We start from the raw sequence: 88,735 nt of genomic DNA, 5'->3' as shown, positions 1-88,735 counted from the left end.
TGGGATATGCTTTACTCATGTTGCTCTCTCGGTGCTGTCTACTATCTATTCACAGCGTATACCGAGAGAGCTTTTTTACAATCTGTCCGACTTTTCAAACATCCTCTAAACCACCATCGAGGGTGTCATTTCCTAAACCACCTAAAAGAGTATCATTGCCCGCTAGTCCAAATATTTGATCAGCATGGCTAGTGCCTGAAAGAGAGTCGTTAAAAGATGTTCCATTGATCAAGACAACATTCAGACTCATTGGTGTAATTAAATGTAGTATAAAAAGTATTGTTCGTTAAAAATCCTTAAATCTAGATAAAAATTTTGTAATTAAGACTAATGAAAAATGAAGTATAAGTGAAAAAATTATGTAATTAAGGTAAATTAAAAATAAATTTGATGTGAATTTAACTACAATTAGAAATAATGTACAATTTCTAGCTATTCATATTGTGCTCTTGAGCGCTAGGGTAAGGTGTCTAGAACCGCAATTTCTGCAACAGTATCAAATCGCAGGCATAATGTTAAAATCTGTTGATACATTTGTACTTACTATTCAAATTAATAAAATTCTCATCTGGCATTATCTACTAATTAGTAAGTCAGTAATTCATGTCGCCTATACTCACAGAAGATTTAGGTCTTTAAACCCTGTTTAGGCAGGTTTTGTTTGTGTAGATGCTGTTTCTAAGCAGCTATTTTAGGTTAAGTTGACTGGTATTAAATTGAAAATTGAAAATTCATATTAAGTAACACATTTTGTGTGACGGCTTTCGTGGAATCCTAGAATTAAGGGCGATTTTGTTTGGCACAGGGATTCAGGATGACTATGACTCAAGGCGCACGAGCAAATAAGTCAGGAAATATATTAGAAGGCAATATCGAAGCTGTCTTGAGCGGACATAATTATTTCCAAGTCGGAAGCCATGTCACTAAAGAATTTCTTTTAACTGCCACTTTATTACCAAAACGTTACGCCAAGCAGGTTTCCATCGGTACAGGAATTTATCAGACTGCTTTAAAAGTAGACTTTTATGTTGTTGGTTTACCAGTTAGCCCCGCAGGGTTAATTATTGAGTGTAAATGGCAAGAAAGTGGGGGATCGGTTGATGAAAAATTCCCTTACTTAAATATGAATATTCAGCAATCTTATCCAGCTCCAACTATTGTTGTGATTGGTGGCGAAGGGATGAGAGAAGGTGCTATTAAATGGCTCAAAAAACAAGTTGCCTATAATGGTAATTTATTAGGTGTTTATAACTTAGATAGATTTATCGCTTGGGCGAATAAACATTGTTAATTTAGTTTGTCATTTGTCATTTGTCATTTGCTATTAGATATAGCATTTCCTCATACTTTTATTTTATGTATTATGTGGCAATAAAATTTATTGCCAAAAACTTTAAAATTTGTAGGTTGGGTTGAGGAACGAAACCCAACATTTCCGGTTTTTGTTGGGTTTCACTTCGTTCAAACGCCAGTTGCTACAACGGGGGGAACCCCCGCAACGCACTGGATCCCCAACCTACAATTCATTCTTAACTGAATAATTATTAATAGCTGAAAATTTTTGATAAAATTGTATAGTATATATTTAAATTGCTTCTTTTAATAAGAAGTAATTAATAGTTCGTAAATCATGCCGCGTTTTTTTGTATTAGAATTAATTGACCTGGCTGCAGCTATGGGATAAATTTTAAAATCTATTTCCTGATATAAGTTTCTAATAAATTCACAATCGGAATTACATACCATCACTTTTACACCCTGCTTGGCTAATTTTGCGCATGTATCGCGTAAACGTTTTTGGTCTTCTTCATCAAAAGAATCACGACTATAACCTGTAAAGTAACTCGTACTACTTATCGGATAATAAGGCGGGTCGCAGAAGACAAAATCATCACTGCTAGTTGCATAATTTAATAGTTCTACAAAATCAGCTTGTTTAATTTGCGTATGAGCAAGTGCTGCTGAGGCTGCTCGTAGCAAATCTCCGTCACAAATATTCGGATTTTTATATCTGCCTATGGGTACATTAAATTGACCCTTAGAATTAACTCGATAAAGACCATTAAAACAAGTTTTATTCAAATAAATTAAGCGGGCAGCTATTTCTAAATCTGTATTTCCCGGGTTGGCTCTTACAGTATAATAGTATTCTCTACTATGACGAAGTTTATGTTCTTTCAAAAGGTCAATTAATTCCTCAACCCGATCCCGAACACAACAATATGTGGTAATTAATTCGGCGTTGATATCTGTGATAATAGCAACTTTTGGTTGTAAATGAAAAAATACAGCCCCGCCACCAATAAAAGGCTCATAGTAAGTTTGATATTTTGACGGTAAATAAGGAATATATTGTTGAATTAACCGACTTTTACCACCTGCCCATTTCAAAAAAGGACGGGGGTAAATTTCTTTAGGAATTTGGCTTACCATTGCATTGGAACTTAGTTACTAAATCTAACTACTATAAACTAACGAATCATATTTTATAGGAAATTATTAATTTTCAGACAGTATCCATTACAATTAAATTAAACACGCATATCAAAACAAACTTATAGTCTATAACAAGGCAGCCTAAATAAATGTTTGACGGATTCTGGGATAACGTCTTTCGCTACCCCCGCTACTTGATTACCATCCTCGCCGGGATTTTTTTGAATACATTTGAGCCTTTGTTTCCTCTGTTGAAACGCCCAATCACCTTGATTCCTCTCATTGGGTTATTGTTTGGCGGTTTGGCCTTTATTACTTTTACCCTGCGCGCTATGCTGGGCTATTAAGTAAAATCTAGGTTGGGGCTATAGGGGGGTTTGCCCTACAGACAGTTGGGCAAGCGCTATCGTCCCAAATTTTTCTCTATTGTTATGTTGTACAACCTCTGTGAGGAGGCAAAATTTTTATGGCTACAAATCGCCGCGTTTCCCGCGTTGCTGAATTAATCAAACGGGAAGTTAGCCAAATGTTACTCAACGGCATCAAAGATGACCGCGTGGGTACAGGAATGGTAAGTGTTACAGATGTTGATGTCTCTGGGGATCTACAACATGCCAAAATTTACGTCAGTATTTATGGCACAGAAGAAGCCAAGGCAGAAACAATGGCTGGCTTGAGGTCGGCTACAGGTTTTGTGCGCAGCGAACTTGGGGCACGGGTAAGACTACGCCGCACCCCAGAAGTAATTTTTATTGAAGACCGTTCTTTAGAACGCGGTACAAGAATTTTGACGCTATTGAATCAACTCAAGACTGAACATGAACATCCATCCGCAAATGTGTCAGCAGAGGATGACAATGCTGACGATGAGGATGATGAATTCGCGTAATCAGTCATTTAAACAACAAAGTAACTTCTGGAACAATTAACTGCTGAAAATTCGCTCATCAGTTTACAGACGTAACTAAAGAACGTCTGTTTTAATTTGACTATGGATAGGGGATAGGGACTAGGGACAAGGAATTTTAGATTTTAGATTTTAGATTCAAACCCAATCCAAAATCGCAAATCCGTCTTGAAAAGTGACGCTCCTGCGTCGCTAACGCTGCGCTAACAGATCGCCGGAAGCCGGCGCTCCGACTTTTCGCAAAATCCAAAATTGAATTGCCCAATGCCCCATGCCCCATGCCCATCTTTAAGAAATAATTAACAGATGAAAGGCTGTATGATTTCCTGGTGTACTTTAACCTAATACTTTGCAACAGTTTATACTCTAATTTCTGCAAGAGATTACTGCATACTAAGGACTCGGTATGAGATATTTTCATGCTTTATTATGGGTTTTTTCTATGATTGACTAGCTTGGAAATAGCGTTGACGGTTGACTGTTGACGGTTGACTGTTCAGAGAGATTTTCATAACCTCGTTGTGTGATTGATCGCATGACTGTCTAGCTTGAACATAGGAATTAGGGACATAAGGGAATAGCAATTATTACTTTTGCCTCATCCCCAATACCTCATACCTATTTGCATATATGGTGATGAAATTATTTCAGCTGCACTACATAGCAGGTAATGTTGACTACCCTGTTATGCTTATATGAAGCATATTTAGCCACAATGTCAGAATATGTTGACTTTCTTTACATTTCTTAAGATAATTTGAGGGTGTGTAGCGTCAAAATGAAATAAGTTCCGTATAGCAAACTACAAAACCTTAGCTACGAGTCTATTGTTGTCATGTTTGTTCCATCTAAATATCGGGAACACTATCTACGTGTAATTTGTGAGTAAAAATCATGAGTGTGAATACGGTGCCCTCTATCAGTTACTATTCTTTGGATGTAATTCAAGACGAAGCACGCCGACTAGTTGAGAAGGGAATGGTGAGCCGGCAACAGCCAATATATACACTCTGCCAATACATCCCTGCCAGAGAGTGGGTTTGCGTTGAATGTGAATTAGAAAAATGTGATTTTTTGTTACGCGATCGCATTGGCGATCTGATTGGTCGTGAAGAATGGGATAACGACTAATCAATTAGTAAATTTCTGATGTGGACTCAATTATTGATTTTGGATTGAGAGCCGAATTTGCGGGATAATCTCTGATTTTCACCATGATTACTCCAAATCCAGCATCTTTAATTCCCGTTCAAACAGAAGCATTAAAGTCTGATTTATACAAGCTTTTTTTTAGTAGCGATCGCATCGGTAATCAATTCTCACTTATATCTGACATATCCGATGTCGCCAGTATAGTATGTAGTTTCCCTAACCGGGGCAGTTTTTTATGGTAAACTGCTCCGGTAATTTTTCGCAAAAAGCCTTCCCCAGTATACAAACTAGGACTTACGCACCGAATACAAAAACCCTCACAAAGGTGGTCAAAAGTCAAAAGTCAAAAGTCAATGGTCAAAATTCAGGTTTTTGGACTATGGACTATTGACCATTGACCATTGACAAAAAGCATGAAAAATATATGATACTGCGTAATTCCTACAAACTTAGCCAACTTGCTCTAGGTATTGGTTAACGTCTTCTATAACGCGAGTGAGTTCTGCTTCTGTGGTTAAGCGAATATTTAAATCGCGGATGGTAAGCAATACTTTAGCAGCGAAGGGTGTCGGCCAGATATTTGGATTACAGAAAATTTCTAAAAATACCTCACCCGTGTAGCGATATTCTACGGGAGCCTGGGGAGTGACTTTTCCGCCCCCTGGAGTCGTTTTAGCGGCGACAGTTTTTAGCCGAGATACCAATTCTTCTAAAGCTGCTTTTAATTCCTGTGCTGCTTGGGGGGAAAAACTGAAGGAAACAGAACCTTCTACCAAGTTCAATGTTAGAGGTATGGAAGACATAAGCTATAAATTCAGCTTGATTAATAATTAATCATGGTACTGGAATTGGGGCATGGGGCATTGGGCATGGGGCATTGGGCATTGGGCATGGGGCATTGGGCATTGCAAGAAAGAGTGTAAGTTATTGGGCTTTTAGGGACATCCAATTTTTTAAATACCCAATCAATTTGTAGTGCGTAAAGCCTTTGGCATAGCTTCGCTTAACGCGTAGCGTGTCCGAAGGACAAACGTCTCGCTCGCTGGTGTTCAAAAGCGAGCAAGATGCTCGCACTACGGAATTTGGGTAATTTATTTTTTGTAAGCCCCTCAAATTGCACAATCCATCATGAAGGCTGTTGAGTATTCACAGTCAACAGTCAACAGTCAACGGTGTTATGCAATTTAGACGCCCATTAGCTTATGTGCTGCTTGTTTGATTGATCACATATGTATCTGAGTTAACAATATGGCATGGACAGAAAGGATGTCATGACAAAACATCTTTTATTGCTGCTGTATTCTGCTTGATGCCTAAGTTAGGCTGCATCCAGTTAGCACCTGCATTCTGGATGTGTTGGGTGAAAAAATATAAACAAACTCAGTTTTTATACGGATTAACTATGTTTTGATGAGTATATGTGGAATGGAAAGGACATGAAAGATTAATTAGAGAGGTAGCGTGATGAAATATGTTTCTTGGAATACTCTGTCTCGAACTGCTATGAGTGGCTTTTATGGGCACGGAAGAGGTGCGGTTTACTTGTCTCACGATGGCAATGTACATTATTGCTGGGAAGGTCAGATATCTTTAGCAGTTTTGTTTTACGATCCTGAGACTGAGTTTGTTTTGGTAAAAGAGTGGCAGAATCCCGATAACCAAACTATTCACATTGCTACTGCGATCATGCCTTTAGCGTCAAATGTCGTTTTACAGTTTTAGAATAATTTCTGCACGCTTTTGCTAAATTTAGATTTTCTCTGTGTCACCGGGAGAAGTTTTAGTAATTGATGCGGGGCTAAAAACTGTTGTTACAAGTTTTAATAGTCTTTGAGAAGTTTTAGTAATTGATGCGGGGCTAAAAACTGTTGTTACAAGTTTTAATAGTCTTTGTCTCAAGTCCGAAGTTTTGAGAAAAACTTATGTAATACCAATTCTCCAAAATGCAGCAACAGATCCAAATTCAAAAACCCTTGCTACATATAGCTTTCTTAATTTTGAATTTTGCGGAAAGTTGCGTGCGGGGGTTCCCCCCGTTGAGCAAACTTTCCAAGACGAATTTTGAATTTTGAATTGGTGTAATTCGTAATGACAATTTTGGTGAATTTGAGAGGATAAGAAAGTATAAGTAATGTAAATTTTTGTAAAGCGATCGCTCTTTTTTATTGCGTCAGAGAACTAGAGAGCGATCGCCTGAGGTAAGTTAGATTTTCATGCTGGGAACATCTTCTTGATCGCCATGATATTCTAAATCGTTAGGTGCGCCACAAGCAGAAATCTCGCTCACATCGTTAGGTGCGCCACAAGCGGAAATTTCGCCGATATTGCCAGTAAAATTCACATCGGCTGATAATTCTGGATGTTGTTGTTTGCGTTTAGCGATTTCTTCAACAGTGAGAATTTTGGACTTATCAAAACCTAACTCGATTTCGGTATGCAGTCCTTTATATTTCACTCGTTTGAGGTTGTAGAAGCGTTTGTTAAGGGTAGTTTGAGCAAAAGCCTTTAAGCAGCCTAACAGATATTTGCGCTTGAAGGGATCTTTGACAAACCAATATTCAAGGGTTTTGCGCATATAAAACCGCGCGTAGTTCCGCAACACGCCTTTGAGAACTTCTTCCCGTTCCATTGCGGTGGGCTTCATGATGGGCGTGACAAAGTTATATTGAGAATAATCTCGCACTTCCACGCGATCGCCTAATTCCTGAAACAATTCCGAAAATGGCCAAGGTGTGAACATATTCCAGTTCACCATGTCTGGTTCCCAATCCAGCGCCATTTTATAGGTTTGCTCAATTGTCTCCGGGGTTTCGTTTTCTAAACCCATAATAAATTGAGCTTCTGCAACCATCCCATTTTGTTTTAATAGTTGAATCGCCCGTTTATTCTGTTCGATTGTGGTTTCTTTACGGAATAAATTCAACTTTAATTGAGCTGCTGCTTCTGTACCTAAAGAAACGTGAACTAATCCAGCTTTGCGGTACAGGGGTAATTCTTTTTCATCGCGCAAAATATCTGTAACGCGGGTGTTAATTCCCCAATATACGCCTAAATTGCGTTCGATTAATTCGTTACATAACGCAATAAATTTGGGTTTGTTGATGGTGGGTTCTTCATCAGCCAGAATGAAAAAGCCTACCTTATGCTTTTTCACCAAAATTTCAATTTCATCGACAAAGCGCTTGGGTGAACCGGAACGGTATTTGCGCCAGAATTTCCATTGCGAACAAAAACGACAAGTAAATGGACATCCTCTCGCATAGTTGGGTACAGCTACGCGCACATTCAGAGGAGTGTAAATATATTTCTTCCAGTCTAAAAGATCCCAATCTGGGGTGAGGGTATCCAAGTCAGCAATGGGGGGATGGGCTGGTGTAGCTACGACTTTACCATCTTCCAGAAAGGCAATACCTAAAATATTACGGCGATCGCTCTCATCTGTACCATTTGCGATCGCGCGTAGTAAATTAACTGTAATCTCTTCACCTTCACCGCGAATAATATAATCTACCCAAGGTGCTTCATGCAGCACTTCATTGTACATATAGGTAGGGTGAACCCCACCCATAATTGTCTTCGCATTGGGGCAAACTTGCTTAACAATTTGTAGCGTGATTTGTGATTGATAAATCATCGGCGTAATCGCCGTTGCTAACACCACATCTGGTTGATGTTGAGCGATAATTCCTGCTAAGACATCATCAGGAATATAGTCTGTCATCGCATCAACAAACCGGATATCGGTAAAGCCAGCTTGTTTTAAAGCTCCACCAACATAAGGAACCCAACTAGGTGGCCAATTTCCAGCAATTTCCGCACCACCTGAATGATAGTTGGGCTGAATCATCATGATACGCATAGTTTTTTTCCTGCTGCTTGAAAGAGGACTGGTACCAATTCAAAATTCAAAATTCAAAATTCAAAATTAATAAAAACAGATTGGTAACCTGTTTCTAAGTTTGAATCTGTTATTTTGTTCAATTGGTATAAATAAGGATGAAATTTTTAATTTCAACTTCATCCTTCAAATGCAATTAAATTGCTTTAGAAAAAGCTGCATTTTTTCGCTGTCTGGTATGAGCGTCAAAGATGGAGGCAATATTTCTAATTAGTAATCTGCCGCTCGGTGTCACTTCAATACCATTGGGTATCATCCGAATTAAGCCATCAGCTTCTAGCAATCGCAACTCAGATAATTCTCTAGCAAAATATTCATTAAAATCCGTATCAAAAGCTATATGATATTTTTCTTCCACATCATCAATTGACAGGCGGAACTGACACATCAATTCCATAATTACAGTCCGCCGCAAAATATCATCGCGGTTGAGACTGACGCCTTTTTCAATTGGCATTTTGCCTGTATCAATTGCTTGATAATAGCTTTTTAGCTGCTTAATATTTTGGATGTAAACATCATGCAGCATACTAATCGATGTAATCCCAAAACCAAATAAATCTGATTCAGGTTTTGTGGTATATCCCTGGAAATTTCTGTGCAGTTTACCTTCTTGTTGCGCGATGGTTAATTCATCATTGGGTTTAGCAAAGTGATCCATCCCAATAAACCAATAACCATTATCAGTTAATTCTTCAATCGTCATCTTCAGAATATCTAATTTTTCTGAAGCTGGAGGTAATGCTGACTGGGGAATCTTTCTTTGTACAGGCTTCATCCAGGGGACATAAGCAAAGTTAAATACAGCTACTCTATCGGGATCGAGTTTGATAGTTTTGGCAATTGTATTTTTAAAAGTAGCTAGGCTTTGATAAGGTAAACCATAAATTAAATCCACATTCACACTTTCAAATCCTGCATCGCGAATCCAATCCATAACATTGAAGAGCATAGATTCTGGTTGGACGCGATTAATTGACTCTTGAACTTGGGGGTTAAAGTCTTGAATGCCAAAGCTAATTCGGTTAAAGCCTAAGCTTTTGAGGAAAAAGATATAATTTTTATCAACATATCTGGGATTAATTTCAATGGAGATTTCCGCATTGTCATCTAGGCGGAAGTTTTGATTAATATTGTTCCAGAGAAATTCTACCTGATGTTGATTTAAATAATTTGGCGTTCCTCCTCCCCAATGGAGTTGATGAACTTGGCGTTTGTCAGAAATTAAGTCAGAAAACTGGCGAATATTTCGCGCTACATAATTGAGATATGGATCGACGATTTCCTTGCGTTGGGTAATAATTGTATTGCAACCGCAAAAGTAGCAAGCAGTTTCACAAAAAGGAATATGAAAATAAAGAGATAAGGGCGTATTTTTATAATTACCAACTGCAATAGCTGTCCGTAAATCCAACTCGCCAAAATTATCTTTTAACTCTGTTGCTGGTGGATAACTTGTATATCTAGGTAAAGCTTGGTCGTATTTTCTGAGTAACTCCGAGTTGAATTCTACTGTTTGCGTCGCCAATTTCATGATGCTAGTAACCTTAAATGATTTTGGGCATGGGGCATGGGGCATGGGGCATGGGGCATTGGGGATTAATTATTATTGATATCCCTTATCCTTTTGATATGCCTTTTTTTCTATTATTAGTTGTGTCAAATAGCTAGGTATTTTAGCTATTTGAGGCTATTTACAGACAATTTTTGTCGTATTTTATGAGTGCAGTTATCTCATATGTAGAGTCAAGATAGCCACACGAGGAAGATTTACAAAATTCAGACAAAATCAAGGCGTTGCTGCGAATAAGTATGAATTAGGACTATTTGCTAGACGCAGAGCTAGTACAACACGGCGTAAATAAAGCTACTATTTCAAACAGTCACAAGCCTTAATATATTAACTTTTTGACTTTTGACTTTTGACTTTCGCGTAGCGGTACTAGAGAGAATAAGAGTTTGAAATATTTAATGTTTGCATTTCATACTCATATTCAGCAACGCCAAATCTGGAGTTTAACTAAATTGTAATTTTCATGGTTGCTGCTTATTCAGCCGCTACGAGTCTGACTGCATTATTACCAGGTGAACGTTCGGTGCTACCGGGTAAATCTTGACGGGTAATCAAATCAAAAACGTGATCCCCAATAGCAGCTTTGACATCTGCTTCTAATTCATGAACAACATTGCGATTGAGTTCAAATGCATAGTTAGCTTCGGCGATGATTTTCTCCGCTAAAGCATCATCTACAGGTAATGCATTTAAAGCATCGCGATATTGTCCTTTAAATGCTCTGATAGCTTCAACTGAAGGTAATTGCTCAAATTCATGAAGTCCAGTTCCTTCATTTGCTGGTAAATCTAGAGCAGAACGGATAATTTTTTTCAAACTTTGTCCGCCAGATAAATCTCCCATGTAGCGCACATAAGCATGAGCAACTAATAATGCAGGTTCGGTGTTGGCGACTTCATTAATTCGCTCTACATAAACTTTACCTGCCTCTAGTGCTGAGATTTGCTCGCGCCAGTTTTCACCGTAGTAAAAAACCAAGTCTTTCTCTAAATTGGCTTTACGGTTCAATATGGGAAAATAAATCAAACTGACTACAGGATGAGTACTATAACGCTGAAGCTGTTCTTCTAGGGCACTATAAACTAAATACAAGTTCGCAATGAGTTTCCGAAAGGGTTCTCTTTCTACAATCCCTTTGAGGAAACATTTCATAAACGCTGTATTTTCCGCCATTGTATGGGAATGTTTGGTTCCTTCCCGTAACTTGCTTGCTAGATCGGTACTCATAGTCAATTCCTAACTTCTCAATTACCTATATAACTTTATGGCTATATAGATAATCAAATAAACTAAACTTTTCAAAAATTAACCTGAGGTTGGTAAAACTTACCAAGAATCTCAGAATTGAACGGTAGTCAGGATTACGCCAGATTATTAGCAGATGAAAACTTAGCCCTAGAGCGTTCTTACCTTTGCGATAAAACCTGTCTTGGCTGGCTTTGAGGATTTCAGCCGAGATTAGCTTTATAACTTGAACCGAGACAATGATTTGTGGAGAACACCGCGCTGTTGCTTTGACAAGCTTGGCGCTTCATTGATTTTCGGTTAGCATTGGCAATTTATCTTGCGAGGGCTTTACAGAGATTAACCTAATGTTAGATTGCTTAACAGAGAAAATGCATAACTGATTTTAGCATAGCTTAAATCTAGAGAATTTAGACCAGCTTTGTTGATTTCTATTCCAACTATACTATGGGCGATCGCCTGTTGATACAAAAATACCCGATGAGCGATGCCTACGGCAACGTCAAGGACGAACGCACTCACAATTAAGCGTGGGGTTTCCCATACGTGTCAACTTAACGTAAAACCCCATTCCATCTAGCTCCCATGCTCTGCGTGGGAGCTGAGATTTATGAGGCTCTGCCTCAATTTATTAGAAGACGAGGCGGCAGCCCACGAATACGCATTTCCAGCCGGAGGCTGGAAACGAGATAGAGAAGGGTTCTGAGCTTAAGTTGACACCAATGGGGGTTTCCCCACCCCTACGGTGTATGTGATTTTTTTGAAATTTAAATCAAGCAAATATACGGCTTTAAAATTAAAAAATCATGCACAATAATCATTGTGCATTGAGATCCAGATATTTTTAATTAGAGAATAAGTATTATTTTTAGCTTATTACTCTCGTCTGTCTGTATAATCTTCAGAAGACATGGGGTCTAATTCCCAACGGCGATCGTCACGCTCTTCTAGGATATCGTTAGTACGGAGAAATGAGCGATCGTCCATTTCTAGCCCAACGGCTGCTTCTAATTCTTCAGTGACATTTTGATCGGGAGTTGGCGCAGTACCACCCACAGCTTCATCACCCACCGCATCAGCATCTTCCCAATAAGCATCAACATCCCCACCAGTAAGTTCGGGACTAGTTTCTGTATATTCGCGCCGTTCTGCTTGCATGGAGCGCCCACCAATATTGTATCCTGGTAGGTCTTTGACTCCAGTGCCGTAAGATTCAGTAATCGCTTGGGGTAAATCTTCTGTGTTGATTTGTTGTTGATTATTGTCTGACATAATTCTCAAATTTAGGGCATCTTCACCATAACCTTTTCTGTAAAAAAGCTAGTCTAACTAGGGATGTATTACTTTAGAAAGAAAACAATCTATCCCCTGAGAACGACGATAATTTAGTATTTGAACAATAATCTGGTAAATATGAATTCATGGTCAAACCCCGTGTAGTTGAAATTATTAGTTATGGGCAATAAGTTAATAAACAAACTATTTTGCTTTACGATTTATTGTTCATAACTGATATTTTATTCAAGAAAATTAACAGTCTGTGCAATGAAGATTTTTTAAATATGATGATTGCTTTCAACTACCTAAATGCTAATTACAGCATTTATTGGGAAACCTCGGAGGTAGAAAGTGGAATACAGCGAGTTTATTACCCACGTACAAAGCCTAGCCCAATCAACTTCGCGCGCAGAAGCAGAACTTGCTACTTTGGCGACAATAGAAACAATTGCAGAACGAATTGGATCTGATGAAGTCAAAAAATTAGTTGCACAGTTACCTGATGAACTACGTAACTATCTCCAAGCAGGTGATCAAGAGTCTGCTAAATCCTTTAATCTCCAAGAGTTTATAGCTCGTACAAGTCAAAAAGAAAATATCGATCCAGTAACGGCGGTAAATCATGTGCGGGCTGTGTTTGCCGTTTTGCAAAATGCAGTTCCACCAGAAATATTTACGGCTTTTCACAGCCATTTCTCTCACGATTACGAAGAACTGTTTACTACCGCACCTACCACATAGTAAACAATTCTTCGCTGCATGTGAGTAAGAATTATGCCGCCATTTTTTAGGAAATGAATTACCAAATTAGTTGACTATTTTAATTAGGAAAAATCAGATGGTACATCATAACAGTCATTCAGGTAAAAAGAAAGTTGCAATCCTCATTGAAAATAACGTTGAAGATGCAGAATTTACTGTACCTTATAACGGCTTAAAACAAGCGGGAATGGAGGTAGTTATCCTTGGTTCCCGGATGAATGAGAAATATAAGGGTAAGCAAGGTAAACTTAGCACTCAAGCTGATGCTACCACTACAGAAGCGATCGCAGCCGAATATGACGCAGTGGTAATTCCTGGCGGTATGGCTCCCGATAAAATGCGCCGTAACCCCAATACAGTAAGCTTTGTGCAAGAAGCTGTACAACAAGGAAAATTAGTCGCTGCTGTCTGTCACGGGCCGCAACTTTTGATTGAAGGTGATTTACTCAAAGGTAAACGCATCACCGGTTTTAGTGCAATTCGCAAAGATATTATCAACGCTGGTGCAAACTATATAGATGAAGCGCTAGTAGTTGATGGAAATTTGATTACTTCCCGCGAACCGGGGGATTTAGCAATCTTCACCACAGCTATCCTCAGCCGTTTGGGTTACGGCGGGAAAGACGCAGCTTTACCCAAAGAAACCGATACATCTGCTGAATGGTGGAAACTCGCTGATGCTTGGGGTGGATCAACTAAAGGCGATATCGTTAAAGGTTTGAATACTGCTTTAGCTGGCGAGCGTTATTCTTTAGAAGCCTTAGAAAAATATCTCGAAAAAGAATCAAATACAGATGCGAGATCCATTTTTCAAGAACTAATTGCCACTAAACAGCACCATATCCAAAAACTAGAAACTTACCTTGATAGATTAGGTGAAAAACCTTCCTTAGCTGCAAATATCGCCGAACAATACGCCAAAGTAAAAACCAGCTTCACCGGTAGCGATGACGTATATCAAATACGCTGCGCTTTAGGCGATTTGCAAACAGGAATTGGCGATATTGGGAATTTGTGCGCCCAATTTACCGATCCCGTAGCTACAGCGATTTTCAAACAAATTTACCAAGATTTATTAAGCTGCGAACAGCGATTAGTCACCCTATATCGTCGCTTTGTCAACGCTGAAGTGAAACCGCCCAAACCTACCACAGGTGCGGCTACAGCTATGTAATTTGTTTGACATATCAGAAGAGGACACTTCCATGCTGGAATTTTCCCAAATAGGGAAGTGTCCGTAGCGCAAAGAACACAGAGAGAGAAGAAGAGAGTCTTTGCGCCTTCACTGGTCATTGTACTGTAATCGGGAGAAAAAAAAGTGACTGCGACACCAGGAGATAGAACAAACACCAGTCAAGGTGAAGCCAGTGAAACTGAACGTTGGGCTTCTTTAATTGGTGGCGGCGCTATGGTGCTGATGGGTTTGAAACAAGGCTCGTTACGCGGCGCACTCACAGCTTTGGCTGGTGGGGGTCTGATATATCAAGGTGTTACCAAACAAAGCACGATTCAGCAAGCACAGGAAGCCGTAGGGATGAATAAACCTATCAAAGTTGAAAAGACGGTAACTATTAATAAACCTGTAGAGGAACTGTACCGTTTTTGGCACAACTTTGAGAATCTGCCGACATTTATGAAGCATCTCAAATCGGTTACGGTGTATAACCAGACACGTTCTCATTGGATTGCCAATGCACCCTTGGGTAACAGTGTGGAATGGGATGCAGACATTTTAGAAGACCGAGAAAATCAATTAATTTCTTGGGCTTCGGTGGAAGGTGCAGATGTAGATAATTCTGGTTTTGTCCGCTTTCAAAAAGCACCCGGTAACAGAGGTACAGAAGTCAAGGTAGTTCTAGAATATAACATTCCTGGCGGGCAGTTAAGTGCTGCGATCGCTAAACTCTTCGGTGAAGAACCAGAACAACAAATTGGCGACGATTTACGCCGCTTCAAAATGCTCATGGAAGCCGGAGAAATCGCCACCACAGAAGGTCAACCCTCTGGACGGCAATAGTTGAGTTTGTCAGTTGTCATTTGTCCTTTTTCATTTGCAGGACTTACGCAAAGGTAAGGTCAAATTAAACCGCAGAGGACACAGAGAAATAAGAGTTTAAGAGGGTTTGTGCGTAAGTCCTAATTTGTAAGCAACACCAATGACAAATGACAAATGACAAATGACAAATGACCAATGACTATTGACTATGGACTAATAACTATGAAAGCAGTTTGCTGGCATGGAGCCAACGATGTCCGGGTAGAGACGGTTCCCGATCCGAAAATTCTCAACCCTCGCGACGCTATTATCAAAATTACTTCCACAGCTATCTGTGGTTCAGATTTACATATCTACGGTGGCTATATTCCCACAATGCAAAAAGGTGACATTATCGGTCACGAATTTATGGGGGAAGTTGTAGATGTTGGTAGGGGAGTCCATAATTTAAAAATAGGCGATCGCGTCGTTGTTCCTTCAACAATTGGTTGTGGTTATTGCAATTATTGCCAGCGTGATATGTGGTCGCTGTGCGATAATTCCAATCCTAAAGGTTGGATGGAAGAAAAATTATACGGCAATATTACCTCAGCAATTTACGGCTACTCCCATCTATTAGGTGGTTATGCAGGCGCACAAGCAGAATATGTGCGCGTACCTTTTGCGGATGTGGGTGTTGTCAAAGTTCCTCCCGAATTACCGGACGAGATGCTGCTATTTATCTCCGACGCCATCCCCACCGGTTATATGGGAGCCGAATTTTGTGATATTCAACCAGGCGATACCGTAGCCGTATGGGGTTGCGGTGCTGTCGGACAGTTTGCCATGATTAGCGCCTACATGATGGGTGCAGAGAGAGTGATCGCGATCGATCGCTTTCCCGAACGTCTAGAAATGGCGAGAAAGTTTGCCAAAGCAGAAACAATCAACTACGAAGATGTTGATGCTGGCGAAGCGTTGAAAGAGATGACTGGTGGCCGTGGCCCCGATGCTTGCATTGATGCAGTGGGTTTAGAAGCGCATGGTGTCGGTTTAGAAGACTTCTACGATCAGACAAAACAAAAGCTGAGATTAGAAACCGATCGTCCCCATGTACTACGACAAATGATGGTAGCTGCACGTAAAGGTGGGACTCTTTCCATTATGGGTGTTTACGGTGGATTCGTAGACAAAATGCCCTTCGGTGCTGCTATTAACAAGGCTTTAACTTTCAGAATGGGACAAATGCATGGACAGAAATATATGCATTTGTTACTCAATATGATTCTGGATGGCAAACTCGATCCATCGTTTGTTGTTACCCACAAATTACCGCTAGAACAAGCACCCTACGGTTACGAGATTTTTCAACAGAAAAAGGACAACTGTATCAAAGTTGTTCTCAAACCCTGATTTCAATTTTAATTTCACGGAGGATATCTATGGTACGTGTATTTTCTTGGGTACAAAAGGTAATTGTGCGCCGGATAATAGTAGTTTTAATGGTAAGTTTGGCATTTTTAGGAATGCAAAGTTTCGGCTACAGTAATGGAATGCTAGCTCAAGCCGACACTGTGAGAACACCAGAGGGTATTTATTATAAAGGTACTCCTGATAATGTTGGTAATAACAGCAGTGGTAAGAATCTGTTGGATAAAGCTATAGATACATTAAAGCCAAATTCTGGTGATAATGTTAGAGGTAATTTTAATAGCGATCGCGGTTATTATGGCGATACAAGATCTGGCTCTGGCTCCAATAGCAGCAATAGTAATATTGGTGAAACAGTAAGAACTCCCGAAGGTATCTACTACAAAGGTACTCCTGACAATAGCCAAATTGAAAATAGCCGCAACAAACTCAGCAACGCTGCTGATAATATTCGCGAAAAGCTGAACTTAGATGAAGACACTCCTCGCGCGACAAAAGACTTTTTACATTCCGTAAAAAGCAAAGTAGGAGAAGTTGTTAATTCCGGTTCTCGGAATAATTAGAGGTATTGTAGGGTGGGCATTGCCCACCTCAAAATATTTAAAACATATTGTCAGCAATTTCCTTACTAATGGGACTGATACCTATTCTCTGTCACTTGCACTTAATATACTTCTTTTCCCTTGGCGTTCTTGGCGTCTTCTCTGCGAGACGCTACGCGAAGGTCGCCAAGGAAGAAGAGAACAAGAGAATTGGGCATAGTGTTACAAATAATTGGTAGCAATTGCAGTAAATCAAGATATTAATTGTGCCAAAGCAAAAAAAAATTCAAGCCTAAGGATTAATAATTATGAAAGCAGTTTGTTGGCATGGAGCCAATGATGTAAGGGTTGATACAGTTCCCGACCCCAAACTGATTAACCCCCGTGATGCAATTATCAAAATCACTTCTACAGCAATTTGTGGTTCTGATTTGCACCTTTACAATGGCTATATTCCCACAATGCAAAAAGGTGATATCCTTGGGCATGAATTTATGGGAGAAGTCGTTGAACTAGGGACTGCTGTTAAACATGTAAAAATAGGCGATCGCGTCGTAGTTCCCTTCACTATTTCTTGCGGTTCTTGCTTCTTCTGTCAGCGCGATTTGTGGTCTTTGTGCGACAATTCTAACCCCAATGCTTGGTTAGCAGAAAAGCAAATGGGCTACTCCCCATCAGGTCTATTTGGCTACTCTCATTTATTGGGTGGTTACGCTGGCGGTCAAGCAGAATACGCCAGAGTGCCTTTTGCCGATGTTGGCTTGTTCAAAATTCCCGATGGTTTAACGGATGAGCAAGTACTATTTTTAACTGATATTTTCCCTACAGGCTACATGGCGGCGGAAAACTGCAACATCAAACCCGGTGATATCGTTGCTGTCTGGGGTTGTGGCCCTGTTGGACAATTCGCTATCAGAAGCGCCTATATGTTGGGTGCAGAAAGAGTGATCGCCATCGACCGCATCCCCGAACGCCTACAAATGGCTAAAGAGTACGGTAAAGCCGAAATCCTCAACTACGAAGAATTAGATGTCGGTGAAGCACTCAAAGAAATGACCGGCGGTCGGGGCCCCGACTCCTGTATTGATGCGGTAGGGATGGAAGCACATGGTACAGACGCGATGGCGGTGTACGACAAGGTAAAGCAAGCAGTACGTTTAGAAACAGACCGACCCACAGCTTTAAGACAAGCAATAGTTGCTTGTGGTAAAGGCGGTCACCTATCCATTCCCGGAGTATACGGCGGCTTTTTGGACAAAATACCGATGGGTGCGGCGATGAATAAGGGTCTAACTTTCAAAATGGGACAGACTCACGTTCATAGATACGTAAAACCCTTACTAGAACATATCCAAAATGGTGATATCGATCCCTCGTTTATCATCACCCACAGCCTACCTCTAGAACAAGCGCCTCACGGCTACGAAATTTTTAAACACAAAAAAGATAACTGTATCAAAGTTGTACTCAAACCAGGACATTAAGGGCATATGAGTGACACCAGCGTTAAAAAAGTAGACTCTACCCATTCTCCTAAAGGTAAACTCGGTCAGAAGTATCTTGCATCTGGTAAGACTGTCGCAATGCGTCTTTGGGAAAATGAACAACCAAGCGAAGATAAACCGCCAACTTCCCGCGATTATGAAACTGTCGGCTATGTAATTAACGGTCGCGCTGAGTTACATATCGAAGGACAAACAATTTTGTTAGAACCAGGGAATTCTTGGGTGGTTCCTAAAGGTGCAAACCACACATATAAAATTCTCGAATCCTTTACCGCCGTTGAAGCGACGAGTCCGCCTGCACAAGTGCATGGGCGTGATGAAAATTAAAGTTTAACTGTTCTACCTGTTTCTACTTCTTATAAAAGCAAATCAACACAGAATTATACCGATAAATTGACTAGATTTATCGGTATTTTTTTGTTTGTATCTATAGTTCTAAATATCAGGATTTTTTGTAATGTGTTTATCTGGCTGGAGGCTGATGGATATATCAGTTTTAATTAGTTTCCTAGAGAGGTAAAGCAAGACAAAATGACATTGTCTGCTGAAGAAATAGCTCATCAATCAATCTCATCAATTAGGAAATAACATGTTTTATCACAATAAGAAATTGCAATATTTCAAGCCACCAGAAAAGCCTGATGCAGTCTACGCGATGAAAATTCAAGAACTCATCGGTGGGACTTTTGGCGAAATGACTGTGATGATGCAATATCTATTTCAAGGTTGGAACTGTAGAGGCCCAGCTAAATATCGGGATTTGCTACTAGATACAGGAACCGAAGAAATCGGCCACATTGAGATGTTAGCAACAACGATCGCGCATCTTCTAGATAAAGCACCACTGAGATTACAAGAAGAAGGTGCTAGAGATGCTGTGGTTGGTGCAGTTATGGGTGGTTCTAAACCAGGTGATGTAATTAATGATGTCATTGCAGCCGCTATGAATCCCCAACATGCGATCGTTTCTGGTTTAGGTGCTACCCCATCTGATAGCGTAGGCTATCCCTGGAATGGTCGTTTTATTGTCTCTAGCGGTAACCTCTTAGCAGATTTCCGCTCAAATCTCCACGCCGAATCTCAAGGACGCTTGCAAGCTGTACGCCTCTACGAGATGACAAACGATCGCGGCGTGAAAGATACCTTAAGCTTTATGATTGCTCGCGATACCATGCATCAAAATCAATGGTTAGCGGCTATTGAAGACCTAGAAAGTTCTGGATTGGAAACTACTCCTGTTCCCAGTTCTTTCCCCCTAGACTTGGAGAAACGCGAGTTCGCCTATCAATTCTGGAATCACTCTGAAGGTACTGAAAGTGCTGAAGGTCGTTGGGCAAAAGGCCCCTCAATGGATGGTAAAGGTGAATTTGAGTATGTAGCTCAACCTCAACCACTAGGCCCGGAACCAGAACCACCACAAACGCCAATCCAATTGCATGGTACGCCGAAAACTCAACAGCAACAAAAAACACAAGGTAACGGTTCTAGCGCACCCCCGCTAGTTGAGTCTGTCACTGTCAAAAACCCAGAGGTTTAGTTTGCAAATATACCTCTACCTAACTTGAAAATGGGCATGGGGCATTGGGCATTGGGCAATTCAATTTTGGATTTTGCGAAAAGTCGGAGCGCCGGCTTCCGGCGATCTGTTAGCGCAGCGTTAGCGAGTCCGCGAGCGTCTTTTGGATTGGGTTTGAATCTAAAATCTAAAATCTAAAATCTAAAATTCCTTGTCCCCCTTGTCCTTCTTCCCTAGTGGCGATATCAAATAGAATTGCTTTATATTAATTTAAAATGGTGCGATCGCCTAAATAATTCTTAATAATTTTCTCTACTTAAACTCTACTTAAAACAATAACACCCAAATTTCTACTCGCTTAGTTTTCCTCTAATTTCTCAGTAATATCTGGGGTTGTACTGATGGCTTTTCTGTTAACAGAAAATTCAAAAATCAGTCACATCTCCCCCTTAAAGGCACTATTTTGAGGAAATATCAGCTTTCGTTTTGGGTGTTATCGTTAGTTGACGAGACAGATATAGAAACAGCGTTTTTACCTCTTAACTAAATTTAACTTTTAGACTGATGGCTGTTGGATCTGCCAGGAAAGCTTTTCGGCTTCAATTAATAATTTATCACTATAATATTTTGGGTAAGTCTGATTGCAATTAAACTTTACTTGATGAGAAAGATTTGCCTGTATGGGCAGTGTCTTGTAGTCAGACATCGCTTCACGAGAAATTTAAGAAAATTTTTCATGAATTATAAAAAATTAGCCGATTTCTATGACCCTGTTATGAGAAAGGTTGGGCTGTTAGGATTTTCGTCTATCTACCAAAAATCCGCAAATCTACCATACATTTTCCTCGGTACTTGAATTTATTCTGGTAGTGAATACACCAAAAAGGCGAGAGATGTGACCGTAAGGCCAAATTTTCCAATCATTCTAGTGAGTTGAGAAAACAGCTATGATTCCCCTGGGAAGCCTTGGCTAAATAATTAGGCATATCGTTCCAGATAGCTAAATTCTGCGCCAGAACTAAGCTATCCTCTCATAAATACCAATCAAGTCAATTGAGTGGCTTTATCTTTGAAGTAAAAACTCAAGTTATTTGGATGAGTATTTTTCCAACGAAGACCCAAAATATGAGAATGTGAGAAAAAGGTATGCCAGAAGAAAATGAACGGGAAAAAATACGTCACCTTTTAGTTGTCAAAGACTTACAGGGACAACAAACTATCCCCCTTCAAGAAGCTACTTATTCTCTCGGTCGGGATTCAAGAAACGCTATTGTCCTGCGATCGCGTTCCGTGTCAAGACAACATGCCATTTTATTAAGAGTGACTATTCCAGAAACCGATCAATATGGCTTTAGAATTATTGATGGTGATTTTAAAGGCAAAAAAAGTACCAATGGCATCTATGTAAATGGTAATAAATGCTACTCTCACAATCTTCAGCATGGAGATGTAATTGCATTTGGGAATAACCAAGTTAGTGCGAAATACTACGCCATTTCTAACTTATCAGAGAAAGCTTTTTTTGAATCTTTCACTGTTGAAGACATCTCTAGCTTCCTATCAGAACAAGCGCATCCTGTCAATCCTTTTGATACTCTGATCGCTCCCGATACTAACTTTGAGGGTGCTAGTGAAACCGTACTCGCCCGCCTAGCATCCTTTCCAGAACTCATCCCTAATCCCATCATCGAAATGGATACAGAGGGAAGCGTGATTTACCTCAATCCAGCTGCATCTTTAAAATTTCCCAAACTGAGAGAATCTGGGGAACGACACCCAGTATTAAAAGGATTGCTGAACGCAATTAAAAATCGCGAAGGTAATTCTTTTGTGCGGGAGGTAGAAGTTGGTGCAGAAATTTTTGAACAATCTATTCATTACCTGCCAGAAAGTGATTTAATTAGAACTTTTATTATTAGAGATATTACTGAGCAAAAGCGAGCTACAGCCGAACTGCGTCAGCGAGATAGATTACTCCAAGCAGTCGCCGAAGCTGCTAATTATTTGCTCGTAGACATGAACTATGAAAGCGGTGTAGAAAAAACTCTAGCTATACTAGGTGAAGCTGCTGAAGTAGACCGTACCTATCTATTCAAAAACCATCTTCACCCCAATAAAGGAGAAATGGCAGTAAGTTTGCTGTTTGAATGGACGCGATCGCATATTGAGCCAACACAGTTACAATGGCAAAATCTCGTCTATCAAACTGCTGGCTTAGAGCGTTGGTACACAGCCCTGTCTCAAGGACAATCTATTTTGGGGCTGACTCGCGAATTTCCTTTAGCTGAACAAGAAATTTTATTACGAGATAGAATTCAATCTATCTTTTTAGTGCCTCTGTGTTTTGAAGAAAAGTTTTGGGGTTACTTGGGTTTAGCAGATTGTTCCCAAGAACGTCAATGGTCAAGACATGAAGAGTCTACCTTATTGACAATGGCAGCTAGTATCAGTGGTGCTTGGCAGCGTCAACAAGTAGAAGAGAAAATTCGCTACCAAGCACTTCACGATTTACTCACAGGCTTACCTAACCGCCTACAGTTTAATCATGCCCTGGATCGAGCTTTACCTGATGGAGGTATACCCCAGGAAAGCCTAGCGGTAATGTTTCTCGATCTAGATCGTTTTAAGGTAATCAATGATACATTAGGGCATACATTAGGAGACCTGCTATTAAAGTTAGTTGCACAAAGAGTTCAAGAGTCTCTGAGAATTGGTGATACTGTTGCCCGTTGGGGTGGTGATGAATTTACAATTTTATTGCCACAAATAAAATCTCAAGAAGATGTCAAACAAATAGCGCAGAAAATCCTCAAAACTTTAACTGCTGCTTTTGAAATTAAAGGCCACGAACTTTATATTAGTGCTAGTATCGGCATTGCCATGTTTAATGACAACAGCCCAGATGCCGAAACCCTAATCCAACATGCGGATGCAGCTTTGTATCATGCCAAAGATGCAGGTAGAAATAACTACCAGTTTTACACACCTTCACTCAGTAAAAGAACACCTGCATTCCTCACCTTAGAGAAGAGTTTACGCTATGCCCTAGAACGGGAAGAATTCATGCTGTATTATCAGCCACGTGTGAATATTATTACGGGCGAAATTACTGGTATGGAAGCTTTGCTACGCTGGCAACATCCAGAAATGGGACTAGTCGCGCCAAATATTTTTATTCCCCTAGCTGAGGAAAGCGGATTAATTGTCCCCATTGGCGAATGGGTAATTAGAACAGCTTGTAAGCAAAATAAAGCTTGGCAAGATGCAGGATTTCCACCGTTGACTGTTGCGGTGAATCTGTCTCCCAAACAGTTTCGCCAACCAAATCTTGTAGATACCTTGACTAGCATCTTACAAGAGACAGGTCTAGATCCGAAGTTTTTAGATTTAGAAATTACAGAATCAACTGCTATTGAAGATTTAGATTTCACCAGAACAGTGCTTTACAATTTAAGGCAAATGGGTGTTTATCTGTCTATCGATGACTTTGGTACAGGTCATTCATCTTTATCACGCCTACAGCAATTGCCCCTGCATCATCTCAAAATCGATAAGTCTTTTATTCAAGATTTGACCACAGATCAAAAAGTAGCGCATATTGTCAAAGCGATTGTTGTGCTTGGGCAGAGTTTAGGGTTAAAGCTAACTGCTGAAGGTGTAGAAAAACAAGAAGAACTAGACTTTTTAAAATCTATTAATTGTGAGGATGTCCAAGGATATTTATTCTATCGCCCGCTTGCAGTCCAAAAAATCACCGAATTATTGCAAAAGGGACAATTAAAGAAATAAATTGGGCATTGGGCATGGGGCATTGGGCATTGGGCATGGGGCATTGGGCAAAGACGCGATAAATCGCGTCTCTACAATTGTAATTTGTCCCCCTGCCCTAATTTTGCGTATTTTCTGGCGCGCCGGGGACAACTGGTGTATCTGGTTGTTGTTGTTGGCGTTGCAAATATTTGCTTAATACATAAGCCATATCGCCCCTAGTCATGGGATTGAGGGGGGAAATATTACCTTGGGCATCTGTATTAATAAATCCTTCGGTAATTACGGTGGCGATCGCTTGTCTAGCCCAAGTGGGAATTGAGTTTGCATCTGGATGGGACGCCAGAATTTCTTTGACTGTTTCCTCTGGAAACTGAAATACACCATAGGCTTGGGCAAAAATAGCTAAAGCTTCGGCTTTGGTTACCCGTTGATTGGGGAAAAATAAATTACCCCGATAGCCTTTCATAATGTCAGTTTTTAAGACGATTTGAACATCGTTAAATGCCCAATGAGATGATGGAACATCGGAAATAACTATATTTTCTTTACTGACAGCCTGACGTTTATCTAGGCGAAATACTTTAACCATAATCGCCGCTAATTCCGCTCGACTAATAAACCTTTCTGGATAAAAATTGCCATCAGTAAAGTTAGTCATCCATTTGGCAGCGACTACTTTTTGAATCGCTTCTGATGGTTCAATAGCAGCAGCTTGCGCCACTGATAATAAAGGAATTGTGCTGAAGTTTTGGAGTAAAAAAACTAAAGATACAGTGCTGATAAACTTACGCATAATTAAATGTTATTGGTCGATGGTCAACGGTCATTTGTTAATAGTCGTTAATATTCATTCTCCGTGTTCCCCGTCTCCCATATCACCCTTGTATCCCATCCACCTTTTGTGAAAACTGAGAACTAGGCGCAAAATGTATGTAACTTTGGGTTATGTTCTTCTTAGATAAGTTTTATGGAGCATTTTTGGGAATGACCGTAGCAGCAGACCCCGTGAAGTTGATGAAGCAAGAAGTTGGCAAAGCCGCCGCCGCTTTAGTCAAATCAGGTTCGATTGTCGGGTTGGGTACGGGTTCAACCACGGCGTACACTATTCAGTATTTGGGAGAACGCCTCCAGTCTGGTGAACTCAAAGATATTGTGGGCGTTCCTACTTCGTTTCAGTCGGAAGTGCTAGCAAAGCAATACGGCGTTCCTCTCACTACTTTGGACGCTATCGATCGTATTGATATTGCGATTGATGGGGCGGATGAAGTCGATCCGCAGAAAAATTTGATTAAGGGCGGTGGTGCAGCCCACACCCGCGAGAAAGTGGTAGATTACTTGGCGAATCAATTTATTGTCGTTGTTGATAGTGGAAAGTTAGTAGAACGTTTGGGTTCTAGCTTTGCTGTACCCGTAGAAGTGATTCCAATGGCGATCGCTCCCGTAACTGATGCTATCAAAAAACTCGGCGGTAAACCAGAACTCCGTATGGGTGTGAAAAAAGCAGGCCCAGTCATCACCGACCAAGGCAACTTCGTTTTAGATGTCAGATTTGATTCCATTGACGACCCCGTAAACCTAGAGAAAACCCTGAATAATCTTCCCGGTGTTCTCGAAAATGGCATTTTCGTCAATTGCGTCGATTTAGTCTTAGTCGGCGAAGTCAAAGACGGACAACCTCTGGTAAGACAGTTTTAATTAGGGCATGGGGCAATTCAATTTTGGATTTTGGATTTTAGATTTTAGATTGAAATCCAAAATCGCAAATCTAAAATCTAAAATTTCTTGTCCCTTGTCCCCTGCTCCTTTACAATTTTTCTAGGGCTAGTTGTATATCGGCATTTTTCCAAGTTGTAGCTAATTGAGCCTGAATTTGTTGCGCCTCAGCAGTTTTATTGAGTGCTTGTAAACTGGCTTGCAAGCCGAATAAAGAACGCCCATTTAAGGGATATTTTTGCAAGTCTGCACGGAAGACTTTTTCGGCGGTAGCATAATCGCCTGTTGCTAATAGCACACCACCTAATGCTTCTCGTGAGGGTATATACCAGTCTGGCGGTTCCATGTAATTAAGGGCGTCTTCTTGGGCTACGGCTGTTTCTAGGTATTGGATTGCAGATTTATAGTCTTGCTTGGCTCTGGCGATTTTGCCGTCTAACTGGTTAATAGCTATGTCTAAAATACTACTGGCAGGACTCATACCGATAGTTGCATCGACGGAAATTGTTTTTTGAGCGTTGAGTAAAGCAGTGCGATCGCTAATTGCATTTTCTAATTTACCAGTGGCAGCGTTAGCCATACCATGAGCAAAATACCACAAAGCTTTGGTTGTAACTAATTTGTCATCGGGAGCAGGAGATTTTAAAATGTTATCCCAGTCACTTAAGCGCACTTGAATTAAGAGTTTAGTGCCTAGATAACCCTCAACCATTGGGATTTCTGCAACTAAGGGAGTCGCCATTGTGACTAATTTATCTGCTGCTTGTACGGCATCTTCATATTTACCAGCCATCGCGGCGGCTACTGCCAAAAAATGCACGTTGTGGCTGTAGTAAGAAGCTGGATAAAAACCCTGGATGTGATTTTTGCTGATGTAAGTTTCGTCTTGGGCGATCGCTAGGGCATTTGAATGCATGGCTGCGGTATAATCTCCTACGCGGAAATATATATGGGAAGGCATGTGTACTAAATGTCCTGCCCCTGGTACTAGGGTTTCTAGGCGTTTGGCGCTGGCTAAGGCGCGTTCTGGATTTAGGGAAGCTTCTACTGCATGGATATAATAGTGATTGGCTCCGGGATGATTGGGATCGCTTTTTAATACAGATTCTAAAACAGATACAATTTCTTCCGTATTTTCCCCAGGTTTACCATCTTTAGTCCAGAGTTGCCAAGGGTGCAAATCCATTAAGCTTTCGGCGTATAAAGTCTTGGCGTCTAAGTCTTGAGGATAACGCTTGACTAAATCTGCCATTGCATTTTTATAATCAACGGCTAGCTTGTATAAATAAGCGTGAGAATTGTTAGAGTAGCGCTTGGCTAAGGCGTTAATATAGTCCTGTTCTGGTTTTGAGGCGTGGTTAGACAAGGCTATGGCTTGTTGGATGGCTTGATATGCTGCTAATTCGCGATCGCTATCCACATCCAAGTTAATATTAGGGCCCAGGGCTAAAGCAATACCCCAATATGCCATCGCTAATTGCGGATCGAGTTCCGCCGCATGTTTAAAAGAACGCGCCGCTTCATCATGGTTGAAGGCGTAAATTAAATTTAACCCTTGATCGAAAAACTGCTGTGCTTCAGGATTTTGGGTAGAAACCGAATGGTGGTGCGTTCCCAATCCTGAAATTAAAGCATAAGGTTGTTGTGCTTGCGCCATAGCTTCAGTAGGAAGAACTAAGCTGAGTACAAGCACCCAAATTAAGCATAAGTATTTCATTGTCTGAATATTTCTACTTATTCAAGCTTTTTTCTTATTAATTTCTAAAAGCCACAGTTTTTCTAAGGTGGCTACTTTTTGGCGGAGTATGGTAGCGCGATATTTATGATAAGCATTAAATGCTACAAATAATAAAACGTGAATAATAATGATATCGAGCCAAATAAACGTATTAATATATACTGAATTATGCGTAGATTGTTCGATATGAACTGAGTCAATAATTAAATAATTATGAAATTTCTCTGGCATGAGCACCTCTAGACATTTAGATGTATGTCCTAATACAAGACTTCATTGTGAATCTTATAGTTTTCTGATTTAAGTAGCTAAATTTTTAACTTGTTTTATCAAATGGTTATTGGTTACAGGCTGATAATCTTAGGACTTATGCGATAACTCTCTCAAACCCTTTTTACTACCCTTTGGGAAGCCACTTCGTGTCTACGTGTTCTTTGCGTACTTCGTGGTTCGTTTTCTCATGATTTTGCGTAAGTCCTAAGTCTTAAACAGATAGGGGAATTTGTCATATCTGGGAAATAGCTGAGGTTTCTGGCTCATGTAAATTTTACATATTCCTTGCAGATTTAGCGGATATCATAAATATTTGATGAAAGTGGTTGCTCTAACTCATTAGTATTGGGATAATCTACCAGAATCATATTGTACATTCTACAACCGAAAACGGCTGAAATATTTGCTGAAACCAACCTAATACAGATTCCTTAGCTTTAAAACAGTGTTGTTCTGGTTATTTTGCTAAATCATCGCGCTACCAAAGTGCGACAACGCAAGATAGCGTCATTTTTCATGCCAAAAATATTGAAACGTAGAACCTACAAAGAAATTTATGAGCAAAAATTTGTTTCTTCAAGAATTAGCGATCGCAATTGCTGCTAAAAATCTTAATCCCACAGTTCTTAATCCTGACTTTTTGAAATATACCGGGGTGATTCCTGGTGATTGGGAATTGGGGAGACCTCCAGTATACGCCAATGGTATTGCCCAGATGATATTTAGCAATGGGCTATCAATTGTGGCGCAACCTAACCGCATTGTGATTACTGAGGCTATTGGAACTAGAGAATTACAGGAAATTCAAGTTGCGCAAATTGCTTGTCAGTTAGTAGACAAGTTACCTAAAGTTGATTATCAAAGTGTGGGTATTAATCCTGTAGGATTGTTTATGTTTGGCTCAGATCAACAAAGCCATCAATACCTCTGTCAACATCTGCTTTCTCCTGGTTCATGGCAAGAATTTGGTGAAGAACCTATGCAAGTTGGGCTACAGTTAGCTTATACCTTCAAGCAAAGTCAGCTAATTTTAGGTATCAATCAAGCCAAAATTCAATATCCTGATAAAACAGAATCAGCAGTAGTCTTTTCTGGTAACTACAACTATCCTTTATCTGCTAATTCGGAGAGTGAGAAACTGCAAAACCTCAAGCAAATAATGCAGAATTGGCAACAAGATGTCAATAATTTTAGTCAATTATTAGAAGAAAGATTTTTACCCTCAGTGACAACAGTGACACAGCAAACTACTAGTCTGTTCCCGAATTTGGCTAGTTTGTAACATCAATTCTGGTGTTTGGGGATAATAGCAATTCTTTGTGAAGTTACGTATTTATTGCCACAGGCAAGAATTTTGGAGGTAAGCAAATAATAAACGCTAAACCTCGTCCATTTTGAAACCTGGAGTAGTGCGGGTAGCGTTCGACTGAGCGCTCACGCCGAAGTCTTGCCCGCTAAGAAGCCCAGGGAGCAAGATGCTCCCACTACTTTTAAAACTATGGTTCTCAAAATAGATGTGGTTTAATTTCTGCAAATTTACTTAATTAATCTAGTCTAGTGTAAGATAAAAAACTTTTAAGAGACTGTAAATTACGGTCTCTTTCTGTATTTAAGAAGACTCATATTTAATTAATACCGTTTCCAATAATGTTTGCGACACATCAAAATATTCTAGAGGGCATGGCAGTGCCAGTACCCCTACAATCTGTCGCATTCTTTTTTCTAATTGGTATTAATTGCTACCTAATTGAATTTCTCATACTGTACTAGGGAATCAAGAATCATGGCATTGTGAACTGTTAGTTCTGGTTGATGCGCTAAATTTAAAAATTGAGATTTTAACTTCAGAACTAATTTAAAGTCTATTAATGCTATACAGAAGATTTGGACGCACAGAATTACAAATGCCAGTGTTTTCCTGTGGCGGGATGAGATATCAGTTCAAATGGCAGGATGTTTCCCCTGATGAGATTCTCCAAGATAATCAGGAGAATTTAGAAGCAACTATTCGGCGGGCGATTGAATTAGGTATTAATCACATTGAGACGGCGCGTGGTTATGGCACTTCAGAAATGCAATTAGGGCAAATATTACCGAAATTCCCCCGGGAAAAGTTGATTGTGCAAACTAAAGTTAGCCCGGTTGCAGATCCGCAAGAATTTCGCGAGACATTTGAGCGATCGCTTAATTATCTCCAGTTAGATTACGTAGATTTACTAGGGCTACATGGCGTTAATCATGACGAGAGTTTAGATTACAGTATCCGTCCTGGTGGTTGTGTAGAAGTGGCACAACAGTTACAAGCTGAAGGGAAAGTGAGATTTATTGGCTTTTCTACCCACGGATCTACAGATACAATCGTGCAAGCTATTAATACCAATTTGTTTGATTATGTTAACCTGCATTGGTATTACATTAATCAATGGAACTGGCCAGCAATTACCGCCGCTACACAGCATGATATGGGCGTGTTTATTATTAGTCCATCGAATAAAGGCGGAATGCTGTATGAAGCACCAGAAAAATTAGTGAATTTGTGTGCGCCTTTAAGCCCAATGGTATTTAACAATTTATTTTGCCTGAGTCATCCCCAAGTGCATACTTTGAGTATAGGCGCAGCAAATCCCCAAGATTTTGACGAACATATCAAAACTTTGGATTTGCTAGATCGGGCAGATGAAATTTTACCGCCAATTTTGGCTAGGTTAGAACAAGAAGCGATCGCTACTTTAGGAGAAGACTGGGCGAAAACCTGGCGAGTGAATTTACCCAGTTGGGAACAAACACCAGGGGAAGTGAATATTCCAGTGATTTTGTGGCTGTGGAATTTAGCGATCGCCTACGACATGATAGACTACGCCAAAATGCGCTACAACCTTTTAGGTAATGCTAGTCACTGGTTTCCTGGTAATAAAAGCGATCGCATTTGGGAATTAGACTTAAGCACATGTTTAGCTGCTAGTCCCCATGCAAATAAAATCCCCCAAATACTGACGCAAGCACATCAGCTTTTGCTGGGGGAAGAGGTGAAGCGGTTGTCTCAGAGTTAGGGGGATGAGGCAGGGGGGCAGGGAGCAGGGAGCAGGGGGACAAACAATTCAAAATTCAAAATTCAAAATTCAAAATTAAGAATTCTATTTGATTTTTGCCCAATGCCCAATGCCCAATCCCCTACCCTGCCGATTTATTGGGTTTGGGAATTACCAATACTTTATCGACTCGATTACCGTCCATATCCATGACTTCGATGCGCATTCCTTCCCATTCAAAATGATCGGCGGCGGCGGGGATGCGTCCTAAGTGTGTGATGACAAAGCCGCCTAAGGTTTGATAGCTACCGTGTTCTTCAGATTCCCATTCTTCCATGTCAAAGATTTCTAAAAATTCTTCTACAGGTAACATGCCATCTAATAGCCAAGAACCATCTTCTCTCTGTACGGCTTGGGGTTGGTCTTGTCCTGGGTCGGCTGGCACATCACCCACAATTTCGCTCATAATATCATTGAGGGTAACTAGTCCTTGAATGACTCCATATTCATCAACTACCAGCGCCATGTGCGTTACAGTTTGCTTAAATAACTCTAAAACTTTTAAGCCACGGGTACTTTCGGGGACAAATACTGGTTGTCGCAAGCCTACAGTTAAATCTAAAGATTCACCTCTAAAACTTCTGGCTAATAAATCTGTCACGGGAATCACACCTAAGACGTTATCCAGTCCTTCTTGACAGACTGGGTAGCGGGAATAGGCGCTGTCCACCATTTTTTGGCGGTTTTCTTCGGCGCTGTCTTCCAAATCGAGCCAGACAATATCCGGACGGGGTGTCATAAAAGCGCTGACAGGGCGATCGCCTAAGCGAAAAACTCGCTCTACCATATCCTGTTCGGCTTCCTCAAAGGTTCCCGCTTCTGTGCCTTGCTCAATTAAAATTTTGATTTCTTCTTCCGTAACTTGCGGTTCTGTTGACGGTCTAATTCCTAACACACGCAAAACCATTTCCGTAGAAGCACTTAAAAGAAAAACTGCGGGAGATGCGATCGCTGCTACAGCTTGCATAGGAATCGCCACAAAAGCTGCAATCCCTTCCGGGTTGTTTAAAGCCAATCGCTTGGGGACTAATTCGCCTACAATCAGGGACAAATAGGTGATGATTAAAACCACTAGCCCAAAGGAGAATGGTTGACTATAAGGTGCTAAAAACGGTACTGACCTTACATAAACCGCTAATTTCTCAGCAATTGTCGCGCCACCAAAAGCACCAGTCAGAATTCCAATCAGGGTAATACCAATTTGTATAGTAGAAAAAAGTTGATTCGGAGATTCAGCCAGCTTTAACGCTTCTCTGGCTTTCAGGTCTCCTTGATTAGCCATTTGTTGTAATCTTACCTTCCGTGCCGAGACAATCGCCATCTCGGACATAGAAAACACCCCATTGGCAATAATTAATACCAAAATGATTAAAATTTCAAAAGTCATGGAGGACATCTTTATATTTGCCGCTATCAAGAGCGAACTTAGCTTAATTCCTAGTATCTAGTATTAAAGGTGCATCTATAAACGCTTTAATTGTACATAAAGTCCTAAGTAATGGGCATGGGGCATTGGGCATAGGGCATGGGTTAATAGTCAATAGTCATTGGTCAACAGTCAACAGTCAACAGTCAACAGTCAACAGTCAACCGTCCTCCCTTGTCAAATTCTTTGATCCAAAAGTTCAGGGGGCTGTTAACAGTATTTAAAATAAGTGACATCAGCTTCCTCACAACGACTTGCATTTACATTAAAATTTATGGCATTTTCTTCTATTGTGCGTGCTTTAGCGCGATCGCCTTTAACTACTGAACTACTTTCTAAACTTAATCGTCAACAAGATTTACGGTTAAATGGTATTCCTCGCCTTCCTAAGGGTTTGGTCGCTTCTGCACTGGCGCAAAGTTCGGAAAATAATTTATTTGTGGTTTGTGCCACTTTGGAGGAAGCCGGACGCGCCTATGCACAATTAGAAGCGATGGGTTGGAAGAATGTCTATTTCTACCCGACTTCGGAAGCGTCGCCTTATGAACCCTTTGATCCAGAAACGGAAATGACTTGGGGTCAAATGCAGGTTTTGGCTGATTTGGTCAAAATTCAAGAGTCTAATAGTCAACAGTCAACGGTCAACGGTCAACAGTCAACAGTCAACGGTCAACAGTCAACAGTCAACGGTCAACAGTCAAAAATTGCCATTGTGGCGACTACAGGGGCATTACAACCCCATTTACCACCGCCTGAGGCTTTCATTCCTTTTTGCTTGACGTTAAAGAAGGGGATGGAATTTGATTTAAATACCTTCAGTACGAAAATTACTACTTTGGGTTATGAACGAGTCCCCTTAGTAGAAACAGAAGGACAATGGAGTCGTCGGGGGGATATTGTTGATATTTTTCCTGTAGCGTCAGAGTTACCTGTGCGCTTGGAATGGTTTGGCGATGAAATTGAGCAAATTCGGGAATTTGACCCCGCAACCCAACGTTCGGCGCTAGATAAAGTTAACCAAATTATTCTCACTCCGACTAGTTTTGCGGCGATTGTCAGCGCTGAATTGAAGAATATTCCTGAAGTAACAGTACTGAGTGCGGAGTCGGAATTTGACACCGATAAACTTGAAGGTAGTCGTCGCTTTTTGGGGTTAGCTTTTGCGCAACCTGCTTCACTTTTAGACTATTTGAGCGAAAATACTTTAGTTGCCATTGATGAACCAGAACAATGTCACGCCCATAGCGATCGCTGGGTAGAAAATGCTGAGGAACAATGGTCTTTAGGAACTGGGGAAATTGGGCTTGGTGCTTTACAATTACCAAAAATCCATCGGTCTTTTGATGATTGTTTAGCTGTTGCGGCGAAGTTTAAACAAATATATTTGTCGGAACTAGCAGAAGAAAATACCGGAATTAATCTCGCTAGTAGACCGGTTCCCGTTACACCACATCAATTTGCGAAATTAGCTGACACATTACGCCAAGAACGCGATCGCAATTTCTCGACTTGGTTAATTTCGGCGCAACCTTCCCGTTCTGTTTCCCTACTCCAAGAACATGACTGTCCGGCGCAGTTTATCCCCAATCCCCGCGATTACCTAGCGATTGAAAAGCTACAAATTAACCACATCCCTGTAGCGCTGAAATATTCTGGGTTGGCGGAATTAGAAGGTTTTATTCTCCCGACATTCCGCTTGGTAGTAGTTACAGATAGGGAATTTTACGGACAGCATTCTTTAGCGACTCCCAGCTATATCCGCAAGCGTCGTCAAGCTGCTTCCAAGCAAGTAGATCCAAATAAGCTGCGTCAGGGAGATTATGTAGTTCACAGAAGTCACGGAATCGGGAAATTCGTCAAGTTAGAAAGTCTGACTATTAACGATGAAACCCGCGATTATATTGTCGTGCAATATGCTGACGGTTTGCTGAGAGTCGCCGCCGATCAAGTTGGTTCTTTATCGCGGTTTAGGACTACCGCCGATAAAGCGCCAGAACTGCATAAAATGACGGGTAAAGCTTGGGAGAATACCAAGAATAAAGTCCGCAAAGCGATTAAGAAATTAGCGGTAGACTTGCTGAAATTATACGCAGCGCGATCGCAACAACAAGGCTTTAATTATCCTCAAGATATGCCTTGGCAAGAGGAAATGGAAGATTCTTTCCCTTATCAACCTACCACAGACCAGCTTAAAGCTACCCAAGATGTGAAAAGAGATATGGAAAGCGATCGCCCAATGGATCGCTTAGTTTGTGGTGATGTCGGTTTCGGGAAAACAGAAGTCGCCATTCGCGCCATTTTCAAAGCTGTCACCGCAGGTAAACAAGTCGCCTTACTTGCACCTACCACCATCCTTACCCAGCAACATTACCACACCCTTAAAGAACGCTTTGCACCTTATCCGGTTAATGTCGGTTTACTCAACCGCTTCCGCACTGCTGAAGAACGGCGAGAAATTCAAAAGCGGTTATCAACGGGGGAATTAGATGTAGTCGTGGGTACCCATCAACTTTTAGGTAAAGGTATCACCTTCCGCGATTTGGGATTGTTGGTAGTTGACGAAGAACAACGCTTTGGCGTCAACCAAAAAGAGAAAATTAAAAGCCTGAAAACCCAGGTAGATGTGCTGACACTTTCTGCTACACCCATTCCCCGTACCTTATACATGTCTTTGTCGGGGATTCGGGAAATGAGCTTAATTACCACACCACCCCCATCCCGACGACCGATTAAAACGCACCTCGCCCAGATGAATTATGAAACCATCCGCACAGCTATTCGTCAAGAATTAGACAGAGGTGGTCAGGTATTTTACGTAGTTCCCAGAGTAGAAGGAATTGAAGAGACAACCACAAAATTGCGAGAGATCATACCCTCAGCCAGATTTGCTGTAGCTCACGGTCAAATGGACGAAGGACAGCTAGAATCAACCATGCTCACCTTTAACAATGGTGATGCAGATATTTTAGTTTGTACGACAATTATTGAATCTGGCTTAGATATTCCCAGAGTTAACACCATCTTAATTGAAGATGCCCACCGCTTTGGGTTATCGCAATTATACCAATTACGCGGTCGGGTAGGACGGGCAGGAATTCAAGCTCACGCTTGGTTATTTTACCCCCAACAACGCACATTATCGGAAGCGGCAAGGCAGAGATTACGAGCGATTCAGGAATTTACCCAATTGGGATCTGGGTATCAATTAGCCATGCGCGACATGGAAATTCGGGGTGTAGGTAACTTGCTAGGTGCAGAACAATCCGGTCAAATGGATGCGATCGGCTTTGATTTATATATGCAAATGCTAGAAGAATCGATTCGCGAAATTCGCGGACAGGAAATTCCCCAAGTTGACGATACACAAATTGACCTCAACCTGACAGCATTTATTCCCGCCGATTATATTACCGATGTCGATCAGAAGATGAGTGCATATCGTGCAGTAGCGGCGGCTAAATCGAAAGAAGAATTAACACAAATTGCGGGAGAATGGAGCGATCGCTATGGTGCAATTCCAGTTCCAGCCAGTCAATTATTGCGCGTTATGGAACTGAAGCAGCTAGCCAAGAAATTAGGATTTAGCCGCATTAAACCAGAAAACAAACAGCACGTAATTTTAGAAACGCCAATGGAAGAACCTGCTTGGAATTTACTGGCGGCGAACTTACCAGATCATCTCAAAACCCGGTTTGTCTACTCACCTGGGAAGGTGACAGTGCGGGGTTTAGCTGTGATGAAAGCCGATTTACAATTGCAAAGCTTAATTGATGCTTTGGGGAGAATGCAGGGAGCAATTTTAGAAGCTGTTACTGCTTGATTTGCTCGTACATTGACTTGTAAGCATCATCAACACTCTCACCTTATTTCATCCGTTTTAACAGCACAAACATACCTTGATGACCAACTCGACTAATCCAACGTCTCACTTCACGCTTTGCAAGTTTAGAGTGAGGTTTCAGTTGGTCATCATACCAAGCAACTCCTGTAAACAAGATGCCAGTGAACTTGGGCGATCGCCATTTACTTAAGGGATGGCTGTGCTTAATTTTGCTAATGAATTAAGGTAATAAAGATAGGGAATTAGACTGCATAGTATGACTAAAGATCATCAGGCGCTGGTCGTAGGCGATATTGTTCGCGAACACCTCTTAATAACTTGGTCTTAGAACCGGTTGGCTGTAATACTTCTGTTACTTGTAAAAGCTCACCTTTGTGTTTAAGATTGATAACCCGACGAATTTCTTGGACTTCTTCACGCGAAATACCCAGCTTATCTGCCATGCGGTTATGAAGTTGCAATTCTGATACCTCAATTTTTCCATCAGAAATAGCAATTTCCCAAGCAGCACACAACATTAGGCGATGTTTCAGCCGCTCGTTATTGCTTTGGCTACAAGTTTTTTCCCTATGTTCATTGTCGAAAAGAATACTTGTTTGGATAATTTGGTCAAAAGTTTTGCGTTCTTTTATAGCTTTCCAAACCAGAGATTGTTCTTGCTGCCTGATTCCTGAGGTAGTTATCAACCCATCTATGGCATCTTCCTCCTGTTGAGCTAATTCACCATCTATCCAAGCCATAGGTAAAGCAGCAATAATAATTTCTGACAAAAATTTACTCATTTTGGCGGCTTCTTCTTTATTGCTCCAATTCATCAAACCGCTATAAATTCCCACAGTTGCCAATACTCCCAATCCAACAGGAGCAGCGAGCGTTAGCAATGAGTATGTTGATGCACTAACAACTATACCTGTAGATATTCCAAAAAAGCCTTGAACAGTTGTCCAAATACTAGCTGGCACAAATAATGATGAGGCAACGGCTGAAGTTCCAACACCAGCCAATGTCCCTACAGATGCACTTGTACTAAAAGACAGTGCATCTTTTAACCAACTATCGCTGTTATTTTGCTTTAATAAATCTGCATTTAGATTTTGATAATTTTCAATTGAGCTTTTAGCAACATATACATTCAATCCTTCTAATTCATGGTCAAGATAGTTTTGATAACCTTGATCGCTAAAAGAAATGCCGCTTTTACTACCTTCTTCATATATTTTATGGCTAGCATCATTAATGGTAGTGACAACTTTCTGCCACGAACTACCAAAAATTCTTTTTAAATTTCTGATATCAGCTTCTATTTCATCTAGTCCAGCAAAATTTTCTTTTTTGAGCCGTTCAAGATAATAACCTTTGTTAATCTCAAAAATAGTGTCTAAAACCACTAGGGCAACAACAAGCGCAATAGCAGCTGCAATGGGACTAGTAACAGCACCAATTAAAGGAACTCCAGTCCAAGGTATCAAAGAATAAGCCATAAACGTCAAAATACTACCAATTACTAAGAGTCCTCCGGTAATGATTTTGCGCTCTTTGGCAGATGAATTTATATCACAATACAAAATTTTTATAAGGCGAATATAGGAAGGAATTTTAGGGATACGAGTCAATGTGAAATTGATAACAGCAGCCAATACAGGTACTAAAAGAGCAAAAATAGTACTTAAAGCAGGTAAAACGGCCTGAATGACAAAAGGAAAAATGATGGGCATAGGAAATTACCTTAAGGAAACTATTTAGCCAGTTAAAGTACGCTTAATCTTCTTTACCTTAAAAAATTTCCCTATTGATCGGCATGAGAGAATTTTTGCAAAATTACAATAGCTTTTGATACAAGCAGAAAAAGTAGTATCACTGATTAACTACTGAAATCAGAAAGCTATTTGCCCTTTTAGTTCTACAATTTTTCTTCGATGGCGCGATATTCATCCAACGTGTAGCGGCGCTTGATGGTAGAAATCATAATTCTTAGGCGATCGCATTCCTGATAGGACAACAAAATTATTTTCTCACAGTGCCCGCGATGATGTGTTGTTAAGGAACAATATCTGCATTGGCAGTGTATTTACTTAAGTAAGCAGTCAAAAAAGAATAATACTAATTATCGGCTTACCCCCTTCCCTCTCCCAAGCTTCAAATTGCTACCATTTATTTTTATTCTCAGTTAAATTGAGAATTTCCATTTTTGATGTTTATGAAGCTACGCTCATACATGCTAATAGGGTTATTACTCAGTCTACTGCTTAGTACTGTGCCGGTTTCTGGTCATCTCACCAATGCTGCAACACCTCCAGCAGTAGCACCTGTATCTACTCTCTCCCTGTCCCAAGGCGTGAAAAAGACGGTGTTAGACAATGGCTTAACTGTACTAACGAAAGAAATACATACAGCGCCTGTAGTTAGCGTGCAGGTATGGTATAAAGTAGGCTCTCGTAATGAAGGTAAGGGAGAAAGTGGCATTTCTCACCAATTAGAACATTTAATGTTTAAGGGTACACAAGAGCGTCCGGTGCAGTTTGGGCGGTTATTTAGTGCTTTAGGCAGTCAATTTAATGCTTTTACTAGCTATGATGAAACTGTATACTTTGGCACAGTGCGCCGAGATAAACTAGAAGCATTACTGACCTTAGAAGCCGATCGCATGAAAAATTCCTTGATTGGCACTGAGCAACTAACTAGTGAAAAACGGGTAGTTATATCCGAGTTACAAGGGTATGAAAACTCACCGAGCTATCGTTTAAACCGAGCAGTGATGCAAGCGGCTTTTCCTAACCGTGCTTATGGTTTACCTGTCGGCGGAACAAAAGCTGATGTGGAGAAATTCACGGTAGACCAGGTACGTAATTATTACCAAAGGTACTACAGCCCAGAAAATGCCACATTGGTAATTACAGGGGATTTTACCACAGAACCAACAATCAAGGCTGTTAAAGAAACTTTTGGTAAAGTAACGCCAAGAGCCAACAAAAACTTAGGAATACAGGAACCTAAGAAAGCCGTGAGTGCTGTCCCCGCACAAAAAACGCCAATTGTCTTGAAAGAAGCAGGAAGTGCAGCATTACTGCAAGCTGTTTATCCGCTACCAGATTTAAAACATCCTGATGTTCCCGCAATTGATGTCATGGATATGATTTTAACTGGTGGACGTAGTTCTCGCCTTTATCAGGATTTGGTAGAATCTGGACTGGCTAGCGCTGTAAGTGGTAGCGCCGCAGAATTAATAGAGCCGGGTTGGTATGAACTGAATGCTACAGCAGCTCCAGGTCAAGAATTAGGCAAAATTGCCCAAGTAATGCAACAATCTTTGGTGAAACTGCAACAACAGCCAGTAACGACAGAGGAATTAAACCGCGCTAAAACCCAACTCCAAGCTTCATTTATTTTGGGTAACCAGGATATCACCAGTCAAGCCAACCAATTAGGGTATAACCAAACGATCGCGGAAGATTATCATTTTGTCGAAAAATATTTAGCTGCGATCGCTAAAGTTACCCCTCAAGATGTACAGCGAGTTGCAAAAACTTACCTCAATCCAGCCAAACAAACCATCGGCTTCTTTGAACCAAGCCAAGCAAATGGCGAACAAGCGGATGCTAGCGGTGGTTCTAGCCGCACTAGTGAAAATTTTAGCCCTGGTCAACCTGTAGATCCAGCCGAATTAGCTAAATATTTACCTCCTGCTACTTCTAGTACTAGCAATAGCCAACAAGCGCTACCAGAACAGTTTACTTTAGCTAATGGTTTACGAGTCTTGCTGTTACGCGATCGCAGTGTACCGACAATTAATTTAAGCGGACAAATTGACGCGGGGACTGTGTTTGATGGTAATCAAAAAGCTGGGTTAGCAAATCTTACAGCTAACAACTTAATGAATGGGACGAAAACTCAAGATGCTTTGACTTTGGCGGAAACTTTAGAAGATAGAGGCGCAAGTCTGGAATTTTCCGCTAGTCGCGAAGGCGTCAATATTGGCGCTCAAGGACTATCAGCAGATCTGCCAATATTAATTCAAACTTTAGCAGATGTGACACAAAATGCTACCTTCCCCGCCGACCAGTTAGAATTGACTCGTCAACGGGTGTTAACTAGCTTAAAAGTCCAACTTGACGATCCCCAATCTTTAGGAAGAAGAGCCTTTCAACAAGTAATTTACCCAGAAAATCATCCGTTCCATAGCTTTGCTACCATCGAAAGCTTAAACAATATTACTCGCGATGATGTGCTGCGCTTCTATCGGGAACATTACCGCCCAGATACAACAACGATCGCTTTAGTAGGCGATTTTGAGCCAGCAAAGGTCAAAGCCTTGCTGAATCAAAGTTTCGGTAAATGGCAAGCCCAAGGTAAATCACCGCAACTGAATTTACCACCTGTAGAGTTACCCGCAACTTTGACACGCTTGAATAAAGTAATTCCTGGTAAAGCCGAAGCTGTCACTTACCTTGGTTATAATGGCATCTCCCGCAAAGATCCGCGTTACTATGCAGCTTTAGTCCTGAATCAAATTTTGGGTGGCGATACCTTATCTAGTCGTTTAGGTACAGAAGTACGCGATCGCCAAGGTTTAACTTATGGTATTTACAGCGGCTTTGCTGCAGGAGTTAACCCCGGCCCCTTCTTGATTCAAATGCAGACAGATCCCCAAGATGCAGAAAAAGCGATCGCTAGTACCCTAGCCTTACTCAAACAGCTGCGGGAACAAGGCATAACTCAAGCAGAATTGAACACCGCCAAACGCTCAATTAGCAACAGCTACCCCGTAGATTTAGCTAATCCTAGTGCTGTCGCCAGCATTATTTTGGATAATGATGTCTACGGACTTTCACCTCAAGAAATCCAAGAATTTCCCCGCCAAATTGAGTCTGTAACTATGGCAGATGTGCAAAAAGTCATTCAGGAGTTAATTAAACCAGAGAATGTAGTCATTGTAACTGCAGGTTCTCAACCGACAGCGCAAAAACGCAGTTAATTGAAAGCGGCGGGAAGCTTTATTTTCTCATGGATATTTGGGATTAGTCGCCCCGCCGCTTCGGGCATTGGGCATAGGGAATTGGGCATTGGTTTTTCTTTATACCCTATTCCCACTTATTACAAATCAGTAGGGGCATGGCATTGCCGTGCCCTCTAAAAATATATGAACACATCACAAATATGATATGAATTGTTGTAAGTAGGTGTAAATAAACAAAAATCAATAAATAAATGGTAAATAAACTAGAAATGCTTACCAATGACAAATGACAAATGACAAATGACTATCTTAATCAGGGTTTAGTAATAGTAGGAGCAGCGACTATTACCACTTTCACAGTAATAAATCTACCAGATGTCGCTGCTCAAGATAAGACAAAATGCGTCAGCCAAATCACAGGTAAAGCAGGTAATGTCTTCTCCGGAGATTGCATTCCCAATGGCTTGTGGATTAACCCCAGCTATGGTGCAGAATATGCCCGATTGATGCGAATTGCAATTCAAGCTGCTGCTAATCGGGATGATTACGATACAGCCATTATTAATTTTTCTAGAGCACGAAGCATTTCCGGCGTCACAGATTCAGAAGTACGTCGTGGTTTATTGGGCGCAATTCTAGCAAAATCAATTCAGAAAAATCCCGTACAAGGCTACTTCCCTTCTCGAATTTGGCTATTAATTACCGGAGAATTTAGCGAAGGAGGGTGAGAGACAAGGAAGATAAGGAAGACAACTGAAACTTGTACAGACGCGATTAATCGCGTCTCTAGAAAATGACCAATGACAAGTTATATTTAATCGCGCCGATTTACTTAAGCCACAAGATAATAACGGCGAATATCTGGTGCATTAGCTACTAAACCTTCTAATTTGGCTGCTGCTTCTTGGAGATGGGGTGAATCTAAATGATTATTTAATGCCTCGTTAGAAGTCCATTCTTCAACAAAAGTAAAATCTGTGGGATCGTGCTGATTTTGTAAAAGTTCATAGGTGATAGCACCTGTTTCCTGTCGGGTTGGTTCAATTAATTCCAACAAAACTGCTTTGAGTGCTTCTATTTTATCGGGTAAAGCCACAACACGGGCTACAACGCGAATGGTTTGGTTTGTCATTTTTTAATTGTTGCAACAGTTAATAGAAAGATTTTATTTCAACTAATACCAATTTAATATAGGATTCATATTTTATTTTTGAAAAAAACTCAGTATACTTTGATTCCTTCTTCCCTGTTCTCTGTTCCCTGTTCCCTCCCTACGCAAATAATTTCAGAAATCAAATACTAGTCCTATATGAAGATACACATAATTATCTTGGAAGATATAGAACTGAAAAAAACTCTGCGTACCTTTGCGTTAACCTTAGCGTACCTTTGCGTTAAATAAAAATCTAGTTTTGTGCAGCTTCACAAATAAATAGCATGTTAAATGCGATCGCTTATTTTTCAGCAACACCTTTTAATAGATTTTTAAACAAAAAAATACTGTTATTGAATAATCTATTTTCTATTAAACCAAACTAAATATATTTTAAATAATTTAGCATGACTTCATACCCTGACTTGAGTTGTCAAGCTGAAAATGCTTGCAGTTGCCACAACTTTCAGCCATAAATGAAGGTTTCCTGAATAAGCAATCTTTTCATAGCGAGCCAAATACACATATAGAATATTATGTCAACCCTATATATGCCAGATGAATATGTGTGTAACTTATATAAAAACCAGATAAGTATATGGTAAAAGAATATCTATAAGCATTTCCACTAACAAATATGAATTTTGTTTTTGAGTGCATCAGCCAAAGTTCAAGAGATTCACAGTTTTTAGTTAGTTCCGATTGCTGTGAACGGATAAAAGCAAGATTAAAACTCTCAGATGTATATAGGGTAAGTATTTGAGCGTTAATTTTCTCAGTAAATAGTTGCCATCGATATTATTCGCTCAAAATCTTATTTTGTAAGGTTTCCAGCCTATTTTTTGGAAATTAATAAATATTTTCAAGCAGTCTGAAATACAGGCTTTTATAGCAGCTTGTAAAACAGGCTATTGAACTATGTCATCAGGTACAAAAGTTATCTGATGTTTTCGAGTCTCCAAAAAAGAAATCAGGGTAAATAAGTCTACATATTGTGAGGTAATTTTGACAATTAGTCGAATTGAGAGATTCAAAATAGTGGCATTGATTGTTATTATATAAAATACTTGAAATTACCAAGGATAGTCATAATCTGCAATCAGTCCTTATTTTGATTTTTTGACGCCAGTAAATAGCTGAAAACACCTTTTTGATGAAATAAGGTGTTTAATTTTCTCAAAATATTATCGTAGTGCTAGAGCTAACTACAAGATTAGTTTGTAGTTTGAGTAATTTTATCAACTTTGAGACGGTATCTCATAAAAATTCAGAGTTGAAATCCTTCATGTTTTTTATTAACTAAGTACATAGGCTGGTTGAGAAATTTATAGTAAAACCTTTGCAGCTTTTGTAAAGGTTGCTTTTGCATCTTCGATTAAGTTGCCAATCATAATTTGGGCATATTTTATCCTATTTTCTAGACAAAAAATAGAATTTTCAAATTTTGTAATTTTGGAATAGGTAGTCAATGCATATATTACGGCTTGCAAGAGACAATTTACCCATCATTTGCTCCCAATCAAGTGATTTTCATAGCCTTTTTGGCATTTGTCATTATGAGCTAGTTTGGGTGGTTGTTTCTGATATCTGCTAACTCAAACCATGAAAACAGAGAGTTTTAAATCTACACAAGTGAGGAGAGAATCTGATGATTCATAAAGCTTCTGTTGCATTATCTAATCTGTTGTTAATTTTGGTGACGCAATCTGCATTCGCACATCCCCAGCCAAAACCACAACATAATCCCCAACATAATCCCCAACACAATCCCCAACCAAAACCCCAACCCAATCCCAATCCGGAATCTCATCCAAAACCTAACCCCAATCCAAAACCCCAACCCAATCCCAATCCGGAATCTCATCCAAAACCTAACCCCAATCCAAAACCTAATCCCAATCCGGAATCCAATCCGAAACCTAACCCCAATCCTGAGTCCAATCCGAAACCTAACCCCAATCCTGAGTCCAATCCGAAACCTAACCCCAATCCTGAGTCCAATCCGAAACCTAACCCCAATCCTGAGTCCAATCCAAAACCTAATCCCAATCCTGAGTCTAATCCGAACCCCAATCCCAATCTGGAATCTAATCCAAAACCCAATCCCAATCCTGAGTCTAATCCGAACCCCAATCCAAATGCACAACCCAATCCCAATAATCCTCAAGGTAATCCCCAACCAAACCCTCAACCCAATCCAGAAACGCCAGTAGAAACTAAAGGTAAAAACGTTGGAAATCTAGTTCCTATTTCCATACAACTTACTGGAATCAGAAGGGTAAAAGTAGGACATACAAATGTTTCTGGTTCCGTGTTTGCTGGAGGTGGTACCTTCGCAAGTGCGGGAGTTGAAGGTACTGTGAGCTATCGCTTATCTAAAAATACCTTCCTCTTTGGACAAGCTACATACAATCCTGTAGCACCATCTAAAGCAATTGGAGTAGGAGGTGTGACTACTGGAGTTGTATTTAATGCGCCTGGAAAGTCTGTTCGCCACAACAGCTATATCGGGGTTTATAGTAACGTCGTTGGTTTTGGTAACACCGGCGGAGATGAAGTTTCTCAGACTGCTTTTGGAAACGTAGGAATTATCGGAGGAGTTCAACGTCCAGTTGGCGAAAAAGTCTCTGTATTTGCTCAAGCAGAAGCTGCTCAACGCTTGTACTCCCTGGCAAAGACTTCACAAGGACAAGCAGCAAGAATTTCTGGAGGAATGGCGCTGGCTGTATCTTGTGCTTCTAATGTCAGTGTAGTTGGAGACTATACTGTTGGCTCTAACCAAGACTCGGAATGGGGTCTAAGAGGGGTCTGGAATTTAGACTTCCTGGGAAATCCTTGTGAAATCAAACGGATTAGCGCCTCTTCTAACGTGGTTAAAGTGACTCAATACCTTGTTACCCTCATTGGCGCTAATCCATCTGCCGCTGAGGTTAGAAAGGCTGGGTTAACTCCTCCCAATGCTAATCCAGAAAGATATCGCCTCCAATCTGAACGTTGGACAGGAAAGAAAGCGCAGGTTGTTGAAAAGCTGGTAGTTGATGCTGTGGAAGTAGAAGGTGTCTCCGACAAGATCCTCTTTGTCCGTAAGCCTATATCTCCTCAAGCCTTGGAACAAGCCCAAAAAATTGCAGCTGACCGGGAACCTAAACAAGCTTTTGAAGAGATTCGTAATCTTCTACAAGCTGAAGAACGAGACAAGACTTTCAACTTAGAGGAAGAAGCGAAAAGGATTGCTCAGGAAAAAGGAATGGCTCTTTCTTCTTTACAGCAAATTGGATATGCTTTCACTTACCAAAATCGTTTGATTGGCGTGGTAGATAGTGACTTGTCGCAGCCTTTTGTAGGAACACCACGAGAAGCTTCTCCTGCGGAGTTAATGGTTGTGAACGAAATTGCCAAAAAAGGGAATAGTATCTTACCTGCTTTGGCAACAGGTTACACCACCAAAGGCACAACCGTGGGAGGAAACAGCATCGTTAATGGTAATGTGGTACGACCTGGGACGAGAGTTCAAGTACCCAAGCGAAAAGATGTGATTATTCCCACTTCTAGCGTTGAATCTACTCAGGTTGAGTGGAATAGAGTTGAGAAAAAGTAGTGATATGAAGAGGGAAAGGCGGTATAAATCACGGGAGTATCCCAATTTTGACGCAATACCCTAGAAGGGTATTGCTATACCAACAAAGCCTGCCTTCGCAGGCTATCAAACTTTTAGCCTGCGAAGGCAGGCTTGGTATTTCTAGCCCCACCCTTATAGGGTGAGGGCGTTTTTGCACATTTGGGATGCTCCCTAAATCACAGCCTTTCCTTTCCTGCTAAATTCCCAGACTGCGAGCACCAACCATGTAGCGGAATATGTATTCTATGATTTCGATATAATTACGGGCTGCTGTGGGGGAAGATGCCCAAACTGTGACACCATGATTGCGGATGAGGAGGGCAGGGATTTGTGCTGAGGTATTGGTAAAGCGCTGTTGAATTTCTGCTGCGATGCGGGAAACTTGCAAATGATTGGCGAAGATGGGGATTACACAACTGGGATTATCTGCGTAAACTCCTAAGCCTTTGAGCATTTCTAAAGGTGGTAAGGGAAGGTCATCTTCTGGGGTAAAGTTGGTAACTAAATTAGACTCAACTGAGTGTATATGGTAACAAGCTTGTGCTTCTGGGAAGAGGGTATAAAGTATTTGATGAATCGCAGTTTCGGCGGAAGGTTTGACATCAATTGATGATGCTTGGACTTTGCCACTGGCATCAATGCAAACAAAGTCACTCAGTAATAATTCGCCTTTAGAACGACCGCTAGCTGTAATCCAAAAGCTACCATCGGCTAGGCGGATGGAAAGATTTCCGGCTGTTCCTACCATCCAACCTTTTTGATAAAAGCTGCGGGCGGTGTTGATGAGTTCCAAGCGCGGATCTGTGCGGTTGGGGGTTGTCATTTCCACATTTTCACTAGATGTTCGCGAATTTGCGAGAAATTATCCCAAGGAATGTAGGGTTTTTTTTGCTCATCTAAATATTCGGCTAGGCGATCGCGTGCGAAGATCACAGAAGCTTGCAATCCCATATTTAAATCGGTTAAGGAATCACCGATCGCAATCTTTTGATAAGCTGGGTATTTAGACATGATTTCGACTTTGGCAACTAGTTCTGTACCTCCCTCATAGGGGGAAATAACTTTTAAGTGGGAACCATTAGTATCTACATCCACCGCATAGATCCCATGAACTCGTTCCACTAATCTATCGAGAACAGTTTCTACCATTCCTCGCAACCCACCAGAAATTACCACTAACGGTACTCCCTGAAATTCCAGAAAATCGAGTAATTGGACAAATCCGGGGCGAATTGGTTGGGTTTGGGTAAATTCCAAAATTTCGTTGTAGCGTGAAGCGGGAATTGATTCGAGAATTTGTCTGACTCCCTGTCGCAGTGTCAGTTCTCTGGCATACATTTGGGGCAGTAATTTTGCTGATAGTTCTGGTGCAAACTTTTTTAAAACTGCAACAAAGGTTTCTTCGGTTGTAATCGTCCCGTCAAAGTCGCAAAAGACAATTCGCCTCAATTTTTATCCTCCCAGTCTCGATTGTTTTTCTTATTTCAGCCTACAGCTTGGGGAATGCGAATTTCTTTGGCTGTATACTCAGGAACCCAGCCTTCCGTGCTAATAAAATAACGCACGGCTTTGACTCGCTTGGCTGGCGTCAGATGAAACCAATGTTCGGTATTGGCGGGGACGTTGATATATTCTTGTGGTTGCACTGTTAATTCTACTTGGCTACCATCAGGACGGACAAAGCCAAAAACTGCTTCGCCATCGATGATGTAGCGCACTTCATCATCAGCGTGGGTGTGAATTGATGCAAATTTAACTAGTAACTCATCTAAGTTGGCAATTCCGGGATGTAGTACAATCAAATCTCGCGATTGATAGCCGGCTGTTTGTTGCAATTGCTGAAAATAGCCATCTAATGCTTGCAGTACTTGTTCTTTCTCGGCTTCGTTGAGGCTATCTTGGGCTAATAATTGATGTAATTGGCGATCGCTTCCTATATCCCAATAATTGAGTTGAATATTCAAAGCTGCCAATTCTCTGGTAATTTCTGGTAAATTCTGGTATTCAGTGCCATTTTCTAGTTTGAGTATCGCCATAAATCTTCCTCAAAGCGATCGCGTCTACTTAATATGTAATTCTTTTTTAGCTCGTTTTAATTGTTTCCAGAGTACATGAATTTGTTTGTAAGCTTCTTCTGGAGAAATTTTACCACCTGTTTGCAAATCGCAAATATAACTTACTCGCTGCGAAAATTCTTGGAGATTGGCATTAAAAACTACATACTCTGGCTGAAATTGTCCGTAGTAAGAACTACGCGGATATAATAGAAAAATCGCATAATTCCGCCAGAAAATCTGATTCTTTTGTCATATCATTCTCCTTTGAACAATAAACATAGGACTTCTTTAATAAGTAAAAAGTAAAAAGTAAAAAGTAAAAAGATAATACCCATAAATAAGAGGTAAGAAGCATTTTTACTGGTAGCATCCCAATTTTGACGCAATACCCTAGAAGGGTATTGCTATACCAACAAAGCCTGCCTTCGCAGGCTAAAAGTTTGATAGCCTGCGAAGGCAGGCTTGGTATTTCTAGCCCCACCCTTATAGGGTGAGGGCGTTTTTGCACATTTGGGATGCTCCCTTTTTACTGACTTAATTAAATTCAATTTTCAGAAATAGCTGAGTCCATTTTTGAGAAAGGTAGCAGATGAATATAAATATCCATCTGCTACACAGGAACGGAGGTATAAACTTGATTACTAGTACTTTGATCGATTAGTTTTATCCCAATACTATTAAGGTTGGGAAAAGTATCAGTTTTGCCTGTTGAGTATTAACGGTTGACAAACTTTTATGTAATATTTCACAATCTATTTATAATTACTGTTACAGTCGATACAGCAATATTTATTAGTCATAAATTCTACTAAACAATATCTATAATTTTCGGTGGTAATGGACGATAATAGCTGCATAAGTCTTATACCTGTAAACTACGGTAAGCCGATAGACATACTGTATTTTAGCCCTGGATAAGAAGTATCGCATATTCTTCTGAGTCTAGCAAGAGGGTTTTCTCATGCTCAGAGAAAGTTTCTATCGCTAAGAGGACGAGCCTAATAGCATTTTTATGTATACTAATTTACTTAACGTAAAGTGTAACGAAAGAGCGATCGCGCTTCAGTCTATGGAGAATAGGCGAAAAATTCAGTTATCTAGCTAGGAGCAATATAATAATGGGGCCGATGTTAATTCATGCTGATGATTGGCTAGATATAGCCTTCAGACTGACTCTAGCCTTGATAGTAGGCTGCACGATCGGCTGGAATCGTCAGCAAGGAGGTAGACCAGCAGGGATGAGAACGTTCATGCTGGTAAGTATGGGAGCGGCCTTATTTGTAATGATACCTTTGCAGGCTGAAGGCGATAGTACCTTTGTGTCTACCAATGCGTTGAGTCGCACAATTCAGGGTGTCGCAACTGGTGTAGGGTTTCTCGGTGCGGGGTTGATTCTTCAAGAATCGCCAAGAAAATCGACTACGCCAAAAGTACGTGGCTTAACCACTGCTGCTTGTATTTGGACTGCGGCAGGACTAGGTGCAGCTATTGGCTGTGGTTTGTGGCAAATGGGATTATTAGGAGGAATACTGACTTTAATAACCTTAAGCGGCGTAAAAAAGCTCAAACGCCTATTTTTTAGCCATAAAAGTCATCATAAATCTGGAACTACTGAGGAATCACTAAATTCTGTAGATGACGATGATGACGATTAATCTAAAAAATCTTACCAATGACAATTGTACAGACGCGATTCATCGCGTCTCTAAGCAATCATCCTGATACTATATCTAGTGGTTGGTTAAAGATGTGAATTATTATGCTGTACCACTTAGATTTTCATGTAGAATACCCTGATAATGTATCTCAGAAAGAACTATTTGCAATTTGGGCGGAAGAAGCTGATGCGGCGCTCAAAGCAAAAGAAGCAGGGGTAGTTGTAGATTTATGGAAGTGTGTTGGTACCAGAAGGGTCATTGCGATTGTTAATGTTCCTACTCCCGATCTGTTGGATCAAATTCTCTTAGATTTACCCATTATCCAGAAAAATGGTCAGCGCGTTCAGGTAGAGGTAACTCCCCTGAGAAGATATGAAGACTTTGCAGCCGATCTCAAAGCGCGTTTGGATCGCTAATAATTAATTTACTTGGCGATCGCATCTTGACTCAATCCGATCGCCTAAATAACTATAAACTTGCCACAAGTTCCTTTAAGCGATCGCGTCCATCGCGAAAAATTGACCACCCATCCCCAACTAATACAGCTTCTACCTCAGTTAGCGCTGCTAATCTCTGCACAGATGCCACTGCTTCTTGGCGATTTACCAGCTTTTCTTGTGGTAAAATGGTCAAATTACCGGCTTTGTGCGCCCTGACTAAATCTCCAGTAATTAAAGTTGTTTCCTCTAGTAATAGCGCTAATTCACCAGGGGTTTTAGAACCTTGGAGTTCAATCACCTTTAATCCCGGAACTACCTCTTCACCATCAACCAACCAGCGATCGCAAGCTATGGGAAAATTATCTTTCTCTCCTGCTGGTGCTGCTATTTTGGCATAAGTTTGATTAGCAATTTCTGGAGTTGACCTAATATGATCGGAATTTGTCACTACAATCCAAGCTACACCACCCAGGGATGTAATGTGATTCCAATCATGGTTTGATAAAGCCACTGGATCGATGAGAATATTCCCTTGGGGACGAATCCAAGCAATCCCGTTGAAATCAATATTTCTAGCGGGATTAAAATGAGACCAACCATAGAGATCTGGACGGTGCAGAGATTTCATGTTGATTTTGGGGCAATGCCTGCAATTACTCAGTATCGGTAAATTTAGGCTGGAAATCAAGGCATTAATACAGATTAATTTTCCCCGAAAATAAATTTATACAGGGGAACATCTTGTAGAGACGCGATTCATCGCGTCTCTGATTCATCGCGTCTCTGATTCATCGCGTCTCTGATTCATCGCGTCTCTGCCTCTGACAAATAATTCAAGAACGTTTCACCGGATTCATCCAGACTTCTAGGCGACTAAATGCTTGAGAAGATAGCAGTGTTAAGCAGAGGTATAATATCGCTACAGCAACGTAAATCTCAAAGGCGCGATAATTATCTGCAACAATCAACTGTCCTTTGCGGGTAAGTTCTTCCAAGCCAATTACAGAAACTAAAGTAGTATCTTTCAATAAACTAATAAATTCATTCCCCAAAGGTGGAATCATCCGGCGGAAAGCTTGAGGGAAAACTACATAACGCATGGTTTGCAAAGAACTTAAACCAAGAGATTGTGAAGCTTCAGCTTGTCCTGGTTCTATTGATTGAATCCCAGCGCGGACGATTTCTGCAATATAGGCGGCGCTATTTAATGTTAAGGCGATTACCCCTGCAATTAAGCGATCGAAAGAAAAAGTTAAACCAAGTTCTTGGATGAGTGCAGGTATGCCAAAATAAATCATAAAAATCTGCACGAGTAAAGGCGTTCCTCGGAAAAAATCTATATAAGCGCGCGCCAACCAACGCAAATATGCGATCTGGGAAAGGCGAATCATACCTAGCAGGGAACCACCAATTAATCCCAGAACTACAGATAGTACTGTTAATTGTAATGTCACCAATACGCCTTGTAGAAGTATGGGGAAAGAACGCCAAATGATGTTTAATGAATAGAATATGCCACTGGTGCTACCCGTTTGTTGCTCGAAAGGTGATGTAGCTGGTAAGTTTGGAGGCTCGGCTTTAAACCATTGGCGATAAATTTGGGCGTAGGTGCCATTTTTGAGGATTTTATCGAGTCCGTCGTTAATTAATACTAGATTTGCTGAGTTTTGCGCTGTGGCAATGCCATAATATTCTTCTGTGACCAATTGCTCTACTACTTTTAACCCCTTGAGATTGCCAGTATTAATGGCGTATAAAGTTACGGTAGCATCGTTAATGACTGCATCCACATTACCATTGGCTAATTCTTGCAGGGCTAGGGGTGCAGAATCAAAACTGCGAATTTTTGCTCCGGGAATACTCTGGGCTTTTTTAGCGCCAGTTGTACCAATTTGTACAGCAATTCGTTTATTTTGCAGCGTATCCAGGTTAGTAATATCTTGATTGTCTGCGCGAATGGCGATCGCTAATCCCGCTTTAAAATAAGGACGAGAAAAGGAAACTGTTTTGCTTCTCTCTTCGCTAATGGTAATCGAACTAATTGCCGCATCTACGGTTTTAGCTTGCAAAGCTGGGATCATACCATCAAAGGGTATGCTTTGAATTTCTATTTTAAAATTAGCCGCAGTTGCGATCGCCTGCATCAAATCAATCGAAAAACCTTGCAACTTACCGCCACTTCCGAGAAACTCAAAAGGTGGAAACGCTGGTTCATTAGCAACCCGCAGAGTTTTTCCTAAAGTAGAATTAACGCTACAGCCAACGAGTAAAAATAAACTCAATACTGTAGCGACTAACGAGTTTAGCCAAGGTACCTGAGCCAATCCAGCCATTATTGATTTCCCTCAAATCTCATGAACAATTTCCCATCAGCGATTACTTTTGAGAATATCGAAAAAAGCTTCGGTTCCCTAAAAGTTCTTCAAGGAATCACAGGCGAAATCAATCGCGGCGAGGTAGTGGCGGTGATTGGTTCTTCCGGCTGTGGTAAAAGTACTTTACTGCGTTGTTTTAATCGTTTAGAAACCATTAATCACGGGCGTTTAATAGTTAATGGTATAGATTTATCACAATCTGAGATTAACTACACTCAATTGCGGGAACTGAGAACCCAAGTGGGTATGGTTTTTCAACAATTTAACTTATTTCCCCACCTCAGCGTATTAGAAAATCTCACACTTGCTCCCCGTAAAGTTTTAGGGAAAACACCCAAAGAAAGCGCTCAATTAGCCGGATTATATCTAGAAAAAGTCGGGCTGTTTGATAAAGCATCAGCCTATCCAGAACAACTTTCTGGGGGACAAAAACAACGTGTAGCGATTGCGCGGAGTTTATGTATGAATCCGCAGATTATGTTGTTTGATGAACCTACCAGCGCTTTAGATCCCGAATTGGTTGGTGAAGTGCTACAAGTCATGCAGCAATTAGCGGCGGAAGGAATGACAATGGTAGTCGTTACCCATGAAATGCAATTTGCGCGAGAAGTCGCGCATCGAGTCATATTTTTAGATCGCGGCGTTGTCGTGGAACAAGGTTCAGCCCATGAAGTTTTAACTTATCCTCAAAGCGATCGCCTACGTATTTTCCTCAGTCGTTTAAATGTTGTTTAAAAGTTGCCAAAAACTAAATTTTTAAAGATATTCACTCAGGAAGTCAAAAGGATCGTCTTCCCAACATGGTTCAGGAATCATCAACAGTAGACTATTACGGATATCAGTTTCAATTTCATCACTATCTTCCCTATCAAATAATTCAGTCATAACTTTCCAGTCACGTTCTTCTAAAGATATCAGTGCTGGGGCATATACATGTAGATTTCCTGGATAATTCACACGTTAAATTAAGGCCGACTATCGCCAAAAATATAGTTTATTTTGTTGATAAACAATCATATTCTAACTTGAGCATTACGTCGTCACAAGCAATCTAAAAAATCCTCATCAAATTAATTGCAAAACTTTAAATCTATTTTTTCAATTTGCGGGGTCTTACCCCACAAATTATTCAACAAGATTTAATATTTAAGTAATGGTAATTACTGATACTAAAAACCGCCTATTTAATACGTAATTTGCTTCCCTGCCCCCTACCCCCTCCCCTCAGTGATAGGCTATTGTTTGAGGTTGTAAATCTCTGTTAAATCGACATTTCCGCCACTGAGAATAATTCCAATCCTGGCTACTGGTACTGTAACAATACCTTCTAGTAAAGCTGCTGCGGCTAATACTCCTGTGGGTTCAACAACTATTTTGAGGCGTTCCCAAAGAAAAAACATGGTGCGGATAATTGCTGATTCTGAGACTGTGACCATATCATCAACGTAATTCAAGATGATAGGAAAGGTAATTTTCCCCAAGCTAGGAGTACGCGCACCATCAGCAATTGTATTCGGGTTATGGACAGTTTGCAGAGTTTTGCTGTAAAAGGAACGAGTAGCATCATCGGCTAATTCGGGTTCAACGCCAATTACCCGACATTTTGGCGATAGTGCTTTAGTTGCGATCGCGCATCCGGATAGTAAACCACCACCACCGCAAGGTACTAATAAAAAGTCGAGTTCGCCTACTTCCTGGATTAATTCTAAAGCAGCTGTACCTTGTCCGGCGACGATTTGGGGATGATCGTAAGGGGGAATGAGTTTCAAATTGCGATCGCGGGCTAAACTTTGGGTGAGTTCTTCCCGATTAGTATTGTGGCGATTGTAGAGAATCACCTCCGCCCCATAACCGCGAGTAGCTGTTTGCTTGACTGCGGGTGCATCATCGGGCATAACAATAGTTGTGGGGATATTGAGTAATTTTCCCGCCAGTGCGATCGCCTGTGCGTGATTCCCCGATGAAAAAGTAATCACCCCTTGTTGTTTTTGGGCTTGAGATAGCTGTGTTAATGCGTTATATGCACCTCTAAACTTAAAAGCCCCTGCGCGTTGAAAGTTTTCGCACTTAAAAAACACCTCGCTATGAGTCAGTTCATTCACTGTTCTGGAAGTTAGCACTGGTGTTTGTTGGGAAATTCCCAAAAGCCGATTGTAAGCAGCTTTTACGTCAGTAATAGTGAGCGAATTTTCCTGTAGCATTGCTGGGAGTATAAAACATTCTCGCTCATTATTTTTATCTGAAATAGCATCTATGCCAAGCACCTCATAATTTATCGCTTGGCATTTTTTGTCAATTCCTATTCTGGACTAAATTCGGTGGTTTTGATAACAATTTGCTGAAGCAAAAATAATTAATATACCGCAAATCTTTGTTGCATTGCTATAACAAAGGACAAAAAACTCATTTAACTATTCTCATCTAGAATTGTGCCTTCCAAATTAGCTTTTTCTAGATTTGCACCACTTAAATTTGCTTGATTTAAGTCTGCTTGCGCCAAATTCGCCTGAGTCAAATCTGCTACAGTTAAGTCTGCACCGCTCAAATCAGCCTTATCTAAATTTGCAGCAACTAAAGTAGCTTCGGTTAACTCTGCTTCACTGAGATTTGCTTCAATTAATTTAGCAACAGTTAAATCAGCCTGAGTTAAATTCGCGCCATCTAAAACAGCACCGTCTAATATTGCGCCATCCAATATTGCACCAGTTAAATTACTTTCTGTCAGGTTAGCATCACTCAAATTAGCTCCATTTAAATCTGCCTCAACTAAGCTAGTATGGCTTAAATTTGCATGACTCAGATTTGCGCCATCTAAAATTGCTCTATCTAATATTGCGCCACTGAGATTTACTTCTCGCAAATTTGCTTCGCTGAGGTTAATACCTGTAAAGTCTCTTGTACCAGCAGCATAGTTTTTTAGGAGTTCATCTGCCTGCATAGATTATGCTCCGCTTATTTTTGTTACGTTGAAAGTCACAGCAATTAATTTATGACTTAGCCTTGGCAACAGAGGCTGAAAAAATACGCTTAAACTATCATAGCCAGCAGATTTTTTTCTTATCACTAGCTAAGGTTATTATTTGATTTCATACCTTGGATAGTAGGCATTTCCAAAGCAATAATGAAATGGTTATACCCAAATATAGCAATCCCATCTGAGTTGTGAAAATATTTTTTTAATGAACCGCCAAGCCGCCAAGTACGCCAAGGAGAAGAGAAAAAAATGAGAATTAGTAAATTTCACAAATGATTTAGGATTGCTATATAGGAATCCGATTTGATTTCTGAAAAAATCTAAGTATATGTAGTGGCGAGGCAAGGCTAAAATAGTGCATTAATAAACCGCAGAGGCGCAGAGAACACAGAGAGAAGAGAAGAAATTTATTGCAACATTTTAGCTGTGTCAGTCCAGTAGGGTGCGTTATCACGAAGTGTAACGCACCGTATTATGGGAGTTGGTGCGTTGCGCTGCGCGACAACACAACGCCAGTTCGCTCAAGTCGAGCCAGCCGCTTGCGGGGGTTCCCCCCGTTGTGCGGACTGGCGTGGGAAACCCGCCCATGCGACTGGCTCCCCTACGTATTTGTTCAAAAATCAAATATGAATCCTATATGTAAATTAAACTAATAATTCCGAAGTTATTTGCTCAAAGTTGCGTCTGTAGACTTTGTTGCTATACTCTTGCCATGCTTGGTTTGAAGAGTGGGGAAATTGGGTTAATGTTGCCTGTTGAATATATTCCATAAACGGGCGACGAAGACGTTCATATTTATCGAAAGCTGAGGCTATAGCTTGCTGGTTATGCCAATGATTTTCTTGAGCAATATTAGTAATTAATGTTGTCATTACCATTGCATCTTCTAATCCTTGATTAGCTCCTTGAGCCATAAAAGGAGGCATACCATGTGCAGCATCACCAACTAATACAACTCGTCCTGCACTCCAACTTGGTAAGATATTTTCATCCATAGCAGCACGATGAATGTAATAAGGACGTTGAAAAATATTTTCTGGTGGAGATAATTGCACTAATTCTTGTAGTACTTTAGGAAATCCAGCTTTTTCTAACTCTTGCAGCCCTAAGTTACGCAAATCACTACCAGACTTCCCTGACAGTGACTCCAAAGGTACAGCTACATGCAGTAAATAGCCCATACTTTGTCTATTCATTAACAACATTCTGGGCGTTTCACTAAAAGCGCGATTGCTCAGATCGTAGTTAGCTACTGTAAGAATTGGCGATTCTGCCAAAAATTTTTCTTCAATATGCGATCGCAGTTCTTGGGGAATATCGAGTATTTCTCGACAAGATATTGCCGCAAATCCAGAATATTCTGGTGTGGCAAAAGGTAGGTTAGAGCTATCAGCATAAAGTATCTGACGCACTGTAGAGTTAATTCCGTCTGCGGCAACAATTAACTTAGCGCGGAATGATTTTGTCAGTGATGGTTGAGGCGTACTGTCTGAATTTTCAGACTGTGTATCTAACCAATATGCATATGGATTAGCCTCAACATTCGCACTACTAACACAATCAATGCGAATGCAGCCTAATTCAGGCTCATCTACTACATTAATACAACGGTGATTCGGTTTAACTTGGTCTTCTGGAAGTAGTTGTCTTAAGGCAGTTTGTAAATTATACCAAGAAATGGAAACTCGACCTTCGCCATACTCACTAAACCAAACATCAAAACTCAGAGGAATTGCGCGAACTTTCTGCCCCTGGAAGTTTTTTGAAACCCATTCTAGTGAAGGTTTAGGAAGTTTTGGTTCAATGACTGCGGTGGTTTTCTCTTCTTCAGCAGGCTGGTAATTAGTGAAAGTCAGATTCGCTGTTTTGACTGCTTGATATGCGCGCTCGTCTAAATATTTTAGAGCTTTTAATCCGTTAGGCAGAAGATCCACAACCTGACCAACTTGACGAAAAGCACGAGTTTGATCTATGACGAGAATATTGTCAATACCACGTTTGCGTAAACCAACAGCAGTGGCTAAACCAATAGGGCCAGCACCAACTATGATAACATCGTAGATTTTGTTGATGGGTGTATTTGTGAACCCATCTGCTGTTGATTGACTTTGGGGAATATTCATAAGCAAGCAAGGTAAGTTGGCATTTTTACAGCAGTAGTAAAAATTCCGGAAATTAACAAAAAGGTAAACAATATTGTCTACCTTCTTGTTATATCAACTATTGGTTACTCGCTTGTCTGTAACAGGCAAATTCCATTGTGAAAGTTGCCATACCCGCAGTTTGCGATCGCAAGTCTGTAGAATAGCCAAACATGCGCGCTAGAGGTACTTCCGCCCGAATTACAGAGTATGTTTGCATAGTTTGGGAACCCAACAGCAAACCGCGACGGGAGGAGATATCGCCCTGAACTCTACCTAAATACTCGTTAGGTGTTTCCACTTCTACAAGCATAATTGGTTCGAGAATATAGGCTTTGGCTTTGTTAATCGCTTCTTCTAAGGCTTGATGGGAAGCTGAACGAAAAGCCAATTCTGACGAATCTACCGAGTGATAGGAACCGCTTTCGAGAACGACTTTTACCCCGGTAACAGGATAACCTTCTAAAATCCCCGATTGCATAGCTTCGCGGAAACCTTTTTCGCAACCAGGAATATATTCTTTAGGAATTGCACCGCCAACTACTCGGTTTTCAAATACAAAGGGTTCTTCTGTAGGTTCAATCCAACCACTGACATGGGCGTATTGTCCAGAACCACCGCTTTGTTTTCTCAGTCGATAATCAAAGTATGCTTTTTGACCAATAGTTTCCCGATAGGCAACTGCGGGTTTACCAACATACACCTCCGTGCTATATTCCCGTTGAATGCGTTCCAAGTAGATTTCTAAATGCAGTTCGCCCATCCCCGAAATTAGAGTAGCTCCTGATTCGGGATCTATGCTCAACTTAAAGGTAGGATCTTCTTTTTGGAAACGATTGAGTGCTTTGGAAAGGCGATCGCTATCTTCTTGTTTTTTCGGCGTCACTGCCAGTGTAATTACTGGTTCTGGTACATACATTTTTTCTAAAGATACTAGTGTTTCTCCAGAGTAAAAGGTATCTCCAGAGGCGCAATCGATACCCAGCATGGCGATAATATCCCCAGCTTCAGCAACCTTCACCTCTTCGCGCTTGTTAGCGTGCATTCTCACCAAGCGCCCAATTTGCACCCGTTGTTGAGTACGGGCGTTGTAAACAGTATCGCCCTGTTTTAATGTCCCCGAATAAATTCGGGTGTAGGTTAACTGTCCAAAGGATTCTACAGTGAGTTTAAACGCCAATGCCACTAAAGGATCGTCAGGATTGGGGTACAGGCTAACAGACTCTACAGTTTTGACGATTTCCCTGTCTACCGGCGATGGGAGATAATAGGCGATCGCATCTAGTAAATTTTGTACGCCTTTATTTTTGAATGCCGAACCTAGCAATACTGGTGTCAGTTGCAAAGTTAAGGTGGCTTGGCGAATAGTTTGCCAAATTAATTCTTTGGGAACTTCCTTACCTTCCAATAACATCTCTGTCATCGCTTCAGAGAAGAATGACAAAGCATCCAGCAGTTTTTCTCTGGCTTGCTGTGCCTCTTCAACAAGGGCGTCAGGAATTGATTGTTTCACCCAATTTTCGCCGTTTTCACCTGCAAAATAGGAAGCTTCCATTTCAATTAGGTCAATGACCCCTTGAAATTGATCTTCGCTACCAATAGGATACTGAAGTAGTATGGCATTTAACTGCAAGCGATCGCGCATAGCTTGCACCACCCGAAATGGATTTGCACCGATGCGATCCATTTTGTTGATAAATGCAATGCGGGGTACGCGATAGCGCTTCATCTGACGATCCACAGTAATTGATTGGGATTGCACCCCCGCAACCGCACACAGCACCATTACCGCCCCATCCAATACCCGCAGAGCGCGCTCTACTTCTATCGTAAAATCAACATGTCCTGGTGTATCAATTAAATTAATTTGCGTATTGTGCCACTGACAAGTTGTCGCGGCTGAAGTAATGGTAATACCATGTAACTTTTCTTCAGGCATAAAATCCATCGTTGCACCCTTGCCACCTCCCCGTACTTCTTCAATTGCATGGATTCTGCCTGTATAGAAGAGAATGCGCTCTGACAGTGTAGTTTTACCAGAGTCGATGTGAGCAGAAATACCAATGTTTCGGATACGTTCTCGGGGAACCATAATAACTTCCTTGATTATTGATGCAACAAATTATTACCGCCTCAGCAGTAAGGTTTACATACTACAAGTATACTACAAAGTAACTTGGATGGCAAACAATCTCTGGTTGCAGGGAAACCCAAGGGATGAGAAGGTAGTAAAAAGCAGGTTATACCAATTGGAAAAAAGAATGCGACAGATTGTAGGGGCACTGGCACTGCCATGCCCTCGAGAATATTTTGATGTGTCGCAAAGATTATTTGAATTGGTATTAGGTTGCAAGACTTATTTAGGGGGATGAGGTGGATCGGTTAGATACATAGTCAACCATTCCTTTCTCGATGACTCTCAGTTCTATTATGGAACTTGGGACAAAATTAGGTAAAAATGTCACCACTTTGTTAATAAAACTTATGTATTTTTTACGTTTTAAATACTACTATTTTCGGCAAATAAATACTTAATTAGTCGCCAAAAACTATTTATTTTTCAGGAATATAGGAATCCGATTTGATTTCTGAAAAAATCTAAGTATAGGTAGGGTGCGTTACACTTCGTGATAACGCACCGTATTATGGGATTTGGTGCGTTGCGCTGCGCGACAACACAACGCCAGTTCGCTCAAGTCGGGAAACCCGCCCATGCGACTGGCTCCCCTACGTATTTGTTCAAAAATCAAATATGAATCCTATAGTTGCATTTTGTAATAGATTTATACATCTAGCATGTTTTCACAAAGCAGAATATTTGGAATTTTTGCTAAAAAATATAAATTCATGGAAAAAATCTAATACACTTAAACATTAATTCAGGTTATACACAAGTATTTACCTATAATTCTTCCTGCCAAAAAACGCCGATAATTAGAGTAGTATAAGTAATATTTTAGAAAAAATTACTTATACTTACATAGTTTATTTAACTAGTCACTTTTGTTGATTATATTACCCTAATCATTTAAATACTTACATCCTTAATCATGGGAACTTATATTACTAACGCCACATCTTAGGAATAGAGCAAAGAGTATTTGCAAGAGATATATCTCTCAGGGAATATTATTCATTTAATTACCTGAATATAAGAGAAAATTACTAAATCTGGTGTGTATACTCGTAGTCAAGAGCGATTACAGGTAAAAGTTTTATGCTGGAATGGATAGTTGGTTTGGTAGCGAAAAACGCTGTGGGTTTGCTAGTTAAGTCTATTGTCAACGAAGACTTCTTTAAAGACATCACTAAAGAATATGCTAAGGATTTTCTGAAAAATAGATTGCAGAAAGTAGCAACAATGTTACAGCAAGATAAAATGCAGAAAGCTGTTGCTAAAGCGCTTAGAGAATTTTTGCAATTAATCGAAGATGAATTAAATTTACGCAAGCTAGCGGATGAAGATATCAATATATTTGCTGAACCGCTAAAGCAGTTTATTCACCACAAATCTGTGCAAGAAATCTTAGCGAAGGGTTTTGACATTGATTGTGATGAGATAGATTACCAAAGCCTAGAAAGTATCTGGGACTACCTGTATTTACCTACGTTACCAGCTAAATTTAATTGGCAATTAGTAGCAGATCGTTATTTAAGAAAATGTCAGCAGATTCTTTCAGAAACAGAAGATTTACGGGAGTTACTTAACACACGTAATCTCAAAGCCATTGAGAAATATACCCAAGCAACAGTTGGTATTATTCCTGATTTTGACTTACGCAAATATCAAGAAGCAATTCGCGAGTGCTATGTCAATTTAAAATTAGATAGTTTAGATACCAGTGGTTATGCTTATAACGAACTGCGATTGTGGCAGATATTTACTCCGCCGAATGTCCGCGAAATTCATCAAGTATTACCTCAAGTTTACGAACTACCTAAAGAACATTTGCGGCGATTACAAGCAAATCATCAACTAGAATCAGCAGCAATTATTCCTGAAGAAATAGAACTATATAAACGTGCTTATTTGGAACAACCAATGCGTTCGGTGTTGGAAATTATCAATCAACCAGAAACTTATAAATATATAGTCATTTTAGGCGATCCAGGTTCCGGTAAGTCTACATTATTGCAATACCTAGCTTTAGATTGGGTAGAAAAAACTCTCGATAAAATCGGTAAACCTGGATTCGATGTTCCAGCCATTCCGTTACTAATTGAATTACGCGCTTATATCCGCAATTATAACGATGGACATTGCAAAAACTTTTTGGAATTTTTCCATCAAAGTCCCGGTGCAATTTCTCACCTCAATCAGCATCAATTACAAGCACAGCTAAAAGCTGGTAATGCTTTAGTGATGTTTGATGGTTTAGATGAAGTATTCGATACTGGACAACGCGACGATATAATTACAGCTATCCATTGCTTTAGTAACGATTACCCTAAGGTTCAAGTAATTGTAACTTCTCGCATCATTGGTTATAAACCCCAACGTTTGCGAGATGCACAATTTCGCCACTTTATGCTGCAAGATTTAAATAACGAACAAATTCAAGATTTTATCAATCGCTGGCATAATTTAACTTTTACATTTGCGGCAGATAAACAGAGAAGAAAACAACGATTTCAAAAATCAATCAAAACTTCCAAAGCAATTGCCGAATTAGCAGCTAACCCCTTGCTATTAACAATGATGGCAATTCTTAACCGTAACCAAGAATTACCAAGAGATAGAGCGAAATTATATAAAAAGGCTTCAGAATTATTGCTGTATAAATGGGATGTAGAACGCGCCTTAATGAATGAACGATATATGCCAGCAACAATTGATTATCAAGATAAACAAGCAATGTTACGCCAAGTTGCTTATTATATGCAAACCAGTAATCAAGAGGTTGCCGGAAATTTAATGACTGCTAGAAATTTAGAGCAGATTTTTACTACATATTTAAAAAGTATTGAAGTGAGCAATGCTAGAGATAAAGCCAAAGTATTAATTCATCAACTGCGAACCCGTAACTTTATGTTGTGTTATTTAGGTGCAGATTACTATGCTTTTGTCCATCGCACATTTTTAGAATATTTTTGTGCTTGGGAATTTGTCTGGAAGTTTAAAGAAACCCAAACACTTTCTTTAGAACAACTCAAATTAGAAGTATTTGGTAAATATTGGCAAGATGAAACTTGGCATGAAGTATTGCGCCTGATTGCGGGGATGATTGACGCTAAGTTTGTAGGGATAATTATTGATTTTTTAATGAATCAAAATGGCGCAGGTAAGAAATTTATCAATTTATTTTTAGCTGCTAAATGTTTAGCAGAAGTAAAAAACCGGGCAGTAATTGCGTCAACAGCAAATCATTTACTTGAGCAGTTACAGACGATCGCACAATACAATCTACTGTATTACTATGAATATTTATTTCCAGGTGAAGCCGCCAAACTAGTAGGAGAAATTAAAACACAAGCAGTCGCAGCAATTGCAGCTACTTGGAAAGATGACTTAAAAATCAACTATTGGTTAAAAGAACGCGCTACTGTTAATGATAATTCCCAGTTACGCTGCACCGCAATTAGAGAATTAGCGCGTAACTTTCAAGACGATGCTGATATCATTGGCTTCTTGAAAGAACGCGCTATTGGTGATGAAAATTGCCATGTACGCAGTGTCAGCTTGCAAGAATTAGCTGGCAATTTTTCACATGATCCCGACACCATCGGCTTCTTGCAACACCGTGCAACTGTTGATGAAGATGTAAATGTGTGCCGTATCGCTTTAGAAGAGTTAGCACAGAATTTCACATCGCCTTTGATTGCACTAGACTGTCAGAATGCTGCAATTGATTTAAATTAGCATTCCCCGTACAGAATAAAACTGTCGTGATTTCGGCTATTAACAACTCAACTAAATCCACTAATGCGGCTTCGGAAACAACGGCGGCTTGCAAAAATGGCATGGCTAACCCGGCGATATTTGCACCTAAAGCCATCGCTTTTGCTACATCTAATCCATGACGCAACCCGCCAGACGCAATTAAGGGGACATCAGGAGCGATCGCGCGAATATTTGTAATACAATCTGCTGTAGGCAAACCCCAATCCGCAAAAGTCCTACCCAAGCGGCGTTGTAATATATTATCCGCTCGTTCGCTTTCCACCTTCGCCCAAGAAGTACCCCCAGCACCAGCCACATCAATCGCCGCTACCCCAGCTGCCAGCAATTTCTCTGCCATCGCTGCAGAAATCCCATTACCTACTTCCTTGGCAATGACTGGTACTGGCAACTTAAAGCATACATCCGCTATTTTGTCAAGCAAGCCGCGAAAATTAGTATCTCCGCGAGATTGAATGCATTCTTGCAGAGGATTGAGGTGCAAAATCAAAGCATCAGCTTCCAGAATCTCGACTACCCGCAAACATTCATCTACACCATACTTGTAGTTAAGTTGCACAGCACCCAAATTAGCAAATAACGGCACATCGGGCGCATACTTACGCATCGCAAAAGTATCAGCTACCTGGGGTTTTTCCACCGCTACACGTTGAGAACCGACACCCATCGCTAATTTATAAACTTGAGCGACTTCTGCTAAACGGCGATTGATGATACCAGCTTGTTCAGTTCCTCCCGTCATAGAAGAAATTAACAACGGTGCGCCCAGCGATTTACCCAAAAACTGGGTACTAATATCTATATCATTGCGGTCAATTTCTGGTAAACAGCAGTGAGTAAAGCGATAGCGTTCTAATCCATTAGTGATTTCGTGACATTGAACATCTTCTTCCAAGCAAATGCGAATATGTTCCGCCTTGCGAGATTGAGTTTGTGCCGAGGTGCTGGTATCGTTGTTGGTTGTCATTGGTCATTTGTCATTTGTCATTTGTCAGAGACGCGATGAATCGCGAGAGACGCGATGAATCGCGTCTGTACAATTATCTCCCTTGTCCCCCCTGCTCCCTGCTCCCTGCCCCCTCCCCCCTGCTCCCTGCCCCTCTACCCGCCTAACTCCTGGCGCAGGCGATAGACGATTGTATTCGGTTCGACTTGGGAGAGAATTTCTTGAATGACGGTGTTAGCGCCTAATTGTCCCCAGGTGCAGCCTTGTTGCAGATAAACTTGGGCGGCTTTACCTACAGCATAGGCTCCATAACCGGCAATTCCCCCTTGAGCGATCGCACTGCCGAAAGAAGCGGTAATATTAACAGGATTATCGCCGCTAGTCAGGGCGGCTGTACTTTTACCTAAGCCAAATAATAAACTACTACCTAATTCGCTGAGTAATAAGCCGCCAGAACTCAATAAAATCGTTTTGAGAATTTTTCCCGCTTCATAGCTGGTGATAGGTAAGCCATACAACCTAGCTAGAGCGCGAATTAATAATAAATCGGCAATGGTGCCACCTAAAATATCTAAAACAGCAATGGGATTTAACCCAACTACCAAAGCTTTATACTTAGTAAATTGCCAAATAATATTTTCCGCTTCTTGTTCGCGTAAATCAACTGTTTTTTGCGCGATCGCGGTTTCTGCTTCCCTAGCTTGAATCAGTGCATTTAACGCTAAGAGCGATCGCCCTTCCCGATTCAGTATATTTAAAATTGTCTGTTTGAGTTCCTCTACTTGGGTAGGTGGTGTCTCCCATTCATAGCTTACCCGACCATCAGGCCACTCTACCCGCACTTCCATTGGTGCTGGTTCCGCCGCTACCATGACAATTTCATCTGGTAATAACGGCTGGGCTTGGGGATTTCCGGCTCCTAATTGCTGTAAATTTTCGTAAATTGCTGCCCTATCTGTATCTGGGTACAAATCAATTTTGTTAAATACTAAAATTAGGGGTTTTTGTGACTGCCGTAAATCTAGTAATGCTTGATACTCTGTTCTGGTAATATCGCCAGAAACAACAAATAAAATTAAATCTGCTTGGCGCGCTACTTCCCGCGCCATATTTGCCCGCGATTCCCCCTCAATTTCATCTAAGCCAGGAGTATCAATTAATTCTACTTGGACTTTACCTCCTGGTTGCCAGCGTACAGAACGCGGCCATTGTGTCACCCCATTGAGGGGGCCAGTTTGGAGAATTTTATCTTCCAATAAAGCATTTAATACTGCCGATTTGCCCCGACTAACCAAACCAAAGGCAGCAATTTTAATGATATTTGAGTCTAACTTGTTGAGTGTAGTACTCAAAGCCTCTAATTCCGGCTTCACCAAACCCACCAATTCTGGGTTAGATGCGAGTTGTCCTGATTTGCGAAGATATCCATACCAAGACAAGGTTTGTCGGAGACTAGCACGAGCACGGTTTAAATGAGTTTCTTGCAAATTGCGCACTGGGTTAGCTTCAGTCAAGGTGAAATTGAGAACAAATTACATCTCTATTTTGCGCTAATTTCTCATCGCAGCTCGTTATAAAAATTTATGAAGTCTCAAGTTAATATTAATACACTTAGGTAATAAGTAGCTGAATATCTCATACATCAAATCTTCATCGATGGAAAGTGTAGTGTTTTTTTGCACATAAAAAACTGGGAATACTAGAAGAAACCTATCAATTGAGGCGATCTTCTATGAGCCAAGAATGTCCTAATTCCAAAATTTGCACTTGTCGCCAAATTAGATGGTGCAAGAATAGGGAAGCAGGCAGGCTCTTTCTGTGGTTTCCTATTCCCCATACTCTCAAAAAAGTCACCTCATATCTCAAGCATATTGCTGTTGACTATGAATTAATGCCAGAGCGCTCTGGTTTAAGTTTAAATTGTCAATACGAAAAAGCACAAGAAATTGCGTTTAATCTGACTAAATTATTAGCACCGAGAGAGTTAAAAGAAACTCAAGCTTTGTTTATGAAGGGTGCTATCCAGCCGCAACTTCATGATTTTAGCGATATGGCTTCCTTGCAACGCTTTATCAAATTTGGTCAAGCAGAATGGTTGCTAGAGATGTTAAGCAAGGAAAGATTTCTCAGTTATTTTCAACCGATTGTTTTAATTAATGATACATCTAAAATTTACGGTTATGAATCCCTACTTCGTGGATTAGATGAAAAAGGCGATTTAGTCTTACCAGCATCAATTTTAGAGTTAGCAAATGAAGCTGGATTATTACCACAAATTGACCAACTTGCCCGCCTAAATACCATCGATCAATTTAGTCGCTATGCAGTTAGCGGTCGGATATTTATCAATTTTTCCCCCACAGCAGTTTACGATCCAACTTCTTGCCTGCGCAGTACAGTAGAGGCAATCGATCGGGCAGGAATTTCCCATGAACAGGTAGTATTTGAAGTTGTCGAATCAGACAATCCTCAAGATTTAGAGCATTTGAAAACTGTCTTAAAATACTACCGAGATGCCGGATTTTTAATTGCCCTTGATGACTTGGGTTCTGGCTATTCTGGCTTGAATTTGCTGCATCAGCTACGTCCAGATTTTGTGAAGTTAGATATGCAATTAATTCGCAATGTCCATCAAGATATTTACAAAGCTTCAATTACCGAAAAATTGTTAGAAATTACTCAGAAATTAAATATCCAAACTGTTGCTGAAGGAATTGAAAATATTGAAGAATTAACTTGGTTAAAACAACGTGGTGCTACGCTAGCACAAGGGTATTTGATTGCTAAACCTAATTTAGTACCTGTGAAGACAACACCACAATTTGAGGACGATCGCTCAATTATTATCTTACCAGATAATAAAAATTTAGGACAATTAATTAAACAGCAAACGCAGTCAGAAAAAGTTATCGCATCGGTAGCGCAAAGAATTCGCGAATCGTTAAATTTAGCAGAAATTTTGCAAACCACTGCTGAAGAAGTCAGACAATTGTTTCAAGTAGATAGAGTCATAATTTATAAGTTTGAGCAAGATTGGAGTGGCTCAGTTGCTGTTGAATCTTTAGCACCAGGGTGTAATTCTATTTTAGGATTGCATATTGTTGATACTTGTTTTCAGTCCGATCGTGCAACATACTACCAACAAGGTAATAGTAGAGCGATCGCGGATATTGAAACTGCTGAATTATCACCATGTCATCTTGAGATGTTGCGCAGTTTACAAATCAGAGCCAATTTGGTAGTGCCAATTTTGCAAAAAGAATGTTTATGGGGACTGTTAATTGCCCATCAATGCAGTCACACAAGATTATGGCAACAATCCGAGATTAACTTATTTAACCAGCTTGCCGGTCAAGCAGCGATCGCAATTCAACAATCGGAACTTTACCAGCAATTACAAGATGCAAATCAAGAATTACAGCGTCTCGCGTCTTCCGATGGACTCACCCAAGTAGCCAATAGACGCTGTTTTGATGATACCTTGAATGCACAATGGCAGCGATCGCTCGAAGAACCCGCCTCAATTTCTTTGATTTTGTGCGATGTCGATTACTTTAAGCTTTATAACGACAGTTTAGGACATCTAGCCGGAGACGATGCACTCAGACAAATTGCGCAAGCTATCTCTGCTGCTGTTCAACATCCTGCAAGTTTAGTAGCACGCTATGGCGGAGAAGAGTTTGCGGTAATTTTAGCAAATACTGATGTCGAATCAGCGATCGCGATCGCCCAAGATATCCAGCGCCATGTTCTCAACTTACAATTACCTCATCCCCATTCCCCAACCAGTGAATTTATTACCCTCAGTCTGGGATTAGCATCTATCACCCCCACCCCCCAATTACCTCAGAATACTTTAATTGCTGCGGCTGATATGGGACTTTACCAAGCAAAAGCACAGGGAAGAAATTGTATAGTATCTATGGGGTACTTAAATTTCACTTAGGTGGAAAATGGGCATTGGGCATTGGGGAGCCAGTGCGTTGCGCGGGTTTCCCGCGTTGTAGCAACTGGCGTCATTGGGCATTGGAAAGATAGATTTTCATGTTTGCTTGAAAATAGCGTTGACTGTTGACTGTTGACTGTTGACTGTTGACTGTTGACTATTGACTATTGACTATTGACTGTTGACTATTGACTCATCATTAGGGGTGCTGAGATGAAAATTGCTATTGGTAGTGATGAACGTACACACTTAACAGATATAGTACTTGCAGAACTCAAACAGCGCGGACATCAAATCGTCACCTTTGGTTCATTGGATGAAAATGAATCAGAAGTTGATTGGCCTATCAGCAGTAGTAAAGTGGCTTTAGCTGTAGCCACGCAACAAGCAGACGAGGGAATTGTTTTTTGTTGGACTGGTACAGGTGCATCAATCGCCGCTAATAAAGTTACTGGTATTCGCGCCGCCTTGTGTCATGATGCTGAGACAGCCCGTGGGGCACGTATTTGGAATCATGCTAATGTTTTAGTACTTAGTCTGCGTGCAACAACAGATGCGATCGCTAAAGAAATTCTCGATGCTTGGTTTTCTACCCCATACTCCAACGACGAATGGAATCTGCAACAAATGCAACGCATCACAGAGTTAGAAAAAGAATTTAGTCATTAGTCAATGGTATGTAGGGGCGGGTTTATTTAGATCATTGTTGATCCACGAGGATATCTGTGAACCCGCCCCTACAACAGTCAACAGTCAACAGTCAACCATCAACCGTCAACAAATTATAGGTAGAATTTTAAAGCGATCGCTCTTGTATCAATTATGAGTAATATTCCCCAAATCGGACAACCCGCACCTGAATTTTCCATTCCTGACGAACACGAAACTCCCGTCAGTTTAACGGATTTTAGCGGTCAATGGGTGGTGCTTTATTTTTACCCCAAAGATAACACCCCAGGTTGCACCACAGAAGCCAAAGATTTTACCGAGTTAAATCAACAATTTAGCGCAATGGGCGCAAAAATCTTCGGCGTAAGTCCAGATTCTAGCCAATCTCATTGTAAATTTATTGCTAAACATAACTTAACAATTACCCTGTTAAGCGATCCAGAACATGATTTAGCCGAAGTTTATGGAGTTTGGCAATTAAAGAAGTTTATGGGTAAAGAATATATGGGAGTTGTGCGCTCAACTTTCCTCATCGATCCTGATGGAAAAATTGCTTATACTTGGTCAAATGTGAAAGTTAAAGCTCATGCTCAACAAGTTTTAAATAAACTGCAAGAATTGGCAACCATATCAACTGCTTTATCTTAGTTTCAACCGACGACAATTTTTAATGTTGACTTAAATTTAAAATGGGCATAGGGCATGGGGCATGGGGCATGGGAAAAGAGCTTTTCTTGTGAATGGTTGGGTTGAAAATAAAAGTTATACCAATTGAAAAAAAGAATGCGCCAGATTGTAGGGGCACTGGCACTGCCATGCCCTCTAGAATATTTTGATGTGTCGCAAAGATTATTTGAATTGGTATTATATGTCTATCAAAATAGATATATTCACCTTCTATTTTCATCTGTTATGGTGTACGCAGTTCATGATGGCTACTAACAACGAATTGTAGGTTGGTGAGGTACAGATAATCGTTGATTGTAGGGGCATTGACACTGCCATGCCCCGAAGCGCTTAAATCCTGATTAGCTTACGAATATATTACAACGGTAGGTGGATAGCAAATATACTGCCTTCACCTAATTCAGAAATTACATCTATTAATCCTCCATGTTTTTCTTCAACGATTTGTTTAGCTATAGCCAACCCTAAGCCTGTGCCTTTACCAACACTTTTAGTAGTAAATAAATGGTCAAAAATCTTTTGTTTTACTTCTTCACTCATACCTTTACCATTATCAGCAATGGCAATCTTAACGAGATTGTTTTCTACCGAAGTTGTCACGGTAATGTGGTTAGGATTAGCTTGAATTTCCTCAAAATTTCGTCCGTGATTCGATTCATCTAAAGCGTCAATAGCATTTGCTAAAATATTCATAAATACTTGATTTAATTGTCCTGGAAAACATTCTATTTTTGGTAAATTACCGTAATTAGTTATTACTGCAATCGCGGGACGTTTTTCGTTAGCTTTGAGACGATGTTTGAGAATTAAGATGGTACTATCAATACCTTCGTGAATATTAAATGGTACTTTATAATCTTTATCAGCACGGGAGAAAGTCCGTAGAGAAGTGCTGATATTTTTTAATCTATCGCAAGCCATTGTCATAGAATCGAGCATTTTAGGCAAGTCTTCTATGGTGTATTCCAAATCAATTTCTGTCTCGTGAGCGAGAATTTCTTCACTCTTATCGCTTAAAGTTTCTTGATAGAGTTTTAAATGTTCAATAATATCAGTGAAGGTGGGTTGAGCTTGTTTAAGACTGGCGGCAATAAAGCCTAAAGGATTATTCATTTCGTGGGCAACACCAGCGACTAAGTTACCCAAGGCGGACATTTTTTCACTTTGTACCATTTGTAATTGGGCTTTTTGTAAGTCTTGTAGTGCTTGTTCTAACTCTTGGGATTTTTGTTGAAGTTGAACTTCGGCAAGTTTGCGCTCCGTAATATCATCTGCTAGAGAAGCAACTCCAATTAATTCACCATCTGCATTGACAAGCGGATTATTATACCAAGCACAAATAATAGTTTTACCATCTTTTGTAATATTTTCATTAATACTGTAATTGCCGCCTTGTTGCGATAAAAGATGGCATACAATCTGCTCAATTTGGATTTGAATTGTTGGCGGAACAAGGAATTGGACTTGACAACCTAAAGCTTCCTGTTTGCTGTAGCCAAATATCCTTTCTGCTGCTGGATTCCAGTCAGTAACACAGAAATTAGTATCCCATTCTATGAATGCCAGTGGAGTTTGTTCTACTAATAGCTGGAGTCTTTTTCCTGATGCTTGCAAGCGCATCTGTGCAGCACTTAACTCATGGAGCGATCGCTCTAATTTTTGGCTGTATTCCTGAGAACGTTCATACAATCGCGCATTTTCTAGAGAAATGGCGGCTTGTGTGCAGAGTAGGTTGAGGAGTTCGATGCGATCGCTCGTAAACGCCCCCTTTGCTAAATTATTTTCTAGATATAAAATCCCCAGTAATTTACCTTGATGCAAAATCGGGCTGCACAAAATACTCTTTGGCTGCTGACTGATAATATAAGGGTCATTAGCTAAGGTGGGATCTGCGGTTGCATCCAGTAACACTACAGTTCGTTGACTGTGCTTGACTTTGTAAATCAGCTGGTGGGGAATATCTTGACTGTCTGCAATGGGAAGACTTTGTAAAACAATCGGTTGCGTTATTTGGGTAATTGCGCCTTGAATTAGTAAATGATTGTCTTGTAGCAGCATTAACAGGCATTTATCAGCCCCAGCAGTTTCTATCACGATTCTCAATAACGATGAAAGCAGTTTTTCTAGTTCAATTTCACCAGAGATAGTCTGAAATGCTGTGAGAATTGCTTTTAAATCTAGAGTATCTGAGACACTACTGCTAGAACTAGAAGACGTAACACTCCCCAAGGGGAAGATAGTTTCGTTAGTGGAAACAACAGAACGGCTTTGCTGTAATATGGGGGCGAGTAATTGGGGATAGCGTTTTTCTAAATCGGCAACTTTGGCTTTTGCTCCCCATTTTTCGTAACAATAGTAGGCTTGTTGTATATAGCCTGCGGCGAATTTTTGCTTGCCCCATTCGAGGCAAAATTTACCTGCAAGTTCGTTTGCTAAGGCTTTTTCTTGAAGATAGCCATTGACTTCAGCAAGAGAAATAGCACTATCGAACAGTTCAATTGCTTCTGTTTTCTGTCCTGATAAAACGCTTAAAACTGCATTCACGAGATCGTACTTATGAGCAAAGTTTTCCGGACAACTAGCTGCCCATAAACTCAGTTGCGCTTGGTTGGATTTAACTTTTTGGATGTAACTATTATCTAAACCTAGAGAATGACTCCGGCAGTATTCAGCTATAGCAATAGATTGATAGAAATTGATAGCTGCAACCTGATATTTTCCAGTAATTGTACCAGAGAGGTTTTCAGCCCCCTGAGCCGATTCCAATGCCTCCTCATAACGCCCGTAAAAACATAGAATTTTAGTTTTTAGGAGCAAATAATGGCAAATTGCATAATCACTGTTGTTGAGCCTACATACTTCAAGATGCTGCTGCTCAGTTGGGATATTCTCAACAGGACTAGCTGTAAGTTCAGCAAGTGCAATTTTTAATCCAGAGAGTACATCCACAGGAAGCTGATAGTTAAGTTTCTTGGCACAAAATTCTAGATATTCAGGAAGATTTTGCTGAATTTCTAATAGGCTTTCTCCTGCATAAAATGGATTGAGCAGCTTGTACATCAAAAGATTACCTGAGAAAACCATCTCCCCAGACTGTAGCCCAGCCACTAATCCTTGGTCGAAAATAGGCACCGAGCAACGCAAGGGACGCACCCAGGAAAGTAAATTATTCCCCAGCATATAGCAGGCTTTACATAGATTATCTGCTTGCTTAAATCGTTTGGCTAAACTTTCCGCCAAGACGCCAAATTCATAGCCAGATTGATAGTTGCTCTGATAATATCCGAGATACATTCCATAGGCTGAAAATCCGTTTCCTGATTCAGCTATTACGCCAAAATTAAGAGATACTGAAACCATCGATAAGGCAACGATAAAGTATAGCTCTCCCTTTTGGAGAACATAAACGGGTACGATTAAATTATTCAAGATTTTGATAATCAGGCGTTTTTCTGGATCGGTGGCCTCTGGTTCATCGACTAGCTGCTCTATTGTGCGATCGCTTAATTTCAATTCAATCTCACGTTGGTAAGATTCAAGTTTCTGTGGTAAGTCTATTTCTGATAAATCAAAATTCAAGCAAGACAATGCTTTTTGTCCATACTCAAGTGCTTGGAGGTACTGACCTTGCAATGTGAACATCAAAATTGCTAGGTTAAATGCTTCAGCTCTTTCAATTTGTTGTCTGGCAAAGCTAGAAATCGTTTCAACAATGGCTAGAGAAGATTGAAAATCTCCAGACAAATACTTAACTTCTGCGAGATTGAAATAAACATCTAAGGTTTTCTCATAACATTGCTGCCAACTATCTGGCGGTAACAAGCTCTCAGCTACCGTAAAGTAGTTAACAGCAACCCCATAGGCAGTAGATTCTTTAGCTCTTCTTCCGGCAATTAAGTTTAGCTGTAAAAGTTCTGAACGTTCTTCTTGGCTTTGATGCAGTACAAAGCCCTGATTTAAGTGATTGACAATGGCAAAAATTTTGCTGCCTTGTTCTGCTGGTGAAACATTAGCCAGCAGAAGTTTGCCTATTTGGAAGTGGGTTGCTTGTTTCAAAGTCTCAGGAATGAGAGAATAAGCGGCTTGCTGCACTCTATCGTGGAGAAACAGATAACTAACAGTAATGTTATCAACCGTTTCTACATCATCTCCCTTTCCCTGGAAAAACTTGTAGGTTGAGTTTTCTGGAATAACTAACCCGTCTTGAAGCGATCGCCACAAGTCTGCTGCTACACTCTCTGGAGTAGCTTCACAAACTACTGCTAATGTTTCTAAATCAAATCTATTCCCAATGCACGCCGCTAGCTTTAATACTTGCTGTGTTGCTTCTGGTAGCCTCTGCAATCGTCGGATCGTAAATTCTACAACATCATCCGTCAGAGCTAACTGTGTTACTTGGGTTAAGTCACACTGCCAATAGCCAGAGGTAGGATTAAAAATAATACATTCTTCCTCGTGCAGTCCGTACAAAAACTGAATGGTGAAAAATGGATTTCCCTGAGTTTTTTGGTAAACTAAGTGCGAAAGCGGTGCAGCGATATTATTTGCACACTGCAATGTATCGGCAACTAAACAGGTAATATCTAATTCATTCAAAGCAGCCAAAATGAGGGTATTGAGATTGACACCTGTTTGTCTAATTTCATTCAGGGTGAGCATCAACGGGTGGGCTGGAAAAACTTCATTATCCCGATAAGCTCCGAGTACGAGTAGATAGCCTGTTTCTGACTCGCTCATCAACAATTTCAACAGATTCAAAGAAGCGGAATCTGCCCACTGTAAATCATCGAGGAAAATTACTAAGGGATGTTCTTGTTTCGTAAATACCTGAATAAATTTGCCAAACAACAAATTAAATCGATTCTGAGATGCACTACCAACCAGCTCAATTACCGGGGGTTGGGAGCCAATGATGTATTCTAGTTCGGGAATGACTTCAATGAGAACTTGTCCGTTTTCACCAACAGTAGCCAGGATTTGCTCCTTCCAGTGAGCTAGTTCTATATCGGATGCGCTGAGGATTTGTCCCATCAAGCTGCGAAAAGCTTGGACAAAGGCTGAAAATGGAATATTGCGATTAAACTGGTCGTACTTCCCTTTGATGAAATAGCCACACTGTCGGGTAATGGGTTTGTGGACTTCATTCACCACCGCAGTTTTGCCAATACCAGAGAAACCAGCCACCAGCATCAGTTCAGAACTACCGCCAGCAACACGCTCGAAGGCTTGGAGTAAAGACTGAACTTCATTTTCCCGTCCGTACAGTTTATCAGGAATGATGAAGCGATCGCACAAATCCCTACTAGCAATTTCAAAGTCTTTAATCTCACCAGTTTCTTTTAGCTGAATTAGACATTTTTCTAAATCAAATTTTAACCCCAATGCACTCTGATACCTATCTTCAGCATTTTTAGCCATCAACTTGCTGACAATTTTTGAGATAACTGAGGGAATATCTGGCTTAATTTCATGTATTAATGGCGGAATTTTTGCAAGATGAGAATGTACCAATTCCATCGCATCATGAGATTGGAATGCTAACTCTCCTGTTAGCAATTCATAAAAAGTCACACCCAATGAATAAAAATCTGTGCGATAATCAATCCCCCGATTCATTCTCCCTGTCTGTTCGGGAGAGATATAAGCTAATGTTCCTTCTAAAACATTGGGGTTAACGAGGGTTTGGGTTTCTCTAGGTAATAAAGATGCAATACTAAAGTCAATTAATTTAACTTGTTTAGTTTGGGGGTTAATTAAGATATTGCTAGGTTTGATATCTTTATGAATAATCCGCTCGTGGTAGAGTAAGTCTAGAATGTCACAGAGTGCGATCGCTATAACTAAAAACTCCCCTATATATGCGATAGGCTGATTTTTGCTGAAATAATCCTTGAGAGAAATTCCGCCAAAATCTTCCATTACTAACATATAGCCATTTTGTAAGGGTTCAAGGCTATAGGTTTGAATAATCAGAGGTGAGTTGAGATTTTTGCCAATGCTATATTGATTGCGAAATAACAACAATTCGCTAAAGCTAGGATAAGAATTCTTCAGCAGTTTTATAACTACTGCTACTGAATCACTTTCTCTGACTGCGCGATAAACTATTGTTCTCGAACCATTGTAGAGTTCTTCACTAATGCGATATCCAGGAATACTGACAAGAGTGCTCACCATATTGCGCTCATCTGATATTTTCTCAATCTAGTATTCCCAGATGTCTCAAATTTATCTGTAAGTTAGAGTCAAAATTTACACGAGTACAGCTTTCAGCAATCTGAGAGAATGTAGCCAAAATGGTGCTATTATCTCCATTACTAGATTTAGCTGGATGTTATCGTGAGCCATTTTTATTAGCTACGGAAAAGTCGAGAGAAATTGCAATTGAGGATAAAGACGAAATTGTTAGAGGACGAATTGACGTTTTAGTTATTCAAGAACAACTGTAGTTGTGAGTAATTGAAGCTAAAAGAGCTAGTTTTTCCCTTTTAGAAGCTATACTGCAAGCGATCGCTGATATGCTGGCTAATCATCAGCCAGATAAACCTGTGTTTGGCTGTGTAACCAGTGGCGAAGATTTGTAGTTTATCAAGCTAATTCAGCAAGATAAGTTTGAGTATGCTTTATCCGATAAATTTACGTTATCCAATTCTCAGGATATTCAAAAAATTGAGTTAATTTTTGAGTTGATATATGTCTAATCGCCCCATCTACCTAGACTGTCATGCTACCACCCCTGTTGACGAACGAGTATTAGCAGCAATGATTCCTTACTTCACAGAAAAGTTTGGTAATCCAGCAAGTATCAGCCATGTTTACGGTTGGGAAGCAGAAGCAGCTGTGAAACAAACGCGAGAAATTTTAGCAACAGCGATTAACGCCTCACCAGAAGAAATTGTGATTACTAGTGGGGCGACAGAAGCTAATAATTTAGCGATAAAAGGTGTAGCTGAAGCCTATTTCCAAAAAGGACAGCATATTATTACAGTGGCGACAGAACATAAAGCTGTTCTCGATCCCTGTGCATATTTAAAAACATTGGGTTTTGAAATTACAGTACTTCCCGTACAAAAAGACGGATTAATTGATTTAATTGAGTTAGAAAAAGCGATTCGCCCAGAGACAATTTTAGTATCGGTAATGGCTGCAAATAACGAAATCGGCGTATTGCAGCCGTTATCAGCCATTGGTGAAATTTGCCGCGATCGCAATATTCTTTTCCACACCGACGCCGCCCAAGCTATTGGTAAAATCCCCTTGGATGTGCAAGCGCAAAAAATTGACTTAATGTCGCTAACAGCACATAAAGTATACGGGCCAAAAGGGATTGGTGCGTTATATGTCCGCAGGCGCAACCCCAGAGTCCAACTCGCCCCTCAACAACATGGTGGCGGACATGAACGAGGAATGCGATCGGGTACATTATATACACCGCAAATCGTCGGTTTCGGTAAAGCTGTAGAAATCGCTTTAGCAGAACAAGCAACAGAAAATCAACGCCTGACACAACTGCGGTTAAAACTATGGGAACAGCTTTCGCAAATCGAAGGCGTTCATCTCAACGGACATCTTACCCAACGCCTACCAGGAAACCTAAGTATCAGCGTAGACGGCGTAGACGGCGCAGCACTTGGCTTAGGATTACAATCAATCATGGCAGTTTCCTCCGGTTCCGCTTGTAATTCAGCCGTAACAGCACCTTCCCACGTTCTCACCGCCTTAGGACATCCCCCACAGCTAGCCTACGCTTCAGTCCGCTTTGGCATTGGTCGCTTCAATACCCCAGAGGAGATTGATATCGCAGCCAAACATGCGATCGCCACTATTAGGAGTTTACGCAAGCAGACGACTTTGGTGTGAGGAGAAGGGGACAAGGGGGACAAGGGGGACAAGGGGGACAAGGAGGACAATATCCCATGCCCAATGCCCCATGCCCCATGCCCAAATTTAATACGGATCTGAACTAAACCTTCCCCGTTTGACACTCCGCAAATAATAACCCCTACTGGGTATGTTTTTTAAATCAAAGGTGTCGCCACGGGGAACACGCCAAATTTTGTAGTCGTGGAATGTTAGAGGTGTGCGGGGTTTGCAAACTTCTGGCGGGCGATCGCCTAAAATAAAATACGCTGCACCCCTACCCATCACTTTTGCCAAACCATATTTATCAATCACAACCGATGTTTCTTCACTAATGGCGATACCTAAAGCCCGTTGAGTTTTGCCATCCTGAATTTGACGGGCGATAAAAGCCATAATTCTGCCCATTCTTTTGCGCCTGTCAAAGTGAGTATCGACAATGGTTCCCGAAAGATGCCGCCATTTAAAAAAGTTGTAAGTAAAGGTAATATCCTGATAAGGATCTTCTAGGGCATCTCTGGTTTCAATCCCTTCTTCCGAAGAAGCACAAGCATCATAAACAAATTCACTTTGAATCATCGCCCCCGCACTAGTACCGCCAATTCCCCCACCTTTGGCGTAAACAGAATTGACAGCCGCTTCTAGTTTAGTGCCTTTCCAGTTACGAATGTATTGGCATTGGTCGCCGCCAGCAATAAAAATTACATCTGCTTTGCGGATTTTATCAACAATCTCCGCTTTGTTGGCATCGTTGCGATTGCTGACAATCAGCGTCTCTGCTGACCTTACGCCTTTCATCTCATAAATCAGTCGAGTGTAATCGTGATTACCATATGTGCGGAGAACTACAACATTCACCTTAGTAGCGCAGTTAGTACCGCCCCTCACCTGGTGAATCATCCATTGAATCGCTTCCTCAACATCAGGGCCACCCCCACCCAAGTTAAGCACAGGCCCGGCTAGGTGAGTTAAGACAGGTAAAGCAGCAGGTAAGCTAGGTAAGGGAGCTACAGGAGAATCAAAATCCTCGCTAATGTCCTGAAAATAGCGTCTCAAGTTTGCTGTAATATGGGTGATGAAGGTGGTTCCCATCTTCAGCAACATGGTTCCTACGGTCTTTAACCACTTTGCTATATTTGGAAAAGCCTTAGTCATGCTAACCTTCTGGTGCAAACTGCAATTATTTGCTAACTCTCTCACCAGAAGGGGTGAAATTCCCAGCGTACAAGGCTTGTACTGTTTTTTAACCCAAAAAATGCAGGGTAATCTTTTATTCTCTGCTCTGTTTTCCCTTGCTTGTGCAATTTAAAACCAGTCTATTTGCGATCGCTCTTTCACAACTCGCTCATACACAGCTTCAGTTTGCAGGGCTAATTTTGGCCAGCTAAAGCGTCTCTCTAAATCCTCATAAGCATTATCAATCAGCCATTGGCGATAACCAGGATTTTTCAACACCTCCAAAATACCCCAAGCAATCGAGTCAGGACTGTTTACCCAGGTAACAATCCCGGTTTTTGTATGTTGTACTACTTCCGGAAAACCACCAGTATCAGATACAACTACAGGAACCCGCGAGGCAAAACTTTCTAATGCAACTATACCAAATGGTTCATAAAGACTGGGGAAAACTGCACAGTCAGCTACAGTCTGAAATTTATCTAAGTATTCATCAGAAAGAAAACCAGTAAAATAGCATTTATGCCAAATTCCCAAATCCCAAGCTTGACGCTTGAGATGGTCGGTATTACCGCCACCAACAATCACAAATTTAACATTACCATTCATTTCCCCCAGTACCTTGGGTGCCGCATTGAGTAATAAAGGCACACCCTTCTCGTAAGTCATGCGTCCAACATAGTAGACAATTTTTTCATTGTCTTCAGCAAATTGGCGGCGAAAATTATCAGCATGAAAACCTTCATGATGCTGTTTCTTTTCTGGACGAATTCCGTTAAAAATTACATCAATTTTATCCCAAGGGCTATGTAATACTCTTTCTACTTCCCGGCGCATATATTCGCTACAAACAATAATTCGCCAAGCGTTGAAAGCTAACAAATTCTCTTTACCACTGATATAGCGTTGGGTGTCTGTATGAATACCGTTATAGCGTCCGTATTCAGTCGCGTGAATTGTCGCAATTAGGGGGATTTTAAAGTTACTCTTAAGTGCGATCGCAGCATCACCAACTAACCAATCATGAGCATGAATTAAATCAAACGGGCCTTCTTCTAGAATTAGCTTGCCACCATGATGTCCCATGCTCTCATTTAAGTTGACTATCCAATGAAAAAAATCTCGACTAGCAGCTACCGGGACTCGATGTACATGTATTCCTTCTACCAATTCATACATCGAAGCTTGACCGTGTTCCACCGTAATTAAATGAATTTCATGTCCCAGCTTCACCAATTCGGGATATAACTCTGCCACATGACGCGCAATCCCGCCAACTATCCTTGGCGGAAATTCCCAACTTAATACCAATATCTTCATTTACTAGACCCCCCAATGCTTGAGAAATAACAAATAGCTAAAAACTTATATTTATAAGGTATAAGTGTGACGATTACAGTGAGTATATCTACTAAAAATTTAAATTTCTTAATATTTTTTTAGTTATTACTTCTGAAATATAAATATTAGCAAAGCAAAATTTTTCGAGTAAACTTCATCTACATTTAGCGACTTGCTATCATACAGCAAGTTCATACAAATCCTTTAAGATATTCATCTTCATAAATTGAGTCAGTGAATCCTGACGATTGTGCCAAAAGTTAACATTTTTAAGTAAAACAATTTAGTTAAATATTTTCAGCCCTCAAATAAAGCAAAAACCCCATTACACTTTTCAGGAATGGGGATGAAGAACATGCAGGGACAAGAAAACCAAGGAGAAATTTTAGATTTTAGACTTCATCGTAAGCGCTCAGTCGAACAATTTGCGATAGCAAGTCCGCAAGCGTCTTTTGGATTCCAATCGAAAATTTAAAATCCGTCTTGAAAAGTTCAGAGCGCCGGAAGCCGGCGCTCCGACTTTTCGCAAAATCTAAAATCGTTTCAATGCCCCATGCCCCATGCCCTATGCCCAACTATCAACTTTGATCTAATCGCAAAACAGCCATAAAAGCTTCCTGAGGAACATCCACCGTACCTACAGATTTCATCCGCTTTTTACCTTTTGCTTGCTTTTGCAAAAGTTTCTTCTTCCGGCTGATGTCACCACCGTAGCATTTGGCTAGTACGTCTTTGCGCAAAGCTGGGATATGTTCGCTGGCGATAACTTTACTACCAATACTCGCTTGAATGGGTACTTTAAATTGATGGCGGGGAATAAGTTCTTTCAACTTTTCTGCCATCGAGCGACCAACATTGTAAGCTTTATCGCGGTGGACAATCATCGCCAAAGAATCCACCGGATCGCCATTGATCATAATATCCAGCTTCACCAAAGGATTTTCGCGATAACCAATCAGGTGATACTCCATACTCGCATAACCGCGCGATCGCGATTTCATTTGGTCAAAAAAGTCTGTCACCACTTCCGCCAAAGGTAGCTCGTATGTTAAAGTCGTCCGTCCTTGGGTGAGATATTTCATATCCTTGAAAATACCCCGGCGGTTTTGCGACAACTCCATCAAAGTGCCTACGTAGGTCTCAGGTGTAATCATTTCTACCTTAACGTAAGGCTCTTCAATTTTCTCACGCTCGTTGGGAGAGGGTAAATGGCTAGGATTATCTATATACAGTTCCTCACCCTTCACAGTAGTTACCTTATAAACCACAGAAGGGGCTGTAATAATTAAATCTAAGTTATATTCCCTTTCCAACCGTTCTTGGACAATTTCCATGTGCAACAAACCCAAGAACCCGCACCGGAAACCAAAGCCCATCGCGCTGGAAGTTTCTGGTTCGTAATGTAGCGCCGCATCATTTAGCCTCAGCTTTTCTAAAGCTTCCCGCAAGTCTTCAAATTGGTCAGCATCGATGGGGAACATCCCACAAAAGACCATCGGGTTAGCTTCTGTGTACCCTGGTAAAGCTTCTGGAGCCTTAGCGTTAGCTAGGGTAATTGTATCCCCTACCCGCGCATCAGCTACAGCTTTAATGGCGGCGGCTAAATAACCTACTTCCCCAGCGTGAAGTTCATCAACTTGCTTCTGAGTGGGAGAGAGAACCCCCAATTCATCAATTTCATATTCTTTTTCAGAAGCCATTAAATAAATGCGATCGCCTTTTTTCAGGCTACCATCCATCACCCGGAAGTAAACAATTACACCCCGGTAGCTGTCATAGTAGCTATCAAAAATTAACGCCCGCAAGCGCTGATCTACAGTATTCGGTGCTGGTGGTACGCGCTCAACAATCGCCTCTAAAATTTCATTAATCCCAATACCTTCTTTAGCTGAGGCTAAAATCGCACCACTGCAATCTAAGCCGATAATCTCTTCAATTTCGCTAATGACTCTGTCTGGTTCTGCACCTGGTAAATCGATTTTATTTAAAACCGGGATAATTTCCAGATTATGTTCCAGAGCCAAATACACATTAGCCAAAGTTTGCGCTTCTACGCCTTGAGAAGCATCCACCACCAACAGCGCCCCCTCACAAGCAGCCAGAGAGCGGGACACCTCATAAGAAAAATCTACGTGTCCAGGCGTATCAATTAAATTCAACACATACTGCTGACCATCTTTAGCAGTGTAGTTCATTCGGGCAGCTTGCAGCTTAATGGTAATGCCGCGCTCCCGTTCCAGATCCATATTGTCGAGAAACTGCTCCTTCATCTGCCGATCTTCAACAGTACCAGTAGCTTGGAGTAAGCGATCGGCAAGGGTGGATTTCCCGTGGTCGATGTGAGCAATAATACAAAAATTGCGAATGCGAACTGCGGGAACGTCAGTCATATATCATCTTTGCTGAAAAAGCAACCAAGGTTAACAGAGCAAATTACTTAATGTATTTTAATGCTTTATTAGTCAATGGTCAGTTGTCAGTTGTCAGTTGTTAGAGACGCGATGAATCGCGTCTGTACAATTGTCATTCGTCCTCCTTGTCCTCCTTGTCCCCCTTCTCCTCCTTCCCTACCCCCTACCCCTAATCATTCCCTTTGAAGAATAGATAAAACTCTATGGTTACTTGCTGGTATTGATCGACCAGAAGCGTACAATAAATATGTATAAGTACATAGTGTAGGAGCGCAAGTAAGTCAACCCGTAATTGCTCGTAACGATTAATTGACTGACAAAGCTTCTAGAGCTATTGTCTGGTAAATTTCATTAACAATTCTCACTTGTATGCAGCATCTGTTAATTTGGTAAAATTTCGGGGAACTATGTAACTATAAATTTTTGCATTTGTTCAGTAAACTAATCCGAAATTCATAATAGTACTGCTTGACAAAGTTTTTCAAAAGAAAATTCCTGAGTATATAAACCTATGAATATGAAAGAAAAAGCTACCGATGCGGAACACAGACAAGCCGATAAGGTAGAAATTGCTGTCCGCCTAGACTCCGAATTAGTTGAGCAAATTCAGCATTTAACCAATGACCCCAGCAAAGTAATTGAAGTAGCAATTCGCCAATGGCTACGGGGTGAGGTTCCCAGAGACGACGAACTGACACGTACTCCCGTACGTTCACCTATTCCACCTCGCGGAGAATGGAACGATTAAATTTATAAATAAAATGTAAATTCAAAATCAAAAAAATGTAAAATCTGCCACTTTGGCGCAGAAAAAAACTAAAACTTCAACTCAAGACTTCAAAGCTGTAATAATTTATGCCAAACTTTAAGCAGCTTTAGTAATAATGTCGTCGGCTGCTATTTGTCTATCCAACTCCATAATGACTATTACTGCTAATTCTCAATTGCCGAACTTATTCTCCCAGAATCGTAATTCTATCAATCATCCGACAGACTATTTATTACCAACTCTAGGCGCAGAGCTGGTATACACTCAAGATGAGTCAGGCCGTTACCTGGCTTTTTATTGGCAGCACAGTGAAGTTCTAGGGTTAAATCCCGAGCAGATAGTAGATGAGTGTAACGAGCGGGCTAGCTTTGAGCCAGTGGAGAAAGTAGCCTATTTGGAGCGATTACACCGGATTTTGACAAACCTAGTGCCAGAAAAACTACAGTGCTGGTTTAGTTACGGCCAAGAGTTATTTGAGTTGGAGTTAGTCATCACGCCAATTATGCCCCAGTTGGGGAAAGCAGCCACCACTGTTTTGGTTATGGGACGCTTACTACAAGCAAAAGTCAACAGAACCACAATAGATGTCATCACCAAAACACCTACTCAAATAGAGTTAACTGTACGTTCCCAGAGACACCAGAAACTGGTGACTAGAGTTACCAAAAATATTCGCCGTAATTTAGATCTGGATGTAATTTGGCAACAAACAGTTGATAGTTTGGGTAAAGTCCTGCGGCTAGAGCGTTGTATAATTTGTTCCCACCAGCCGCGCAGTTCTAAAATTCAGGTGAAAGCAGAGTATTATCAGAACCAGAGCAAATTTATGCTCAACCAAGATATAGATATCGCTGATGAACCTGCTTTCGCCCATGCTTTGACTACTTTACAACCAGTAGTCATGGAATCGCCTGAATATACCCTGTGTCCAAAACAGAAAGTTTTAGTAGTAGCTACATCTTATCAAGACCAAGCCAATGGATTAGTAGCTTTAACAGTCCCAGAAGAATGCTATCCATTGACAGAAGCCGAAATTGAACTAGCCAAAGAAGTAGCCGATCAGTTGGGAACTGCGATCGCTCATGCTACCTTATACAAAGAATTAGAATCAGCCCGTCAAAAAGCCGAAGACGCATCCCGTCTTAAAAGCGAATTTCTTGCTAACGTCTCCCATGAAATTCGTACCCCCCTCAACGGGATGATTGGTTTTCTCAAGCTGATTTTAGAAGGAATGGCAGACGATCCAGAAGAACAAAATCAATTTCTTCAAGAAGCTCACCATTTATCAATTCATTTACTAAATATTATCAATGATATTTTGGACATTGCCAAAATCGAAGCTGGCAAAATGGAGCTAGATTGTAGTCCAGTCCAATTAGCTGAGTTATTTAGTGATGTAGACAACTTTATGCGTCCCCAAGCTCAAATGAGAAACTTGAGCTTCCAGATGCAATTACCTACTACCTCAGATGAGATTATTGTTCAAGGTAATTACCAACGCCTCCTACAAGTCATGCTCAACTTAGTAGGTAATGCCATTAAATTTACCCAAGAAGGTGGAATTACCATCAGCGCCGATATTGTCCTCAAAAAAATCAAATTTCAAGGGCAACCATTTCCTGGTATGGTCAGAGTGCGCGTAGCAGATACGGGTATTGGTGTATCTTTAGACAAGCAAGACAAATTATTTCAATTATTTTCCCAAGTTGATGGTTCTCGCACCCGCCAGTATGGAGGTACAGGTTTGGGATTAGCAATTTCACAGAAGTTAGTCGAGGCTATGGGTGGTGAAGTACACTTTTACAGCCTGGGTGAAGGACTTGGCTCGACAGTGACATTTACAGTTCCCCTGTATCAACAGCCAGTAATTGTTTCTACAAGTGACAACGATTTTCCCAGCAATCTGTGTTAGTCCAGGTTGAAAAATGACAAAATCACCATTTATGACGAATAATTGGCTAATACTGCCAAAAACTGCACAAAAATTTATTCTGTAACTTTTATATCCATATAAATACTGCTGCTCTGTGGAAATCAAGACTCACAGGTAATCAATCAAAATAATTATATTTTCAGCTTTAGCTCTATTCTTAACCTAATCTTCCCACAAAAATACAACACTATATCGATAGCTGTGTGGTGAATGGCTTATTCTTGGGATATTTACAAAAGTCATCACAAGCAGATAACTGACTACCAATAACTAACAACTAGCTGCAATTAGATCTAGGATCGTTTTAAAAGCAAAAAAAGAAAATGTTGGGAACTGGCTTTTTAGTTGTGCTTTAGCTCCACTATAGACTAATTTCCCATGCCTTCAGTTCATTGACAGGACACAAACTATGGAACTAACAATTGAAAACGTGGAAACAGTACTAGATGAAATGCGCCCTTATTTGATATCTGATGGCGGCAACGTAGAAGTAGTAGAACTAGATGGGCCTATAGTCAAATTGCGCTTGCAAGGAGCCTGTGGTTCTTGTCCTAGTTCTACCATGACCTTAAGAATGGGTATTGAGCGCCGTTTAAAGGAAATGATTCCCGAAATTGCCGAAGTCGAGCAAGTAATCTAGGGACTAGAGATTAGGGGCTAAGGACTAGGGGCTAGGGGCTAGGAGAATTTTAGATTTTAGATTTGCGATTTTGGATTCCAATCTAAAATCCAAAATCCAAAATTGTTTTCAATGCCCCATACCCCATATCCTATGCCCCATAGAGCTACTTGCTAGCCTGCGGGAAGCCACTTCGAGTTTACAAGTCGGCAAACCTGGCTCAGGAAGTGGCTTCCCCATGCCCCATGCCCCATGCCCCATTATTCCTATGACTCAACCTCTCTACGTCGCTTTTATTTGGCATCAACATCAGCCGCTGTACAAATCCCCTGGCAGCGGCGTTTCGTTATCTTCCAGCCAACAGTACCGCCTACCTTGGGTTAGGCTGCATGGCACCAAGGATTATCTAGATTTGGTGTTACTTTTGGAAAAGTATCCTAAATTACACCAAACAGTAAATTTGGTTCCCTCATTAATATTGCAATTAGAAGATTACATAGCAGGTACAGCCTTAGATCCTTATCTCACAGCCAGTTTGACACCAGTTGAACAATTAACTCAAGAACAACGGGAATTTATTGTCCAACATTTTTTTGATGCCAATCACCACACCCTGATCGATCCTCATCCGCGCTATAGCCAGTTGTATCATCAAAGGCAAGATAAAGGTCAAGCTTGGTGTTTAGAGAATTGGCAACTGCAAGATTACAGCGATTTGCTAGCTTGGCACAATCTTGCCTGGATAGATCCGCTATTTTGGGACGATCCAGAAATTGCCAGTTGGTTAAAACAAGGTCGCGATTTTACTTTAAGCGATCGCCAGCGTATTTATTCCAAACAACGAGAAATCCTCAGCCGCATCATTCCCCAGCACCGGAAAATGCAAGCCGCAGGGCAACTAGAAGTAACAACTACCCCCTACACTCACCCCATCTTACCCTTACTAGCCGATACTAATTCCGGTCGCGTAGCTGTACCCCAGATGAATTTGCCACAGCGACGGTTTCAATGGGCAGAAGATATTCCTCGACATTTACAAAAAGCTTGGGATTTATATACAGACCGCTTTGGTCAAGAACCTCGCGGTTTATGGCCTTCCGAACAATCAGTTAGCCCAGCAGTATTACCACATATTATAAAACAAGGTTTTAAGTGGATTTGCTCAGATGAAGCTGTCTTAGGATGGACGCTAAAACACTTTTTCCATCGCGATGGAGCCGGGAATGTTGAAGAACCAGAACTTTTATACCGTCCCTATCGCCTAGCAACGCCCTCTGGTGATTTAGCAATTGTTTTCCGCGATCACCGATTATCAGATTTAATTGGCTTCACCTACGGAGCAATGCCAGCAAAACAAGCAGCTGCAGACTTAGTTGGACACCTGCAAGCGATCGCCAAAATGCAGCGAGACAAACAAAGCGAACAGCCTTGGTTAGTTACAATTGCCTTAGATGGCGAAAATTGCTGGGAATTTTATCCCCAAGACGGTAAACCCTTCTTAGAAGCCTTATATCAAAGTTTAGAATTAGAACCCAATATCAAACTAGTCACTGTCTCCGAATTTCTCGCACAATTTCCCGCCACAGCCACTATCCCCGGAGAACAGCTACATAGTGGTTCTTGGGTAGATGGTAGCTTTACCACTTGGATTGGCGATCCTGCCAAAAATCGTGCTTGGGACTACCTCACCCAAGCCAGAGAAACTCTAGCCAGTCACCCAGAAGCCACAGAAGAAAATAACCCCGAAGCCTGGGAAGCACTATATGCAGCCGAAGGTTCTGATTGGTTTTGGTGGTTTGGTGAAGGACATTCCTCAAATCAGGATGCAATTTTTGACCAATTATTTCGAGAGCATCTCTACGGCATTTACAAAGCCTTAAATGAACCCATACCCCCATATCTCAGACAACCCCTAGAAGTACATGCCGCCAGGACAGATCATACCCCCCAAGGGTTTATTCATCCCATCATCGATGGTAAAGGTGATGAACAGGACTGGGACAAAGCCGGACGCTTAGAAATAGGCGGAGCCAGGGGAACCATGCATATCAGTAGCCCCATTCAGCGACTGTGGTATGGAGTAGATCATCTCAACTTTTATTTGCGAATGGACTTAAAAAGCGGCATTACTCCAGGTCGAGATTTGCCAGCAGAGTTGAACTTGCTATGGTTCTATCCCGATAAAACCATGCTGAATAGTCCAATACCCTTAGCAGAAGTCCCAGATATCGCTCCAGTTAATTATCTATTTCACCACCATTTGGAGATTAATTTACTGACACAATCACTTCAGTTTCGCGAAGCTGGAGAGAATTTCCAATGGCATCCCCGGTTTAGCCGCGCTCAAGTCGCTTTCAATACCTGCTTAGAAGTAGCAGTCCCTTGGGCAGATTTACAAGTCCCACCCGATTACCCCCTGCGCCTGATTTTTGTCTTCTCAGATGAAGGGCGATTTACTAGTTATCTGCCAGAAAATGCCTTAATTCCGATTGCTGTTCCTTAATTTTGACTCAAGCAAACAAGCTACTTATCAATTCATCTCACCCTGGGGAAGTGTTACTAGTATCTTTCTACAGGGTATTTTTATCTGCCACTACAGCTACTTATCCGCTTGCGTCAGGTTTACTGGTAAATCATGGGGATGAAAGGCGACAGAATGTAGGATTGATAGGCGATCGCGTACCCTTGGAAAAAATTCCTCAAAAAATTTTTGTCCAACCCCTTGACGAGCTAGAAAAACAATTGTTATCTTGAATAAGTGCTGAGGCGAGAGACCGCCGCAGCGACCGAACCGAGACAAAAAAATACTTTGAAAGCTAAAGAAAAACCAATCCTCGTCAATCAGGTTTTTTGAGTAAACTCAAAACTTAACCAAAAATTATAGCAGGATTTCCGAAGTCGAAAGAAAAATTCGGAAAGACAAACTTCTACAAAATGGAGAGTTTGATCCTGGCTCAGGATGAACGCTGGCGGTATGCTTAACACATGCAAGTCGAACGGACTCTTCGGAGTTAGTGGCGGACGGGTGAGTAACGCG

At 40.8% G+C, this 88,735-nt stretch carries 68 protein-coding genes, 1 rRNA gene and 1 pseudogene; 38 read left to right on the top strand and 32 right to left on the bottom strand.

The genetic code is table 11. From position 1 onward, the window contains the following. Window positions 1–94 precede the first annotated feature (94 nt). Complete coding sequence (locus H6G08_RS20975; RefSeq protein ID WP_190546385.1) at window positions 95–250, bottom strand: hypothetical protein; 156 nt, start codon at window positions 248–250, stop codon at window positions 95–97. A 564-nt stretch (window positions 251–814) separates the two neighbouring features. On the opposite strand from H6G08_RS20975, the gene H6G08_RS20970 reads away from it, so the two are divergent. Next, window positions 815–1,291, top strand: a complete 477-nt coding sequence (locus H6G08_RS20970; protein ID WP_190546383.1) for a PD-(D/E)XK nuclease superfamily protein — start codon at window positions 815–817, stop codon at window positions 1,289–1,291. 308 nt (window positions 1,292–1,599) lie between these two features. Here the strand turns inward: H6G08_RS20970 and H6G08_RS20965 are convergent, their stop codons facing one another. After that, window positions 1,600–2,433: a DNA adenine methylase gene (locus H6G08_RS20965; RefSeq protein WP_190546381.1), complete on the bottom strand. Its 834-nt coding sequence runs from the start codon at window positions 2,431–2,433 to the stop codon at window positions 1,600–1,602. A gap of 152 nt (window positions 2,434–2,585) precedes the next feature. Here H6G08_RS20965 and H6G08_RS20960 point away from each other — a divergent pair, with 152 nt between their 5' ends. The 4 genes from H6G08_RS20960 (at window position 2,586) to H6G08_RS20945 (ending at window position 4,737) form a co-directional block, all read left to right on the top strand. Further along, on the top strand, window positions 2,586–2,783 hold the full coding sequence (locus H6G08_RS20960) for a DUF751 family protein (RefSeq protein WP_096643481.1): 198 nt from the start codon (window positions 2,586–2,588) through the stop codon (window positions 2,781–2,783). Window positions 2,784–2,902: 119 nt separating this feature from the next. Beyond that, entirely contained in the window at window positions 2,903–3,325 is a 423-nt protein-coding gene (rbfA, locus tag H6G08_RS20955; protein ID WP_190546379.1) for a 30S ribosome-binding factor RbfA, read from the top strand. A 912-nt stretch (window positions 3,326–4,237) separates the two neighbouring features. After that, the gene (locus tag H6G08_RS20950) at window positions 4,238–4,474 is read left to right on the top strand and encodes a DUF4327 family protein (RefSeq protein ID WP_096643483.1); all 237 of its coding nucleotides are present in this window, start codon (window positions 4,238–4,240) and stop codon (window positions 4,472–4,474) included. A gap of 83 nt (window positions 4,475–4,557) precedes the next feature. Continuing rightward, window positions 4,558–4,737, top strand: coding sequence for a hypothetical protein (locus H6G08_RS20945; protein WP_190546377.1), 180 nt, complete (start codon window positions 4,558–4,560; stop codon window positions 4,735–4,737). 207 nt (window positions 4,738–4,944) lie between these two features. Here the strand turns inward: H6G08_RS20945 and H6G08_RS20940 are convergent, their stop codons facing one another. Beyond that, window positions 4,945–5,298 carry a hypothetical protein gene (locus H6G08_RS20940; protein WP_190546375.1) on the bottom strand — a complete coding sequence of 118 codons (354 nt, stop codon included), beginning with the start codon at window positions 5,296–5,298 and terminating at the stop codon, window positions 4,945–4,947. A 661-nt stretch (window positions 5,299–5,959) separates the two neighbouring features. Between H6G08_RS20940 and H6G08_RS20935 the strand changes: the two genes are divergently transcribed. Continuing rightward, a complete protein-coding gene (locus tag H6G08_RS20935; RefSeq protein ID WP_096643485.1) occupies window positions 5,960–6,217 on the top strand; it encodes a hypothetical protein in 258 nt (85 codons plus the stop codon). A gap of 481 nt (window positions 6,218–6,698) precedes the next feature. Here H6G08_RS20935 and bchE read toward each other — a convergent pair whose 3' ends face one another. The 5 genes from bchE to H6G08_RS20910 all read right to left on the bottom strand — a co-directional run bounded on the left by bchE (window position 6,699) and on the right by H6G08_RS20910 (window position 12,483). Beyond that, the gene (bchE, locus tag H6G08_RS20930; RefSeq protein WP_190546373.1) at window positions 6,699–8,354 is read right to left on the bottom strand and encodes a magnesium-protoporphyrin IX monomethyl ester anaerobic oxidative cyclase; all 1,656 of its coding nucleotides are present in this window, start codon (window positions 8,352–8,354) and stop codon (window positions 6,699–6,701) included. A 175-nt stretch (window positions 8,355–8,529) separates the two neighbouring features. Next, the gene (gene hemN, locus H6G08_RS20925) at window positions 8,530–9,927 is read right to left on the bottom strand and encodes an oxygen-independent coproporphyrinogen III oxidase (protein ID WP_190546398.1); all 1,398 of its coding nucleotides are present in this window, start codon (window positions 9,925–9,927) and stop codon (window positions 8,530–8,532) included. Between the two features lie 513 nt (window positions 9,928–10,440). Beyond that, window positions 10,441–11,193: a biliverdin-producing heme oxygenase gene (locus H6G08_RS20920; RefSeq protein ID WP_190546371.1), complete on the bottom strand. Its 753-nt coding sequence runs from the start codon at window positions 11,191–11,193 to the stop codon at window positions 10,441–10,443. A gap of 357 nt (window positions 11,194–11,550) precedes the next feature. Beyond that, a complete protein-coding gene (locus tag H6G08_RS20915) occupies window positions 11,551–11,733 on the bottom strand; it encodes a hypothetical protein (protein WP_190546369.1) in 183 nt (60 codons plus the stop codon). A gap of 354 nt (window positions 11,734–12,087) precedes the next feature. Then, window positions 12,088–12,483, bottom strand: a complete 396-nt coding sequence (locus H6G08_RS20910) for a DUF6335 family protein (protein ID WP_190546367.1) — start codon at window positions 12,481–12,483, stop codon at window positions 12,088–12,090. 357 nt (window positions 12,484–12,840) lie between these two features. Here H6G08_RS20910 and H6G08_RS20905 point away from each other — a divergent pair, with 357 nt between their 5' ends. The 9 genes from H6G08_RS20905 (at window position 12,841) to H6G08_RS20865 (ending at window position 24,009) form a co-directional block, all read left to right on the top strand. Further along, entirely contained in the window at window positions 12,841–13,230 is a 390-nt protein-coding gene (locus H6G08_RS20905; RefSeq protein WP_190546365.1) for a DUF2267 domain-containing protein, read from the top strand. Window positions 13,231–13,327: 97 nt separating this feature from the next. After that, the gene (locus tag H6G08_RS20900; protein WP_190546363.1) at window positions 13,328–14,425 is read left to right on the top strand and encodes a DJ-1/PfpI/YhbO family deglycase/protease; all 1,098 of its coding nucleotides are present in this window, start codon (window positions 13,328–13,330) and stop codon (window positions 14,423–14,425) included. A gap of 144 nt (window positions 14,426–14,569) precedes the next feature. Beyond that, entirely contained in the window at window positions 14,570–15,268 is a 699-nt protein-coding gene (locus tag H6G08_RS20895; protein WP_190546361.1) for an SRPBCC family protein, read from the top strand. Between the two features lie 201 nt (window positions 15,269–15,469). After that, window positions 15,470–16,639 (top strand): zinc-dependent alcohol dehydrogenase, encoded by a 1,170-nt coding sequence (locus H6G08_RS20890; RefSeq protein ID WP_190546396.1) that lies wholly within the window; start codon window positions 15,470–15,472, stop codon window positions 16,637–16,639. 29 nt (window positions 16,640–16,668) lie between these two features. After that, complete coding sequence (locus H6G08_RS20885) at window positions 16,669–17,220, top strand: hypothetical protein (RefSeq protein WP_190546359.1); 552 nt, start codon at window positions 16,669–16,671, stop codon at window positions 17,218–17,220. Between the two features lie 287 nt (window positions 17,221–17,507). Next, on the top strand, window positions 17,508–18,683 hold the full coding sequence (locus H6G08_RS20880; RefSeq protein WP_190546357.1) for a zinc-dependent alcohol dehydrogenase: 1,176 nt from the start codon (window positions 17,508–17,510) through the stop codon (window positions 18,681–18,683). A gap of 6 nt (window positions 18,684–18,689) precedes the next feature. Beyond that, window positions 18,690–19,031, top strand: a complete 342-nt coding sequence (locus tag H6G08_RS20875; RefSeq protein ID WP_190546355.1) for a cupin domain-containing protein — start codon at window positions 18,690–18,692, stop codon at window positions 19,029–19,031. 262 nt (window positions 19,032–19,293) lie between these two features. Next, a complete protein-coding gene (locus H6G08_RS20870; protein ID WP_190546353.1) occupies window positions 19,294–20,241 on the top strand; it encodes a manganese catalase in 948 nt (315 codons plus the stop codon). 1,125 nt (window positions 20,242–21,366) lie between these two features. Further along, window positions 21,367–24,009: an EAL domain-containing protein gene (locus tag H6G08_RS20865; protein ID WP_190546351.1), complete on the top strand. Its 2,643-nt coding sequence runs from the start codon at window positions 21,367–21,369 to the stop codon at window positions 24,007–24,009. A 97-nt stretch (window positions 24,010–24,106) separates the two neighbouring features. Here H6G08_RS20865 and H6G08_RS20860 read toward each other — a convergent pair whose 3' ends face one another. After that, window positions 24,107–24,784: an S-layer homology domain-containing protein gene (locus H6G08_RS20860; RefSeq protein WP_190546349.1), complete on the bottom strand. Its 678-nt coding sequence runs from the start codon at window positions 24,782–24,784 to the stop codon at window positions 24,107–24,109. A gap of 191 nt (window positions 24,785–24,975) precedes the next feature. Here H6G08_RS20860 and rpiA point away from each other — a divergent pair, with 191 nt between their 5' ends. After that, entirely contained in the window at window positions 24,976–25,686 is a 711-nt protein-coding gene (gene rpiA, locus H6G08_RS20855) for a ribose-5-phosphate isomerase RpiA (protein ID WP_190546394.1), read from the top strand. Window positions 25,687–25,795: 109 nt separating this feature from the next. Here rpiA and H6G08_RS20850 read toward each other — a convergent pair whose 3' ends face one another. Continuing rightward, entirely contained in the window at window positions 25,796–27,421 is a 1,626-nt protein-coding gene (locus H6G08_RS20850) for a tetratricopeptide repeat protein (protein WP_190546347.1), read from the bottom strand. Between the two features lie 21 nt (window positions 27,422–27,442). Further along, a complete protein-coding gene (locus tag H6G08_RS20845; protein ID WP_199322676.1) occupies window positions 27,443–27,673 on the bottom strand; it encodes a hypothetical protein in 231 nt (76 codons plus the stop codon). Window positions 27,674–28,271: 598 nt separating this feature from the next. Here H6G08_RS20845 and H6G08_RS20840 point away from each other — a divergent pair. Continuing rightward, window positions 28,272–28,997 carry a hypothetical protein gene (locus tag H6G08_RS20840; protein WP_190546345.1) on the top strand — a complete coding sequence of 242 codons (726 nt, stop codon included), beginning with the start codon at window positions 28,272–28,274 and terminating at the stop codon, window positions 28,995–28,997. A gap of 586 nt (window positions 28,998–29,583) precedes the next feature. Then, entirely contained in the window at window positions 29,584–30,765 is a 1,182-nt protein-coding gene (locus tag H6G08_RS20835; protein WP_190546343.1) for an aldo/keto reductase, read from the top strand. Window positions 30,766–30,886: 121 nt separating this feature from the next. On the opposite strand, the gene H6G08_RS20830 is transcribed toward H6G08_RS20835, so the two are convergent. Beyond that, entirely contained in the window at window positions 30,887–32,200 is a 1,314-nt protein-coding gene (locus H6G08_RS20830) for a hemolysin family protein (RefSeq protein ID WP_190546340.1), read from the bottom strand. Window positions 32,201–32,504: 304 nt separating this feature from the next. Here H6G08_RS20830 and mfd point away from each other — a divergent pair, with 304 nt between their 5' ends. After that, window positions 32,505–36,050: a transcription-repair coupling factor gene (gene mfd, locus H6G08_RS20825; RefSeq protein ID WP_190546338.1), complete on the top strand. Its 3,546-nt coding sequence runs from the start codon at window positions 32,505–32,507 to the stop codon at window positions 36,048–36,050. Window positions 36,051–36,093: 43 nt separating this feature from the next. Here the strand turns inward: mfd and H6G08_RS38245 are convergent, their stop codons facing one another. Together H6G08_RS38245 and H6G08_RS20820 are read right to left on the bottom strand one after the other, a co-directional pair. Continuing rightward, complete coding sequence (locus H6G08_RS38245; protein WP_277877845.1) at window positions 36,094–36,225, bottom strand: hypothetical protein; 132 nt, start codon at window positions 36,223–36,225, stop codon at window positions 36,094–36,096. Between the two features lie 106 nt (window positions 36,226–36,331). Beyond that, window positions 36,332–37,786 carry a tellurite resistance TerB family protein gene (locus H6G08_RS20820; RefSeq protein ID WP_190546337.1) on the bottom strand — a complete coding sequence of 485 codons (1,455 nt, stop codon included), beginning with the start codon at window positions 37,784–37,786 and terminating at the stop codon, window positions 36,332–36,334. A gap of 500 nt (window positions 37,787–38,286) precedes the next feature. Between H6G08_RS20820 and H6G08_RS20810 the strand changes: the two genes are divergently transcribed. Both H6G08_RS20810 and H6G08_RS20805 read left to right on the top strand, forming a co-directional pair. Beyond that, window positions 38,287–41,043: a M16 family metallopeptidase gene (locus H6G08_RS20810; protein ID WP_390625769.1), complete on the top strand. Its 2,757-nt coding sequence runs from the start codon at window positions 38,287–38,289 to the stop codon at window positions 41,041–41,043. 275 nt (window positions 41,044–41,318) lie between these two features. Continuing rightward, the gene (locus tag H6G08_RS20805) at window positions 41,319–41,753 is read left to right on the top strand and encodes a hypothetical protein (RefSeq protein WP_190546333.1); all 435 of its coding nucleotides are present in this window, start codon (window positions 41,319–41,321) and stop codon (window positions 41,751–41,753) included. Between the two features lie 104 nt (window positions 41,754–41,857). Here the strand turns inward: H6G08_RS20805 and H6G08_RS20800 are convergent, their stop codons facing one another. Further along, window positions 41,858–42,157 carry a putative quinol monooxygenase gene (locus tag H6G08_RS20800; protein WP_190546331.1) on the bottom strand — a complete coding sequence of 100 codons (300 nt, stop codon included), beginning with the start codon at window positions 42,155–42,157 and terminating at the stop codon, window positions 41,858–41,860. Between the two features lie 1,669 nt (window positions 42,158–43,826). Here H6G08_RS20800 and H6G08_RS20795 point away from each other — a divergent pair. After that, complete coding sequence (locus H6G08_RS20795) at window positions 43,827–45,776, top strand: hypothetical protein (protein WP_190546329.1); 1,950 nt, start codon at window positions 43,827–43,829, stop codon at window positions 45,774–45,776. A gap of 217 nt (window positions 45,777–45,993) precedes the next feature. Here the strand turns inward: H6G08_RS20795 and mtnB are convergent, their stop codons facing one another. The 4 genes and pseudogenes from mtnB to H6G08_RS37600 all read right to left on the bottom strand — a co-directional run bounded on the left by mtnB (window position 45,994) and on the right by H6G08_RS37600 (window position 48,107). Next, entirely contained in the window at window positions 45,994–46,620 is a 627-nt protein-coding gene (gene mtnB, locus H6G08_RS20790) for a methylthioribulose 1-phosphate dehydratase (protein ID WP_190546327.1), read from the bottom strand. Beyond that, window positions 46,617–47,246, bottom strand: a complete 630-nt coding sequence (locus H6G08_RS20785) for an HAD-IB family phosphatase (protein ID WP_190546325.1) — start codon at window positions 47,244–47,246, stop codon at window positions 46,617–46,619. The genes mtnB and H6G08_RS20785 overlap by 4 nt, the downstream gene beginning before the upstream one ends. A gap of 35 nt (window positions 47,247–47,281) precedes the next feature. Then, a complete protein-coding gene (locus H6G08_RS20780; RefSeq protein WP_190546323.1) occupies window positions 47,282–47,833 on the bottom strand; it encodes a 1,2-dihydroxy-3-keto-5-methylthiopentene dioxygenase in 552 nt (183 codons plus the stop codon). Between the two features lie 24 nt (window positions 47,834–47,857). Beyond that, window positions 47,858–48,107 (bottom strand): annotated as a pseudogene (locus H6G08_RS37600) (DUF7219 family protein). A gap of 865 nt (window positions 48,108–48,972) precedes the next feature. On the opposite strand from H6G08_RS37600, the gene H6G08_RS20775 reads away from it, so the two are divergent. Both H6G08_RS20775 and H6G08_RS20770 read left to right on the top strand, forming a co-directional pair. Next, window positions 48,973–49,509 (top strand): MgtC/SapB family protein, encoded by a 537-nt coding sequence (locus tag H6G08_RS20775; protein WP_199322675.1) that lies wholly within the window; start codon window positions 48,973–48,975, stop codon window positions 49,507–49,509. Window positions 49,510–49,613: 104 nt separating this feature from the next. Beyond that, window positions 49,614–49,928, top strand: coding sequence for a muconolactone Delta-isomerase family protein (locus tag H6G08_RS20770; protein WP_190546321.1), 315 nt, complete (start codon window positions 49,614–49,616; stop codon window positions 49,926–49,928). 52 nt (window positions 49,929–49,980) lie between these two features. Here H6G08_RS20770 and H6G08_RS20765 read toward each other — a convergent pair whose 3' ends face one another. Next, the gene (locus H6G08_RS20765) at window positions 49,981–50,580 is read right to left on the bottom strand and encodes an MBL fold metallo-hydrolase (protein ID WP_190546319.1); all 600 of its coding nucleotides are present in this window, start codon (window positions 50,578–50,580) and stop codon (window positions 49,981–49,983) included. 205 nt (window positions 50,581–50,785) lie between these two features. After that, a complete protein-coding gene (locus H6G08_RS20760) occupies window positions 50,786–52,285 on the bottom strand; it encodes an ABC transporter permease subunit (protein ID WP_190546317.1) in 1,500 nt (499 codons plus the stop codon). A gap of 21 nt (window positions 52,286–52,306) precedes the next feature. On the opposite strand from H6G08_RS20760, the gene H6G08_RS20755 reads away from it, so the two are divergent. Further along, entirely contained in the window at window positions 52,307–53,062 is a 756-nt protein-coding gene (locus H6G08_RS20755) for an amino acid ABC transporter ATP-binding protein (protein ID WP_190546316.1), read from the top strand. A gap of 21 nt (window positions 53,063–53,083) precedes the next feature. Here the strand turns inward: H6G08_RS20755 and H6G08_RS37225 are convergent, their stop codons facing one another. From H6G08_RS37225 to fusA, 5 genes are all read right to left on the bottom strand, one after another. Beyond that, on the bottom strand, window positions 53,084–53,284 hold the full coding sequence (locus H6G08_RS37225; RefSeq protein ID WP_096643518.1) for a hypothetical protein: 201 nt from the start codon (window positions 53,282–53,284) through the stop codon (window positions 53,084–53,086). 278 nt (window positions 53,285–53,562) lie between these two features. Further along, entirely contained in the window at window positions 53,563–54,528 is a 966-nt protein-coding gene (locus H6G08_RS20745) for a threo-3-hydroxy-L-aspartate ammonia-lyase (protein WP_190546314.1), read from the bottom strand. A gap of 206 nt (window positions 54,529–54,734) precedes the next feature. After that, entirely contained in the window at window positions 54,735–55,265 is a 531-nt protein-coding gene (locus tag H6G08_RS20740) for a pentapeptide repeat-containing protein (RefSeq protein ID WP_190546312.1), read from the bottom strand. Window positions 55,266–55,945: 680 nt separating this feature from the next. Further along, window positions 55,946–57,424 (bottom strand): FAD-dependent oxidoreductase, encoded by a 1,479-nt coding sequence (locus H6G08_RS20735; protein WP_190546310.1) that lies wholly within the window; start codon window positions 57,422–57,424, stop codon window positions 55,946–55,948. A gap of 97 nt (window positions 57,425–57,521) precedes the next feature. After that, the gene (gene fusA / locus H6G08_RS20730) at window positions 57,522–59,534 is read right to left on the bottom strand and encodes an elongation factor G (RefSeq protein ID WP_190546308.1); all 2,013 of its coding nucleotides are present in this window, start codon (window positions 59,532–59,534) and stop codon (window positions 57,522–57,524) included. A 1,125-nt stretch (window positions 59,535–60,659) separates the two neighbouring features. Here fusA and H6G08_RS20725 point away from each other — a divergent pair. Next, on the top strand, window positions 60,660–63,302 hold the full coding sequence (locus H6G08_RS20725) for an NACHT domain-containing protein (protein ID WP_190546306.1): 2,643 nt from the start codon (window positions 60,660–60,662) through the stop codon (window positions 63,300–63,302). Here the strand turns inward: H6G08_RS20725 and fni are convergent. Continuing rightward, a complete protein-coding gene (gene fni / locus H6G08_RS20720; RefSeq protein ID WP_190546304.1) occupies window positions 63,247–64,308 on the bottom strand; it encodes a type 2 isopentenyl-diphosphate Delta-isomerase in 1,062 nt (353 codons plus the stop codon). The two genes, H6G08_RS20725 and fni, sit on opposite strands and share 56 nt — an antisense overlap. Window positions 64,309–64,442: 134 nt before the next feature. After that, window positions 64,443–65,783, bottom strand: a complete 1,341-nt coding sequence (locus H6G08_RS20715; RefSeq protein WP_190546389.1) for a GTP-binding protein — start codon at window positions 65,781–65,783, stop codon at window positions 64,443–64,445. Between the two features lie 236 nt (window positions 65,784–66,019). Between H6G08_RS20715 and H6G08_RS20710 the strand changes: the two genes are divergently transcribed. The 4 genes from H6G08_RS20710 to bcp all read left to right on the top strand — a co-directional run bounded on the left by H6G08_RS20710 (window position 66,020) and on the right by bcp (window position 69,550). Continuing rightward, the gene (locus H6G08_RS20710) at window positions 66,020–68,233 is read left to right on the top strand and encodes an EAL domain-containing protein (protein WP_190546302.1); all 2,214 of its coding nucleotides are present in this window, start codon (window positions 66,020–66,022) and stop codon (window positions 68,231–68,233) included. A gap of 213 nt (window positions 68,234–68,446) precedes the next feature. Then, window positions 68,447–68,902, top strand: a complete 456-nt coding sequence (locus H6G08_RS20705) for an RpiB/LacA/LacB family sugar-phosphate isomerase (protein ID WP_190546300.1) — start codon at window positions 68,447–68,449, stop codon at window positions 68,900–68,902. A 34-nt stretch (window positions 68,903–68,936) separates the two neighbouring features. After that, on the top strand, window positions 68,937–69,059 hold the full coding sequence (locus H6G08_RS38240) for a hypothetical protein (RefSeq protein ID WP_277877844.1): 123 nt from the start codon (window positions 68,937–68,939) through the stop codon (window positions 69,057–69,059). Next, window positions 69,056–69,550: a thioredoxin-dependent thiol peroxidase gene (gene bcp, locus H6G08_RS20700; RefSeq protein WP_190546298.1), complete on the top strand. Its 495-nt coding sequence runs from the start codon at window positions 69,056–69,058 to the stop codon at window positions 69,548–69,550. The genes H6G08_RS38240 and bcp overlap by 4 nt, the downstream gene beginning before the upstream one ends. 396 nt (window positions 69,551–69,946) lie before the next feature. On the opposite strand, the gene H6G08_RS20695 is transcribed toward bcp, so the two are convergent. Further along, window positions 69,947–75,766: an ATP-binding sensor histidine kinase gene (locus H6G08_RS20695; RefSeq protein ID WP_190546296.1), complete on the bottom strand. Its 5,820-nt coding sequence runs from the start codon at window positions 75,764–75,766 to the stop codon at window positions 69,947–69,949. A gap of 119 nt (window positions 75,767–75,885) precedes the next feature. On the opposite strand from H6G08_RS20695, the gene H6G08_RS20690 reads away from it, so the two are divergent. Then, window positions 75,886–76,038 carry a hypothetical protein gene (locus tag H6G08_RS20690; RefSeq protein WP_190546294.1) on the top strand — a complete coding sequence of 51 codons (153 nt, stop codon included), beginning with the start codon at window positions 75,886–75,888 and terminating at the stop codon, window positions 76,036–76,038. A gap of 244 nt (window positions 76,039–76,282) precedes the next feature. Beyond that, a complete protein-coding gene (locus H6G08_RS20685; protein WP_190546292.1) occupies window positions 76,283–77,449 on the top strand; it encodes a cysteine desulfurase family protein in 1,167 nt (388 codons plus the stop codon). Window positions 77,450–77,536: 87 nt separating this feature from the next. Here the strand turns inward: H6G08_RS20685 and H6G08_RS20680 are convergent, their stop codons facing one another. From H6G08_RS20680 to lepA, 3 genes are all read right to left on the bottom strand, one after another. Beyond that, window positions 77,537–78,604, bottom strand: coding sequence for a cyanophycinase (locus H6G08_RS20680; RefSeq protein WP_190546291.1), 1,068 nt, complete (start codon window positions 78,602–78,604; stop codon window positions 77,537–77,539). 150 nt (window positions 78,605–78,754) lie between these two features. After that, complete coding sequence (locus H6G08_RS20675; protein ID WP_190546290.1) at window positions 78,755–79,945, bottom strand: glycosyltransferase family 4 protein; 1,191 nt, start codon at window positions 79,943–79,945, stop codon at window positions 78,755–78,757. A 599-nt stretch (window positions 79,946–80,544) separates the two neighbouring features. Beyond that, a complete protein-coding gene (lepA, locus tag H6G08_RS20670; RefSeq protein ID WP_190546289.1) occupies window positions 80,545–82,356 on the bottom strand; it encodes a translation elongation factor 4 in 1,812 nt (603 codons plus the stop codon). A gap of 532 nt (window positions 82,357–82,888) precedes the next feature. Between lepA and H6G08_RS20665 the strand changes: the two genes are divergently transcribed. The 6 genes from H6G08_RS20665 to H6G08_RS20640 form a co-directional block, all read left to right on the top strand. After that, window positions 82,889–83,125: a hypothetical protein gene (locus H6G08_RS20665; protein WP_190546288.1), complete on the top strand. Its 237-nt coding sequence runs from the start codon at window positions 82,889–82,891 to the stop codon at window positions 83,123–83,125. Between the two features lie 172 nt (window positions 83,126–83,297). Then, window positions 83,298–85,058 carry an ATP-binding protein gene (locus tag H6G08_RS20660; RefSeq protein WP_190546287.1) on the top strand — a complete coding sequence of 587 codons (1,761 nt, stop codon included), beginning with the start codon at window positions 83,298–83,300 and terminating at the stop codon, window positions 85,056–85,058. 430 nt (window positions 85,059–85,488) lie between these two features. Further along, window positions 85,489–85,719: a NifU family protein gene (locus H6G08_RS20655; RefSeq protein ID WP_190546286.1), complete on the top strand. Its 231-nt coding sequence runs from the start codon at window positions 85,489–85,491 to the stop codon at window positions 85,717–85,719. A gap of 247 nt (window positions 85,720–85,966) precedes the next feature. Then, entirely contained in the window at window positions 85,967–88,201 is a 2,235-nt protein-coding gene (locus H6G08_RS20650) for a glycoside hydrolase family 57 protein (RefSeq protein WP_190546387.1), read from the top strand. A gap of 50 nt (window positions 88,202–88,251) precedes the next feature. After that, window positions 88,252–88,452 carry a hypothetical protein gene (locus tag H6G08_RS20645; RefSeq protein ID WP_190555623.1) on the top strand — a complete coding sequence of 67 codons (201 nt, stop codon included), beginning with the start codon at window positions 88,252–88,254 and terminating at the stop codon, window positions 88,450–88,452. Window positions 88,453–88,629: 177 nt separating this feature from the next. Beyond that, window positions 88,630–88,735: ribosomal RNA gene (locus tag H6G08_RS20640) — 16S ribosomal RNA — on the top strand; the annotation flags it as partial.

Origin of the sequence: Calothrix anomala FACHB-343, from assembly GCF_014696435.1 — a bacterium.
GTDB classification, from domain to species: domain Bacteria; phylum Cyanobacteriota; class Cyanobacteriia; order Cyanobacteriales; family Nostocaceae; genus Aulosira; species Aulosira anomala_A.
Note: the sequence above shows the minus strand (reverse complement) of the source record. Positions and strands in the feature narration are given on the sequence as shown.

What these genes read in the sequence shown, in the direction of transcription:
- H6G08_RS20690 (WP_190546294.1), top strand. Translation starts at nt 75,886, where the DNA reads ATGGTGCTATTATCTCCATTACTAGATTTAGCTGGATGTTATCGTGAG.
- H6G08_RS20795 (WP_190546329.1), top strand. Translation starts at nt 43,827, where the DNA reads ATGATTCATAAAGCTTCTGTTGCATTATCTAATCTGTTGTTAATTTTG.
- H6G08_RS20975 (WP_190546385.1), bottom strand. Translation starts at nt 250, where the DNA reads ATGAGTCTGAATGTTGTCTTGATCAATGGAACATCTTTTAACGACTCT.
- H6G08_RS20735 (WP_190546310.1), bottom strand. Translation starts at nt 57,424, where the DNA reads ATGAATATTCCCCAAAGTCAATCAACAGCAGATGGGTTCACAAATACA.
- H6G08_RS20805 (WP_190546333.1), top strand. Translation starts at nt 41,319, where the DNA reads ATGACAAATGACTATCTTAATCAGGGTTTAGTAATAGTAGGAGCAGCG.
- H6G08_RS20935 (WP_096643485.1), top strand. Translation starts at nt 5,960, where the DNA reads ATGAAATATGTTTCTTGGAATACTCTGTCTCGAACTGCTATGAGTGGC.
- H6G08_RS20660 (WP_190546287.1), top strand. Translation starts at nt 83,298, where the DNA reads ATGACTATTACTGCTAATTCTCAATTGCCGAACTTATTCTCCCAGAAT.
- H6G08_RS20745 (WP_190546314.1), bottom strand. Translation starts at nt 54,528, where the DNA reads ATGCTACAGGAAAATTCGCTCACTATTACTGACGTAAAAGCTGCTTAC.
- H6G08_RS20755 (WP_190546316.1), top strand. Translation starts at nt 52,307, where the DNA reads ATGAACAATTTCCCATCAGCGATTACTTTTGAGAATATCGAAAAAAGC.
- H6G08_RS20705 (WP_190546300.1), top strand. Translation starts at nt 68,447, where the DNA reads ATGAAAATTGCTATTGGTAGTGATGAACGTACACACTTAACAGATATA.
- rpiA (WP_190546394.1), top strand. Translation starts at nt 24,976, where the DNA reads ATGACCGTAGCAGCAGACCCCGTGAAGTTGATGAAGCAAGAAGTTGGC.
- mfd (WP_190546338.1), top strand. Translation starts at nt 32,505, where the DNA reads ATGGCATTTTCTTCTATTGTGCGTGCTTTAGCGCGATCGCCTTTAACT.
- H6G08_RS20650 (WP_190546387.1), top strand. Translation starts at nt 85,967, where the DNA reads ATGACTCAACCTCTCTACGTCGCTTTTATTTGGCATCAACATCAGCCG.
- bcp (WP_190546298.1), top strand. Translation starts at nt 69,056, where the DNA reads ATGAGTAATATTCCCCAAATCGGACAACCCGCACCTGAATTTTCCATT.
- H6G08_RS20900 (WP_190546363.1), top strand. Translation starts at nt 13,328, where the DNA reads ATGGTACATCATAACAGTCATTCAGGTAAAAAGAAAGTTGCAATCCTC.
- H6G08_RS20945 (WP_190546377.1), top strand. Translation starts at nt 4,558, where the DNA reads ATGATTACTCCAAATCCAGCATCTTTAATTCCCGTTCAAACAGAAGCA.
- H6G08_RS20870 (WP_190546353.1), top strand. Translation starts at nt 19,294, where the DNA reads ATGTTTTATCACAATAAGAAATTGCAATATTTCAAGCCACCAGAAAAG.
- H6G08_RS20970 (WP_190546383.1), top strand. Translation starts at nt 815, where the DNA reads ATGACTATGACTCAAGGCGCACGAGCAAATAAGTCAGGAAATATATTA.
- mtnB (WP_190546327.1), bottom strand. Translation starts at nt 46,620, where the DNA reads ATGACAACCCCCAACCGCACAGATCCGCGCTTGGAACTCATCAACACC.
- H6G08_RS20965 (WP_190546381.1), bottom strand. Translation starts at nt 2,433, where the DNA reads ATGGTAAGCCAAATTCCTAAAGAAATTTACCCCCGTCCTTTTTTGAAA.
- H6G08_RS20880 (WP_190546357.1), top strand. Translation starts at nt 17,508, where the DNA reads ATGAAAGCAGTTTGTTGGCATGGAGCCAATGATGTAAGGGTTGATACA.
- H6G08_RS20885 (WP_190546359.1), top strand. Translation starts at nt 16,669, where the DNA reads ATGGTACGTGTATTTTCTTGGGTACAAAAGGTAATTGTGCGCCGGATA.
- H6G08_RS20725 (WP_190546306.1), top strand. Translation starts at nt 60,660, where the DNA reads ATGCTGGAATGGATAGTTGGTTTGGTAGCGAAAAACGCTGTGGGTTTG.
- H6G08_RS20800 (WP_190546331.1), bottom strand. Translation starts at nt 42,157, where the DNA reads ATGACAAACCAAACCATTCGCGTTGTAGCCCGTGTTGTGGCTTTACCC.
- H6G08_RS20875 (WP_190546355.1), top strand. Translation starts at nt 18,690, where the DNA reads ATGAGTGACACCAGCGTTAAAAAAGTAGACTCTACCCATTCTCCTAAA.
- rbfA (WP_190546379.1), top strand. Translation starts at nt 2,903, where the DNA reads ATGGCTACAAATCGCCGCGTTTCCCGCGTTGCTGAATTAATCAAACGG.
- H6G08_RS20695 (WP_190546296.1), bottom strand. Translation starts at nt 75,766, where the DNA reads ATGGTGAGCACTCTTGTCAGTATTCCTGGATATCGCATTAGTGAAGAA.
- H6G08_RS20780 (WP_190546323.1), bottom strand. Translation starts at nt 47,833, where the DNA reads ATGGCGATACTCAAACTAGAAAATGGCACTGAATACCAGAATTTACCA.
- bchE (WP_190546373.1), bottom strand. Translation starts at nt 8,354, where the DNA reads ATGCGTATCATGATGATTCAGCCCAACTATCATTCAGGTGGTGCGGAA.
- H6G08_RS20960 (WP_096643481.1), top strand. Translation starts at nt 2,586, where the DNA reads ATGTTTGACGGATTCTGGGATAACGTCTTTCGCTACCCCCGCTACTTG.
- H6G08_RS20655 (WP_190546286.1), top strand. Translation starts at nt 85,489, where the DNA reads ATGGAACTAACAATTGAAAACGTGGAAACAGTACTAGATGAAATGCGC.
- H6G08_RS20770 (WP_190546321.1), top strand. Translation starts at nt 49,614, where the DNA reads ATGCTGTACCACTTAGATTTTCATGTAGAATACCCTGATAATGTATCT.
- H6G08_RS20675 (WP_190546290.1), bottom strand. Translation starts at nt 79,945, where the DNA reads ATGAAGATATTGGTATTAAGTTGGGAATTTCCGCCAAGGATAGTTGGC.
- H6G08_RS20830 (WP_190546340.1), bottom strand. Translation starts at nt 32,200, where the DNA reads ATGTCCTCCATGACTTTTGAAATTTTAATCATTTTGGTATTAATTATT.
- H6G08_RS20920 (WP_190546371.1), bottom strand. Translation starts at nt 11,193, where the DNA reads ATGAGTACCGATCTAGCAAGCAAGTTACGGGAAGGAACCAAACATTCC.
- H6G08_RS20850 (WP_190546347.1), bottom strand. Translation starts at nt 27,421, where the DNA reads ATGAAATACTTATGCTTAATTTGGGTGCTTGTACTCAGCTTAGTTCTT.
- H6G08_RS20890 (WP_190546396.1), top strand. Translation starts at nt 15,470, where the DNA reads ATGAAAGCAGTTTGCTGGCATGGAGCCAACGATGTCCGGGTAGAGACG.
- H6G08_RS20860 (WP_190546349.1), bottom strand. Translation starts at nt 24,784, where the DNA reads ATGCGTAAGTTTATCAGCACTGTATCTTTAGTTTTTTTACTCCAAAAC.
- H6G08_RS20845 (WP_199322676.1), bottom strand. Translation starts at nt 27,673, where the DNA reads ATGCCAGAGAAATTTCATAATTATTTAATTATTGACTCAGTTCATATC.
- H6G08_RS20710 (WP_190546302.1), top strand. Translation starts at nt 66,020, where the DNA reads ATGAGCCAAGAATGTCCTAATTCCAAAATTTGCACTTGTCGCCAAATT.
- hemN (WP_190546398.1), bottom strand. Translation starts at nt 9,927, where the DNA reads ATGAAATTGGCGACGCAAACAGTAGAATTCAACTCGGAGTTACTCAGA.
- H6G08_RS20950 (WP_096643483.1), top strand. Translation starts at nt 4,238, where the DNA reads ATGAGTGTGAATACGGTGCCCTCTATCAGTTACTATTCTTTGGATGTA.
- H6G08_RS20810 (WP_390625769.1), top strand. Translation starts at nt 38,287, where the DNA reads ATGCTAATAGGGTTATTACTCAGTCTACTGCTTAGTACTGTGCCGGTT.
- H6G08_RS20680 (WP_190546291.1), bottom strand. Translation starts at nt 78,604, where the DNA reads ATGACTAAGGCTTTTCCAAATATAGCAAAGTGGTTAAAGACCGTAGGA.
- H6G08_RS20940 (WP_190546375.1), bottom strand. Translation starts at nt 5,298, where the DNA reads ATGTCTTCCATACCTCTAACATTGAACTTGGTAGAAGGTTCTGTTTCC.
- fni (WP_190546304.1), bottom strand. Translation starts at nt 64,308, where the DNA reads ATGACAACCAACAACGATACCAGCACCTCGGCACAAACTCAATCTCGC.
- H6G08_RS20665 (WP_190546288.1), top strand. Translation starts at nt 82,889, where the DNA reads ATGAATATGAAAGAAAAAGCTACCGATGCGGAACACAGACAAGCCGAT.
- H6G08_RS20865 (WP_190546351.1), top strand. Translation starts at nt 21,367, where the DNA reads ATGCCAGAAGAAAATGAACGGGAAAAAATACGTCACCTTTTAGTTGTC.
- H6G08_RS20840 (WP_190546345.1), top strand. Translation starts at nt 28,272, where the DNA reads ATGAGCAAAAATTTGTTTCTTCAAGAATTAGCGATCGCAATTGCTGCT.
- H6G08_RS20765 (WP_190546319.1), bottom strand. Translation starts at nt 50,580, where the DNA reads ATGAAATCTCTGCACCGTCCAGATCTCTATGGTTGGTCTCATTTTAAT.
- H6G08_RS20910 (WP_190546367.1), bottom strand. Translation starts at nt 12,483, where the DNA reads ATGTCAGACAATAATCAACAACAAATCAACACAGAAGATTTACCCCAA.
- H6G08_RS20685 (WP_190546292.1), top strand. Translation starts at nt 76,283, where the DNA reads ATGTCTAATCGCCCCATCTACCTAGACTGTCATGCTACCACCCCTGTT.
- lepA (WP_190546289.1), bottom strand. Translation starts at nt 82,356, where the DNA reads ATGACTGACGTTCCCGCAGTTCGCATTCGCAATTTTTGTATTATTGCT.
- H6G08_RS20740 (WP_190546312.1), bottom strand. Translation starts at nt 55,265, where the DNA reads ATGCAGGCAGATGAACTCCTAAAAAACTATGCTGCTGGTACAAGAGAC.
- H6G08_RS20820 (WP_190546337.1), bottom strand. Translation starts at nt 37,786, where the DNA reads ATGCCCATCATTTTTCCTTTTGTCATTCAGGCCGTTTTACCTGCTTTA.
- H6G08_RS20760 (WP_190546317.1), bottom strand. Translation starts at nt 52,285, where the DNA reads ATGGCTGGATTGGCTCAGGTACCTTGGCTAAACTCGTTAGTCGCTACA.
- fusA (WP_190546308.1), bottom strand. Translation starts at nt 59,534, where the DNA reads ATGGTTCCCCGAGAACGTATCCGAAACATTGGTATTTCTGCTCACATC.
- H6G08_RS20775 (WP_199322675.1), top strand. Translation starts at nt 48,973, where the DNA reads ATGGGGCCGATGTTAATTCATGCTGATGATTGGCTAGATATAGCCTTC.
- H6G08_RS20835 (WP_190546343.1), top strand. Translation starts at nt 29,584, where the DNA reads ATGCTATACAGAAGATTTGGACGCACAGAATTACAAATGCCAGTGTTT.